This is a genomic window from Crenobacter intestini (genome assembly GCF_004919095.1).
GTDB classification, from domain to species: Bacteria; Pseudomonadota; Gammaproteobacteria; order Burkholderiales; family Chromobacteriaceae; genus Craterilacuibacter; species Craterilacuibacter intestini.
Window position 1 is genome coordinate 165,571 of the sequence record NZ_STGJ01000002.1, and the last position, 109,501, is coordinate 275,071.

The window sequence follows — 109,501 nt, forward strand, 5'->3', positions numbered from 1 at the left end:
GTTCGAGATCGTGGTCACCGGCCGCGGCAGCCACGCGGCGATGCCGCACGAGGGCAACGACGCGCTGGTCGCCGCCGCGCAACTGGTGACCGCGATCCAGACTATCGCCAGCCGCAGCGTCAGTCCGCTGGAGAGCGCGGTGGTCAGCGTGACCCAGCTGCACGCGGGCGACGCGTACAACGTGCTACCTGAACAGGTGGTGGTGCGCGGCACCTGCCGCTACTTCAAGGGCGCCGTGCAGGCGGCGATCCGCGCGCGGCTGGACGGGCTGTGCCGCGGGCTCGAGCTTGCCTTCGGCGTGACGGCCGCGCTCGACTACCGGGTGCGCTACCCGGCGGTATGCAACGAGGCGGCGCACGCCGCCGTCGCCGCCGCGGCCGCACGCCGCGCGCTGGGGGACGCCGGGCTGTGCCAGCGCTTTGCGCCGTCGATGGCGAGCGAAGACTTCGCGGCGATGCTGGCTGAAGTGCCCGGCGCGCTGGTGTGGTTGGGCGCCGATAACGCGCACGCGCCCAGCGCCCCCCTGCACAACCCCGCGTACGACTTCAACGACGCGCTGATCGAGCCGGGCGTGCGCTTCTGGGTGGCGCTCGCGCACGACGCGCTGGAGGCCCTCGCATGCACACGCTGACCGAGGCGGACGATTTCGACCGCGCGATGCTCTCACGCGCGGTGCTCGAGGCGGAGCAGGCGCGCCTCGCGGGTGACCGGCCGTTCGGTGCGCTGATCGCCGAGCAGGGCGGCCGCCTGCTCGTGCTCGGCCGTAACCGAGAAGCCAGCAACGCCGACCCGACCGCGCACGCCGAAGTCGACGCGCTGCGCAAGCTCGGCCCGCGCGCGCCGGCCGGTGCGGCAGGGCTGACCCTGTACGCGAGCGGCGAACCCTGCCCGCAATGCGCTGCGGCGATCTTCTACAGCGGCATCCGCCGCGTGGTGTACGCCGTCGGCGCCGACACCATGCGTGCGTGCGAGGAGGAGGGCGCGCCGGTGCTCAAGATGGGCTGCCGCGAGGTGTTCGCCACCGGCTCGCACCCGGTGTGCGTGGTCGGCCCCGTCGAGGTCGAACTCGGGCGCGAGGTGCTGCGTCGCCACTTCGGCCGCTAGATGCTGTCGCTCGGACTGGCCGCGCAGGCGGCGATGCTGCTGGCGATCGCCTGCGACGTGGTGGCGTTCCAGCTGCACGGCCGGCGTCGCCTGCTGCTGTGCATGAGCGGCGGCATGGCGCTGGTGTGCCTGCACTTCGCGCTGCTCGCGCAGTGGACGGCGGCGCTGACCATGCTGCTCGCCGTCGTGCGCAATTTCGCCAGCCTCAGGCGGCGTACCTTGGCCGTCGAACTCGGCTTTGCCCTGTTGATCGTCGCCGGCGCCGTATTGACCTGGGGCGGGCTCGCCAGCCTGCTCGCCTGCACGGGCGCGCTGCTGGCCAACCGGGCGATGTTCGCCGCGAGCGAGCGCGCCTTGCGCGGGCTGCAATTGCTGGCGACGCTCGTGTGGATTGCGCACAACCTCGCCGTCGGCAGCCCGCTGGCCGTGCTGCGCGAGGCGCTGGTGTTCGCGAGCAACCTCGTCGGCAGCTGGCGCTTGTCCCGGCGGAGCGATACCGGGCAGCCGTAGGCATCACTGGGCTGCGCTGGTTTCCTTTGCATTGGCCGGCTACGCGTAGCCGCAGAGCCTTCCCCCTTTGTCAGCAATGGCCTGTCCGCCGTTGGCCATCGTTTCCAGTTGTGTGCAATGCGCGTCGATCTGCCCGAGCAGCGCATGCTTCCACTTTTTGTATTCTTCTTCCGGCATCTGTACGGGCTGGTTTGATGTTGCGTTGACCATGCTCATCAGTGCGGCACTGTAGGCGTTGGCGTAGAGCAGGTCGCGAAAGCCGTTACGGATGATGGCGGGTGCGTTAGTGGCAATTTCGGCCAGCGAGAGCTGGCTGACCAGCCCGAACAGGTTGCTGCGCACGGGGCGGGTGGCCGCCTGCATCACGCCGACCACGGAGAACAAAGCTGCCGGCTGCTGCAGCGCGTACTCGGCGTTTTTAAGATGGTCTCCTTGAGATGCAGGCAGCAGTTGGTGGAGCTTGTCCAGCCGGGTGAGCGCGAGGCGGGTATTGTTGAGCAGCAAGGACGCGTCGCGCACCGGGTTGTCAGAGTCGGTCGCGATGCGGCGGGCGCCGAAGCGGGTAAACGCGTCGATCACCAGATAGGCGCGCAGCAGGCGGCGCTGCTTGTCGACGACCGGCTCCGCGTACACTGCCTTGGTCGGAAATGCCTTCTCGCAGTTCGCTTTGTCAACGGGTTCGTCCTTGAGTAAGCGGCAACTACTTTCTGTCAGTGTCTTTTGTACCTCAGTCGCGTCCAGGCGTGCCATGCCGGCGCATCCGGTCAGGGTGAGCGCCATCGCGCAGGAAAGGATGGGGATGTTGGTGGTTAATCGCATGAGGGATCTCCCGGCTTGCTTCAGAAAAAACACCTACGAAACATAGGCTTAATACTTGCCTGCCACCAGTTGCTCGTCTAAGCCGAAGTTTTGGCCGGCGGGCATTGCGATGACGGACGCTGATGCGGGCAGGAAGGATCGCCGTCTCGACAAGGAGGCGCAGCAGGCGGAAAGCCAACGGATAGGTGAGCGCCACAAACTGCTGGGCTGGCCGGATGAAGAGGCTGCACGTTGCGCGCTGGCACTCTCCGGCGGTGGCATCCGCAGCGCAACTTTCTCGCTGGGGGTGGTGCAGGCGCTGGCGCGCCATGCGCCAGACGGCCGGCCGGTGAGCGACCCACCGGCAGACACCGGCAGCCCTCAACAAGGCGATGAGCAGCAGCCGGAGCGCGCTTGGCTCGCCCGCTTCGACTACCTGTCGACCGTCAGCGGCGGCGGCTATCTGGGCGCCTTCCTGTGCAGCCTGTTCGTGCCCGGCCGTTTTCGTGAGCAAAAAGATGAGAAGACGGCAGCACTGACAGCTTTCAGGGTGCTGCGCAAGGAGCCGCCCGAGCGCTTCAGCCCCAGCCGACGCATCAAGGAGTTGGCGCAGCCCGCAGGGACTTCGATGCCGCTCGCCTGGCTACGCGACAACGGCCGTTACCTGCTGCCGACCGGCGCGGGAGACACCGGTTACGCGCTGGCCCTCTTGATCCGCAACCTGCTATCGGTCCATCTGGTGATTGGGTTGGCGGTTGTACCGGTTCTTACGCTGTCCACGTTGTTTGGTTTGGTGGTGTCGCTCTACCCCCTCTGTAGCAGTTTCTCTTCCGCATTTTCCCAGATCTGGTTTATTCCCGAGGCAATATGGTGGCCATCGCCCGCATGGTGGCTGGTGCCGTTACTGGCGCTTGTCTGGCTAATGCCCGCCATGCTGGCCTACTGGCTGTCCGACCGCATTACGGCCCTGTCAGGTCGCAAGCTCATGTGGCGGGTGCCGCTCTCTGACCTGTTTCTTGCTGCCCTGGCCATGCTGCTGCTATGGCTCGAGCTTGGCCAGCGCTGGCCGTCGGAGCTGGCTATCTGGCGCTGGCTGGCCTGGGGCTTCTTGTGGGTGGGGTTTGCCGCGCGCTGCCTGACGGGTTGGCTGCAGCGTCAGGTGCGCCGCCAACTGGGTGGCGCTGCCTCACAGCACACGCCGGCGGCGGGCTACCGGGTGCGGGTCACCCGCCATCTTGCTGCCGGGTTGGCCGTGTTGCTGGGGGTGGCCATACTGGCGCTGGCGGAGTCGCTCGGGCAGTCGCTTTACCTGTACATGGCCAAGACCGAAGCTGTGCTGACGCTGGGCGGCCTGCTATCGGTGCTCGCGGGCTTGTTTGCGGCAGTGCGTTACCTGGCGCGCTTCTTCGACGAGAAGGCGCCGTCCGGCTGGCTGGCGCGCTTGCCGCTGGGTGCCATCACCGGTGCCGCGGCCGCCGTGCTTGCCCTGCTGCTGCTGACGCTGTGGGCGCTGGCCGTGCAATGGGTGGCGTGGGCTGAACAACAGCCCGGCGCGGATGCCTTGCCGTGGGCCTTGGGCCGGCTTGGCGTGCTGCTGGGGGCGAGCCTGCTACTGCTGTGGTGGACAGGCCGTGAGCCCGATTTTCTCGACCTCTCTTCCTTGCAGCAGTTTTACTCGGCTCGCCTGATTCGTGCCTATCTTGGGGCGAGCAACGGCACGCGCTTCCAGAGCCAGGATCGCGCCTCGTACAGCAGCGCCGAGCCTATGCCTGGCGACGAGCTGAGCCTGCAAGACTATTACCGGGAAGATTCGGCCGCGCCGCTGCACCTGATCAATTGCACCCTCAACCAGACCCTGGGGCCGGCCGAGCAACTGGTGCAGCGCGACCGTAAGGGCAAGCCGGTCTGTATCGCGCCTACCGTACCCAAGCCATCCTGCGGCACGCCGGACCACCCGCCGCTTCCCTACCACATTTTTGTGGACGGCCATCTGGCCAGGCAGAAGGGTGGCTGTCCGGTCAGGCCGGGTGACGGCGTACCCAAAGGGCTAGGCGCGTGGATAGCCGTCTCCGGCGCCGCGTTTTCGACCGGCCTTGGGCGGACCACCTCTCTCGGCACTTCGCTATTGTGCGGCCTTGCCAATATCCGTCTGGGGCGGTGGATGCGGCTTCCGCTCGACGAAGCCTACGTAGCGGACAAGGACGAAAGCCAAAACCAGTCTGAGCGGCCGTCTCGATGGTTAGCCATTCTGCCCAATCAGACGTTGCTGCTGCGTGAATGGACGGCGCGCTTTCACGGCCTGCATGCCCCGTGGCAGTACTTGTCCGACGGCGGCCACTTCGAGAACCTTGGCGTGTACGAACTGTTGCGTCCCGGCCGCGAGGTGCGGCTGATCATCGCCTGCGACTGCGGTGCCGACCCGGACTACCACTTCGACGACCTGGCCAACCTAGTGCGACTCGTGCGGGTCGACTTCGGCCGGGAGATCGAAGTGGACGAGGAAGGCATGGCCGCGCTACCCGCCGATGTGCGCAGGGTCTTCGCCACCCCGCAACAGTTGCGGCAGGCGGAACTGGCAAGACGTGCCGCGCAGGCTAACCCCCCGGATGATCAAGCATGCGCGGTCCTGCTCAGGGTGGGCCCAGCCGGCAAGGACGAACCCGTCAGCCACATCGTGCTGATTAAGCCGCGGGTGCCGGCCGGCGTGCCGGTCGACGTGGCGCACTACGCCGCGCTGAACCCCGCCTTTCCGCAGCAGACTACCGTTGACCAGTTCTTCGACGACCAGCAATGGGAGAGCTACCGCAAACTGGGGCTGGTCTGCGGCGAGAGTGTCGTGCGGGCGCTGGCAAGTAGTGGGGAGGTGGCGCGCTGGCTGGGCCAGTCGCCGGAGCAGGCAGTCAACCGAGAAGGAGCATGAGATGAAATATCCGGGCAGGGTGGTCCGGCTGGGCGAGGCGGACCCGAAGGTGGTCAAGGCGGTCAAGGAGCAGCTGAACAAGGCATTGCACCTGCCGCAGGAGGGGGTTGGCGCGCTAGACGAGAGTAACCCCAATTTCGGCGCGACGACCGAGCAGGTGGTCAAGCTGTTCCAGTGCCGCAACGCCGATGCACTTGGGCGGCCTCTACTCGAGGACGGTGAGATCGGCGCGCTGACCTGGGCGGCGCTGTTCGGCGAGGCGAGCGTGCCGGTGGCGGACCAGGCCAAGACCCCGCTGCTGCAGAAGGTAGTCGAAGTCGCCGCCAGTCAGGTTGGGGTGCGCGAGGTTCCGAAGAGTTCCAACAGAGGACCGCAGGTCGAGGTCTACCTTGCCTCGACGGGCACCCCCGCTGGCTCATGGTGGTGCTGCGCGTTCACCTACTGGTGCTTCCGCGAGGCGGCCACGGCGCTGGGTGTGGCCAACCCCATGCTCAACACCGCGCATTGCCTGACCCACTGGAACGGCGCCAAGCAGCGAGGCGCCCAGCGCGTACACACGGGCGATGCGGTGGCCAACCCAGCGCTGGTGAAGCCGGGCATGCTGTTCATCCTCGATAAAGGAGGCGGAAACGGGCATACCGGCGTGGTCGAGCGCGTGGCCGGCGAGTTTATCTACACCATTGAAGGAAATAGCAACGCTTCGGGTGGCGCCGATGGTGATGGCGTGTACCGGCTGCGTCGCAAGATCGACACCATCAACAAGGGTTTCATCGACTACGCGTAAGGATTGACAGATTCCGGCCCGAAGCCGCCGGTCGCGCGGCGGGGCATGTGTGTGGACAAGGGGAAGGAGAAATTGATGCAGGCAAAAACCATGTGGCAGGCAGCGTTTGTTGCCGTGCTACTGTCGCCCGCCGCGCTGGCGGGGACTTTTTCGGGTACGGCCAGCGGGCTGCCGGTGCCACCGGCAACACTGATCGACTTTGAAAATGTGGCGCCGCCGGGGCCGCTGCCGGAGTTCCCGTATGTCGATAATTTCTACGCGGCGTCCGGGGTGAGCTTCAGCGGCTTTGTCGCGGAGCGGGGCATACTCGGCTTGCCGTATGGTCAGGCGGCGATGACACAATTTGTGGGAGGTCTGCTCGGCGTAAGTGGTGGCAGGCCAGTAGAACCCGTGGAGATCCGCTTTGCGTCGCCGGTCAGCGCCGCGTCGTTCTGGACGGCGGGTGATCTTTTGGGGGTCGGTCTGGGTTCGGCCGAAGCGTTCAGCGGTAACACCCTGGTCGCCTCGCTGACGCTGGCCCCCGGCTACAACGGCTTCGACAACCTGAGCTTTGACCGCATCAGGTTCGAGTCCGGGGGACCCCTCATCGACAACCTGGCCTTCCAGCCGGCGGCGCCGGTGCCCGAGCCCGCTAGCGCACTCTTGATGCTGTCCGGCCTCGGGGTGGTCGGCTGGTGGCGTCGGCGGCAGCGCTGACGCGCGTCGCCGTCAAACCCGGGCCCGAAGCCGCCGGCCGCGCGGCGGGGCATGTGTGTGGACAAGGGGGAGGAGAAACCTATGCAGACGAAAAGACCCCTGGCCAGCGCTGCCGTGTTGGCCCTGACCCTTGGCTTCAGCGGTGTGGCACACGCAGAGCTCTTCAAGCGCGACCTGCTGACGGGCGACCAGTTGCTGGTGTTCGACGACGCCAGCGGGCTGGAGTGGCTGCAACCGGTCGCGACTCTGGGTGGTGGGTACGACGGTGCTGTGGTCAAGTCAGTGATGTCGACTTACGGCCTGCGCTACGCGTCATCTCAGGAGGTGCAACAGCTGATTCAGGGTAATTTTGGTGAGCTGGTGTTGTTCCCTGAATACGTTTACAAGAAAGAAAATGGGCCTGTGCTCAACAGCTTCTACGAGTGGTTTGCTCCCATGAGTCGTTCGAGCTTCGATGCCGGCTATGGCAAGGATCTTTGGGCAAACTCGGCAGATGCCGTGCATGGTTACCCCTGGAGCAGTCTCTCTGGCGGGGCGCCTTTCGTCTTTGAAGGCAGCCAAATCCGCGGCCACTGGCCACTGGCGGGCAACTGGTTGGTGCGGCCGGTCTCGCCGGTGCCCGAGCCGGCCAGCGCGTTGCTGATGCTGTCCGGCCTCGGGGTGGTCGGCTGGTGGCGCCGCCGCCGGCAGCCATAAGCGGGTGAGGGGGCGCCGGCGGGAAGACGGGTTTGTCCGCCGGCGCTTTACTGGCATCATCGCCCCCATTCATTCGCAGCGACGACGCCATGACCCCTCACGACCCCTATTTGTGGCTGGAAAGCCTGGACAGCCCCGACGCGCAAGCGTGGGTGACTGCGCAAAACCAAGAGACGCAGCGCCTGCTCGACGCCGACCCGCGCTTCGCGCCGTTGACCGCCGAGATCCTCGCCCACCTGCAGGACACCCGGCAGATCCCGTTCTTCGCCGAGCACGACGGCTGGCTGTACAACTTCCACCAGGACGAGGCGCACCCGCGCGGGCTGTACCGGCGCACCACGCTGGAAACCTACCGCGCTGGCGGCAACGACTGGCAGCCGGTGTTCGACCTGGACGCGCTGGCCGCAGCCGAGGACGAGGACTGGTTCCTCGACGGGATGTCGCACTGCACGCTTTCCCCCTCGCGGGCGATGCTGTTCCTGACCCGCGGCGGGCAGGACGCGACGGTGTGCCGCGAGTTCGACATCGAGGCGGGCGACTTCATCGACGACGGCTTCAACTTCCCCGAGGGCAAGAGCCATATCGCGTGGCGCGACGAACACAGCGCGCTGGTGTGCCCGGGCTGGCAAGGCGCGCCGCTGACGCGCGCGGGTTACCCGCGCGAGGTGTGGCGGGTGGCGCGCGGCGAGGGCGGCCGGCACGAATGGGTGAAGCTGTTTGTCGCGGGCAAGGGCGCGATGATGGTCGCCGCGTGGCGCTACCTCGACGCGGACGGCGCGCCGCTCGACATCATCGAGGCGTCCGACTCCTTCTACCGCAAGACCTACCACCTGATCGGCGCCGACGACAGCACCCGTGCGCTGCCGCTGCCCGAGCGCGCCGACATCGAGGGCTATCTGCACGGCGAACTGCTTGTGAAGCTGGCCGACGACTGGGCGTGGCAGGGCGAACAGTACCGCGCCGGCAGCCTGCTGGCGGTGGCGCTGCCGGCCCTCACCCCCGACCCCTCTCCCGAGGGGAGAGGGGGGGCTGCCGTATCTCTGGGCCGGGTGCAGGTGCTGGTCGCGCCGCACGACAAGTGTTCGGTCGAGTCGGTCGAGACCACCCGCGCGAGCGTGGTGGTCAACCTGATCGACAAGGTGAAGAGCCGGCTCACCGCGTTCGACCGGGTGGACGGCGCCTGGCGCGAGCGCGCACTGCCGGTGCCTGACAGCGGGGTGGTCGAGTTCGCCGACCAGCCGTGGGATACGGACATCATCTGCTACAGCTTCAGCGATTTTCTGACGCCGACCGGGCTGTGGCGGCTGAATGTGGCGACCGGCGAGCAGGAAGTGCTGCGCGCGCAGCCGGCGGCGTTCGACGCGTCGGCGTTTGTTGCCGAGCAGCACAGCGCGCGCGCCGCCGACGGCACCGCGATCCCGTATTTCGTGGTGCGCGGCCGGCATACGGTGATGGACGGCAGCACGCCGACGCTGATGTACGGCTACGGCGGCTTCGAGGTGCCGATGCTGCCTTATTACGTCGAGAATTTCGGCCCGCACTGGCTGGAGAAGGGCGGCGCCTTCGTGCTCGCCTGCATCCGGGGCGGCGGCGAGTTCGGCCCGGCGTGGCACCAGGCGGCGCAGGGGCCGCGCCGCGCGGTGAGCTTCGGCGACTTCATCGCGGTGGCCGAGGATCTGGTCGCGCGCGGGCTGACCAGCCCGCGCCGGCTGGGGATAGAGGGTGGCAGCAACGGCGGCCTGCTGGTCGGCGCGTGCATGGTGCGCCGGCCGGAGCTCTTTAACGCGGTGGTGTGCGAGGTGCCGCTGCTCGACATGCTGCGCTACACCGAACTGCTGGCCGGTGCGAGCTGGATCGACGAATACGGCGACCCGGCCGACGAGGCCGAGCGAGCGGCGCTGGCGGCGTACTCGCCCTACCACCACGTCGCGGCCGGCGCGCCTTACCCGCTCGCGCTGTTTACCACCAGCGCCAAGGACGACCGCGTCCACCCGGGGCACGCGCGCAAGATGGTCGCGCGCCTGCAGGCGCTGGGCCACGACGCGCTGTTGATCGAGACCGACGCCGGCGGCCACACCGGCAACGCGCAGCAGGCGCAGACCGCCGAGGAGCTCGCGCGGGTGCTGGTCTACCTGTACCGCCAGCTGATGGACTGACTGGGCAAGTCATCTGCTTGTGTCTGCGGCGGGTTTTATGCCAAAGTTGTCGAAAATATTAGACAACAGAGGAGAAGCCATGCAGCAGGTCAGCGATATCGTCGTATTTGCCCGCCACCCGGTCGAGGCCGAGTCTTTCGTCGCCGCCCCCGAGCGGCGGCTGGACGGCGAGTGCCGCCAGCGCGTCGAAAACCATTACTCGGACGAGAGCGGCCAGTTCCACGCCGGCATCTGGTCCGGCGGCATCGGCCGCTGGAAGGTGCGCTATACCGAGCACGAGTTCTGCACGCTGCTCTCGGGCAAGGTGCGCGTCAGCGACGAGACGGGCGCGTCGGTGCTGCTGGAGGCGGGCGACCACTTCGTGATTCCGGCCGGCTTCGCGGGTGTGTGGGAGGTGATCGAGCCGGCGAGCAAGACCTACGCCGTGTTCGAGGCCGCGCGCTGACACCGTTTGTTTGATCTGGGTGAAGACGGCCTGCGTTGGCGCAAGCCACAATGGCCGGGAACCCAACAGAAAGGACCGCTATGTACCAGAACATCGTGATTGCCCTCGACGGCAGCCATAACGCCACCCTCGCGCTGAACGAGGCAATCGAGCTGGCGAAGGTGACCGGCGCGCGCATGATCCCGGTGCACGTGGCGAGCCTGCGCGACATCAGCGTCGAGGGCGTCGGCATGCTCGGCAGCCACGACCTGCACACGCTGGCGCAGACGCGCGGCCGCGACATCCTCGCCGAGGCCGAGTCGGAAATCCGCAAGGCCGGCCTTGACAAGGTCGAGACGGTGATCGTCGAGAGCTGGGACGGCGGCAAGGAGATGGCGCGCATGCTCATCGACGTCGCCCGCGAGCGCGGCGCCGACCTGATCGTGCTCGGCACCCACGGCCGCGCCGGGCTGATGAACCTGTTGATGGGCAGCTTCGCCGAGACCCTGCTCAAGGTGGCGACGCTGCCGCTCTTGATCGTGCGCAACACGCACGACGACGACGAGGTGAAGGTGTTCGAGAAGCGCCCGATCCTGTAAGCCTGTCCCTACACCCCCGCTTCAAGCGGGGGTTTCAGTTCTTGCGCGCGGCGAGCACGAAGAATTCGCGGTTGCCGTCGCCGCCCTTGATCGGGCTGTCCAGCCACTGCAAGGCCTTAAAGCCTTCCGCGGCCAGCGCCGCGTCGATCTTGTCCATCACCCGCGGGTAGTAGCGCTCGTCGCGCACAATACCGCCGCGGGACACCCCTTCGCGCCCCACCTCGAACTGCGGCTTGACAAGGCTCAGCAGACGGCCGCCATCGGCCAGCAGCGGCAAGGCGGAGGGCAGGATCAGCGTCAGCGAGATGAACGACACGTCGCACACCATCAGGTCGAACGCTGCGCCTTCGTTGGCTTCTAGCAACGTCGCTTTATCGAGCGCGCGCGCGTTGACCCCCTCGAAGCAGCGCACCCGCGCGTCGTCGCGGATCCTCTGCGCGAGCTGGTCGTGGCCGACGTCGACGCCGACCACGCGGCGCGCGCCGGCCTGCAGCAGGCAGTCGGTGAAGCCGCCGGTCGACTGGCCGACGTCGAGCGCGCTCAGCCCCGTTACGTCGACGCCGGTCGCGGCGAGCGCGCCCTCGAGCTTGAGCGCGCCGCGCGACACGTAGCGGTCGGCGGCGTCGGGAATGATGTCGAAGCGGGTGTCGGCGGCCAGCTTCTGGCTGACCTTGGCGACGGCCGCGAGCTGCCCGTCCGTGTCGACGCGGACGCGGCCGGCCTCGATCAGTTTTTGCGCGGCGGTGCGCGAGGCGGCGAGCCCCTGTTCGACCAGCAGCAAGTCGGCGCGGATCATGGCATCTCCCGGAGGGTTGGCAGGGCGGGCAAGGGTCGCGCCGCCGGCGTTCGCCTGTCAAGCGGCGGCGCCTTGATTTGCGTCAAACCAGCCCTGATGATAGCCTTGACTCGCACTCTATGCATTGCGAGTGCCTTCAGTTCGGGCTTTGCCCGTCAATTTGTAACGCCCGTACCGCGGGCAAGGCGGCCATCCGGCCGCATCGGCTCACCTTGGGTCATCCGTCCAACCACCGGTCCGGCGTTCGTGCCCCGGCGTACTGGCGCGCACGGCAAAGGACCACTCAAGGAGCAATAATGGTTCTTCGCATTTCCCTGGCACTGACCGTGCTGTTTGTCCTGATCGGCGCCTTGCTGCCGGACCTGTTCGGCCGGGCGACCGGCGCGCTGCTCACGCTGACCATCGAGCGTTTCGGCTGGTTCTACCTGCTGGCCGTGTTCGGTTTCCTGCTGTTCACCATCTACCTCGCGTTCAGCCGCTTCGCGCAACTGCGCCTGGGCGGCGAGGACGCCGAGCCCGAATTCTCGCGCGGCACCTGGTTCGCCATGCTGTTCTCGGCCGGCATGGGGATCGGCCTGGTGTTCTGGGGCGTCGCCGAGCCGCTGTCGCACTTCGTCTCGCCCTCGCGCGGCGTCGCCGCGTCGACGCCGGAGGCAGCACGCATGGCGATGCATGCGTCGTTCTTCCACTGGGGCTTGCACCCGTGGGCGATCTATAGCGTGATGGGCCTCGCACTCGCCTACTTCAAGTTCAACCGCGGCGCGCCCGGCCTGATCAGCGCGGTGTTCCGCCCGCTGCTCGGGCGCCGCGTCGACGGCCCGCTGGGCTACGCGATCGACACGCTGGCGGTGCTAACCACCGCCTTCGGCGTCGCCACGTCGCTGGGCTTCGGCGCGCTGCAGATCGAGTCGGGGCTCGCCTACCTGTGGGGCGTGCCGCAGAACGGCTGGACCACCTTCTGGGTGGTCGCCGGCGCGACCGTGCTGTTCGTGCTCTCCTCGCTGACCGGCCTCACCCGCGGCATCCGCGTCCTGTCCAACCTCAACCTGTGGCTGGCCGTCTGCCTGTTGCTGCTGTTGCTGGTGCTGGGGCCGACCGGCTTCATCTTCGAGATTTTCACCACCACGCTGGGCGACTACCTGGACGATCTGATCGCGCAGAGCCTGCGCCTGACGCCGTACTCGCAGAACGGCTGGGTCGCCGGCTGGACGCTGTTCTACTGGGCGTGGTGGATCACCTGGGCGCCGTTCGTCGGCATGTTCATCGCGCGCGTCTCGCGCGGGCGCACCATCCGCGAGTTCGTGGTCGGCGTGCTCTTGGTGCCGACGCTGGCGAGCTTCGCGTGGTTTGCGGTGTTCGGCGGCAGCGGGTTGTGGCTGCAGCTGTTCGGCTCGGTCGACCTGGCCGCCGCGGTCGGCGACAACACGGCGACCGCGCTCTACCACCTGTTCGACGCGATGCCAGGCGGCGCCCTGCTCTCGACGGTGGCGATGCTGTTGGTGCTGAGCTTCTTCGTCACCTCGGCCGACTCGGCGACCTTCGTGCTGGGCATGCTCTCGTCCGGCGGTAGCCTCAACCCGTCCGCACGGGTCAAGGTGACGTGGGGCGTGCTGGTCGCCGCCATCGCGCTGATCCTGCTCGCCAGCGGTGGGCTCAAGGCGCTGCAGAGCATGGCGATCGTCACCGCCTTGCCGTTCTCGCTGATCATGGTCGGCATGTGCGTGTCGCTGTACCGGGCGCTGTCGGCCGAGGCGCGCGCGCTCTACCGCCACCAGCGCGAGATCGCGCACGAGGTCGAGCGGCTGATGGCCGCGCGCGGGGCCGGCCGCGACTGATGCGCGGTGGCGGCTTTGGTGCGATCATGGGCGCCTTAGCCTAGGAGCGCACCATGGACGCATACGAACTCGATCCGGTCGACGTCAGGGTGTTGGGCTGCCTCGTCGAAAAACAGGCGCTCACCCCTGACAACTACCCGCTGACCCGCGCGAGCCTGCTGGCCGCGTGCAACCAGAGCACCAGCCGCGAACCGGTGATGAGCCTCGGCGAGGCCGAGCTGTCCGCCTCGCTCGACCGCCTGCTCGCGCGCCGCCTGATCGGCGAGCGGATGCCGGCCGGCAGCCGCGTCGCCAAGTACGAGCACCGGCTCGGCTACGAGTGGAACGTCGACGGCGCGAAGCTCGCCGCGCTCGCGCTCCTGATGCTGCGCGGCGCGCAGACGCCGGCCGAGATCCGCGCACGCGCCGGGCGCATCCACACCTTCGCCAGCGCCGACGTGGTCGAGACCGCGCTTTCGGCGCTCGCCGACAAGTACCCGCCGCTGGTCGTGCACCTGCCGCGCCAGGCCGGCGAGCGCGAGGCGCGCTGGGCGCACCTGCTGTGCGGCGAGCCCGTCGCCGAAACCGCGGCCAGCGCGGTGCCGGACGCCGGTTGCGACGCGATCGTGGTCGGGCTGACCGGCCGCGTCGCCGCGCTGGAAGCCGAAGTGGCCGCGCTCAAGGCGCGCGTCGCCGAACTGGAGGGCGCGCTCGTCCGCGACTGAGCGCCGCCTTGCACCGAGACGGCCGCCTGCGCGGCCGTCGCCGTTTTCAACCTCCGTACCCATAAGGAAAACCCATGTCCCGTTCCCTGATTGTTGCCGCCCTGCTGGCGGTCGCTGCCGGTGCCAACGCCGGTGACCTGACCGTCGCCGGCACCGAGCACGGCGGCTTTATCAGCCGCACGCCGACCGGCTTCGGCCCCGGCATCACCCTCGACTACCTGCAGACCGACCGCCACCAGGACGCCAAGGCCGGCGGCGTCGGCCTCACCTTCGGCCTGCCGGTGCCGTTCGCCCGCATCGACGTGGGCGCCAAGGCGATGTGGCTCGACGCCTACGGCGACGCCACCGCCGGGATGGTCGGCGGCCGCGTCAGCGTCGACCTGCCGCTGTCGCTGGAAGGCTTCGTACAGGGCTACTGGGCGCCGGATGCGGCCGCCAGCGGCAGTGTGCACAAGGTGAGCGACGCGATGGCCGGCCTGCGCTGGAAGCCGCTGCCGCTGGTCGGCGTCGAGGCCGGCTGGCGCGAGTTCAAGGTCGAGCGCAACGACGCGCGCCGCGACGCCAAGCTCGCCGACGGCGCCTACGTCGGCGTCAGCGTCGGCTTCTAAGCCTGCCCACGACCGGCCGCGCCTCCCGCGCAGCCGCGTTTGCGTCTGGCCTTGCCAAGGCTCACGGGCTCGCAGGCCGGTGCCAGGCGCGGCGGCCCCCGCCGCATCATGTAGAATCGGGTTTTGTTTCACGCAAGGCCCCGACCCATGCCCGCCGACCTTCTCGCCGGACTCAACCCCGAACAACTGCGTGCCGTCACCTGGCCGGCCAAGAGCGCGCTGGTGCTCGCCGGCGCCGGCAGCGGCAAAACGCGGGTGCTGACCACGCGCATCGCGTGGCTCTTGTCGACCGGGCAGGCGAGCCCGGCGTCCATCCTGGCGGTGACCTTCACCAACAAGGCCGCGCGCGAGATGCAGACCCGCCTGTCGGCCATGCTGCCCGTCAACACTCGGCAGATGTGGATCGGCACCTTCCACGGCCTTTGCAACCGCCTGCTGCGCGTGCATTACCGCGACGCCGGCCTGCCGCAGACCTTCCAGATCATGGACTCGGGCGAGCAGCTCTCCGCCGTCAAGCGCCTCATCAAGCAGCTCGAACTGTCCGACGAGAAGTTCCCGCCCAAGAACGTGGTCGGCTTCATCAACAGCAACAAGGAAGCCGGCTACCGCGCCGACAAGGTGCAGGCGATCGACCCGTACACCCGCAAGCTCGCCGAGATCTTCGCCGCCTACGACGCGCAGTGCCAGCGCGAGGGCGTGGTCGACTTCGCCGAGCTGCTGCTGTGCGCGTACGAACTGCTCAGCCGAAACGAGGCGCTGGCGACCCACTACCGCGAGCGTTTCCGCCATGTGCTGGTCGACGAGTTCCAGGACACCAACCGCCTGCAGTATGCGTGGCTGAAGCTGCTGGCCGGCCGCGACAACGCGCTGTTCGCCGTCGGCGACGACGACCAGAGCATCTACGCGTTCCGCGGCGCCGAGGTGGGCAACATGAAATCGCTGCTCGCCGACTACGGCGTCGAGGCGCCGGTGCGCCTCGAGCAGAACTACCGTTCGGCCGGCAACATCCTCGCCGCCGCCAACGCGCTGATCGAGCAGAACGACGGCCGGCTGGGCAAGAACCTGTGGACCGACGCCGGCGAAGGCGAGCCGATCCGCCTGTACGAGGCGTTTTCCGACAACGAGGAGGCCGAATTCGTCTGCGACGAGGTGAGGGCGCTTGCGCGCGACGGCTGGGACCTGTCCGACCTCGCGGTGCTGTACCGCTCGAACGCGCAGTCGCGCGCGCTCGAGCACGCGCTGGTCAACGCCGGCATCGCCTACCGCATCTACGGCGGCCTGCGCTTCTTCGAGCGCCAGGAGATCAAGCACGCGCTGGCGTACTTGCGCCTGGTGTCCAGCCCGGATGACGACAACGCCCTGCTGCGCGTGATCAACGTGCCGGCGCGCAAGATCGGCGCGCGCTCGGTCGAGCAGTTGCAGGCGGCGAGCCGCGAGCAGGGCGTGACCCTGTGGCAGGCGGCGTGCGCGGGCGGCGCCGGCCGCGGCGCGGTGGCTGGCTTCGTGATGCTGATAGAAAGCTTGCGCGCCGAGCGCGACCGCCTGAACCTCGCCGAGATGATCAGCCTGGTCATCGACCGCTCGGGGCTGCGCGAGATGTACGAGGCGGACCGCAAGGACGGCGAGGAGCGCCTGGCCAACCTCGACGAACTGATCAACGCGGCGACCGGCTTTGTCGCCGACGAGCCGGGCATGGAAGTGGTCGAATTCCTGACCGCGGCGAGCCTGGAGGCGGGCGAGCACCAGGCCGAGGCCGGCGAGGACGCGCTGCAGCTGATGACGGTGCACGCGGCCAAGGGGCTGGAGTTCGGCGGCGTGTTCGTCACCGGGCTGGAAGAGGGCCTGTTCCCGCACGAGAACAGCCTGTCCGACCGCAAGGGGCTGCAGGAAGAGCGCCGGCTGATGTACGTGGCGATCACCCGCGCGCGGCGCCGCCTGTACCTCAGCTGCGCGCAAAGCCGCATGCTGCACGGCCAGAGCCGCTTCCCGATCCGCTCGCGCTTCGTCGACGAGCTGCCGCCGGCACTGATCCACACGTTGTCCGCGCCCAAGCCGGCGCCGGCCGCGCGGCAGGCTGCGTGGCTCAACGAGACGCCGGCGTGGGCGAAGGCGAAGCCCGCCGCCGCCGGCGGCTTCTCGATCGGCCAGAGCGTCAGCCACGCCAAGTTCGGGCTGGGCGTCGTCGTCAACGCCGAGGGCGGTGGCGACGAGGTGCGCGTGCAGGTGAACTTCGCCGAGCACGGACTCAAGTGGCTCGACCTGCGCTATGCCAAACTGAGCGCGTGTTAAGCGCCAGGAGACACCGATGCGCAGCTCATCCCCGTCGACCTCGTTCCAGACGCTGACCGGCGGCCGCACGGCCCCGTCCGGCGCCGAGGAAGCGAATCCCTACCGCAACAAGCTGTTCCTGGTGATCGACAGCGTGCCCGAGATGCAGCGGGCGCTGGCGATGACGCTCGCGAGCTTCGGCGCCGAGCGCGTCGAGTACGCCGGCCGCGCGTCGGACGCGCTGGCCAAGCTCGGCCACTACGACTTCGACGTGGTGCTGTGCGACTACGACCTGGGCAAGGGCTACGACGGGCTCTACCTGTTCGAGGAGGCGCGCGCGCGCAACCTGATCAAGCAGTCCTGCGTGTTCATGGTGGTGACCGGCGAGCGGCGCGCACAGCGGGTGATCTCGGCGGCCGAGCTCGCGCCGGACGACTACCTGCTCAAGCCGTTCACCGGCGAGGAGCTGCGCGTGCGCCTCGAGCGCGCGCTGCGCCGGCGCGAGGCGTTCCGCGTGGTTGACGACGCGATCATGCGCTTCGAGTACATGGAGGCGATCGCCGGCTGCGAGCGCGAGACCGCCGCGCGCAGCGAGTTCTCGCTCGACTTCATGCGCCTGAAGGGCAGCCTCTGCCTGAAGATCGGCGACTGGGAGCGCGCGCGGACGCTCTACATGTCGGTGCTGCAGCTCAAGCCGGTGACCTGGGCCAAGCTGGGCCTGGGTAAGGCGCTGACCGGCCTCAAGCAGTACGACGAGGCGAGGCTGCTGTTCGAGGAGGTGCTGCGCGACAACGACCGGGTGATGGAAGCGTACGACTGGCTGGCGAAGATCGCGCTGGCCAACCACGACGGCGAGGCGGCGCAGGGCGTGCTCGCCACCGCGACCCGCCTCTCGCCGGTGGTGGTGCGCCGCCAGAAGCAGCTCTCCGAAGTCGCGCTCGCCAACGGCGACCTGGAGGCGGCCGAAACCGCGTGCACGGCGACGCTCGAGCTGGCCCGCTACAGCTGGCACCGGGACCCCGCGCTGTACGCGACGCTGGCGCGCGTGCAGATTGCGCGCGGCGACAAGGCCGGCGCCTCCCGCACGCTGGGCTCCCTGCGCCGCGACTACAAGTACGACAAGGCGGGCGAGTGGATGGCCGACGTGGTCGACAGCCAGCTGCAGCGCGCGCAGGGCAACCAGCGGCGCGCCGAGCAGCTGATCGCGCAGGCCGGCGACAGCCTGCCCAAGCTGGAAGGCGAGGTTGGCAACGACGCGCTGCTCGAATACGTACGCACCTGCTACCAGCAGGGGCGCAACGAGGCGGCCGACGAGGTGGTGAAGAAACTGGTGCGCAACCACCACGACGACGAGGCGCTGCTCGGCCGGCTAGGCGGCATGTTCGACGAGGTCGGCCGCGCCGAGGCGGGCCGAGAGCTGATCGCCAGCAACGTCGAGAACGTGGTCGGCCTCAACAACGCGGCGGTGCGCGCCGCACACGGCGGCCACTTCGACGAGGCGATCGCGCTGTTCGCGCGCGCGCACGCCGACCTGCCGGACAACCTGCAGGTGATGCTCAATATGTGCAACGCGATCATGGCGCAACTGGTGCGCCAGGGCTGGCACGAGAGCCACGCGCGCAACGCGCACGCGCTGTTGCAGAAGGTGCGGAGCCTCGCGCCGGACAACGGCAAGTTCCAGAAGCTGCTGCAGGGCTGGAACGCCCTGATGGCGCAGCAGGGCCGGCGCGAGTGGGTGGTGTGAGCTACTGCGCGGGCGCTCCCGGCAGCAGCGCCGCCTGCTGCAGCGTCTGGCCGAGCGTCTTCGCGTAGGACTGCGCGGACGCGGCGACCGACGAGGGGTCGAACGCCTGCATGTCGCCCGACCACAACAGGCGGCGGCTCTTCACGTCCCACAGCGAAGTCTGGGTGTCGGCGAGTTGGTAGCTTTGCAGCGTCGGCACCGACCACGGCCCCTGGTAGAAACCGTACCAGCCCCACATCGGCCCCGGCCCCCATACCGGCTGGTCGACCACCCGGTAATCCGTCTTCAGCGGCATCAGCCGCACCAGCAACAGCGACTGCGCCTGGCTGTCGGCCAGCGCCTTCTCCAGCACCGGTTCCGGCAGCGGCCCGCCGCTAGATGGCAGCAGCGACCACGCCGGCGTCGCGTTGACCCCCCGCGTGTTCATTTCCTGCGCGACGGTGTCCTCGAACACGCGCCGCTCGGTGGGGCTGCCGCCGACGGCGAGCACCACCGCGCTCCTGACCGGGCCGCCGGTGTAGCTGGGGTCGCGCCACTGGCTCTGCACGGTGGTCTGTGTCGCGCACGCGGCAAGGGTGGCGGCGAGCACGCCGGCTGCCGCCAATCGGCTGGGTTTCCACATGGTCCTGTCTCCACAAACGCGCGCCGTCTGCGCGCCACCCATGCAGTATGGGCGAGGGTGTGGCCATCAGCATGCCATCAAAGCAAAAACCCCCGCGCGAGGCGGGGGTGGGCTTCCGGCACAGGGCAGGGCGCGCTTACTTCGGGATCGAGCCTTCGACGCCCTTGACGTACCAGTTCATGGTGTCGACGCCCTTCTGCGGCAGCACCTGGCCGGCGGCGACCATAGTCTTGCCGGCCTGGTCGACGATCGGGCCGGTGAAGCTGTGGAACTTGCCGGCGGCGAACTGCGCCTTCTTGGCGTCGAACTTGGCGAGCAGCGGTTTGGGTACGGCCGGGTTGACCGATACCACGTCGACCATGCCGTCCTTCACGCCCCAGTCCACGCTGTCCGACTTCCAGTTGTTGGCCAGTACCGCCTTGGCGGTACGGGTGTAGTAGCCGCCCCAGTTGATCACCGACGCCGCCAGCTGCGATTTCGGGCCGAACTTCTTCATGTCGGTATCCCAGCCGAACGCGTACTTGCCCTTCTCCTGCGCGGTCTGCACGATCGCCGGCGAGTCGGTGTTCTGCGCCAGCACGTCGGCGCCCTGCGCGATCAGCGTCTCGGCGGCCTGGCGTTCCTTGGCCGGGTCGTACCAACTGTTCACCCACACCACCTTGGTCTTGATCTTCGGGTTCACGCTCTGCGCGCCCAGCGTGTACGCGTTGATGTTGCGGATCACTTCCGGGATCGGGAAGGAGCCGACGAAGCCCAGCGTATCGCTCTTGGTCATGCCGCCGGCGATCACGCCCATCAGGTAGGAACCCTCGTAGGTCTTCGGGTTGTAGATGGCGACGTTCTTCGCCGTCTTGTAGCCGGTGGCGTGCGCGAACTTCACCTGCGGGAAGGCCTGCGCGACCTTCTGCGTCTGGTTCATGTAGCCGAACGAGGTGGTGAAGATCAGCTTGTTGCCGGCGGCGGCGAGCTGGCGGATCACGCGCTCGGCGTCGGCGCCTTCGGGCACGCTCTCGACGTAGGTGCTCTTGATCTGGCCGGGCAGCGCCTTTTCCATTTCCTTGCGGCCGAGGTCGTGCGCGTGGGTCCAGCCGGCGTCGCCGACCGGGCCGACATAGACAAAGCCGACCTTCAGCGGTTCGGCGGCGAGGGCGGGCGCGGCGAGGGTGCCGGCAATGATGGACGCGATAAGGGTACGGCGGGACAGCATCGGGGGTCTCCTGGGAGTGGTGGTAAACCTCTGAACGAGCAAATGCCGTGCCATCCGCCATCGGTCGCGGCAGAAGATGACCATCGGGTAAGGACGCGCGCCGGCGTCGGCATTATAAACCTCATTGTCAAACAAATGTTTGGTGGAAAATGCCAAAGGATTTAACATTGCGCCTTGAGTCACGCCGGCCCGGCCGGATCCGAAAGTGGAGTACCCGATCATGACTGCGCCTCCCGCCCCGCCGCGCCTGTCGCTTTCCGGCATCAGCAAGCGCTACCCCTCGGTCGTCGCCAACGACGACGTCCACCTCGACATCGCGCCGGGCGAGATCCACGCGGTGCTGGGCGAGAACGGCGCCGGCAAGAGCACCCTGATGAAGATCATCTACGGCGTCACCCGCCCGGACAGCGGCGAGATCCGCTGGGAGGGCAAGCGGGTGCGCATCGACAGCCCGGCCGCCGCGCGCGCGCTGGGCATCGGCATGGTGTTCCAGCATTTTTCCCTGTTCGAGACGCTGACCGTCAGCGAGAACGTTGCGCTGGCCACCGGCCTGCCGTCGGCGGGGCTGTCCGAGCGCATCCGCGAGGTGTCGACCCGCTACGGGCTGCCGATCGACCCGGAGCGGCTGGTGCACAGCCTGTCGGTCGGCGAGCGCCAGCGCGTCGAGATCGTGCGCTGCCTGTTGCAGTCGCCGCGCCTGTTGATCATGGACGAGCCGACCTCGGTGCTGACGCCGCAGGCGGTGCGCCAGCTGTTCGCCACCTTGCGCCAGCTTGCCGCCGAGGGCTGCTCGATCCTCTACATCAGCCACAAGCTCGACGAGATCCGCGAGCTGTGCGAACGCGCGACCGTGCTCAGGCAGGGCCGGGTCAGCGGCGAGGCCGACCCGCGGGTGGAGAGTAACGACAGTCTGGCGCGGCTGATGATAGGCAGCGAGCTGCCGTCGTGCCCGCTGCCGCCGGGCACGCCCGGTGAGGTGCGCCTCAAGCTGGACGCAGTGTCCGCGCAGAGCGAAGACCCGTTCGGTACCGCGCTTGATGGCGTGTCGCTGGAAGTGAAGGGCGGCGAGATCTTCGGCATCGCTGGTATCTCGGGCAACGGCCAGCAGGAATTGTTGCGGGTGCTCTCCGGCGAGACGCTCAGCGCGAAGGCGGGGGACGTGCGTATTGCCGGGGTCGAGGCCGGCCGGCTGGGGCCGGCGGCGCGGCGCGCGCTGGGGCTGGGGCTGGGGTTCGTCCCCGAGGAGCGGCTCGGCCGCGGCGCGGTGCCCGCGCTGAGCCTCGCCGACAACGCGCTGCTCACCGGCGGGCGCGGCGCGGGCCTCACCAAGGGGCCGTGGATACTGCGCGGCAAGGTGGACGCGTTCGCGCGCGAGATCATCGCGCGCTTCAAGGTGAAGACGCCCGACGAGACGGCCGCCGCGCAGAGCCTGTCCGGCGGCAACCTGCAGAAATTCATCATCGGCCGCGAGGTGCTGCTCTCGCCGGCGGTGATGGTCGCCGCGCAGCCGACCTGGGGCGTCGACGTCGGCGCCGCCGCGCTGATCCGTGGCGCGCTGGTCGATCTGCGCGCCAAGGGCGCGGCGGTGCTGGTGATCTCGGAGGAGCTCGACGAGTTGTTCGAGATCTGCGACCGCATCGCGGTGCTTGCCGACGGCCGGCTGTCGCCGTCGGTGCCGACGCGCGAGGCCAGCGTCGAGCTGATCGGCCGCTGGATGAGCGGCGATTTTACGGAGGTGGGTCATGTTCAAGCTTGAAGCGCGCCCGGCGCCGTCCGCGCTGATGCGCGTCGCCTCGCCGCTCTTTGCCGCGCTGGCGATGGCGCTGACCGGCGCGCTGTTGTTCTGGGCGCTCGGAGCGCCGGTCGGCAAGGCGTTTTACGCGTTTTTCGTGCAGCCGCTCACCACGGCCTACGGCGTCGGCGAATGGCTGCTCAAGGCGACGCCGTTGTTGCTGTGCGCGCTGGGGCTGGTGATCGCCTACCGCGCCAATGTGTGGAATATCGGCGCCGAGGGGCAACTGGTGATGGGCGCGATCGCCGGCGGCGGCGTCGCGCTGGCCTTCCCCGACGCCAGCGGTCCGTGGCTGATGCCGGCGATGCTGGCCGCCGGCGTGCTGGGCGGCATGGCGTGGGCGGCGGTGCCGGCCTTCCTGCGCACGCGTTTTCACACCAACGAGATCCTGGTCAGCCTGATGCTGGTCTACGTGGCCGGCCTGTTGCTGCGCTACCTGGTCGGCGGCCCGTGGCGCGACCCGGACGGCTTCAACTTCCCGCAGTCGAGGATGTTCGGCGAGGCGGCGATCCTGCCGCTGCTGCACCCCGAGATGCGGGTGACGGTGGTCGCGCTACTCGCGCTGGTGCTCACCGCCTGCGTGTGGCTGTTCCTCGCCCGTACCTGGCTGGGTTTCCGGCTGACCGTGGCCGGGCAGGCGCCGGCGGCCGCGCTGTACGCGGGCTTCGGCCAGAGGCGCAACGTCTGGATCGCGCTGCTCGCCTCCGGCGGCTTTGCCGGGCTTGCCGGGGTGGCCGAGGTGGCCGGGCCGCTCGGCCAGTTGCAGCCCTCGGTGTCGCCGGGCTACGGCTTCGCGGCGATCATCGTCGCCTTCGTCGGCCGCCTGTCGGCGCCGGGCGCGCTGCTGGGCGCGCTCCTGATGTCGCTGCTCTTTATCGGCGGCGAGACCGCGCAGATGGAATTGGGCCTGCCCGCGGCGATCACCGGCCTGTTTCAGGGGCTGCTGCTCTTCTACCTGTTGGCGGCCGACCTGTTCGTCAACTACCGGCTCAGCAGGGTACGCCCTGCGGCCACCCCCGCCCTCCAGGAGTCCACGCGATGAACGAAGCGTTCGTGATCGCCCTCGTGTTGTCGACCGCCGCCGCGGCGACGCCGCTGATCCTCGCCGCGCTGGGCGAGCTGGTCGTCGAGCGCTCGGGCGTGCTCAACCTCGGCGTCGAGGGCATGATGCTCGCCGGCGCGGTCAGCGCGTTCGCGGTGACCACCCACACCGGCAGCGCGGCCGCCGGCTTCGCCGCCGGCATGGGCGCGGGGCTCGCGCTCTCCGCGCTGTTCGCGCTGTTGACGCTCGGCCTGATGACCAACCAGGTCGCCACCGGCCTCGCGCTGACGCTGTTCGGCGTCGGCCTGTCGGCGTTCGCCGGCCAGCCCTTCGTCGGGCAGGTGGTGTCGGCCGGCGTACCGCGCGTGCTGGGGCTGGACCTGGTCGCGTGGGCCGCCATCGCCCTGTGTCCGCTGCTGTGGCTGTTCTTGCAGAAGACCCGCGCCGGCCTCCTGCTGCGCGCGGTCGGCGAGCGCCCCGAAGTGGCGGATGCGATCGGCTTTGCGGTGCGCCCTATCCGCCTCGCGGCGGTGCTGTTCGGCGGCGCTTTGGCCGGCCTTGCCGGCGCCTACCTGTCGCTCGTCAACACGCCGATGTGGGCGGAGGGGATGACCGCCGGGCGCGGCTGGATCGCGCTGGCGCTGGTGGTGTTCGCGACCTGGCGGCCGCTGCGGGTGCTCGCCGGCGCGTGGCTGTTCGGCGGCATGACGGTGCTGCAGCTGCATACGCAGGCGCTGGGGCTCGCCATCCCGTCCGAGTTCCTGTCGATGCTGCCTTACCTCGCGACCGTGCTGGTGCTGGTGCTGATCTGCCGCGACCCGCGCACCATCCTGCTCAACCAGCCGCTGTCGCTGGGCAAGCCCTACCACCCGGACCGCTAGGCGTCCGTCGCGCCGAACGGCCGGGAAAGGCGTGGACCTTGCGCTTTCCCGGCCGTTTTGCCTTGTCTCGTCCCCGCCTGCGGGGGCGTGGGCCCGCTCCGGGCGGCAATCCGCCGCCCGCTCATTCATACTGGATGTCACGGGAAGTCTTGGGAGGCAGATTGGATGTCTGGGTGGCTGGGCTGGATGATCGTCGCGCTCGACGCGCTGCTGGTGCTGGCGGTGGTGCTGCGGGTGGTCGCCACCCGCCACCCGCCCGGCTCCAGCTTCGCGTGGATCCTGGTGACGCTGGCGCTGCCGTTCGCCGGCTTCCTGCTCTACCTCTTGGTCGGCGAACACTCGATCGGCCGTGCGCGGCGCGCGCGGCTCTCGGCTTTCGCCGAACGCTTCGGCGGCTGGCGCCTGCCGCCGCCGACCGTCCCACACGACAGCGGCCCGCATTTCCCGGTGCTCTCGACGCTGGCGAACCGGCTGACCGCGCTGCCGGCCAGCGGCGGCAACCGCCTGCGCTTGATCGCCGACACCCACACCGTGCTCGCCCAACTGGCCGACGACATCGCCCGCGCCGAGGTCGGCGTCGACCTCGCCTTCTATATCTGGAACGCCGGCGGCGACGCCGACCATGTCGAGGCTGCGCTGATTGCCACCGCCTTGCGCGGCGTGCCGTGCCGGGTGCTGCTCGACGCGATCGGCGCCAAGCGCTACCTCGCCTCCGAAGGCGCAGCGCGGCTGCGGGCGGCGGGGGTGAGGCTGGAGGCGGCGATGACGGTGCGCGCGTGGCAACTGCCCTTCGTGCGCGGCGACCTGCGGCTGCACCGCAAGATCGCGCTGATCGACGGGCGTATCGGCTACACCGGCAGCCTAAATCTGGTCGACCCGCGCTACTTCAAGCAGGACGCCGGCGTCGGCGAGTGGGTCGACGCGATGGCGCGCATCGAGGGGCCGGTGCTCGACGCGCTCGCCGCGGTATTCGCCTACGACTGGATGCTGCAGACCGGCGAGCCGCCATCGCGTGCGGTGCGTGCGACCGGCGCCGTCGCGTGGCCGGGGGCGAGCGCGCAGGTGGTGCCGTCCGGGCCGGGGACCGAGCGCAGCGCCAACCTCAGGCTGATCGTCGAGGCGGTCAACCAAGCGCGCCGGCAGATCCTGCTGACCACGCCTTACTTCGTGCCGGGCGAGGCGCTGGCGCTGGCGCTGCAGAACGCGGCGCTGCGCGGGGTGTCGGTACGGCTGCTGGTGCCCGCGCGCAACGATTCGCGGCTGGTGCAGTACGCGAGCCGCTGGTATTTCGAGCCCTTGCTGGAATGCGGGGTGGAGATCCTGCTCTACCGGGGCGGCCTGCTGCACACCAAGAGCATCACCATCGACGGCGAGCTCGCGCTGTTCGGTACGGTCAACCTCGACACGCGCAGCCTGCACCTGAACTTCGAGCTGATGCTGCTCTTGCACGATGCGGCGTTCAGCGCCGCGCTGGTCGCGCTGCAGCAGGCGTACGAGGATCAGGCCGACGCGGTCGACGCGAGGCGCTGGCGCGCGCGCAGCTTGCGCGAGCGGATGAAGGAGGGGGTGGCCAATCTGGTGTCGCCGCTGCTGTAGTTGGGGCGGCTGAGCCGCCCGCACAGAGTCATTTGGCCGATGTGGCAGCGGAGACCGGGGTGGCTTGCATCTGGGTGGACAGAGGTACGCTAGGCGTTTCCGGCGCGCGAGATGGATTGCGTGCCTCCGCCTCCAGCTTGGCACGAATTTCCATTTCTATGCGCAGCTTTTTCTCGATTTCGGCGCGCAGGCGTTGCTCTTCGTCGTGCTTCTGGTCGGCCATCTGGGCGCTGACTTCGGGCAGTTCTTTTTCGATGGCGGCAAACATGCGGGCGTAGAAGTCCTTGTCCTTGATGGTTTCCCCACGCTCCTTGGTCAAGGAAGAAACGGTGCCTGTCGGAATCGGAATGCTCAGGCCAAAGCCCAGGCCGATACTGGTCATCTGCTTGGCTTCGGTCGATTTCATGCTTACTTCTTGTGCCGCGATCCAGGCATCGCTGACCCGCCCGTTGCCCATCGCGATGCCGGACAGCGTCAGCAGGGTGTTGATATTGCCGTCCTGATACTGTTTGGAGACCACGAGCGCCGTGGTCTCTTCGCTTTCCTTTTCGATGGCAAAGCCTTGCCGTAGCGCGATGCGCTTCATGGCTTGGTAAACCACGTCCTTGGATGCGTTGAAGCGATGGTCAAACGGGCCCTTCTCGCTGAAGTTTTCCTTCTGGAACGCGTATTTGGTCGCGCATCCGGACAGGGCAAAGACTGTCAGCAGGGAGAGTAGCAGTGGGTGGCGAAGGATGGAGGACATGATTGCAAGCCAATTTAGCTCAAATCATGATGTAAGCATATAAAAAATTATATGGCAATACCTACCGAATTCAATGTCCCAATACATCTTCACACGGTGCTACCGCGTTGCCCAGAAGCGCAAGTACGCTGTCCGGTGAGGATAAATGCTTCTTGAAGAGGCGGTGCGTTTACAGGAGCGGCAGGCTGTCGCGCAGGTCGGCCAGCGTCTGCTGGCTCTTGGTCAGCAAGTTGGCGAGCGCGTCGCCGATCTGTCCGTCCTGCACGCTCTGCTGCAGCATGCTGACGGCCAGCTGCTCGCAGCGCACGAGGTCGGGCAGCGCTTCGATCAGGCTTTGAAGCGAGTAGTCCATTGCGGGTACTTCCTGAAAAAGCGGTTGATTATGTTCCGGCTGCGGCTTTCAAGTGTTGATCTGGCGCAAATTGCGGCGAATGGCGGCCAAAGGCGGTGCGCCAGTCGGCCAGCGCCATCCCGCGTTCCTGCCGGCTGCGCCTCGCCGAACACCGCGTACGGGGTCGACAGCAGGAAGCTGCTGATGCGGTCGAAGACGACCACGGCGGTGGCGGGGGCGGGCATGGCGGGCCTGGGCTTTAGGGCTGGGCCGCCTATTTGGCCCGATCCCGCCTTTTTTTGTCAATCAGGCCACGCCGCGCCGGCCTACGCTTGGGCAGTTACCCCTGCCTGATGGAGCGCAAACATGGCACAAGCCCCGAAACGCGCGTTGCTGGTGATCGACGTGCAGAACGAGTACGTCACCGGCAACCTGAAGATCGAGTACCCGCCGCTCGACGTTTCCCTGCCGAATATCGTGCGCGCGATGGACGCGGCCCAGGCTGCCGGCATCCCGATCGTGATGGTCCAGCAGTTCTTCCCCGCCGGCTTCCCGGTCTTCGCCCGCGACAGCGAAGGCGCCAAGCTGCATGACTCGGTCGCCGGCAAGCACTGGGACCATCTGGTCGAAAAGGAACTGGCCAGCGTGCTGACGCCCGACACCGGGCTTGCCGCGTGGCTGACCAAGCACGGCATCGACACCGTCACCGTGGTCGGCTACATGACGCACAACTGTGACGACTCGACGGTGCGCATGCTGCAGCACGCGGGCTGGAAGGCCGAACTGCTGCACGACGCGGCCGGTTCGCTGCCCTACCGCAACGCGGTCGGCGAGGCGAGCGCCGAGGAGATCCACCGCGTGTTCACCGTGGTCGCGCATACCGCGTTCGCCGCCGTGGTGTCGACCGACGCGTGGATCGCGGCGGTGGCCGCCGGCGAGGCGCTCGAGATGGACAACGTGTTCTTCTCCAACCAGCGCGCGCTGGGCAAACTGTAGGCCGGCGGCCGGGGCCGCCCGCGGCGGCTTCGGCCACGCCCGGCGACGGAGGTGCAGCAAGATGGCAGGCGGAGGCAGGCGGGTACTGGTGATCTTCGTGTTGTCGAACCTGCTGTGGGGGATCGCCTTACTGACCCCGTGGTTGCCGCTGCGGCTGCACGAAAAGGTGATCGTCAGCGCGGTATGTGCGACGCTGGGCGAAATCGCGTTCTGGGTCTTCGTGTCGATGGTGGGCAAGGAGGCCGCCCAGCGCTACCGGCGTTACCTGAGCATCGGCTACTGGCGCGAAAGGTGGTTCGGGCAGCGCCCCGCCGGCTAGGCGCCGCAAAATCGGATTGTGCGAGCCCTCGTCAGAAGACGACCGAGCGGTCGCGGCCGGCCTGTTTGGCCCGGTAAAGCGCGCTGTCCGCGCGTTTGAGCAGCGTCGCTGCGCTGTCACCCGGCCCGAGGCTGGCGATGCCGGCGCTGCAGCGCACCGGGCAGGGGCTGGCTGCGAGTTCGGGCAGGGCATGGCGGATGCGCTCGGCGACCTGCAAGGCGGTTTCCGCCTGCGCGCCCGGTAGCAGGCACAGGAACTCCTCGCCGCCCAGCCTCGCGACCGTATCGCTCTGCCGGCAGGTTCGGCGCATGATTTCGGCAAAGCCCTGCAACACCAGATCGCCCGCGTCGTGGCCGTGGGTGTCGTTGATTGCCTTGAAGTGGTCGAGGTCGAACATGATCACGCTCAGACTGTCCAGACACCCCAGCTCCGCCTGTGTAATCAATGCCTGCAGGCGCAGTGTGGCGTCACGCCGGTTGGCGAGCCCCGTCAGTTCGTCGGTCAGGCTGAGCGTGCGCGCCTGCTCGTGGGCCTGGACCAACTGCTCGAATTGCTGGCTGAGGCTCTGGTGTTCGGATTTCTGCCCGGTGATGTCGACGATCATGCCGACCAGCCCGAGCGGTTGCTGCTGCGTGTCAGATATCCCCCGGCTCCAGTACAGCGCGGTGCGTGCCTCGCCGCCTGGCAGGCCGAAGGCCTTTTCATGGGTGGCGGTACCAGCCGTTTGCAACATCGCGGCGTCTTCTTGCTGGTAGGCCTCGCGCTCCGCCGGGGGGAGGTATTCGAGGTCGAGGACGGACTTCCCCAGGTAGTCATCCCGCTGGATGCCGAAAAATGCCTCGTAGGCCCGGTTGAAAAACACGAAGCGCAGCGACGCGTCCTTGGCGAAGATCGGCGCGGGCAGCGCGTCCATCATTTCGCGTAAATAAGTGAGTTCGCGGTTTGCGCTGGCGTGCGCGAGACGTGCCGCTTCCAGTTGTAACTGGCAATCGCGTAGCGCCTGCCTCAACTGCGTATGCTCGTCAGCGAGGCTCGCATCTAGCCCCGCTTCGGCATGTGCAGACTCCATGGTTGATGTGTCCTTGTGCGTGGCTGGGATGATCTGAATTTAGATAGTTCTTTATTGCTATGTTAATTGCTTAAGAAGGTGTCTGGCAAGCCTTGGCGGGGTCTTGGCTGCGCTCGATGCTGCCTCGCGAGCGCAGGGTGGGTGGCAGGCTCAGCGGCCGGGCAAGACAGGCGGTGGCCTGTTTTGGCGCGTGAGGATGGCGGTCTTGCCCGCGTGCCGTTTCAGTCGTTAGCCATATTGCGGAGCAAGGCGCCGACGCCGACGATCGCCGCGCCGGCGACCAGGCCGTTCAGCAGCGGGTTGTCGTCGTCGTGCTCGCGCCAGAAGCGCTCGCGCCTGTCCTGCCGGATCTCGCGCCGCACTTCACGGCGGGCTTCGCGCCGTTCGCGGTTCACCTCCCGGTAACCCTCGCGGATTTCGCGCCGCGCGCACGCGCTGGTGGTGCAGCGGCGCAGCTCGCGTCTGGCCTCGAGTTTTTCGCGGAACACTTCGCCGCGTCCTTCACGGATCTCCTGACGGATTTCGTAACGGCTGGCCAGCGCGCTGTCGGTCAGCAGCAGCGTCGGCAGCAGCAAGAGGGCGAGCAGGGTGGGCCGGGCTTTCATGAGCCGCTCCCGCCGCTGCGCTGGCGGAACTGCTTGACGCGCTCTTCGTAGCGCTGGAGCACCTGTTTGCATTCGTCGGCCTTGATGCTGGTCGACGTGCCATAGCCGAAGGCCGCCGCGTAGAGGAAGGCGCGGTCGCCGCCGAGCAGGCGGTTGATCTCTGCGTTCAGGTCCAGCGCCTCGCGCTGCAACGTCGGCCGCTGCGCGTCGGTCACGCAGCCTAAGGCCAAGCCGGTCAGGTAGCCGAAGCGCTTCAGCCCCTGGTCGATTTCGTCTTCGTTGTCGATTTGCACGGTCGTGGGCGGTGCGGCACTGGCGGCGGGCGGTGCGGCCTGTGCCAGCGCAGCCGGCACGGGCAGGGCCAGCGCGAGCGTCAGCAGGCAGGCGCCAAATAGAGGGCGTGGCATGCAAGATCCTTTCAGGCAGGGCGAGTGGAATTCACCTTTAGCATAGGGAATCAGGCAATGCGTCCCCGCCGACATGTACGGCGGCGCTCTGCGGATGCCAGCGCCAAAGACAACGCCCGGCCTGAGGCCGGGCGTGTGCGCAGGGGGCAGAGGCGCGCTTAGCGTGCCCAGCGCGCGGCTGCCTCGGCGACGCGCGCGCCGAACAGACGTGCGGTTTCCAGGTCGCCCGGCAGCATCTCGTCGACGCCGGCGTCGGACGGGCTTTGCGCCATCGCGCCGGAGAAGGAGCCGACGTAGTTGACGTCGTTGCGCCCGGCGGCTTTGCTGTTGCTCGGCATCATGCCGGTGCCGACCCACAGGCCGCTGTGCTGCATCGCCAGCGTCATCATGTAGTGCAGTGTCGAGTGCTTGTCGCCGTTCATCGTCGCGCTGTTGGTGAAGCCGGCGAACAGCTTGTCCTTCCACTGCTGGCCGAACCACGGTTTGGACGAGGCGTCGGCGAATTTCTTGAACTGCCAGCTGACGCTGCCCATATAGGTCGGGCTGCCGAAGATGATCGCGTCGGCGGCGGCGAGCGCCTCCCAGCCGCCGTCAGGCAGGTTGCCTTCGGCGTCGATCGCGAGCAGGCGGGCGCCGGCGCCCTCGGCGACGCTTTGCGCCATGCGTTGGGTGTGGCCGTAGCCGGAATGGTAAACGACGACAATGTCAGCCATGTGTGGACGCTCCTTGCAGGGATAACGGTAAGGGTCGGCACCGGCAAGGCGCCGCGACGCTTTGCATGATAGGCAGGCGGCTGCCAGTACGATATGCGCGGCGCGCAATTCACTGTCCCGTTTCAGGCGACAGTCATGCCGTGCAAGGGGCGGGAGGGGGCGCAGGCATGAAAAAACCAACCGCGGGCGGTTGGTTTTTGGGTGTCTGGTGGACCGAAAGGGGATCGAACCCTCGACCTCTGCATTGCGAACGCAGCGCTCTCCCAGCTGAGCTATCGGCCCGTCATTTTGTGTGGGCAATCGTAATACTGGGCGCGTTTTTCGGTCAAGAGGCAGCCCCGCCGGTGGCGGAGCGGGCCGCTTTACACGCGCAGCTGGCCGAACAGGTTCTTTGGGTCGGCCAGTTGCGGCACCAGTTCGATGTCGCGGCCGACGCCCTGTTCGTGCGCAGCGTGTTCCAGCGTCACGAGTGCCGAGTAGTCTTCCAGCGCGAAGCCGACCGAGTCGAACAGGGTGATGTCGGTGTCGGCGGTGCGCCCCGGCGCCCGCTCGGTCAGCACGCGCCACAACTCGGTCACGTGGAAGTCGGCCGGCATCTGCTGCAGGTCGCCCTCGATCCGCGTCTGCGGCTCGAATTCGACGAACACCTTGCTGCGTTCGAGCACGCCGGCGGCCAGTTCGGTCTTGCCCGGGCAGTCGCCGCCGACCGCGTTCAGGTGCATGCCCGGTTCGAGCAGGTCGGCGTCGAGGATGGTCGCGTACGCCTTGTCGGCGGTGATGGTGGTGACGATGTCGGCGCCGGCGACCGCCTCGCGCACGCTCGTGCACACGGTCAGCCTGAGGCCGGGGGTGTCGCCCAGGTTGTTGATCAGCTTGGCGGTGGCGGCCGGGTCGATGTCGTAGAGACGCAGCTCTTCGATGCCGACCAGGTGGTGGAAGGCCAGCGCTTGGAATTCGGCCTGCGCGCCGTTGCCGATCAGCGCCATCACCTTGCTGCCGGCGCGGGCAAGCCGGCGGGCGGCCATCGCCGAGGTCGCCGCGGTACGCAGCGCGGTGGTGACGGTCAACTCGCTCAGGAGGCGCGGCGTGCCGGTGGCGACGTCGGCGAGCACGCCGAACGCCATCACCGTCGGCAGTCCGTGGCGGGTGTTGCCCGGGTGGCCGTTCACGTACTTGAAGCTGTAGTCGTGCGCGTCGGCGACCGGCATCAGCTCGATCACACCGACCTCGCTGTGGCTGGCCATGCGCGGGCATTTGTCGAATTCTTCCCAGCGGCAGAAGTCGGCCTCGATGCGGTCGGTCAGCGTGCGCAGGAAGTGGGGCAGTCCGTGGTGGGAGACGATACGGGCGACGTCGCGGGGAGTCAGCAGCAGGGTCATGGTGGCGCTCCGTCGTGCGGTGGGGATGGCTTCATTCTGGCAACGAGCCAAGTCAGGCGGAAGCGGCAAAAGTGTGCGCGTTTCGTCAGGAAATTGGCGTTTCGCCAGTATTGTTTGGCAGAATGTCCAGCATGGACGCACTCGACCAGCAATTACTGGCCCTGCTCAGGGCCAACGCCCGCCTGCCGACGGCGACGCTCGCGCGCAAGCTCGGCGTCTCGCGCGGCACCGTCGCCAACCGCCTCGCCCGCCTCGAGGACAGCGGGGTGATCGTCGGCTACGCGCTGCAACTGCGCCCGGACGCCCGGCCGGACGAGATCCGCGCGTGGATGAGCATCGCCATCGAGGGCAACCAGACCCGGCAGGTGCTGGCCATCCTGCTGGGCGAGCCCGGCGTCAGCGCGCTGCACGACACCAATGGCCGCTGGGACCTGCTGGCCGAGCTGGTCGCGCAAAACCTTGCCGAACTTGCGCGGGTGATGGAGCGCATCCGCCTGATCAAGGGGATCAGCGCGACCGAGACGTCGATCCACCTGCAGTCGTACAAGCTCACCTAGGCTGTCTTTATAAAAATGTCACGGTGATTCGGTAGATTTGCGGAAATTCCAAGAGGACTGTCCGTGCGCCTATCCGACCCCATGCTGTGCTGCCCCGAGCTTGACGCCGTACTCGCCGGCGGCCGCCTCGACGTGCTGTTGCAACCCATCTTCACCCTCGGCAACGGCCGGCTGCTCGGTTACGAGGCGCTGGTGCGCGGACCTCGCGGCTCGCTTGTCGAATCACCACTTGAATTGTTCGCGCGAGCCGCGCACTACGGACGGCTGGCCGAGCTCGACGCGCTGTGCCGCGACTCGGTGCTGGAGGCGTTTGCCGCGCGCGTCGACGACGCGACGTTGTTCCTCAACATGACGCCGGACGGGCTGATGGCGTGGAGCGCCAACGCCGAACCGGTACTCGCGCGGATGGCCGAACTGGCGCTCCAGCCTGCGCGAGTGGTGATCGAGCTGACCGAATTTCGGCCGTCGGCCGGCTACCAGGAGCTCAAGGCGGCGATCGAGCGGCTGCGCGCGCACGGCTTCCGTCTCGCGCTGGACGACATGGGCGAGGGCTTCTCCAACCTGAGGCTGTGGTCCGAGCTCAAGCCCGAGTTCGTCAAGCTCGACAAGCATTTCGCCTACCGTCTGCATCAGGAGCCGTTCAAGGAGCAGGTGGTGCGCAGCATGGTCGAACTCGCGCGCGCGTCGCGCGCACAGCTGATCGCCGAGGGCATCGAGACCCTGCACGAATTGCGCCTCTTGCAGCGGCTGGGGGTGGGCTGCGGCCAAGGCTACCTGCTCGGCCGGCCGGCGCCGCAACCGCAGGAAGCGGGCGAAGGCTCGATGCTGTTCATGCCGCAGCAAGAGGAGGCGCCGGTGGTCGCCGGCGCGCTGTGCGCGCGCACGCTGTGCGTGGGGATCGACCCGCTGTCGCCGGCGTCGCCGAGCGAGGACGCGTACCAGCGTTTCATCGCCGACCCCGAGCTCTTCGCGATCCCGGTGGTCGAGCACGGGCAGGCGGTCGGCATCCTGCGCCGGCATGCCTTCCTGGAGAGCTTCGCCCGCCCGTTCAACCGCGAGCTGTTCGGCAAGAAACCGTGCGCGGCGCTGGCCGACCGCCAGCCGATGTGTGTCGATGCCTCGCTCGACTTGCACGAGCTGTCGGCCCGGGTCGCCGCCAGTGGCCGCAACGCGCTGATCGACGGTTTCGTCGTCACCGAGCACGGCCGCTACCTGGGGGTGGCGACCGGTTTTGACCTGATCCGCAAGATTACCGAGCTGCAGATCAGCGAAGCGCGTTACGCGAACCCGCTGACCGGGCTGCCGGGCAACGTGCCGATCACCGAGGCGGTGGCTAGCCGCTTGCAGGCGATGCGCGACTTCGTCGTCGCTTACGCCGACCTCGACCATTTCAAGCCGTTCAACGATCTGTACGGCTACAGCGAGGGCGACCGGCTGATCTGCCTGCTCGCACGCCTGCTGGTCGAGGTCTGCGACCCTCAGCTCGACTTCGTCGGCCATGTCGGCGGCGACGACTTCGTGGTGGTGATGGAGAGCGGCGATTGGCACGCGCGGCTGTCGCGGCTGCTGCCGATGTTCGAGCGCGAGGTGCGCCGCTGCTTCAGCGCCGAGCATGTGGCGGCCGGCGGCTTCCGCATCGCCGGGCGCGACGGCGAGACGCGCTTCTTCGCGCTGACGTCGGTGTCGGTCGGCGTCGTCGAGTGTACGGTGGGGCGCTACGCCAGCGGCGACGAAGTCGCGCGCGCGGCGGCCTGTGTGAAGAAGGCCGCCAAGGCTGTGCCGGGCAACAGCCTGTGGGTCGGGCAGGCGCCTTAAGCGCCGCCTGCCGCGGGGCACGGATTCGGTTACAATCGCCGCACAACAACAGGAGAATCACGATGTACCAGTCCGAATTCACCCGTTTCATCAACGGCTTCCTGCAGCAGCACCCCGAGGTCGACACCGAGCGGCGCGAACTGCGCCTGACCTGGTGGGACCGCCAGGTCGACCTCGACGCGCTCGCGCGTTACCGCGACTCGAAGGTGCCGCAAAAGCCGTACGTCTACCAGCCCGAGTAAGGGCGGGTCGACGCCAGACGCCCGACAGGGCGTCTTGTTTTTTGTGTAAGGAAGTCATGACCAGCCGTACCGTGGCGCTCGACGCGCAACTTCACGCCTACCTGCTCGACATCGGCCTGACCGAGCACCCGGTGCTCGCCGAGCTGCGCAGCTTCACCGCCGGCCACCGCCTCGCCAAGATGCAGATCGCGCCCGAGCAGGGCCAGCTGATGCGCTGGCTGCTGAAGCTCACCGGCGCGCGCCGCTACCTCGAGGTCGGCGTGTTCACCGGCTACAGCGCGTTGTCCGCCGCGCTGGCGATGGGCGAAGCGGGGCGGGTCACCGCCTGCGACGTCAGCGAGACCTTCACCGCCATCGCGCGCGAGTACTGGCAGAAGGCCGGCGTCGCCGACCGCGTCGACCTCAGGATGGGGCCGGCGCTGGATACGCTTAAGGCGCTGATCGCCGAGGGCGAGGCCGGCCGTTTTGATTTCGCCTTCATCGACGCCGACAAGCCGTCGTACCCCGCTTATCTGGACGCCTGCCACACGCTGGTACGCCCGGGCGGCATCATCGCCGTCGACAACGTGTTCCTGTCCGGCCGCGTGGTGTCGCCGCAGGCGGGCGACCCGCCGGGCGTCGCGCTGATGCACGCGTTCAACGCCGCTCTGGTGCACGACGAACGCTTCGAGATGTGCGTGGTGCCGGTGGGTGACGGCCTCACCTTGCTGACCCGCCGCTGAACTTTTGTTGCGGCGCACTTGTCTGCCCGTACTGCATCCGGAATGATTGGAACATGCTCAACCGTAAACCCCGCCGCATGATCAACCAGATGAACGTCGTGCCCTACATCGACGTGATGCTGGTGTTGCTGGTGATTTTCATGGTGACCGCGCCGATGTTCTCGCCGGGCGTGATCGAGGTGCCCAGCGTCAGCCGCGCCGCACAGGTCGACGTCTCGCCGGTCGAAGTCCGCTTCGACGGCGGCCGCTACGGCTGGGCGCTCGACGGCAAGTCGCACGACGCAGCAAGCCTCGACGCGCTGGTCGCCGCCGTCGCGCCGCTGGCCGCCGGCGGCCGCCCGGTCGCGATCTCAGCGTCGCGCGACGCCCGCTACAGCGAGGTGGTCGCCATCGCCGACCGGCTGTACCAGGCCGGCGTCAGCCGCGTCGCGCTGACCGTCCGCCAGGACGGCTGAGGCCATGGCGCACGTTTCAGGCGGCGCGCCGCGCCGCTCGCTGGTGCTGTCGGCCGGGCTACACCTGCTGGTGGCCGGCCTGCTGCTGGTGACGTTCGCGCCTGAGGTGAAGCTCACCGGCGCGCCGCCGATGTCGGTCGAGCTGATCGCCGGCGGTGGCGACGGCAAGCCGGGCGGCGCACGCCCCGCGCCGGTTGCCCCGGCCGAGCCTGCACCGCCTGCGCCCGAAGCTGCGCCCGTGCCGCAAGCGGCGCCGACGCCCGCCGTGCCGGCCCCGCCGCCGCCTGCGCCGCCCCTCGCCGACGCCAAGGTCAAGCTCGCCGACGCCAAGGCGCCGGCACTGGCCAAGCCGCAACCCGCGCCGCCCGAGCCGCCGGCCAAGCGCCCGCCAGCCAAGGCGGAGGCCGCCAAGGCCGAGCCCAAGCCCGCGCCGACCAAGGCTTCGCCAGGCAAGGCGCCAGCTGCCAAGGGCGGCAATATCGCGGACGATTTGTTGTCCGACCTGGGCGGGCCGGCCGGCCCCGGCGCCGGCAGCGTCAGCCAGAAAGGCGGCAAGCAGGGCGTGGTCGGCGGCTCGCCGAACGGCCGCGCCGGCGCCGACGCCGGCTATCTGGACCGCGTGCGCGGGCGCATCCGCCCGTACGTGGTGGTGCCGCCGGGCCTGTCCGGCAACCCGGAGGCGGTGCTCAAAGTGACGCTGCTGCCGACGCTCGAGGTGCGCCAGGTGAAGCTTATCAAGTCGAGCGGGTCGGCCGCGTACGACGACGCGGTGCAGGCCGCGGTGTGGCAGGCGCGCAGCTTCCCGCCGCTGCCTGCCGGTGCGAGCTTCGCCGACTACCGCGAATACACGTTGCGGTTCCGGCCGCGCGACTGATTGTTTGAAGGGACACGCATGCTGAACAGCCTGTGGTGCCGGCGCCTGGCCGGCCTGCTTCTTTTGTGGGTGGCGGCCTTCGCGCGCGCCGACCTGTCGGTCGACATCGTCGGCGGCGGCGCCAACCGCTACCCGCTGGCGGTGCCGGCGTTCGCGGGCGAAGCGGCAGGCGATGCGCTGACCGGCATCGTGCGCGGCGACCTCGCGCTGACCGGCATGGTCGATCTCAAACCGGTGCCGGCAGGCGCCATCGCTGCCGACGCCGCCCAACTGAACGCGCCGGTGTGGCGCACGCTGGGCGCCTACGCGGTGCTCGCCGGGCGCATGAGCACGGGTGCAGGCGGGCTCACCCGCGTCGACTACCAGCTGGTGCAGCTCGCACCGCGCAAGGTGCTCGCCGAAGGCGGCTACGAAGTGCCGCCCGCCGCGCTCGCCGACGCTGGTCACCGCATCGCCGACGCCGTCTACCGCGCGCTGTTCGGCGAGCCGAGCTTCTTCCTCAGCCGCATTGCCTACGTGCTGAAGGAAGGGCGCGGCAGCTACGCGCTGCAGGTGTCTGATGTGGACGGGCGCAACGCGCGCACCGTGCTGCGCTCGAAGGAGCCGATCATCTCGCCGGCGTGGAGCCCGGACGGTGGCCGCCTCGCCTACGTGTCGTTCGAGACCGGCAAGCCGGTAGTGTGGGTGCAGGACCTCGGCAGCGGCCAGCGCCGCGTGCTCGCCAACTACCGCGGCAGCAACTCGGCCCCGGCGTGGCGCCCGGACGGGCAGGCGCTGGCGGTGGTGCTGACCACCAGCGGCAATTCGCAGATTTATCTGGTCGGCGCTGGCGGCGGCGCGCCGCAGCGGCTGACCCGCTCGGGCGCGATCGACACCGAGCCCGACTTCAGCCCGGACGGCAGCCGCATCGCCTTCGTGTCCGACCGCAGCGGCGGCCCGCAGGTCTACGTGATGCCGGCCACCGGTGGCGAGCCGCAGCGCATCAGCTGGCAGGGCAGCTACAACGTGTCGCCGCGCTTCTCGCCGGACGGCAAGCAGCTCACCTATATGCGGCGCGAAGGCGGCCGCTTCCGCGTGGTGGTGCACGATTTGGCCAGCAACGACGCGCGGGTGGTCAGCGACGAGGTGTACGGCGAGTCGCCGAGCTTCGCGCCGAACGGCCGCATGGTGCTCTTTGCGAGTGACGCAGGCGCGAGGAGCGTGCTGTGGGCGAGTTCGCCCGACGGCACCAGCAAGGTACGCCTGGGGACCGTCAGCGGCGAGGTGCAGGACCCCGCGTGGGGCCCGGCCCGCCCTTAAAGCATGTTCCAACACCGACCATTTTTCAGACCAAGGGGGTTTACCATGTTCAAGCGAGTTTTGATGGCTTCCGCAATCGCGTCGCTGCTGGCCGCGTGTTCGAGCACGCAGCCGCCGGCACCGGCCGACACCGCGCCCGCCGTACAGCAGCCGGTGGTGACCGCGCCGGTCACGCCGGCGGTTGACGCCGCCGCCGAGGCGCGCCTGGCTGCCGAGCGCGCGCGTCTGGCCAAGGAGAGCGTGTACTTCGACTTCGACTCGAACGCGATCCGCGCCGACCAGCAGGCCCGCGTCTCGCAGCACGCCGAGTTCCTCAAGGCGAACCCGGGCCAGCAGGCGCAGATCCAGGGCAACACCGACGCGCGCGGCAGCCGCGAGTACAACCTCGCGCTCGGCCAGCGCCGTGCCGAGAGCGTGAAGAACGCGCTCGAAGTGCTCGGCGTGAAGGGCGATCAGCTCGAAGCGGTCAGCTACGGCAAGGAGAAGCCGCGCGCCGAAGGCTCGAGCGCGGCGGACTTTGCCGAGAACCGCCGCGCCGACGTCGCCTACCGCTAAGCGGGCGGTTTTCCGGGCGGCTTGTCTAAGCTGGTCGGGTAGGGTGGGTGCCGTCGCGCCCGCCCCTTGCCCGAGGATTCCATCATGCCAAGACTGCTGCCCCTGACCCTGCCCGTCCTGTTGCTCGCCGCGTGTGCGGGCACGCCCCGCCCGTCGGCGTCGCCGCTCGAGCCGGTGGCGCCCCGTCCCGACCTCGCGATGGGCGGCATCGGCCCGGTGCTTGGCATCAGCCTGGGCGCCGCCGCGTGCCCGGGCGCGCCGCAGACCATGCTGTTCTATCCGTTCAGCGAGGCGGAGCGCAAGGCACTCGAAGAGAGCGCGCGTTGCCTGAAGGCCAACCCGGGCCAGCGCGTGGTGTTGCGCGGCCACGGTGCCGGTGACGCCGCGCGGCAGGCTGCGGCAGCCGCGCTGCAGGGCGCGGGTGCCAGCGCCGCGCAGATCGTGCCGAGCTTCGGTGCGGCGACCGCCGGCGACAAGCCGGCCGTCGAGCTCTATTACCCGCCCGTGGCACAACCCTGAACCGGCGGCGCCGCCGCCCCAAGTGGAGAACCGAATGTCCATTCGCCGTCTGGCCCCGCTCGCGCTACCGCTTATGCTCGCCGCCTGCGCGAGCACGTCCGAGCTCGACGAAACCCGTGCCCGTCTCGACCAGGTCAACCGCGAGGCGACCTCCCGCCTCTCGCAGATCGAGTCGCGGATCAGCAACGAGCGTCTGCTGGAAATGGTCGGCAAGGTCGACGCGATGCAGGCCGAGGTGGCCAAGCTGCGCGGCGACAACGAGATGCTGCAGTACCGGATCGGCGAGCTCTCCAAGCGGCAGAATGACTTGTACGCCGATATCGACCAGCGCCTCGCCCGCTTCGAGGGCGGCAGCGCGGCCGGCACGGCGCAGGCTGCGGCGGGCGCGGCAAACGCTGGCGGCGCACCCGCCGCCGACCCGGTGCAGGCTGCGTACGACGCCGCGCTCGCCCCCCTGCGCGCGCGCGACTTCGCAGGTGCCATCGTCCAGCTCAAGGCGTTCGCCGACGCGCACCCCGCTACGCCGCAGGCGGTGGACGCCACCTACTGGCGCGGCGTCGCGCATACCGCGCTTCGCCAGTACGACGCGGCGATCGACATCCAGCGCCGCTTCGCCGAAGAGAACCCCAACCATGCGCGCGCGCCGGACGCGCTGCGCAACGTCGCCAACGCCCAGCGCGAACTGGAGCAGGTCGACCAGGCGCGCGCGACGCTGCAGAAGCTGATCAAGCGCTACCCGAACTCGGACGCCGCCGCCAAGGCGCGCCAGCAACTGAAGTCGATGTAGAACCCTGCCGTTTCTTGATGTCAAGATAATAAATGGTAACGGGCGCGCGCCGCGTTCGGGTAAAATCCGGGCTCTCTCAATCTCAGCTAGACAGGCGGAATACGGCATGATCGAAGTCGGTATCGTGATGGGCAGCAACAGTGACTGGGACGTGATGCAGCACGCCGCGCGCGTGCTCAAGGAGTTCGGCGTCGCTTTCGAGACGCGGGTCGTCTCGGCGCACCGCACGCCCGATCTGCTGTTCTCCTACGCCGAACAAGCCGAGGCGCGCGGCCTGAAGGCGATCATCGCCGGCGCCGGCGGCGCCGCCCACCTGCCGGGCATGCTCGCCGCCAAGACCCACGTGCCGGTGCTCGGCGTGCCGGTGCCGTCCAAGTACCTGCGCGGCGAGGACTCGCTGCTCTCCATCGTGCAGATGCCCAAGGGCATCCCGGTCGCCACCTTCGCGATCGGCGAGGCGGGCGCCGCCAACGCCGCCTTGTTTGCCGTCGCGCAGCTCGCGACCACCCGCCCGGAACTGGCCGAAGCGCTCAAGGCGTTCCGCCGCCGCCAGGAAGAGACGGTGCTCGCGATGACGCTGCCGGAGGTCGAGTGATGGCTGCGATCCTGCCGCCCGCGATGCTGGGCATCATCGGCGGCGGCCAGTTGGGCCGCATGTTCACCGTCGCCGCCAAGACCATGGGCTACCGTGTCACCGTGCTCGAGCCCGACCCGCTCTCGCCGGCGGCCGAGTTCGCCGACGTGCACCTGTGCGCGCCGTACGGCGACGAGGCCGCGCTCAAGGCGCTGGGCGAAACCTGCGCCGCGGTGACCACCGAATTCGAGAACGTCGACGCAAACGCGATGCGCGCGCTCTCCGCGCTCACCCGCGTGTCGCCGTCCGGCGACTGCGTGGCCGTCGCGCAGGACCGCATCAGCGAGAAGGCGTGGATCGCCAAGGCCGGCCTGCCGACTGCGCCGTATCTGGCGCTGGAAGGTGCGGACGCGCTCGCCGGTTTTTCCGACGAGGCGTTGTCGGCTTACCTGCCGGGCATCCTCAAGACCGCGCGGCTGGGCTACGACGGCAAGGGCCAGGTCCGGGTGAAGACGCCGGCCGAGGCGCGCGACGCGTACGGCGAGCTTGGCGTCGCCTGCGTGCTCGAGAAAATGCTGGAGCTCAAGCTTGAAGTGTCGGCCATCGTCACCCGCGTGAGCGACGCGCAGTCGGCGGTGTTCCCGCTCGCCGAGAATCGCCACGAGGGCGGCATCCTCGACGTATCCATCGTGCCGGCGCGCGTGGCCCCCGCGCTTGCCGAACGTGCGCAGGCGATGGCGCTCGCGCTTGCCGACGCGCTGGGCTACGTCGGCGTGCTTGCCGTCGAATTCTTCGTGCTCGCCGACGACACCCTGGTCGTCAACGAGATCGCGCCGCGCCCGCACAACTCCGGCCACTACACGCTGACCGCCTGCGTGACCGACCAGTTTCAGCAGCAGGTGCGCGCGATGTGCGGCCTGTTGCCGGGCAAGACCACGCTGCTCACCTCCGTGGTGATGGTCAACCTGCTGGGCGACGTGTGGCAGGACGACGGCGGCGAGCCCGACTGGTCGGTGCTGATGGAGGCGCCGAACGCGCAGCTGCACCTCTACGGCAAGCGCGAGGCCCGCAAGGGCCGCAAGATGGGCCACTTCAACGTGATGGCCGACTCGGCCGACGCCGCGCTCGAACAGGCGCAGGCCTTGAAGGACACCCTCTAAAACCGATTGCAGGCGGCCCCCGGGCGCCGCCTTTTTACCTTTGCTTGTGGAAAGACCATGACCGGCATCACCTCGACCGACCTCAAGAGCCTGAACAAGATCTACGCGGGCAAGGTCCGCGACCTGTACGCGATCGACGATCAACGCATGCTGATGATCGCGACCGACCGCCTGTCGGCGTTCGACGTCATCCTCGACGACCCGATCCCGGGCAAGGGCCAGATCCTGACCGCGATCTCCAACTTCTGGTTCGACAAGCTCAAAGACGTGGTCCCCAACCACCTGACCGGCGACAAGCCGGAAGACGTGGTGTCGGCCGAAGACCTGCCGCAGGTCGAGGGCCGCGCGGTGGTCGCCAAGCGCCTGAAGCCGGTGCCGATCGAGGCGGTGGTGCGCGGCTACCTCGCCGGGTCCGGCTGGAAGGAATACCAGCGCTCGGGCACCGTATGCGGCATCGAACTGCCGGCGGGCCTCAAGGAGGCGTCCAGGCTGCCCGAACCGATCTTCACGCCGTCGACCAAGGCGGCGGTCGGTGACCACGACGAGAACATCGACTTCGCGCGCTGCTGCGAGATCGTCGGCGCGGAACTGGCCGAGAAGGTGCGCGACACCGCCATCCTGCTCTACAAGACCGCCGCCGAGTTCGCGGCCACCCGCGGCATCATCATCTGCGACACCAAGTTCGAGTTTGGCCTCGACGAAAACGGCACGCTGACGTTGATGGACGAGGCGCTGACGCCCGACTCCAGCCGCTTCTGGCCGGCCGACAGCTACGCCGAGGGCGGCAACCCGCCGTCGTTCGACAAGCAGTTCGTGCGCGACTGGCTGGAGGCGTCCGGCTGGGACAAGCAGTTGCCGGCGCCGGTGGTGCCGCTGGACGTGCGCGAGAAGACCGCGGCCAAGTACCGCGAAGCACTCGAGCGCCTGGCAGGCTAAGGCGCGATGGGCGGGGACGTGCTGCCGGTGCTCACGGGCGCAAGGCTGCGCCTCGTCCCCGCGTGCGAGCGGCACGCCCTCGCTTGCCTTGCCTACACGCTCGCCAATCGCGCCCACCTCGAGCGCTGGGAGCCGATGGCGCCGCCGCAGTGCTTCACCGAGGCGTTCTGGCAGGCGCGGCTGCGCGCCCGCGAACGCGAGTGGGAAGAGGGCAGCGGCTTCACCTACCTGCTGACGCTGCCGGGCGCGCCGGCGCGGGTGTTGGGCGCTGTGCACGTCTCCAATATCGTGCGCGGCGTGCTGCAGGCCGGCTGCCTCGCCTACAGCCTCGACGCGGCGCACCAGGGGCAGGGGCTGATGCACGAGGCGCTGACCGAGGTGATCGCCTTCGCGTTCGGCCCGCTCTGCCTGCACCGGCTGCAGGCCAACTACCAGCCGGACAATGCGCGTAGCGCGCGGGTGCTTGAGCGGCTGGGGTTCTGCCGCGAGGGCCTCGCCCGCGACTACCTGTATATCGGCGGCGCGTGGCGCGACCATGTGCTGACCTCGCTGACCAACCCCGCCTTCGACCCCGCGCCGTTCGGCGCCTGAACCCTGCCCGCAGCAGGGTTTGGCCGGCCAGCCCTTTCCGATATGATGGCGGCGTCTTCATGCAAACGTGCTGCCATGCCGCTAGATCCCGTCGTCCTCTTCTTCCTGCTCGGCCTGGGCGCCGGGCTCGCCCGCGCCGACCTCAAGCTGCCGGCCGCGCTCTATGAAAGCCTGTCGGTCTACCTGTTGCTCGCGATCGGCCTCAAGGGCGGCGTCGCGCTCGCCAAGTTCGCGTCGCCCGCGCTCGCGCTCGAAGTCGGCGCGGTGGTGCTGCTCGGCGCCGCGCTGACGGTCGCTGCCTTTGCCTTGCTGCGCCTGAAACTCGCGCGCGCCGACGCGGCGGCGGTCGCCGCGCACTACGGCTCGGTCAGCGTGGTCACCTTCGCGGTCGCGGTCAGCTTCCTCGCCCGCCAGGGTGTGAGTTGGGAACCCAAGCTCACGCTGTTCCTCGCGGTGATGGAGATGCCGGCGCTGATCGTCGGCGTGCTACTCGCGCGTTGCGGAGGGCAGCGCCGCGTCGAGTGGGGGCGCCTCGCGCACGAGGTGCTGCTGGGCAAGAGCATGGTGCTGCTCGCCGGCGGCCTGCTGATCGGCTGGGCGATCGGCGAGGCGGGCATGCAGAAGCTGTCGCCGCTGTATATTGACCTGTTCAAGCCGCTGCTGTCCTTGTTCCTGCTGGAGATGGGTCTGTTGACCGCCGCGCGGCTGGGGGAACTGCGGCACACCGGCGCGTTCATCGCCGTAGTCGCGCTGGCGGCGCCGCCTGTGTTCGCGCTGGCGGGCCTGGGCACCGCCGCGCTGCTCGGCCTGTCCGCCGGCGGCGCGCTGCTGCTCTCGGTGCTCGCCGCGTCGGCCAGCTACATCGCCGCGCCGGCGGCGATGCGCATCGCGGTGCCCGAGGCGAACCCGGCGCTGTCGCTGGCGGCGAGCCTGGGGCTGACCTTCCCGTTCAACCTGATCGTCGGCATCCCGCTGTACTGGTCGTTCACCCGCGTCTTCTGGGGGGTCTGATGGAATATCACCACAAGAAACTGCTGACCATCGTCTGCGAGGCGGTGCTCGAGGAGCGCCTGTCGCGCGACGTGCGCCGGCTGGGCGCGCACGGCCACACCGTCACCGACGCGCGCGGCGGCGGCCTGCACGGCAGCAAGCACGGCACCTGGAGCTTCGACCGCAATATCCGTGTCGAGGTGATCTGCGACGACGCGGTCGCCGACGCGATCGCCAGCCACGTCGCCGAGCGCTACGCGCGCGACTACGGACTGGTGCTCTACGTCAGCGACGTCGGCGTGATGCGGCCCGAGCGCTTCTGACACGGGTGCGGCCGCTGTTTATGCATTTGCGTTGACAACTTACTGACTGGTAAGTATCGTCGCCGGCAGGGGATTTACAGAAAAAACCGATACTTGCCGACACGAGGACGCCGCAATGAACGCTTACCCGCACCTGCTCGCCCCGCTTGACCTGGGCTTTACCACGTTGAAGAACCGTGTGCTGATGGGGTCGATGCACACCGGCCTCGAGGAGTCGGAGCACGGCTTCGAGAAGATGGCCGCGTTCTACGCGGAGCGGGCGCGTGGCGGGGTCGGCCTGATCGTCACCGGCGGCGTCGGTCCTAACGAGGAAGGCCGTGTCGCGCCGGGTGCGTCCATCCTCAACGACGAGGCCGAGGTGGCACACCACCGCATCGTCACCGACGCGGTGCACGAGGCCGGCGGCAAGATCGCGCTGCAGATCCTGCACACCGGCCGCTACTCCTTCCAGGAGAACCTGGTGTCGGCCTCGCCGATCTGCGCGCCGATCAACTTCTACCGTCCGCGCGAGTTGTCGGGCGACGATATCCTGCGCACCATCGCCGACTTCGCCGAGTGCGCGCGCCTCGCGCGGCTGGCCGGCTACGACGGCGTCGAGGTGATGGGGTCGGAAGGCTACCTGATCAACCAGTTCCTCGTGCGCCACACCAACCGCCGCACCGACGAGTGGGGCGGCAGCTTCGAGAACCGCAGCCGCTTCGCGGTGGAGACCGTGAAAGCGGTGCGCCGCGCGGTCGGCGACGACTTCATCATCATCTACCGCCTGTCGATGCTCGACCTGGTGAACGACGGCAGCACCTGGGACGAGGTCGAAGCGCTCGCACTCGCGATCGAGGCGGCCGGCGCGACCATCATCAACACCGGCATCGGCTGGCACGAGGCGCGGGTGCCGACCATCGCGACCATGGTGCCGCGCGCCGGCTTCGCGTGGGTGACCCGCCGCCTGATGGGCAAGGTGAAGATCCCGCTGGTGACCACCAACCGCATCAACACGCCGGACGTCGCCGAGGCGGTGCTCGCCGACGGTTGCGCCGACATGGTGTCGATGGCGCGGCCGTTCCTGGCCGACCCGGACTTCGTCAACAAGGCCGCCGAGGGCCGTGCCGACGCGATCAACACCTGTATCGGCTGCAACCAGGCCTGCCTCGACCATATCTTCCAGGGCAAGCTGACCAGCTGCCTGGTGAACCCGCGCGCCTGCCGCGAGACCGAGCTCAACTACCTGCCGACGACGGCGCCGAAGAAGCTGGCGGTGGTCGGTGCCGGCCCGGCCGGCCTCGCCTTCGCCACCGTCGCCGCCGAGCGCGGCCACGCGGTGACGCTGTTCGACGCCGCCGGCGAGATCGGCGGCCAGTTCAACGTCGCCAAGAAGATCCCGGGCAAGGAGGAGTTCTACGAGACGCTGCGCTACTTCGCGCGTCGCATCGAGGAAACCGGCGTCACGCTGAAGCTTGACCAGCGCGTCGACGCGGACGCGCTCGCGGGCTTCGACGAAGTGGTGCTCGCCACCGGCATCGCGCCGCGCCTGCCAGCGATCCCCGGCATAGCCCACCCGAAGGTGCTGTCCTACCTCGACGTGCTCAAATACGGCAAGCCGGTCGGCGCACGCGTCGCGATCATCGGCGCCGGCGGCATCGGTTTTGACACCGCCGAGTTCCTGACCCAGCAGGGCGGGTCGACCTCGCTGGATGTCGAAGCGTTCATGCAGGAGTGGGGCGTCGACATGAGTGGCCAGAGCGCCGGCGGCCTGGCCGCTAGCGGCCCGCAGCCGCACGCGAGCCCGCGCGAGGTGTGGCTGTTGCAGCGCAAGAGCAGCAAGGTCGGCGAGGGGCTGGGCAAGACCACCGGCTGGATCCACCGCGAGAGCCTGAAAATGAAGCGGGTGAACATGGTGTCGGGCGTGCAGTACGAGCGCATCGACGACGCCGGCCTGACCGTCACCATCAAGGGCGAGACGCAGACGCTGCCGGTCGACAACGTGATCATTTGCGCCGGCCAGGACCCGCTGCGCGAACTGCAGGCGCCGCTGCAGGCGGCCGGCAAGACCGTGCACCTGATCGGCGGCGCGGACGTGGCCGCCGAACTCGACGCCAAGCGCGCGATCGACCAGGGCAGCCGCCTCGCCGCGTCGATCTGACCCCGAACGGCGGGCCTTGCCCGCCTCACAGGCAACAAGCCCTGCGTGCACCGTACGCAGGGCTTGTCTTTATCCTGCTGCCGCGGTTTACAGCCTCGGTTCGACCGCGTCCCTGAGGTTCTGCTCGGAGAGCTTGCCGGTCAAGCGCGCGACCACGCGGCCCTCGCGGTCGAGTACCACCGTGAACGGCAGGCCGCCCGCCTGGTTGCCCAGGGAGCGCATCAGCGCGAGGGTGTCGGCGTTGCCGACCAGGATCGGGTAGCGCACGCCCAGCGTGCGCGCCATCGCCGCCGCGCTCTTGGCGTCTTCCAGCGCGATGCCGACCACTTCGCCGCCTTTGCCCTGCCAGCGACCGCGCAGCCGCTCGAGCAGCGGCATTTCCTCGCGGCAAGGCGCGCACCAGCTCGCCCAGAAATTCACCACGACAACCTTGCCGCGGTAGTCGGCGAGCGTCTGCGTCTTCCCTGCAAGGGTGGCGAACGGCGTGCCGGTCAGCGCCGACGCGTGCGCGGCGGGGGCAGCGAGCGCCAGCAGCGAAGACAGCAGGATTGCCAGTGGCAACAATCGTTTCGTTTTTCCAACCATGGTGACTATCTTGTCCTATACGGGAGTGTCGGCGCACCGGCCCGTCTGGCCGGCCAAAGCTGTCGTGTTAGAATCGCCGATTGATTTTGCTGCGGAGTGAGCATGGCCATCCTAGTCTGCGGGGCGATCGCCTACGATACCCTGTTTTCGTTCGAAGACCGCTTCGACAGCCAGATCCTGCCCGACCAGTTGCACAAGATCTCGACCACCTTCCTCGCGCCGACCATGCGCCGCGAGTTCGGCGGGCCGGCCGGCAATATCGCGTACAGCCTCGCCATGCTCGGCGAGAAGCCCATCCTGATGGGCGCGGTCGGCGAGGACTTCGCGCCCTACCGCCAGCACCTGAAGCACTTCGGCGTCGACGACCGCTTCGTGAAGGTGATCCCCGGCCAGTATACCCCGCAATGTTTCGGCATCGCCGACCGTGACGGCAACCAGCTGATGGCGTTCCACCCCGGCGCGATGAATTACGGCGACAGCAACCATATCGCCGACGTGCCCGACGCGGTCGACGTCGCCATCCTGTCGCCGGGCGGGCGCGCGGCCTTCCTGCAGCACTCGCGCGAACTTCACGCGGCGGGCATCCCCTTCGTGTTCGACCCGGGCCAGGAGCTGCCGCTGCTGTCGGCCGACGAGATCCGCGAGATCGTCGAGATGGCGAGCTACCTCGCGATCAACGACTACGAGAGCGAGCTGATCCGCGAGCGCGCCGGGCTGACCCTGGACATGCTGCGCGCACAGGTGAAGGCGCTGATCGTCACCCGTGGCTCCAAGGGCGCCGAGATCTACGCCGACGACAGCGTGCACCTGATCCCGCGCGTGCAGATGGACGCGCCGCCGATCGACCCGATGGGCTGCGGCGACGCCTTCCGCGCCGGCCTTCTGTACGGCATCCGCCACGGCCTCGACTGGCGGGTGACCGGGCGGCTCGCCAACGTGATCGGCGCGATCAAGGTCACCAGCAACGGCCCGCAGAACCATTTCTTCGACTGGGGCAGGCTCTCCGAGCTGTACCTCGCGAGTTACGGCGAGGCCCTGCCGCTGCCGCAGGGGATGGCCGGCGCTTGAAGTGCGCGGCCGGCGTCCCCATCATCACAAGATTACAAATGACTGATCGATGGTAAAGCCATGCCCGTACCGCATCTGACCACCGCCTTGCAGGGGCCCCTGCTCGAACTTGAGCGCCGCATCCTCGCCGCGCAGCCGCAGATCGAGCACTGGTTCAGGACCCGCTGGAACCAGCATGCGACCCCGTTCTACGGCTCGGTGGATCTGAGGAACAGCGGCTTCAAGCTGGCACCGGTCGACATGAACCTGTTTCCCGGCGGCTTCAACAACCTGAACCCGGAGTTCCTGCCGCTGGCGGTGCAGGCCGCGCAAAGCGCGGTCGACAAGGTGTGCCCGGAGGCGCGCAGCCTGCTGCTGATCCCAGAGAACCACACCCGCAATACCTACTACCTGCAGAACGTCGCGACGCTGGTGCATATCTTCGAGCAGGCCGGCCTCAAGGTGCGCGTCGGCACGCTGAACCCTGAAGTGACCGCGCCCGCCGAGCTGGCCACCGCCAGCGGCGGCACGCTGACCGTCGAGCCCATCGTGCGCGCGGGCAACCGCCTGAAGCTCGCGGACGGTTTCGACCCCTGCGTCGTGCTGCTCAACAACGACCTGTCGGCCGGCATCCCGCCGCTGTTGGAAAACCTCGAGCAGTCGCTGTTGCCGCCCTTGCACGCGGGCTGGGCGGTGCGCCGCAAGTCCAACCACTTCGCCGCGTACGACGAGGTCGCGAGCGAGTTCGCCGAGCTGATCTCGATCGACCCGTGGACGATCAACCCCTATTTCGAGCAGTGCTCCGGCCTCGACTTCCACTCGCGCCAGGGCGAGGAGGCGCTGGCGGCGACCGTCGACGGGATGCTGGCGAAGATCCGCGCCAAGTACGCCGAGCACGGCATCGAGCAGGAACCCTTCGTGATCGTCAAGGCCGACGCCGGCACCTACGGCATGGGCGTGATGAGCGTGAAGAAGGGCGAGGAGGTGATCGGCCTCAACCGCAAGGCGCGCAACAAGATGTCGGTGGTGAAGGAAGGGCTGGAAGTCTCCGAGGTCATCGTGCAAGAAGGCGTGTACACCTTCGAGACGGTCAACGAGGCGGTCGCCGAGCCGGTGGTCTACATGATGGACCGCTACGTGATCGGCGGCTTCTACCGCGTGCATACCGGCCGCGGCATCGACGAGAACCTCAACGCACCGGGCATGCACTTCGTGCCGCTGACCTTCGAGTGTCCGTGCCTGCCGGACAAGCAGGGCGCGCCCGATTGCCCGCCCAACCGCTTCTACGCCTACGGCGTGATCGCCCGCCTCGCGCTGTTGGCCGCGGCGCTCGAACTCGAGGCGACCGACCCGGACGCCTGAGGCGCCCCAACCCTGCGGCCGGCCATGGCGCCGGCCCGTGCTCCCTATTGCGAGACCTGACATGCGCATCCTGTTCATCGCTGACCCGCTCGAGACCTTCAAAACCTACAAGGACACCACCTTCGCGATGATGGAGGCCGCGCACGCGCGCGGGCATGCCTTCTCGTTTGCCGAGGCGGGCGACCTGTCTGTCGAGGGCGGCCGCGTGCTGGTCGACGCCAGCAGCGTCACCCTGACCGGCGAGGAGACGGCGTGGTTCCGCAAGGAGCCGGCACAGCGGCTGCCGCTGTCCGCGTTCAACTGCGTGGTGATGCGCAAGGACCCGCCGTTCGACCTCGAGTACCTGTACGCGACCCAGCTCTTCACGCTGGCCGAGCAGCAGGGCGTGAGGGTGTTCACCAGCGGGCAGGCGCTGCGCGACTTCAACGAGAAGCTCGCTATCCTCAAGTTTGCCGAGTGGACCGCGCCGACGCTGGTCACCAGCAGCGCGTCCCGCATCAAGGCCTTCGTGCGCCAGCACCTGGACGTGATCGTCAAGCCGCTGGACGGCATGGGTGGCGCCGGCATCTTCCGCCTGCGCCCGGACGACGCCAACCTCAACGTGATCCTGGAGACCATCACCGGCCACGACACGCGCACGGTGATGGCGCAGCGCTACATCCCCGAGATCCGCGACGGCGACAAGCGCGTGCTGGTGATCGACGGCGTGCCGGTCGACTACTGCCTCGCGCGCATCCCGGCGGTCGGCGAGACGCGCGGCAACCTCGCCGCCGGCGGCCGTGGCGAGGCGCGCCCCTTGTCGGCGCGCGACCGCGCGATCGCCGAGGCGGTCGGCCCCGAGCTCAAGCGCCGCGGCATCCTGCTGGCCGGGCTCGACGTGATCGGCGACTACCTGACCGAGGTCAACGTGACGAGCCCGACCTGTTTCCGCGAGATCATGGACCAGACCGGCCTCGATGTGGCCGGCCTGTATATCGACGCGCTGGAGCGCGCCTGCGCCGGCGCATGAGGGCGCTGGCGCTCGCCGCGCTCTTGTTGCTGTCGGCGTGCGGCGCGCGCGAGCCGTACCGGCAGGAGGCGTACGCCTTCGGCACCCGCATCGAGGTGACGGTCGACGGCGTGCCCGAGGCCGACGCGCGCCGTGCGGTCGGCAGCGTGCTCGCCGACCTCGACGCGCTGCACAAGCGGCTGCACGCGTGGCAGCCGGGTTCCGAAATCGTTGCGATCAACGACGCGTTCGCGCGCGGCGAGCCGGCGCCGGTGAGCGCCGACCTCGCCGACCTGCTTGTGCGCTCGCGCGCGCTTGAGGCGGCGTCCGACGGGCTCTTCTCGCCGGCGATCGGCCGCCTGGTCAGGTTGTGGGGCTTTCACGCCGACAATTACGCGCCGGTCACGCCAGGCGCCGCCGAGCTTGCCGCGCTGGTCGGCGCCAAACCGCGCCTCTCAGACGTCACCGTGCAGGGCGGGCGCATCACCAGCAGCAAGCCGCAGGTCGCGCTCGACTTGGGCGGCGTCGCCAAGGGCTGGGCGCTCGAGCGCGCGTACGCGCGCCTCAAGGCGGCCGGCGTGCGCTCGGCGCTCGTCAATATCGGCGGCAACGTGATCGCGCTGGGGCAGAAGGCCGACGGTTCGCCGTGGACGGTCGGCATCCGCCACCCGCGCCGCAACGAGGCGATGGCCAGCGTCGAGCTCTCCGACGGCGAGGCGATCGGTACCTCGGGCGACTACCAGCGCTACTTCGAGGTGGGCGGCGCCCGGCATTGCCATCTGGTCGACCCGCGCGACGGCAATACCGGCTGCGCGCTGCAGGCGGCGACCGTGCTCGCGTCGGGCGCGGGCGCCGGCTTGAAGTCGGACGCGGCGAGCAAGCCGCTCTATTTTGCCGGGCCGAAGCAGGCGGCAGGCTACGCCCGGCGCATGGGCGTGCGTGATATCCTGCTGGTCGACGGTGCCGGCGAAGCCTGGCTGTCGCCTTCCTTCGCGCGCCGCATCCACTGGCTGGTCAAACCCGCCGTCGTCCATACGCTGGAACAACCATGAAGTCCGACTCCACCAGCCCGTTCAAGGGCAAAAGCGGCGTGCGCCGCCTGATCAACGCCTTCGGCTACTCGCTCGCGGGCTATGCCGCCGCCTTCCGCCACGAGGCCGCGTTCCGCCAGCTCGCCCTGCTCGCGCTGGTGCTGTTGCCGGCGGCCTTCGTGTTTGACGTCAGCCGGGCCGAGCGCGCGCTGATGGTCGCCAGCGTGCTGCTGACGCTGGTGATCGAGCTGTTCAATTCGGCGATCGAGGCGGCGGTCGACCACACCTCGCTCGAGCGCCACCCGCTGGCCGGCCGCGCCAAGGACATGGGCAGCGCCGCCCAGCTGACCGGCCTCGCCATCGTCGCCGCCGTGTGGGGGCTGATCCTCTTGGGCTGAACGCGGCTCTTGCCATCGGCATGGCGGGCGGCTTAGGCTGACCGTGACCGATCCAAGAGGAGTTTGCCCATGTACCAGACCCTGATCAGCGGCGCTGACCTGCTCGTCCTGCAGGCCGGTGCCACCCCGGCGCTGCTGCTCGACTGCCGCTTCCAGCTGGCCGACCCGGGCTACGGTGCGCGCGCGTACGCAGATGGCCACCTGCCCGGCGCGCACTACCTGCACCTCGATGACGACCTCTCCGGCAGCAAGACCGGCCGTAACGGCCGCCACCCGCTGCCCGAGCTGGCCACGCTCGCCGCGCGCCTCGCCGCGCTTGGCGTCGGCGACGGGCAGCAGGTGGTCGCCTACGACGACGCCGGCGGCATGTTCGCCGCGCGCGCGTGGTGGCTCCTGCGCCTCATGGGCCACGCCGAGGTCGCGGTGCTCGACGGCGGCGTCGCCACCTGGCTGGCGGCGGGCGGTGCGCTCGAAACAGGGGAACCGGCGGCGCAACGCGCCGTGTTCAGCCGGCGCGCACCGCTGGAGGGGACGGTGTCGTGTGCCGCGGTGCTGGACAACCTCGCCGCGCCTGCCTTCGTAGTGGTCGACGCGCGCGGCGCCGACCGCTTCGCCGGGCAGAACGAGACCATCGACCCGGTTGCCGGCCATATCCCCGGCGCGCGCAACCGGCCGTTCATGCAGAACCTTGACGCCGACGGCCGCTTCAAGGCGCCGGAAACGCTCGCAGCCGAGTGGCGGCAGCTGTTTGCCGGCGTGCCGGCCGAGGCCGTCGTCCACCAGTGCGGCAGCGGGGTGACCGCCTGCCACAACCTGCTCGCGCTGGCGCACGCGGGGCTGCCCGGTGGCCGGCTGTACCCGGGGTCGTGGAGCGAATGGTGCAGCGATCCGGGCCGCCCCGTCGAGGCGGGCTGACGCGCACCGGCTTTGCATTCCGCGCGGTTTCGCCTATCCCGTATGGATGCAGGTGTAGACCACGGAGGCAGGCATGCTCAAGACCTTGTTGCGGTCCTTGTTCGCCGGGCTTAACGGGCCGCGGCCGTTCGCCGTCGCGTACTGGGACGGCGACCATATCCTCTACGGGCAGGGCGAGCCCGCTTTCACGCTGCGCTTCACGCGCGAACCCGACGGCGCGCCGGACGAGCCGGTCGTCTATCTGGGCGAATGCTATATGGACGGCACGCTCGAGATCGACGGCTCGTGGGACGCGCTGCTCTCCACGCTGGTCGCCGGCTCCGCCACGCTGATGGGGCGCGGCACCGGCAAGGCGCTGGGCTGGCTGGGCGAGAAGCTCGCCGCGCGGCGCGAGCGGCAAAGCCGCAACGTGCGCCACCACTACGATATCGGCAATGACTTCTACCGGCTGTGGCTGGACGAGACGCTGACCTACTCTTGCGCGTACTTCCGCACGCCGGACGACACGCTGGAGACCGCGCAGCGCAACAAGGTCGCGCTGTGCCTGGACAAGCTGGGGGTCGGCGCAGGCACCCGCCTGCTCGACATCGGCTGCGGTTGGGGCGAGATGGCGATCGCCGCCGCACGCCGCGGCGCGCGGGTGGTCGGCATCACGCTGTCGGCCGAGCAATGTACGGGGGCCTGCGACCGGGTCGCGGCAGCCGGGCTTGCCGACCGCGTCGACATCCGCCTGCAGGACTACCTCGACCTCGACGGCAACGTCGAGCGTTTCGACCGGGTGGTCAGCGTCGGCATGTTCGAGCATGTCGGCCGCGGCCACCACGGTGACTTCTTCGCGCGCGCAAGCGAGGTGCTGGAGGACGGCGGGCTGATGCTGCTGCACACCATCACCGGGCCGGAGACGCGCGAGACCAACCCGTGGATAGAGAAGTACATCTTCCCCGGCGGCTACATCCCGGCGCCGGAGACGCTGGTGTCGGCGCTGCCGGCGCACCGCTTCCAGCTCGTGCACATGGAGAGCCTGCGCCTGCACTACGCGCAGACCCTGCAGTGCTGGCTGCGCCGCTACAAGGCGGTGACGCCGCAGGTGCTCGCGATGTTCGACACGCGTTTCGAGCGCATGTGGACCATGTACCTGCGCGGCTCGTCGGCCGCCTTCCGCGCGGGCGACCTCGACATCCACCAGTTGCTGGCCTCCAAGGGCAACAACAACACCCTGCCGCGCGACTGGGGCTATCTGTACGGTGGCGGCGCGCCGCTAAGCTGGGCGGGGGCCGCCGATTCGCCGGGCTAACCCAGTATCAGCTGCTGCAGCAGCTTCTGGCCGGCCGGCCAGGCGCCGAGCCCGGCGGTGTCGCCCAGATGCCCGGCTTCGCCCGCGTCGATCAGGCGCGCGCCCCAGTGCCCGGCCATGGCGGTAGCCTCGGCGAACGGGCAGAACGGGTCGTTGCGGCTGGCGACGACGATGGCCGGGCAAGGCAGGCGCTGCAGGCGCGGCGCGTCAAAACCGCTGAAAGGCATCAAGGGGGTGCCGGCGGGCACCACCCCGGCGTCCGAGGCGGCCTCGTCCAGGATCGGCAGCGCGGGCGGCGCGACCAGCAACAGGCCGTGCGCGCGCCTGCGCTCGGCAAGCGGGAGCGACAGCACCCAGTCGACGGCCGTGTGGCAGCCAAGGCTGTGCGCGGCGACCACCACCCGCCCCGGGCTGGCAGCGATGGTGGCGGTGAGCGCCGCGAGCCACGCTGCGCGCTCGGGGGCGAACCAGTCGGGCATTTCGGCGCGGCAGGCGAGCGGGTAGCCCTTCTCCCAGCGCGTCTGCCAGTGCTGCGCGCCCGAACTGCCCCAGCCAGGTGCGGTGACGAGGAACACCTCGTCGTCTTCGATCAGGCCGAACATGGCAGCGTGTATTCGTAGTCGACGATCAAGGGCGCGTGGTCGGAGAACTTCTCGCCCTTGTACACGCTGGCCGCGCGCGCCTTGTCCATCATCGACGGCGAGACCACGTGGTAGTCGATCCGCCAGCCGACGTCCTTTGCGTAGGCCTGGCCGCGGTTGCTCCACCAGGTGTAGCCGGGCGTGTCCGGGTGCAGCGTGCGCCACACGTCGCGCCAGCCGACGTGGCTGAACAACTCGCCGATCCACGCGCGCTCCTCGGGCAGGAAGCCCGAATTCTTCAGGTTGCCCTTCCAGTTCTTCAGGTCGATCTCGTTGTGCGCGATATTCCAGTCGCCGCAGATCACCACGTCGCGACCCTCGGCGATCAACTGGGTGAGGTGGGGCAGGAACACGTCGAGGAAGTCGAACTTCACCTGCTGGCGCTCGTCCGAGCTCGAGCCCGAGGGCAGGTAGAGCGAGATCACGGTCAGGCGGCCGAAATCCAGCCTGAGGTAGCGGCCCTCGGCGTCGATCCAGTCGACACCCAGGCCTTCGATCACGGCGTCGGGCGCATGGCGGGTGTAGACGCCGACGCCGCTGTAGCCCTTCTTTTCCGCGTAGTGGAAGTAGCCGGTCAGCCCGTCGGGCGCGCGCATGCGCTCGGAGAGGTCGCCGGCCTGTGCCTTGAGTTCCTGCACGCAGACGATGTCGGCCGGTTCGCGGACCAGCCAGTCGAAAAAGCCCTTCTTATCGGCGGAGCGGATGCCGTTGAGGTTGGCGCTGATGACGCGGAGCAAGGGGGTCTCCCGTGGTATGCTTGCCGCCGTTTGGCCGCAAGGCTGTGGATAGAATTCAGAACGAGGGGTTTATATGAGCGATTTCCGCCAGGATTTCATCCGTTTCGCACTCGACAAGCAAGTGCTGAAGTTCGGTGAGTTCGTGACCAAGGCCGGCCGTCTGTCGCCGTATTTCTTCAACGCGGGCCTGTTCAACGACGGCGCGAGCACGCTCGCGCTGTCGCGTTTCTACGCGAAGTCCATCCTCGCCTCCGGCGTCGAGTTCGACATGCTGTTCGGGCCGGCGTACAAGGGCATCATCCTCGCCGCCGCCACCTCGATGGCGCTGGCCGAGGAAGGCCGCAACGTGCCGTTCGCGTACAACCGCAAGGAAGCCAAGGACCACGGCGAGGGCGGCACCCTAGTCGGCGCGCCGCTGAAGGGCCGCGTGCTGATCATCGACGACGTGATCAGCGCAGGCACTTCGGTGCGCGAGTCGGTCGAGCTGATCCGCAAGGCCGGCGCCGAGCCTGCCGGCGTCGCCATCGCGCTTGACCGCATGGAGCGCGGCACCGGCGCGCTGTCCGCGGTGCAGGAAGTCTCGCAGCAGTACGGCCTGCCGGTGGTCGCGATCGCCACCCTGAAAGACCTGATGACCTTCATCGACGGTAGCGAGGCGCTCGCGGCGCACCGCGCGGCGGTCAAGGCCTACCGCGACACCTACGGCGTCGACGCCTGAGCCTTCAGTTGGCCGCCTGCTTCGCCTGCCACGCGGCGTCGAGGCGGGTGGCCGCTTCCCTGAGCGTGGCGTCGCTGGCGGCTGCCGCGCCCTGCGCGGCGGCCAGTTCACCCTCCGCTTTTTGCAATAGCGCCTGCGCGTCGATCACGCGTGCTTCGGCCATGCGGCGGGCTTCCTGGGCGGCGGCGAGCCGCTTCTGGTTGGCCGAGTGCTGGCTGTCGGCCTGCTGGTACGCCATCTGCGCGGAGAGCAAGGCCTGGTTGGTGCCGGCAAGGCAGGGCAGGGTGGCGAGCGCGAAAAGCGCGGCGGCGAGCGGTCGGGTCATGCGTGTAGGGTTCCTTGTATTATTCCTGCAAGCTTAACAGCCGCCGGCGCAAACGAAAAACCCTCCGCAGGCGAACCTGGGAGGGTTGATCTTGGTGGGTCGTGCGGGATTCGAACCTGCGACCAACGGATTAAAAGTCCGCTGCTCTACCAGCTGAGCTAACGACCCGAAAACGGGTGCCGGTGGGATATGGTGGGTCGTGCGGGATTCGAACCTGCGACCAACGGATTAAAAGTCCGCTGCTCTACCAGCTGAGCTAACGACCCCGGGATACCGGGCTTGCATTGTGGTGGGTCGTGCGGGATTCGAACCTGCGACCAACGGATTAAAAGTCCGCTGCTCTACCAGCTGAGCTAACGACCCCCGTGCCGGGTCTTGGTGGTGGGTCGTGCGGGATTCGAACCTGCGACCAACGGATTAAAAGTCCGCTGCTCTACCAGCTGAGCTAACGACCCCCAAGGCATGGGCTTCTTGTCCCGAATCGGCTAGTTACATGCCAATCCAGATCAAGAGAGATCGAGACTATACCGATTGCCCAAAGTTGCGTCAAGCTGTTTTGCGGTCGACGCCTTTTTATGTCACCGTCTGAACCTTGCCGGCTGGCCGCGTTCGAAGCGCTTTAGCCCGCGCGGCTTGAAATCACCTGCCCGCTGACCCATGTAAGGTAGGCGGGCAGGCCGGCCGCGGCCTCCCAGGCGACGATCTCCGGGACGTCGTACGGGTGCAGCGCCTGCAACCTCGCCTCGAGCGCCGGATACGCGCCGGCGGTGGTCTTGATCAGTAGCGGCACCTCGACGGCCTCTTCGACGGCATCCTGCCAGCGGTAGACCGAGCGGCAGGGGGCCAGCTGGTTCACGCAGGCGGCCAGGCGCTCGTCGATGAGCGTGCGGGCGATGCGGTCGGCGGTCACTTCGTCCGGCGTGTTGCAGATGACGAACATTATTTTCATGCGTATCGGAGCCTCATGCGCGCAATCCTGTTGTTGATTCTCGCCTACCCCTTCCTCGAGGTGGCGTCCCTTGTCTATATGGCCGACCATTTCGGCGGCGGTTTCGTGCTCGGCTGGGTCGTCGTCAGCGCGCTGATCGGCGTGCTGATGCTGCGCAACCAGAAAGTCGGCGCCCTGCTGACGCTGGGCGCGGTGCTGCGCAAGCCGGGCGAAGTCTCGCTGTACGGCCTGTTGTGGCCGCTGCGCTTCCTGCTCGCCGGCGTGCTGTTCCTGATCCCCGGCTTCATCAGCGACGTGCTGGCCGTGCTGTTGCTGCTGCCCCTGAAGGGCCCCAGTCTGAAGGTGCCGCCGGCCGGCGGCTTCGGCGGTGCTGGCGGCCAGTCGGGCCCGGCCGGCGACGGCGCGATCGAGGGTGAATACACCCGCGTCGACGAGACGGTCGACCCCGACCGCAGGCTTCACAAATAACCCAGACGGTGCGCGATCTCGTTGGCATCAAGCCCGGTGTCGACATCGATGAGCTTGTGCCGGTTCTTGTCGCCGGCAACCAGCGCCACGTCGCGCCTTGCCGCGCCGAGCGTCTTGGCCAGCCACGCGATGAGCGCGGTATTGGCCTTGCCTTCGACCGGCGGCGCCGCCAGGCGGATCTTCAGCGCGCCGTCGTGTTCGCCCGCGCATTCCGTCTTGCGGGCGCCGGGCTGGATGTAGAGCGTCAGCCGGAAGCCGCCGGGGCGCGGCGTAAGCCAGGGTTTCATCTGCGTCAAATCGAGGTGGGGACAAAGCGGGTATTTTAGTGCATCCCTGATCCAACCATTCACCTGAGGAGTCTTACCATGGATATCGGCATTTCCAACCAGGACCGTACGGTCGTCGCCGAAGGCCTGTCGCGCGTGCTCGCCGACACCTACACGCTGTACCTGAAGACGCATAACTTCCACTGGAACGTCACCGGCCCGATGTTCCGTTCGCTGCACCTGATGTTCGAGGAGCAGTACACCGAACTGTCGACCGCGGTCGACCTGATCGCCGAGCGCATCCGCTCGCTCGACCACTTCGCGCCGGGCAGCTACGCCGACTTCGCACGCCTGACCTCGATCGAGGAAGCGCAAGGCGTGCCGGCGGCCGAGGAAATGATCGCGCAGCTGGTCGCAGGCCACGAGGCGGTCTGCCGCACCGCGCGTTCGCTGTTCGAGGCGGTCGAGCGTTGTGGCGACGAGGCGACGGCCGACCTGTTGACCCAGCGCCTGCAACTGCACGAGAAGACCGCGTGGATGTTGCGCAGCCTGCTGGTGCGTTAAACTCGCGGGTATGACCCGTTCATTCCCTGGCGGCGGCGCGTGAGAGCGGCCGCCGCGCCTGCCGGCGCCGTTGCCCGCACCGGCAGCCCCATCCTGATCCAGCTCGCGATCGCCCTGTCGATCGCGCTGCATCTTGTGTTTCTTGCCGCGCCCGCGCTCAAGCACTGGCAGCCGGCCAAGCCGCAGGGGGCGCCCGCCTTGCACGTGAGCGTGCTGCACGCGCCGAGCGGCGAGCGGCCCAAGCAGCCGGACGTGCTCGCGCAAGCCGACAGCGCGGGCGGAGGCGACGCCACCGCCGGTGCGCGGGCGAGTGCGCCGCCGGCGCCGCAAGCCTTGCAGGTTCCGGCCGAGGCCGGAGCCAAGGACGCCGACGCAAGGCCGCAGCGGTTGACCCGCCCGCAGGCGGCGCACAGCGTGGACGCGGGGCGGGCCGACCCGCTCAGCGCCGACACCCTGCTTGCACAGGCGCGCGAACTGGCGGTTCCCGAAGTCGGCGAACGTGCCGAACGCTTCTCGCCGAACGATGCGGCGCCCAAGCGCGGCGTGTTCGGCGTCAATGCCTACGGCGTCGAGTGGGCGCGTTATGTCGAAGACTGGCGGATCAAGATCGAGCGGGTCGGCCGGCTCAACTACCCGGACGAGGCGCGCCGGCAAGGGCTGTTCGGCAGCCTGCAGCTCAGGGTCGTGGTCGGCGCGGACGGCCGTCTGCTGTCCGTCGACGTCACGCGCAGCTCCGGCCACGCGCTGCTGGACGACGCCGCGGTGCGCATCGTGCGCATGTCCGCGCCGTTCGCGCCTTTCCCCCCTGCGCTGGCGGCGAAATTCTCGTCGCTGCAGATTGCCCGCAAGTGGTCGTTCACCACCGACAACAGCCTGGCGGGCGACTGAACCTGGAGCCTTTCCCATGTATGAAGTGAACCGTTCGCTGGTGCTGCTCAAGCCGCGCCAGCCCTTTGCCGACTGGCTGCTCGCGTTGCCCGGCCAGCAGGCCGACGTCACGCTGGACGCGCTGCGCGACAGCGCGAACGCGCTGTTGATCCCGGTCGCGGAAGACCTCGACGAGATCGCCGCCCTGCTCGCCGAGCGCATGGACGACCTGTTTGAAGCGGAACTCGCCGACTGGTGCGACGATCAGACGCTGTGGCCGACGCCGCGCACGCTGGACGTTTTCCGCGCCTGGTTCGACGTCGAGATCCACCCGGTGGTGACCGACCTGGCCGATGCGCCGCTCGCGCGCGAAGCGTTCCGTCCGTTCGAATCCTGAGCCGACGCCAACAAGGAGAAACCATGGCGCACCACCTCACGCGGATCAAGGTCCGCGGCTACCACCTCGACCTGTACAGCCACGTCAACAACGCGCGTTACCTCGAGTTCCTCGAGGAGGCCCGCTGGACCTACTTCGAGGACCGGGCCGACCTGCCGGCCTTCCTCGCCTCGGGCATCGCGCTGGTGGTCGTCAATATCAACATCGACTACCGTCACGCGGCGACCATGGGCGACGAGCTGGAAATCCTGACCTCGGTCAAGTCGGTCGGCAACCGCTCGGCGGTGATCCACCAGCGGGTGGCCCTCGCCGGCAGCGGCCGGCTGGTCGCCGAGGCGGACGTGACCTTCGTCGCGTACGACAGCAAGCAAGGTCGCGCGGTGCAGATCGAGGGCGAACTCGCCACGCTGCTGTCCGGCCTGCAGCAAGCGGACGCTACGGCATGAAGCGGGGGCTGATCGCCGTCGTCCTGCTCGCGGTGCTCGCCGGGCTCGGTTATTTCGCGTTTTCGCGCAACGCCGCGCCCGACGTCAGCTACCGCACGCTGGACGGGCGGGTGCTGACGCAGGCGTCGCTCAGGGACAAGGTCGTGCTGGTGAATTTCTGGGCGACTTCCTGCCCGGGCTGCGTGAAGGAAATGCCCGAGATGAAGAAGATGTACCAGACGCTTGCACCCAAGGGGCTGGAGATCGTCGCCGTCGCGATGAGCTACGACCCGCCGGCCTACGTGAAAACGTATGCCGAGAAGAACGCGCTGCCGTTCCCGGTCGCGCTCGACACCGACGGCAGCGTCGCGCGCGCCTTCGGCGACGTGCAGCTGACGCCGACCACCTTCCTGGTCGGCCGCGACGGCAAGGTGCTCAAGCGCTACGTCGGCGTGATGGATTTTGCCGAGGTCGAGCACCTGATCGCGCAGAACCTGTAAGCCGCACGGCTGCCGAAAACGGAAAGGGCCGCCCACCGGGCGGCCCTTCTTGCATCGGGGCGGGCCTACTCTTCGGTCTGCTTGCGCGAAAAGCGCACGCCCAGCTGCTTGAGCTTGCGGTAGAGATGGGTGCGCTCGAGGCCGACCTTCTGCGCGACCCGGCTCATGTTGCCGTTCTCCAGCGCGATATGGTGCTCGAAGTAGCGGCGCTCGAGCTGTTCGCGCAACTCGCGCAGCGGCAGCCCGAAGTCGAAGCCGGTCTCCTCGGCCGGTTTCTCGTGGCGGAACTGCGAGAGCACCTTGTTGACCTCGGGGGCGTCGATGCTGTCGGTCTCCGCGGTCAGCGCCAGGCTCTTGATGATGCTCTTGAGCTGCTCGAGGTTGCCCGGCCAGTCGTACTGGCGCAGCGCGTTGAGCGCGGAGGTGGTCAGCCGGCGCGCCGGCACCTGCTTGGACTCGATCAGCTCGCTGAGCAACTGCTCGGCGATGAACATCACGTCCTCGGTGTGGTCCTTCAGCGGCGGGATCGGCACGATCACGCTGGAGAGCGCGGTGAGCAGGCGGTTGTCGCATTCCGGGTCGACCAGCAACTCCTGCAGCGGGCGGCTGCACGAGCAGATCAGGCGCACGTTGAAACGGTCGAGCTTGGAGAGCAGGAACAGCAGGCCCTGCTGCGCGCGGCGGTTGTACTGGCCGATCTCGGCCAGGTAGAGCACGCCGTTGTTGGCTTTCTGCAACAGCTCGAGCGGCGCGTCGGACAGCTGCTCGGGCTTGCCCGGCGTGATCCACGGCGTGTTACCGCTGTGGAAGTAGCGGGCGACCAGCTCGAAGCCCGAGCCCGGCTCGCCGGTCAGCAGGATGGGTGCCTTGACCTTGCTGACGCGCTCGAGCTGGCGCTTGAGCTCCTGCACGGGTTCGCTCTTGCCCAGCTTGTCGAGGCTGAGCGAGGTGTTGGCCTGCATGTCGCCGTACTTGAGCGCGCGCTGCACGGTCGACAGCAGCTTCTGCAGCGCGATAGGTTTCTCGAGGAAGTCGAACGCGCCGATGCGCGTCGCCTCGACCGCGGTGTCGATGCTGGCGTGGCCGGACATCATCACCACCGGCATGGTCAGCTGGCCGGACTTGGCCCACTCCTTGAGCAGGGTCACGCCGTCGCAATCCGGCATCCAGATATCGAGCAGCACCAGCGCCGGCCGCGTCTGCGACCTCAACTGGCGCGCGACTTCGGCGTTTTCCGCCAGCGCGACCGTATAGCCTTCGTCCTGCAGGATTTCTGACAACAGTTCGCGGATGCCGACTTCATCGTCGACGATCAGGATATCGCTGCTTCGCATTCATGCTCCAATAACGGGAAGGACACCAGGACGCGCGCGCCCCCCGTCTCCCGGTTGGCCAGCGTGATCTGGCCCTGGTGTTCTTCGACGATCTTCTTAACCACCGCGAGCCCGAGGCCGGTGCCCTTGCTCTTGCTGGTGACGTAGGGTTCGAAGGCGCGTGCGAGGATGTCGGGCGCAAAACCCGCGCCGTTGTCCTCGACGATGACCCTTGCCAGATGGCCGTCGCTTCGGCTGCTAATGTGTATCATCGGAATGCCAACGTCAAGAACGGCGTCTTTGGCATTCAATAACAGGTTATGCAGGACCTGCCTGAGCAGCGCGGCGTCGCCCATGATGGGCAATGGCTGCGGGGCCAGTTCGGCGACGACCGGCACGTCGCCCTCGTACAGCGCCAGCACTTCGCCGACCAGCGCGTTCAGCTCCAGCGGCTGCAGCTTGATCTTCGGCGCGCGCGCGTAGTCGCGGAACGCGTCGACCATGCGCTTGAGCGCGGCGACCTGCTTGACGATGGTGTCGGTCGCCCGCTCGAGCATCGCCGCGTCGGCGCCCTCGAGCTTGGGAGAGAGCTTCATCGCCAGCCGCTCGGCCGACAGCTGGATCGGCGTGAGCGGGTTGCGGATCTCGTGTGCGAGGCGCTTGGCGACCTCGCCCCACGCGGCGTCGCGCTGCGCGCGGGCCAGGTCGGTGATGTCGTCGAACACCGCGACGCAGCCGCCCTGCGACTGTTCAGGCAGGCGGGAGACGCGCACCAGCAGCGTGCGCGCGCCGGCGGCGTGCGCGTATTCGATCTGCTGCTGCCACTCGTCGCGCTGGAGGGGAGGGGTTTCGACCACCTCGACCAGCGTGGTTAGCGTCGGCACCTGCGCCGGCCACTGGGTCAGCGCGAACGGCGCGAGCTCGGAGAAGTCCACGCCCAGGATGCGCCCGGCGCTCGAGTTGGCGGCACGCAGGTGGCCGCCGCGGTCGAACGCGATCACGCCGGCGGTCAGGTTGGCGAGGATGCTCTCCAGGTAGAGCTTGCTGTCCTCGAGCTGGCGGCGGCTCTCGTCGGCGACGTGGCGCGCCTCCTCCAGCTGCTGGGTCATCCGGTTGAACATCGAGGTGAGGATGCCCAGCTCGTCGCGCCGGTAGACCGGGTGGCGGCGCGAGAAGTCGCCCTGCGCGACCGCGCGGGTGCCGGCGGCAAGCTCGGAGAGTGGTGCCGACATCCGTTCGGAGAAGTACAGCGCGAAGGCGAGCGCGGCGGTGATCGCCATCAGGAAGACCAGCGCCAGCGTCATCATGTAGAAGTCCTGCATGCCGTCGCGCGCGAGCAAAAGCTGGCTGTATTCGGCGCGCGCGTCCTCGATCAGCTCGGCGTCGCGCGCGATCGCCTCCGGCGCCGGCTGCACCAGCTGCAGCACGCGCAGCTCGCCGTTGGCGTAGTCGCGGAACGCGAGCTGGACCTTGAGCACGATGCGCCCGCCGCGGCCGGTCTCGATCGACTGTCTGGGTTCCCGCAACTTGAGCGTGCGCAGCTCGGTCGACGGTGGGCGTTCGGGGCGGTAGCTCAGCTCGTCGGGGCCTGCGAACGCGATGAGGCGGCCGTCGCGGGCGAACACGGCGATTTCCTGCACGTCGAGCTGTTCGTGCAGGCGCAACAGGCGGGCGCCCAGCATCGGCTCGGGCAGTTCGGCGACGTCGTTGCCGACCACCCGCGCCTTGCGCGACAGGTCGGTCAGCACGTAACCCAGCGCGTTTCGGCCGAGGTCGAGGCCGCGGTCGAGCGCGTTCTCGACGCGCACGTTGAACCAGCTCTCGATGCTGCGGGTGAGGAACTGGGCGGACACGGTAAAGACCAGCATGCCTGGCACCAGCGCGGCCAGCGAGAACATCACCACCAGCTTCTGGGTGAGCTTGGCGCCGAACACCCGTGTCTTCACGCGGCGGCGCAGGCGTACGAGCTGGCGCACGACCAGCCCGGCGAGGGCGGCCAGCACGGTCGCGTTCAGCGCGAACACCGGCCAGTAGTAATCGGACAGCACCGAGGTGTTGCCGGTGGCCAGCGCGAGCAGGTAGAGCAGGGCGAGGATGACGACGCCGGTGGCGATCAGCGGGGTACGCATGGCGTCAGCTGCGCACCTTGACGTCGGTCCACGGCGAGGACAGCGTCCAGTCGCGGTCGCCCAGCGCACCGAGCTGGAAGGGGCGCGGCAGCGCGCCGGTGTCCAGCGCCAGCCGCACACGGCCCTGCGCGCGGCGGGCGTCGGCCTCGCTCCAGTCGGCGACGTCGAGCACCGCCCAGCCGGCGATATTGCCGAGCGCCGACAGCGCTTCGTCCAGCGTCGCGTAATACTTGGATAGCGAGCCGATGGTCAGCCGGTAGCGGTTGGTGAAGCGGTAGTACGACAGCTTGAATTCGAGGCGAGCGGTCGGCTCGAACCAGCTTTTCAGGTCGTAGTAGTACGCGTAGCCGCGCGGGCGGGTCAGCTCGAACTGCAGTTCGAAGGTCAGCGGAACGCCCTGTTGCAGCGCGTCCTGCAGCACCGGCGGCAGCGTGGTCTGGAAACGGGTCGACAGTTGCAGCCTGTGCTCGGCCAGTTCGAGCTCGGCCCGGCGCACCTCGACCCCGTCGGCGCGCGCCAAGCCCATGCCGGCGACCAGCAGCAGCAGGCTAAGACTTTTCAAGCAGCGCGTAATAAAAGCCGTCATGGTCGGGGTCGGGCAGCAGCTGTTCCGCGTGCGCCAAGCTGGCGTCGGGGTGGCGTTCGAGGAAGGCTTCGATTTGTCCGGCATTCTCCTCCGGCATAATCGAGCACGTAGCGTAAAGCATTTTGCCACCCGAGGCGAGCAGCGGCCAGAGCGCGTCGACCAGCACGCGCTGCTGGCGGGCCAGCTCGGCAAAGTCGCCGGGGCGGCGCAGCCACTTGATGTCGGGATGGCGGCGCACCACGCCGGACGCCGTGCACGGCACGTCGGCGAGGATGCGGTCGAACGGCCGGCCATCCCACCACGACTCAGGGTCGGCCGCGTTGCCCAGGGCCAGCTGTGCGGCAAGGTGCAGGCGCTCGAGGTTTTCGCGCACGCGGGGCAGGCGCGTGGCGTCGATCTCGACCGCGGTCATCTCGACGTCGGCGAGCTCGAGCAGGTGGCAGGTCTTGCCGCCGGGCGCCGCGCACGCGTCGAGCACGCGCATGCCGTTTTCCGGGGCGAGCAGTTGCGCCGCCCTTTGCGCGCCGAAGTCCTGCACCGAGACCCGGCCTTCGGCAAAGCCCGGCAGCTCGCGCACCGGCACCGGCTTGTCGAGCATGACCGCGTGGCTGCCCAGCGCGCGGGCGGACAGGCCGGCCGCGGCGAGTTCGGCGAGGTAGCCTTGGGCGTCGCCGTGGCGCGCGTTGACACGCAGGGTCATCGGCGGGTGCGTGTTGCTCGCCTCGAGCACGCGCATCCAGTCCTGCGGGTACGCCGTGCGCAGTGCGCGTATCCACCAGAGCGGGTGGTTGTAGCGTGCCTCGTCGTTTTGCAGCGCCTGTTCGCGCAGCGACTCGGCGTTGCGCTGGTAGTTGCGCAGCACGCCGTTGACCAGACCCTTGAGGCGGCCGCCGGCGACGCGGCCGGCGTGCTTGACCGCGTGGTCGACCACCGCGTACGGCGCGGCGCGCGTGTACGTCAGCTGGTAGAGCGCGACCAGCAGCAGGTATTCGACCCGCTTCTCGGGTAGCGCGCGCGGTACCAGCAGGCGCAGCCACGCGGAGAGTTCGCCGCGGTGGCGCAGTACGCCGTAGCTGATGTCCTGCACGGCGCCGCGCGTCGGTGCTGACAGGTCGGCGTTGGGGCGCAGCAAGCGCGCGAACGCCTCGGTCAGCGTGCGGCCGTTGTCGACCATTTCGATGGCCTGGACGGCCAGTTCCTGCGTGCGGTGCATGCTTGTCCTTGTCGGCGGGCCTAGCCGCCGCGTGCGATGGCCTGCAGGCGGGCGATGCGCTCGGCCGTCTGCGGGTGGGTACGAAACAGGTTGTCGAAACCGGCGCCCGCGAGCGGGTTGATGATCATCATCTGCGCGGTCTCCGGATGCGCTTCGGCGGCGGGCAGCACAATGCCGCGCGCGTAGTGTTCGATCTTGGCGAGCGCGCCAGCCAGCGCCAGCGGGTCGCCGCTGATGGCCGCGCCGCCGCGGTCGGCCTCGAATTCTCGTGCGCGCGAGATCGCCATCTGGATCAGGCTGGCGGCCAGGGGCGCCAAGAGCGCGACCAGCAGGCCGGCCAGCGGGTTGGCCGGGCGGCCGTGTTCGTCGCGTCCGCCGAAGAACATCGCGAAGTTGGCGAGCGCGGACACCGCGCCTGCCATGGTCGCCGACACCGTCGAGATCAGCGTGTCGCGGTGGGCGACATGCGCAAGCTCGTGCGCCATAACGCCGCGCAATTCACGATAGTCGAGCAGGCGCAGGATGCCGGTGGTCGCCGCCACCGCCGCGTGTGCGGGGTCGCGGCCGGTGGCGAATGCGTTGGGCTGGTCCTCGTGGATCACGTAGACGCGCGGCATCGGCAGGCCGGCGCGTGCGGAAAGTTCGGCGACCATGCCGTAGAACTCGGGTGCGCTGGCGGCGTTGACCTCTTCGGCGTTGTACATGCGCAACACCATGCGGTCGGAGTTCCACCATGCCCACACGTTCATCGCGCCGCCGAAGGCGAGCGCGACGAGCATGCCGCCGCGTCCGCCTATCATCGCGCCGATCACGCCGAACAGCGCGACGATCGCCGCCATCAGGAGCGCGGTCTTGAGCGTGCCGTTCATGCGCCCAGTCTCAGGTCCTGCAGCGTACGCCCGGCGACAAAGTCGCGTGCGGCCAGCCGCTTGCCGCCGGCCGCCTGCAGTTCGGTCAGGCAGACCAGGCCCTGGCCACAGCCGACCAGCACGCCGTCGGCGCTTGCGCTCACCACGACGCCCGGTTCGGCGTCGCCGGGCAGCGCGTGCGCCATCCACAGCTTCAGCGTCTCGCCGTTCAGGAGGGTGTGCGCGCCGGGCGCCGGGTTATACGCGCGGATCGCGCGGGCGACCGTGTCTGCGTCCTGCGTCCAGTCTACGCGCGCCTCTTCCTTGCTCAGCTTGTGCGCGTAGGTGACGCCCGCCTCGTCCTGCTTTTGCGCTTCCAGCGCATCGAGCCGCGCGAGCGCGTCGACGATGGCTTGCGCGCCAAGCGCGGCGAGCCCCTCGTGCAGGCTGGCCGCAGTCTCGTCATCCGCGATGGCCAGCGGGTGCACGCTGAGCATGTCGCCGGTGTCGAGCCCGGCGTCCATCTGCATGATGGTGATGCCGGTCTCGCGGTCGCCGGCGAGCAGCGCGCGCTGGATCGGCGCGGCGCCTCGCCAGCGCGGCAGCAAGGATGCGTGGATGTTCAGGCAGCCGCGGCGCGGGGTGTCCAGCACCGCCTGCGGCAGGATCAGCCCGTACGCGGCGACCACCATCACCTCGGCGCCGACCTCGGCGAGCATCGCCTGCGCGTCGGCATTCCTCAGCGTGGTCGGCTGCTCGACGCGCAGGCCGTGTTCGAGCGCGAGCGCCTTGACCGGGCTGGGTTTGAGCTTCATGCCGCGCCCGGCCGGGCGGTCGGGCTGGGTCAGCACCAGCGCGATGTCATGGCCGGCCTTGATCAGCGCGTCAAGCGCGCGCGCCGCGAATTCGGGCGTCCCCGCAAAAATCAGTTTCATTCTGGCTTCCTGGAAAAAGCGACGGGACACGGCCGCGCGTGTCCCGTCGTCAGGCTGGGCGCTGCCCGCCTTACAGATTGTGTTTTTCGCGCTTCTTCAGCTTGGTCAGGATGCGGCCCTGCTTCAACTGCGACAGGTATTCGACGAACACCTTGCCGTCGAGGTGGTCGATCTCGTGCTGGATGCAGATCGCCAGCAGGCCGTCCGTGTCGATTTCGAACGGCTGGCCGTCACGGTCCAGCGCGCGCACCTTCACGCGCTCGGCGCGGTTGACCTTGTCGTAGATGCCGGGCACCGACAGGCAGCCTTCTTCATAGACGGTCTGCCCGTGCTTCTCGACGATCTCGGGGTTGATGAACGCGGTCAGCCCAGACTTGTCTTCGCTGGTGTCGATCACGACGATGCGGCGGTGCACGTCGACCTGGGTCGCGGCGAGACCGATGCCGCGGCAGGCGTACATGGTGTCGGCCATGTCGTCGACGAGGCGACGCACCTCGTCGTCGACCTTGTCCACCGCTTGCGCGACCGTGTGCAGCCGCTGGTCGGGGTATTGCAGGATAGTAAGGAGTGCCATAAGCGCCGATTCCGTCACGATGGGGTGCGTCGCGCACCCGAAAATTGGGATACCATCCCTCTGGTATGTAACACGCCGCAGTTTGATGCGTTTTGGTGTCGATGGAAGACCAGATGGGGATACTGACCGATGTTTAAAGCCATTATACCGCTGATGCTGGCGCTGGGCCTGTCCGGGCTTGCCGCGGCGGATACCCTGCAACTGAGGCCGGACGCGCCCGAGCGCTACGTGGTCAAGCGCGGGGATACCTTGTGGGCGATTTCCGGCCGTTACCTGAACAGTCCGTGGAAGTGGCCGCGGCTGTGGCAGATGAACCGCGCCGAGATCAAGGACCCGCACTGGATCTACCCGGGCGACGTGCTGGTGCTCGACCGCGCCAGCGGCAGGCTGCGATTGGAGAAGGGGCCGCGCACGGTCAAGCTCTCGCCGCACGCGCGGGTGGTCGACGGCGCGATCAGCAGCATTCCCGCCTCACGCATCGCGGCGCTGCTCGAGCGGCCGCTGGTGATCGACGAGGCGGCATTCAAGGCGTCGCCGCGCATCGTCGCCGGCCCGGACGAGCGGCTGATGCTCGCGCAGGGCAACACCGTCTACGCGCAGCCCTTGCCGGAGGACGGCCGCTGGCAGTCCTTCCGCCCGGGGCGCGAGCTGAAGGACCCGAAAACGGGCGAGCGCCTCGGTTACGAGGCGGTCTACACCGGCGACCTCGACGTGAAGGCGCAGGGCGCCGACGTCAGTACCCTGGTCGTGCGCAGCAATGTCGAGGAAATCGCCGTCGGTGACCGGCTGATCAAGTACGCGTCGACGCCGGTGCTCAACTACGTGCCGCGCGAGGCGCCGGCTGCTTCGGGCGGCCAGGTGGTCGCCGTGTACGGCGGCGCGGTCGACGCGGCGCAGTACGACAGCGTCGCGATCAACCGCGGCGCGCGCGACGGCGCCGAGGTCGGCTACGTGTTCGGCGTCTACAAGGCGCCGCGGCTGATCAAGGTCGACGGCAAGGCGGTGACGCTGCCCGCGTCGCCGGTCGGCCGGCTGTTCGTCTACCGCGTGTTCGACCGCGTCTCCTACGGCCTGCTGCTCGACACCTCGCAGGCGGTCACCGTCGGCGACACGCTCGGCCAGCCCGAATGAGCGAACAGGCGGCCTGGGCGACGCTGGCGCTGACGCCGGGCGTGGGCCCGGCCGCCTTCCTGCGCCTGATCGAGCGTTTCGGCAGCGCCCGTGCGGCGCTGGACGCCGGGCGTACGGCGTGGACGGCGCTGCTGCCGCGCGACACCGCCGACGCGCTGGCCGCCGGGGCCGGGGCGGCCGCCGCCGAGGCCGCACTCGCCTGGGCTGAACAGGAGGGGTGCTTCCTGCTGACCCTGCTCGACGACGACTATCCGGAGCGGCTCGCGCAGTCGCCGTCGCCGCCGCCCCTGCTGTTCGGGCGCGGCCGGCGCGAACTGTTGGCGCGCGACATGCTGGCGGTGGTCGGCAGCCGCAAGGCGAGCGCGCAGGGCGCGCAGAGCGCGCACGCGTTTGCCCGCGCGCTGTCGGCGCAGGGCTACACGGTGGTCAGCGGGCTCGCCGCCGGCATCGACGCCGCCGCCCATCAGGGCGCGCTCGAGGCGGCCGGTGCCAGCATCGCGGTGGTCGGCACCGGCATCGACCGCGTCTACCCGGCATCCAACCGGCTGCTCGCGCACCGGCTGGCGAACGAGGGGCTGATCCTGTCCGAATTCGCGCTGGGTTCGGGGCCGCTGGCCGCGCACTTCCCGCAGCGCAACCGCATCATCGCCGGCCTGTGCCGCGGCTGCCTGGTGGTCGAGGCCGGCACCGAATCGGGTTCGCTGATCACCGCCCGCCTCGCGCTCGAGGCCGGCCGCGAGGTGATGGCGGTGCCCGGCTCCATCCTCAGCCCGCTCTCGCGCGGCTGCCACCGGCTGATCCGCGAGGGCGCGCGGCTGGTCGAGTCGGCCGACGACATCTTCGACGAGGTCGGCCGCCCCGCCCCGCCGCCTGCTGCCGAAGCCCCCGTCGCGACGGCGGCGGAAGACGGCGGGGACGACGCCGCATGCGCGGCGATTCTCGACGCGATGGGCTTCGACCCGGTCGACCTCGACACCCTGCTCGGGCGGGTCGGGTTGACGGCTGCGGCGATTTACCCGATGCTTCTTGCGCTTGAAATGCAGGGCAGGGTGGCCGTGCTCGGTGGCAACCGCTACCAGCGACTGTCCTGAGCTGCCCGTCCCTAAGGTCCCCGATGTTTGATGTTCTGACTTTTCTCTTCGAACAATACGACGACCCGTCCAGCTGTCCGGGGCGCGACGACCTGACCCGCGAACTCGAGGCCGCCGGCTTCGAGAGCGAAGAGATCGGCGACGCGCTCGACTGGTTCGACGGGATCCGCCCCGAGGCATTTGCCGGTTTGAAGGAGTCGGGTGGCGTGCGCATCTACAGCGACTACGAGCTCGAGCTGCTGTCGTGCGAGGTGCGCGGGTTCATCTGTTTTCTCGAGGACAACGGCGCGCTCGACGCCGCCCAGCGCGAGCTGGTGATCGACCGCCTGCTGGCGCTGCCGTCCGACGAGATCTCCCCGGCGGTGGTGCGGCTGGTCGCGCTGTTGGTGCTGTGGCGCGAGCAGGCCGAGTTGCCGCTCCTGGTCGGCGAGGAATTGCTCTCGGCGGTGCACGGTGAACCGACCATGCAATGAGTTTGTCGTAGGGTGCGGGCGCTTGCAGTCTGCATGTCTGTGGGCTTACCATGCGCGCCCTTGCCGGTACTGGCCGGCCGATGTGATCAAGAGTGCAGCCTTGCGCTCTTGTTTTGTTTGATGGATACCGGATGTGTTCGCCCGCCCGTTGCGGGTAAAGGAAGACGACCTAGACATGCCTTCTAGCCTCCTGATCGTCGAGTCGCCCTCCAAGGCGAAGACGCTGAAAAAATACTTGGGCAGTGACTTTGAAGTCCTTGCCTCCTACGGTCACGTCCGCGACCTGGTGCCTAAGAACGGCGCGGTCGACCCGGACCACGACTTCGCGATGAAGTACCAGCTGATCGCGCGCAACAGCAAGCATGTCGACGCGATCGTCACCGCGGTGCGTGAAGCTGACCATGTCTACCTGGCAACTGACCCGGACCGCGAAGGCGAGGCCATTTCCTGGCACCTGACCGAGATCCTGGCCGGCAAGAAGCTGCTCAAGGGCAAGACGGTACAGCGGGTCGTGTTCCACGAGATCACCAAGAACGCGGTGCTCGACGCGATCGCCCACCCGCGCGAGATCTCGCAGGACCTGGTCGACGCGCAGCAGGCGCGCCGTGCGCTCGACTACCTGGTCGGCTTCAACCTGTCGCCCCTGCTGTGGAAGAAGATCCGCCGCGGCCTGTCGGCCGGGCGCGTGCAAAGCCCGGCGCTGCGGCTGATCTGCGAGCGCGAGAACGAGATCCGCGCGTTCACCGAGCAGGAATACTGGTCGGTGCACCTCGACAGCCACAAGGGCCGCACCCGCTTCACCGCCAAGCTCACCCAGCTGGACGGGCAGAAGCTCGACCAGTTCGCGCTGCCCAACGAGGCCGCGCAAGCCGCAGCACTTGCGCGCCTCGCCGGTCACGAGGCGCGGGTCGCCAGCGTCGAGAAGAAGAAGAAGACGCGCAACCCGGTCGCGCCGTTCACCACCTCGACGCTGCAGCAGGAGGCGGTGCGCAAGCTGGGCATGACCACCGACCGCGCGATGCGCACGGCGCAGCAGTTGTACGAGGGTGTCGATATCGGCCAGGGCACTGTCGGCCTGATCACCTACATGCGTACCGACTCGGTCGCGCTGGCCGCCGAGGCGGTCACCGAGATCCGCCACTACATCGAGCACAAGTTCGAGGCGGACTTCCTGCCGAAGAACCCGGTCACCTTCAAGAACAAGGCGAAGAACGCGCAGGAAGCGCACGAGGCGATCCGCCCGACATCGGTGTACCGCTCGCCCGAGCAGCTCAAGCCCTTCCTGACCAGCGACCAGTTCAAGCTGTACGACATGATCTGGAAGCGCACGCTGTCCTGCCAGATGGCGCCGGCCAAGTTCGACACCACCACTGTCGACATCGCGGCCGGTGACGGCATGTTCCGCGTCAGCGGCCAGGTGCAGACCTTCGCCGGCTTCCTCGCCGTGTACGAGGAGGACGTCGACGACGCCGAGGACGAAGACAACGCCAAGCTGCCGGCCCTGGCCGAGGGCGACGTGCTGCCGGTCGACAAGCTGTACGGCGAGCAGCACTTCACGCAGCCGCCGCCGCGCTTTTCCGAGGCGTCGCTCGTCAAGGCGCTGGAAGAGTTCGGTATCGGCCGCCCGTCCACCTACGCGAGCATCATCTCGACGCTGAAGGACCGCGAATACGTGATCCTTGACAAGAAGCGCTTCGTGCCGACCGACACCGGCGAGATCGTCAACAAGTTCCTGACCGAGCACTTCGCGCAGTACGTCGACTACAACTTCACCGCCAAGCTGGAAAACCAGCTTGACGAGATTGCCGGCGGCGACCGCAAGTGGGTGCCGGTGATGGACAGCTTCTGGAAGGGCTTCAAGAAGCAGATCGAGGAGAAGGAAGGGATCTCGCGCGAATCGATCACCACCGAACAGCTCGACGAGGCGTGCCCGAAGTGCGGCAAGCCGCTGAACATCCGTTTCGGCAAACGCGGCCGCTTCATCGGCTGTACCGGCTACCCGGAGTGCGACTACACGCGCAACCTGAACGAGACCGCCGAGGAAGCCGCCGAGGCCGAGGCGCCGGAAATCGTCGAAGGGCGGGTCTGCCCGAAGGACGGCGGCCAGCTGGTGATCAAGAAGGGCCGTTACGGCAAGTTCATCGGCTGCGCGAACTACCCGAAGTGCAAGCATATCGAGCCGCTCGAGAAGCCCAAGGACACCGGCGTCGAGTGCCCGGAGTGCAAGCAGGGGCACTTGATCGAGCGCAAGAGCCGTTACGGCAAGCTGTTCTACTCGTGCAACCGCTATCCGGACTGCAAGTACGCGACGTGGAACCCGCCGGTCGCCGAGCCTTGCCCGAAATGCGGCTGGCCGATTTTGACCATCAAGACCACCAAGCGGCGTGGCACCGAGAAGGTCTGCCCGCAGAAGGAGTGCGGCTACGCCGAGCAGATCGCGCCGCCGGAGGGTAAGGAAGTACCGCCCGCCGAGGCTTGAGCATCTCCTGAAAAAAACGCTTGCACGCCCGTACGCTGGCCTATATTGGGTGGGCGGGCGTGGTAGGCCCGCCTTGAAAGCGCCGGAATCTTTCCCGGCCATTACGGTTCAGGTGACGAACCGGAATGCCTCAGGGCAAAAAACGCCGCCTTCGGGCGGCGTTTTTCATTGGTGGTTCCAAACTTGCTGAGGGGGATCCGATGAAACCCGACAGCCGTTTCTACTTTACCGGCTCGGCCGTGCTGACGCTGTTTTTCCTGCTGACCGGCCAGTGGCTGCTGTTGGTGCTGCCGTTCTTCGTGATGCTGTACGGCGTGTTCGTCGCCGACCGCGAGCAGTACGAAGCGATGGACGAGATGGCGATGCAGATGCTGGTGCCGCAGGCGAGCCGGCCGGCCATGCTCTCGCACGAGCGTTTCGAGTGCCACGAGCTCCTGTTCGTCCACGCCGGCTGCCCGGTCTACCGCTACCTCTACGCGCGCCAAGTGCGCTGGGCGCTGGCCGGCGCGGCCGGCGAGGTCGAGTGCGAAGGCGACGCGATCACGGTGTTCCCTGGCTTCGTCTACCAGCGCAGCCCGGCCTGAGTCAGGCCGCGAGGTGTTCGCGCAGGCGCACGGCGAGGCCTTCGATGGTCGGTGACTGCCCGGCGCGCGCCGGGGCCGCCCAGATGGGGGCCGGGAAGTGTGCGTCGGCGGCAAAGCGCGGGATCACGTGCCAGTGCAGGTGCGGCACCACATTACCCAGGCTCGCCAGGTTGACCTTGTCCGGGTTCAGTACTTCGCGCACTGCGCGCTCGGTCTTCAGTACCCACTCCAGCAGGTAGCGCGCGTCCTCGGGCGCAAGGTCGGTCATCTCGCGCACATGCGCGTTCCAGATGACCCGGCAGAAGCCGGGGTAGCTGGCGTCGTCGACCAGGATCACGCGCAGGCGCTCGTCGCGGTACAGGATGTCGCCGCCTTCGCGGCAGAGTTCGCACGGTTGCATGGTCTCTCCTTCAGTGGGCTGGCCGATTGTACGCCGCCAGACGAGCCCAGGCATGACGTCTGCTATACTCGCCCGGTAGCAGGCACTCGCCCAACATGGGCATGACCTGCAAAACCGAGGTGTACCGTGAGTCTTGCCAACAATCTTTTGATCATCGCGTTGCTGATTGCGTGCAGCGCATTTTTTTCGGTGTCTGAAATCTCGCTGGCCGCGGCGCGCAAGATCCGCCTGCGCCAGATGGCCGACGACGGCAACGTCAACGCCTCTCGCGTGCTGCGCCTGCAGGAGCAGCCTGGCCACTTCTTTACCGTCGTGCAGATCGGCCTGAACGCTGTCGCCATCCTGGGCGGCATCTTGGGCGAGGCGGCGTTCACGCCGACTTTCGCCGCGCTGTTCCGGCTGGTGACCGACGCGCCGTGGGTGGGTGCGGTCAGCTTTGCCTGCTCCTTCATGCTGGTCACTTCCCTGTTCATCCTGATCGCCGACCTGATGCCCAAGCGGCTGGCGATGAATTTCCCCGAGGCGATCGCGGTGCGCGTGGTGCGGCCGATGCTGTTCTGCGTGCGGCTGCTGCTGCCCCTGGTGTGGTTCTTCAACGGGCTGGCCAACGCAGTGTTCCGCCTGTTCGGCGTGCCGCTGTCGCGCAAGGACGAGATCACCTCCGACGACATCTTCGCGGTGGTCGACGCCGGCGCCGAGGCCGGCGTGCTGCACAAGAGCGAGCACCAGGTGATCGAGAACGTGTTCGAACTGGAAAGCCGCACCGTCCCCTCGGCGATGACGCAGCGCGAGAGCATCGTGTTCTTCAGCCTCGACGAGCCGGCCGACAGCATCAAGGCGAAGATCTCCGAACAGCCGCATTCCAAGTTCCTGGTGTGCGACCACTCGATCGACAGCGTGATCGGCTACGCCGACTCCAAGGACATCCTGCGCCGGGTGTTGTCGGGCGAGCGCTTGTCGCTGAAGGAGCAGGGGATGATCAAGACGGTACTGATGGTTCCCGACACCCTGTCGCTGTCCGAGGTGCTGGAGCGCTTCAAGACCACCCGCGAGGACTTCGCCGTCATCCTCAACGAGTACGCGCTGGTCGTCGGCATCATCACGCTGAACGACGTGATGAGCACGGTGATGGGCGATTTGATCGGCCAGAACGTCGAGGAGCAGATCGTCAAGCGCGACGAGCATTCGTGGCTGGTCGACGGCATGACGCCGGTCGAGGACGTGCTGCGCGCGCTCGAACTGGACAGTCTGCCGGACGACGACAGCTACGAGACGGTCGCCGGCTTCATGATGTACATGCTGCGCAAGATCCCGCGCCGTACCGACTGCGTGGTATGGGAGGGCTACAAGTTCGAGGTGGTCGACATTGACAACCACAAGATCGACCAGATCCTGGTCACCCGCCAGGACGCGGCCGGCAAGCCTGAGCCAAGTTTGGCCTAGCGCAAGTTTTGCCTGCCATCCTTGCGCTAGAGTGGACGTTTTGCAGCGGAGACAAGCATGAGCGGTAACCCGCCTGAATTCCGGCCCGCTCCGTATTACGACGGGGTGCCGGACTATATGGTCGACGTCTACGACTGGGCGTACGTCAACCCCGCCAAGGCCAGGCTGCTCGACCGCAACATCGTGGTCAGCACTCTGCTGTTCCTCAACGACCAGCGGCTGATGCGCCGCTACCTTGCGCGCATCCGTCCGGGTAGCCGCGTGTGGCAGGTCGCCCATGTTTACGGCGACCTGGTGTCGCGCGCCGCGCAGGCGGTGGGCACGGACGGCCGTTTCGTGCTGACCGACATCACGCCGGTGCAGGTCGAACACGCGCTGAAGAAGCTCGCGCCTTATCCGCAGGCCGAAGTGGTGCGCGCCGACGCGTCGAGCTGGCAGGCCGACGCCCCGTTCGACCTGGTGTGCAGTTTCTTCCTCCTGCACGAGGTGCCGGACGAATTGAAGGCGGCCATCGTCGACAATATGCTTGCGCAGGTCGCGCCCGGCGGCGAGCTGGTGTTCGTCGACTACCACCGCCCGCGGCCGTGGCAACCGATCGGCTGGCTACTCAAGTACGTGAACCGCGTGCTCGAGCCGTTCGCCGAGGCGCTGTGGAACAAGGACATCGCCGACTACGCGACACGCAAGGACGATTTCGTGTGGCAGAAGGAAACCGTCTTCGGCGGCGTCTACCAGATCGTCCGCGTGCGTGCGCGCTGAGCGCTCCCTGGAAGATGAAAAAGCAAAGCCCCGCCTAGGCGGGGCTTTGTCGCGTGGGGCGTACGCTTACTTCTCGACGAAGGCGCGCTCGATCGCGTAGTGCCCGGGCTCGCCCATGCGGGGGCTCTCGACGTAGCCCATGCCGTCGAGGATGTGGCACAGGTCGTCGAGCATCGCCGGGCTGCCGCAGATCAGCACGCGGTCGTTCTCGGGGCACATCTGTGGCAGGCCGATGTCTGCACACAGCTTGCCCGAGGTGATCAGGTCGGTCAGCCGGCCCTGGTTCTGGAAGGGCTCGCGGGTGACGGTCGGGTAGTAGATCAGCTTCTCGCGCACGATGTCGCCGAAGAACTCGTTGTCCGGCAGCTCGCGGGTGATGAAGTCTTCGTAGGCGAGTTCGTTCTTGTAGCGCACGCCGTGGGTCAGGATCACCTTGTCGTAGCGCTCGTACACCTCCGGGTCCTGGATGATGGACATGAAGGGCGCGAGGCCGGTGCCGGTCGAGAGCAGGTACAGGTTCTTGCCGGGCAACAGGTTGTCCTGCACCAGCGTGCCGGTCGGCTTGCGGCTGATCAGTACGGTGTCGCCTTCCTTCAGGTGCTGCAGGCGCGAGGTCAGCGGGCCGTCCTGCACCTTGATGCTGAAGAATTCGAGGTATTCGGTGTAGTTGGCGCTGGCGACCGAGTACGCGCGCATCAGCGGCTTGCCGTTCACTTCTAGGCCGATCATCACGAACTGGCCGTTGATGAAGCGCAACCCTTCGTCGCGGGTGCAGGTGAACGAGAACAGCGTGTCGTTCCAGTGGTGGACGCTGAGCACGCGCTCGGCGGTCATATTGGATGGAATTGCCATGCGATGGTCACTCTCTTGTTCTTCGGTTCCGGCCGCGGCCGCATCGAGGGCATGTTAGTCGGCGGCAGCGGTGGCGAGAACGATTTGTTTTCGCTGAAATTATGATTTTGGGTTATTAAGCGGCGTGCGCTCAGGCGTTTTCCGCCTAAGGACGGGGTGTTGTCGCTGCGCCGCCACATAGGATATGCCTGTCCCCGCCGCTTGGCCATATTCAAGCCTATGTCATTTGTTGTGGCATGGTTTTTCTGCAGGCTGCACAGTACAAATGGAAGTGGGTGCTCTCGTGTTAAGCTGCAGGCTTTCCGCGGATTCTTGCCCGATGTCCCGCCCCGACGACGCCGCCCATCGCTTCTGGCGCTACGCCCTCCCTTCCATCCTCGCCATGCTGGTGACCGGCTGCTATGTGGTGGTCGACGGCGTCTTCGTCGGCCATTACGTCGGCCCGATCGGGCTTGCCGCGATCAACCTCGCCTACCCGCTGGTGATGGTGCAGGTCGGCGTCGCCGCCATGCTGAGCATGGGGGCGTCGACCCGCATCGCCTTGCTGCTGGGCGAGGGGCGGCACGCGGCGGCGGGGCAGGTGCTGGTGGCGGCCGCGCTGCTGGCGCTGCTGTTGGGCGGGCTGCTCGCGCTGGGGGGGCTTGTCTGGCTGGACGACTGGCTGCACCTGCTGGGCACCGGCGGGGACGCGGTACTGCTGGCCGAGGCGCGCGCCTATCTGGTCTGGATGCTGGGCGGCAGCCCCTTGCTGTGCGCGCAGATGCTGGCGACCTACCTGCTGCGCAACGACGGCCGGCCGCGGCTGGCGACAGGGCTGATGGTGGCGTCGACCCTGCTCAATATCGGCTTCGACTACTGGTTTGTCGGCGTGCTCGGCCACGGCCTCGCCGGTTCGGCGCAGGCATCGCTGATCGCGATGGGCGTTGTCGCCGCCGCGGGCATGCTCTATTTCGGCTCGGCGCGGGCCAGCCTGCGCCCGGTGATGGGGCGGATGGGCAAACTGCCGGCGCAGATGGCCGACATCGTGCGGCTGGGCGCGTCCAGCCTGCTGATGGAGCTGAACCTCGCGCTGGTGCTGTTCACGCACAACCAGCAGCTGCTGGTGTACGGCGGCACCGGAGGCGTCGCCGCCTACGCGGTCGCCGGCTACACCGAGATGGTGTTCACCCTGGTCGCGCACGGCCTTGCGTTGGGCATGCAGCCCTTGCTCGGGCAGGCGGTCGGCGGCGGGCGGCCTGACGAGGCGCGCGCGGTGCTGCGCTACGGGCTGTGCACGGCCGCTACGCTGGCATTTGGCGCATGGGCGGCGGTCCAGCTGTTTGCCGGCAGTATCGCCCGCCTGTATGTCGCTGCCGGCGATACGACACTGCTCGCGGCGAGCGCGCACGCGCTGCGCCTGCATCTGAGCGCGTTGCCGTTCGACGGTCTGGCGATTGTCGGCACCCTCGCCTTGCAATCAATGGCCGCGACGCGGCAGGCGCTCCTGCTGACGCTGGGCAAGACCTTGCTGCTCATGCCCGCGCTGTACGGCCTGCCCTTGTGGCTGGCGCTTGACGGGGTATGGCTGGCGATGCCGCTCGTCAATCTCGTGCTCGGCTGCGTGACGGCATCTTTGCTGTGGCGGCAGTGGCAAAGGCTGGGTGTGCCCGCGGCGCAGCCGCAGCCCGCCTGAAGCGTCAGGCTGTCAGGCCGGCGACGGGCAATACGCGTACCGGCGCGCCGGGGGTGTCGAGGTTCGCCCACACCCAGTTGCAGTGTTCGATCAGCGCGTCGCCGCCGACATGCGGCCTGTCCTTGCCGGCGTGCGCGTCGGCGACCACCGTCACCGCGTAGCCCTGCATCGCCGCGCTGCGCACCGTGCTGTCGACGCAGAAGTCGCTGGCGTAGCCGGCGATCCACAGCGAGTCGACCGACATTTCGTCAAGCGTCGCCTTAAGGGCTGTCCGGCAGAAGGCGTCGGCCGCTGTCTTGTGGACCACCGTGTCGGTCGCTTCGCGCGCGAGCGCGCCGTGCAGTTGCCAGGCGTCGCTGCCCGGCGCTAGCAGGCTGCCGGCCGGGCCGTCGTGCTGCACGAACAGCACCGGCATGGCGCGCGTGCGGGCGAGCGCGATGGCCGCGTTGAGCTGGGCGAGCAGCGACATCACGCGGGTGGCCGGCGGCGGGCCGGCTATCAGCCCCTGCTGGACGTCGATGATCAGCAGCGCTGCGCGTGGCGGGGTAGGCATGGTGTCTCCTCAATAGAAAATGGCCACCTCGCGGTGGCCATCGGGGTAGGCAGGCTCAGAGCAGCACGCGTTCGACGCCGCCGTTCCTCGCGTTGTCGACGTAGTCCTTCATCCAGTTCTCGCCCAGCACGTGGCGGGCGATCTCGACCACGATGTAGTCGGCCTCGGTGCCGGTGTCCGGGCTGTAGCGGGACAGGCCCTGCAGGCAGGACGGGCAGGAGGTGAGGATCTTCACCGGCTTGTCGGTCTCGCCCAGCGCAGCCAGACCCTTGTTGATCTCCTCTTCCTTGCGGAAGCGCACCTGCGTCGCGATATCCGGCCGCGCGGCGGCGAAGGTGCCCGACTCGCCGCAGCAGCGGTCGTTCAGCGCGACGTCCCCGCCCATCAGCTCGTTGACCACCTTGATCGGCTGGTAGGCCTTCATCGGCGTGTGGCAGGGGTCGTGGTACATGTACTTCTGCCCGGCCACCCCGTCCAGCTTCACGCCCTTTTCCATCAGGAATTCGTGGATGTCGACGATGCGGCAGCCCGGGAAGATCTCCTCGAAACGGTATTTGGCGAGCTGGTCGTAGCAGGTGCCGCAGCTGACCACCACCGTCTTGATGTCGAGGTAGTTGAGCGTGTTGGCGACGCGATGGAACAGCACGCGGTTCTCGGTGGTGATCGCGTCACCCTTGTCGGCGAAGCCGGACGCCGCCTGCGGGTAGCCGCAGCACAGGTAGCCCGGCGGCAGCACGGTCTGCACGCCGGCGTGCCACAGCATCGCCTGCGTGGCGAGGCCGACCTGGCTGAACAGGCGCTCCGAGCCGCAGCCGGGGAAGTAGAACACCGCCTCGGCGTCCTCGGCGACCTTGGGGTTGCGGATCACCGGCACCACGTTGGCGTCTTCCACATCCAAGAGCGCGCGCGCGGTCTTCTTGGGCAGGCCGCCCGGCATCGGCTTGTTGATGAAGTGGATCACCTGCGCCTTGACTTCGGGCTTGCCGACGGTGGCCGGCGGCTGCGCCATCTGCGCGCCGGCTAGGCCGAAGCGGCGGGCGAGGCCGGTGCCGAAGCGCTGCGCGCGGTAGCCCCACTCGATCACGCCCTTGCGCATCGCGCGGATGGTGGTCGGGTCCTTGGCGGTGAGGAAAGCCATACCGACGGCGGTGCCCGGGTTGAACTTCTTCTTGCCTGTCTTCCTCAGGAAGTTGCGCATCGCGACCGACACGTCGCCGAAGTCGATCTTCACCGGGCAGGGCTTCACGCAGCGGTGGCAGACCGTGCAGTGGTCGGCCACGTCCGACAGCTCCTCGAAGTGCTTGAGCGAGACGCCGCGGCGGGTCTGCTCTTCGTACAGGAAGGCCTCGGTCAACAGGCTGACGCCTAGGATCTTGTTGCGCGGGCTGTACAAGAGGTTGGCGCGTGGCACGTGGGTCGAGCACACCGGCTTGCACTTGCCGCAGCGCAGGCAGTCCTTGACCATGTCCGAGATCGCGCCGATGTCGGACGCCTCGAGGATCAGCGACTCGGCGCCCAGCAGTTCGAACGACGGCGTGTACGCCATCGACAGGTCCGCCCCCGGCAGCAGCTTGCCGCGGTTGAAGTGGCCGTTGGGGTCGACGCGTGCCTTGTAGTCGCGGAAGGGCTGGATCTCGTCGTCGGTCAGGAACTCGAGCTTGGTGATGCCGATGCCGTGCTCGCCGGAAATCACGCCATTCAGGCTGCGCGCGAGCGCCATGATGCGGGCGACCGCGCGGTGCGCGGCCTGCAGCATCTCGTAGTCGTCGGAGTTGACCGGCAGGTTGGTGTGCACGTTGCCGTCGCCGGCGTGCATGTGCAGCGCGACGAACACCCGGCTCCTGAGCACCTTCTGGTGCTGCTCGCGCACTCCGGCGACGATGTCGCTGTACGCCTTGCCGGAGAACAGCGTCTCCAGTTCGGCCAACAGCTCGCTCTTCCAGCTGACCCTCAGCGCGAAGTCGCGCAGCGCGACGAACACGCTGCTGGACGCCGGCAGTTCGCGCTCGAGGGGCGCCACCGGCCAGCGTGCGCGGTAGTCGGACAGCGGCGCGTCGAGGTTGTCCAGCAGCCACTGCCAGCGCTCGCGGGTATCGGCCAGCAATTCGAGTGCGTCGGCACGGCGCTCGCCGATGATCTCGTCGCTGGCGAGGTCGACGCCCTGCTTGTCGACAGGCAGCCGGCCGTGCAGCCAGTCGGCGAGCGTGTCGATCAGTTTCAGCTTGTTGCCGATCGACAGCTCGATATTGATGCGCTCGATGCCGTCGGAGTAGTCGCCCAGCCTGTCCAGCGGAATCACCACGTCCTCGTTGATCTTGAACGCGTTGGTGTGGCGGGCGATGGCGGCGGTACGCGAACGGTCGAGCCAGAACTTCTTGCGCGCCTCGGCGGTGACCGCGATGAAGCCCTCGCCGGTGCGCGCGTTGGCGAAGCGCACCACCGCGCTGGCGGCCTCGCCGACCGCGGCCTCGTCGTCGCTGACGATGTCGGCGATCAGCACCATCTTCGGGCGGCCGCGGCCCTTGGCCTTGGTCGCGTAGTCGACCGCGCGCACGTAGCGCCAGTCCAGATGCTCGAGGCCGGCGAGGCGGACGCCGGCGGCCAAGCCTGCGCCGTCGGGCTTGAAGTAGTCGGTGATCTCGACGATGGCCGGCGTCGCCTCGGCGACGGTGCCGAAGAACTCTAGGCAGACGGTACGGGTATGCGCCGGCATCTTGTGCAGCACCCAGCGGCAGCTGGTGATGATGCCGTCGCAGCCTTCCTTCTGCACGCCGGGCAGGCCGGCGAGGAACTTGTCGGTCACGTCCTTACCGAGGCCCACCTTGCGGAACGCGGTCCCCGGAATCACCAGCTCGCGCCGGTCGATCACGGTCTTCAGGTCGTCCTGCAAGCGGGTGACGCGGAAGGTCGCGGTGTCGACGTCGTGGATCTTGCCGTAGTTGTGGCCGATGCGTTCGATCTCCATCCACACGCCGTCGGCGTCGACCATCCGCCACGAGGCGAGGTTGTCGAGCGCGGTACCCCACAGCACGGCCTTCTTGCCGCCGGCGTTCATCGCGACGTTGCCGCCGACGCACGACGCCTCGGCCGAGGTCGGGTCGACCGCGAACACCAGGCCGGCGGCGGAGGCCGCCTCGGACACCCGCGCGGTGACCACGCCGGCGCCGCAGGCGATGGTCGCGTGGCGGCCCGTGAGCCCCGGCAACTCGATCATTTCCACGCCCTGGTGGCGGTCGAGCTTCTCGGTATTGATCACCGCACTCTTGCGGTCGAGCGGGACGGCGCCGCCGGTGTAGCCGGTGCCGCCGCCGCGCGGGATGATGGTCAGCCCGAGTTCGATGCAGCCGCGCACCAAGGGCGCGATCTCGGCCTCGTTGTCCGGGCTCAGCACCACGAACGGGTACTCGACGCGCCAGTCGGTCGCGTCGGTCACGTGCGAGACGCGGGCGAGGCCGTCGAACAGGATGTTGTCGCGGCGGGTGTGGCGGCCCAGCCGCTTGAGCACGCGGGCACGCAGGGCGCGCGTCTCGTCGAACTGCGTCTCGAAGCGCACCACCGCGTCGCGGGTGGCGGTCACCAGCGCGCCGACCTTCTCATTGCCCTCGCGGCGCTTCTCGATCTCGGACAGGCGGTGGCGCATCGCGCTCGCCAGCGCCGACAGGCGGCTGGGGTTGTCCAGCAGGTCGTCGACCAGGTAGGGGTTGCGGTCGACCACCCAGATGTCGCCGAGCACCTCGAACAGCATGCGCGCGGAGCGGCCGGTGCGCCGCTCGGAACGCAGGCTGTCGAGCAACTGCCACAACGGCTCGCCCAGCAGGCGGATCACGATCTCGCGGTCCGAGTACGAGGTGTAGTTGTAGGGAATTTCGCGCAGGCGGGGCTGGTCGGGGGCGTTCATCGGGCTACCGGTCAAGAACCATGGAATGCCATGATTCTAACGCATGTGCTGCAGCGCGATAAACGCCGATGACAAAAGGGAATTGCGCGGCGTCAGCCGCGGGTGCCGGCAAGGTGCGCGGCGAGCGCGACCGCCTCGAACAGGCTGCCCGGGTGGGCGCGGCCGCTGCCGGCCAACTCCAGCGCGGTGCCGTGGTCGACCGAGGTGCGCACGATGGGCAGGCCGAGCGTCACGTTGACGCCGGCGCCGAAGCTCGCGTACTTGAGCACCGGCAGCCCCTGGTCGTGGTACATCGCGAGCACCGCGTCGGCGCCTTCGAGCCTGGCAGGGTTGAACAGCGTGTCGGCCGGCAGCGGGCCGACGAGGTCCATCCCCTTGGCGCGCAGGCGGCGCAGCACGGGCTCGATCACGTCGATTTCCTCGCGGCCGAGGTGGCCGCCTTCGCCCGCGTGCGGGTTGAGCCCGGCGACCAGGATGCGCGGAGAGGCGATGCCGAACTTGTGCACGAGGTCGGCGTGCAGGATGGCGATCACCTCGGCGAGGCTGTCGGCGGTGATCGCGTCGGCGACCTCGCGCAGCGGCAGGTGGGTGGTCGCCAGCGCGACGCGCAGGCCGCCGCCCGCCAGCATCATCACGACCTTCCGTGTGCCGGTGCGCTCGGCAAGGTATTCGGTATGCCCGGAAAACGGCACGCCAGCGTCGTTGATCACACCCTTGTGCACCGGCGCGGTGACCATGCCGGCAAAGCGGCCGGCGACGCAGCCGTCGATCGCCGCGTCCAGCGTCGCGAGCACGTAGGACGCGCTGGCCGTATCGAGCACGCCCGGCCGGGCGGGCGCGGCAAGCGGCACATGCAGCACCTCAAGTGTGCCGGCGGGCGGCGGCGGGCTGTCCGGCTGCCAGTCGGCTAGCGGCACAGAGAGCCCGAGCGCTTGCGCGCGTGCGGCGAGCAGCGCGCGGTCGGCGACGAGCACGCAGCGCGCGCCGTGGTCGCGGCTCGCGAGCGCGAGCACCAGGTCGGGGCCGATGCCGGCAGGCTCGCCGGCGGTGACAGCCAGGGTCGGTCGCGTCCGCATGGCCTTAGTCGTCGCTCAGCTTGTCCTCGATATACGCCGAGTCCTTCAGCTGCTGCAGCCAGTCCTGGTACGCCTGTTCGGCCTTGCGCTGGCGGATTTCCTGCTTGACCGCGGCCTTCTCGCGCTCGCCGGAGACGTCCTGCGTGCGGGTGTTTTCCAGCCGGATCAGGTGGTAGCCGAACGGCGAGCGTACCGGCGCGCTGGTCTCGCCGGGCTTGAGCGCGAGCATGGCCCGCTCGAACTCGGGGACGGTGTCGCCCTTGTTCATCCAGCCGAGGTCCCCGCCTTGCGGCGCGCTGCCGTCCTCGGAGAAGCGGCGCGCGAGTTCGTCGAACTTGGCGCCCTGCTGCAGGCGGTCGCGTACCTGCTCGATGCGCGTACGCGCGTCGGCCTCGGAGACCGCCTCGTTGGTGCGGACTAGGATATGGCGGACGCGGTATTGCTCGACCATCTGCGGCGCCGAGCGGTCGCGCTTCTCGATCAGCTGGAACAGATAAAAGCCGGACGGCGTGCGCACCACGTCGGTGGTCTGGCCGGGCGCGAGCGCGTCGAGCAGGCCGACCAGCTCCGGCGGCAGCGCAGAGCTGCCGCGCCAGCCGATCTCGCCGCCGGCGAGCGCGTTCTTGGCGTCCGAGTAGCTGGCGGCGACCTGCGCGAACGGCTTGCCTGCGGCAAGGTCGGCCTGTGCGCGGCCGATCTTCTGGCGCGCGGCGTCGATCTGCTTGGCGTCGGCGCGTTCGGGGACGCTGACCAGGATGTTGGCGATGCGGTACTCGGCGCGCTTGGCGTTCTGCGCACTGGCGAGTACCTGCTCGACCTCCTGGTCCGATACATTGGCCTGGCTGCCGGCGACACGCTCGCGCAGCCGCTCGAGCAGCACTTCCTTGCGCAGGTTCTCGCGGAACACCGCGTAGTCGGTGCCGTCCTTGGCCAGCCGTGCGCGCAGGCCGGCTACGTCGGTACCGTTCTGGCGGGCCAGGCGGGAGACGACGTCGTCCAGTTCGCCGTCGCCGACGCGCACGCCGTTGCTGGCCGCGTACTGCAGCTGCAGCTTCTCAAGCAGCAACTGGTCGAGCACCTGGCGTTGCAGCACGGCGGCAGGCGGCAGCGGCACGCCCTGGCGCTTGAGGCCGGCTTCGACCTGCGCGAGGCGCGCGTTGACGTCGGAGAGGGTCACCGCGTCCTTGCCGACGACGGCGACGATGCGGTCGACGGTGGTGACGGCGGCACTGGCGGGCAGGGCGAAAACGCCCGCGAGGCAGGCGGCGATCAGGGTTCTTTTCATGGCGCGGTTCATTCGTTGGTCTTGCTGTATCCGGGGATGGCGAGGCGCAGTTTGTCGGCGACCGAGCCGGTGCTCGACAGGTCTTTGAGTTCGAGCTGGAACATCACGCCGGTCTTGAACTTGTCGATATCGGTCAGGTAGCGCTGGCCGACCATGCGGAAGGTCCAGCAGCCTGCGTTGTACTCGAAGCCGGCCAGCGTGTCGAACGCCTGTTTGGCGGCCAGCGAGTATTCGACGCGGCCGACACCGTACAACTGGCGGGTGATCGGCCACTGCGCGGCCAGCTCGACCTGGCGGGTCGGGTACTCGAAAGTCTGGCCGTTGATGGTGACCTGTTCGTCGCGGTCGTAGCGGTAACGCACGCTGACCGTCTTGCCGGCGGCCGGCTTGTAGTAGACGCCGACGTGGTACTTCTCGGTGCGGCTGTCTTCCGGGTTGTACTGGATCGCGCCGTCGAGGCGCCAGTCACGGGTGAGGTCGCCGCCGACGGTGGCGAGGATGTCGGAGACGTTGTCGCGGCTGCGTTCGGCTTCGCCCGGCAGCGTGACGCGGTCCTTCTCGAAATAGAAGCGCTGGCCGACGCCGACGCGCAGCCGCTCGAGGCCGCTCTCGTTGTCGATGTAGCGCGAGGTCACCGCCGCGGTCAGCTGGTTGGCTTCGTTGATGCGGTCCCAGCCCGAGTAGCGGTTCTCGGTGAACAGCTGCGTCCAGTCGAAGTCGGTGGTCGCGCTGTCGAAGTTGGGCAGCGCGCTCTGGTCGCGGTACGGGATGTTCACGTAGTAGAGGCGCGGCTCCAGCGTCTGCGTGTGCGCGTGGCCGGCAAACTCGGAGTCGCGCTCGAAGTAGAGGCCGGAGTCGACGCTGAAGGTCGGCGTGGTCACGGTCTTGCTGCGCTCGACCTGGCGGGTCGGATCGCTCGCGTAGCGCCAGGCGTCGAGGTCGTAGCGGCGGTAGTTGACGCCGACCTTGGGCTCGACGAAGCCCCAGCTCGCGTCGGCGCGCCACTTGACCTGCGGGTAGACCATCAGGCGGTTGCCTTCCTGCAGGTCGGGGTGCGAGAAGCGGGTCGCCTCGGAGAGGAGCTGCCAGCTGAAGCCGGCCGGCAGCGCCTGGCCGCCGTTAAGCTGCAGCTGTGGCAGACGCGCGTACGGGATCAGGTCGCCGCGCGCGTTGTCGATCAGCGTCTGGTAGCGCTGCGCGCGCAGGAACACGCTGCCCCAGCCGAGGTTGTAGCTGGTCCACGCCTGGCGCTCGAGGTTGTCGCTGGACACCTGCGCGAGACGGTCGCTGAAGTCGTCGAAGTAGTCGTTGTCCGACACGTAGCTACCGTTGTAGCCCCACGACCAGTTGCTCTCGAGTTGCTGCTGGTGCTGACCCTTCCACAGGTAGCGGTGGGTGTCGGTTTCCCGGTCGCTGATCTGCTCGGTGTACAGGGTGCCGGTGTAGCCGGGCTGAAGGTAGCGGAACTCGCCGCCGAGCATCAGGCCGCGCTTGGCGATGTAGCGCGGGAACAGTGTCGCGTCGTAGTTGGGCGCGATGTTCCAGTAGTAGGGCAGCGTGAGGTCGAGCCCGTCGCTGCCGGTGGAAACGGTGGGGAACAGCAGGCCCGACTTGCGCGCGCCGTCCAGCGGGAAGTCGATCCACGGCGTGTAGAGCACCGGCACGCCGCCCAGGTACAGCCGCGCGTTGCGCGCGACGCCGATATTGCTGCGGTAGTCGGCGTCGATGGTGGTCGCCTTCAGGTACCACGACTCGTCGCCCGGGTCGCAGGTGTTGGCGGTGGTGCGTTTTAGCTCGTAGTGCTTGTCGCCGAGGATGCGCAGCTTTTCGCTCTTGCCGCGCAGCACGCCGCCGCCCTGGTTGAACGCGAAGGTCGCCTCGTCAGCCTCGCCCTGCCGGCTTTGCATCGAGTAGTCGAGGCGCCGGCTGACGATGTCGCTGCCCGGTTGCGTCATCTGCACGCGGTCGCCGGCCTGCACCAGTTCGCCCTTGTCGACGTAGTAATCGAGCCAGTCCGAAGTGACTTTCTGCTGGTCGCGCACGGCGACGACGTTGCCGCGCGCCTTCAATTCCTTGTCCATCTGGCCGTCCATCGCGTCGGCGGTGACGGTCAGCGTGCCCGGCGGCAGGCCTTCGGCGAACAGGGGGGCTGCCGGGAACAGCAGGGCGACGGTGGCGGCGATGACGGTTGGGCGGAAGTTGGCTGGCATGTGCGTCTGGGGACGTGTGGTAAGCCCGGAAAATGAAGGTACAATCGCACAATTGTATCAATCTCGCAATGAAGCCACCATGCAGCGACTCGAAGCACTTAAAGCCTGGCTTGCCACGCTGTTTCCGGGGGAGGCGCTGACGGTCGAGTTTGCCGCCGCCGACGCCGACTTCCGCCGTTACTTCCGCGCGACACTCGCCGACGGCAGCACGCGCATCGTGATGGACGCGCCGCCGGACAAGATGGACACCGACCCCTACGTGCGCGTGCGCGAGGTGTTTTCCATGGTGCGGGTGCCGGAAATCATCGCGCGCGACCGCGAGCAGGGCTTCATGCTGCTCGAGGACTTCGGCCGCGTGCAGCTGATCGCCGCCCTTGAGCACGACACGCGTCCCGAGGTGCAGCGCGTGCTGCTGCTCGAAGCGATCGATACCCTGATCGAACTGCAGCAGGGCAGCCGCTCTGGCGTGCTGCCCGGGTACGACGCGGCCCTGCTGCGCCGCGAGCTCGACCTGTTCCCCGAATGGTTCGTCGGTCGCGAGCTGGGCAAGCCGTTCACCTTCGCGCAGCGTCAGGCGTGGGCCGGCATCTGCAACTTGCTGGTGTCGCGCGCGCTCGCGCAGGGCCAGGTCTACGTGCACCGCGACTATATCGTGCGCAACCTGATGCTGACGCCCGACCGCCCTGGCGTGCTCGACTTCCAGGACGCGGTGTACGGCCCGGTCAGCTACGACCTGGTGTCCTTGCTCCGCGATGCGTTCATTGAGTGGGACGAGGACTTCGTGATTGATCTGGTCGTGCGCTACTGGGAGAAGGCGCGCGCGGCGGGCCTGCCTGTACCGGCGAACATCGACGACTTCTACCGCGACTTCGAATGGATGGGCGTGCAGCGCCACCTGAAGGTCGCCGGCATCTTCGCGCGCCTTTACCACCGCGACGGCAAGGACAAGTACCGCCCGGAGATCCCGCGCTTCATCAAGTACCTGAAGCGCACCAGCCGCCGCTACGTCGAACTCGCGCCGCTCTACAGGCTGCTGGTCGAGCTGGTCGGCACCGACGCGACCGACGCCGAGCTCGGTTCGAGCTACCCGGTGCTCGGCGTGAAGGGTTGAACATGCGCGCGATGATCCTCGCCGCCGGCCGCGGCGAGCGCATGCGGCCGTTGACCGACCATTGCCCCAAGCCCCTGCTCGACGTCGGCGGCGAGCCGCTGATCCTCTGGCACATCCGCCGCCTGGCCGCGTCCGGCGTGCGCGAGATCGTGATCAACCACGCGTGGCTGGGCCGGCTGATCGAGGAGCGGCTGGGCGACGGCGCCGCGTACGGCGTTTCCATCCGCTACTCGGCCGAGGGCGACCGGGCGCTGGAGACCGCCGGCGGCATCGCCACCGCCTTGCCGCTGTTGGGCGACGCGCCCTTTCTAGTGATCAACGGCGACGTGCTCACCGACATCGACTTCGCCGCGCTGGCCGCACAGGCTGGCGCGCTCGACGGCGTGCACGCGCTCGCCCGCCTCGTGCTGGTCGGCAACCCCGCGCACAACGCCAAGGGCGACTTCGGCCTGCAGCCGGGCGGGCGCGTTTCGGCCGACCCGCTAGAGGGCACGGGGCTGACTTTCTCCGGCGTCGGCCTCTACCATCCGGCGCTGTTCGCCGGCATGCCGGCCGGCGAGCCGGCCAAGCTCGCGCCGCTATTGCGCGGCGCGATGGCGAAGGGGCGGGTCAGCGGCGAGCGCCACGACGGGCTGTGGCTGGATGTCGGCACGCCCGAGCGGCTTCTTGAAGCCGACGCGATCGCCCGGGCGCGGGCGTGAGCCGGCGCATCCTCGGCATTGACCCGGGCAGCCGCATCACCGGCTTCGGCGTGATCGACGTGGTCGGGCAGGAGCGCCACTACGTCGCCTCCGGCTGCGTGAGGACGCCACCCGGCGCGCCGCTAGCCGAGCGCATCCGCGTGCTGATGGCCGGCCTGCGCGACGTGATCACCACCTACCAGCCGACCGAGTCGGCGATCGAGCAGGTGTTCGTCAACGTCAACCCCGCCGCGACGCTGATGCTGGGGCAGGCGCGCGGCGCGTGCATCGCCGCGCTGGTCGACGCCGGCCTGCCGGTCGCCGAGTACACCGCCTTGCAGGTCAAGCAGGCGGTGGTCGGCCAGGGCAAGGCGCCCAAGGAGCAGGTGCAGTTCATGGTCGTCAACATGCTGCGCCTCTCCGGCACGCCGCAGGCCGACGCCGCCGACGCTTTGGCGGTGGCGCTCGCCCACGCCGGACACGCCGGTTTGCTTGCCGCCACCGGCGGCGCGCCGCGCAAGGTACGCCGCGGCCGCTTCGTCTGACCTTGCACGGGCGGCGCGCGCCGTCTGTGGCACAATGCTTGCCTCCAGTTTTCCATAAGGATGTCCCGCATGATCGGACGCCTGAGCGGTACCCTCGTCGAAAAGCAGCCGCCGCAGATCGTGATCGACGCCGGCGGCGTCGGCTACGAGGTCGACGTGCCGATGAACACCTTCTACCAGTTGCCGGCGACAGGTAGCCCGGTCTCGCTGTTCACCCATCTGGTGGTACGCGAGGACGCGCACCTGTTGTTCGGCTTCGCCAGCCGCGACGAGCGCGAGGCATTCCGCCGCTTGATCAAGGTGTCCGGCGTCGGCGCGCGCATCGCGCTGGCCATCCTCTCCGGCATGACCTGCGACGAGCTGGCGGTCGCGGTCGCCGCCGAGGACATCAAGCGCCTGTCGGCGGTGCCCGGCATCGGCAAGAAGACCGCCGAGCGCCTGGTGCTCGAGTTGCGCGGCAAGCTCGCCACCGGCGCGCTGCTCGCCACGCCGGGCGGGCTGCCGCTGGCGACCACCCCGGACGAGAAGTCCGACATCGTCTCGGCGCTGCTCGCGCTCGGGTACAACGAGAAGGAGGCCGCCGCCGCGGTCAAGCCGCTACCCGCGGACGTCGGCGTGAGCGACGGCGTGCGCCTCGCGCTTAAGAACCTGATGAAAGGCTGACAGCATGGCCAACGTCGCGGTATTGATCGACGCGGACAACGTCTCCCCCAACTGGATCGAGGACGTGCTCGAAGAGGCCGGCAAGCTGGGCGTGCTCGCGCTCAAGCGCGTGTACGGCGACTTCAGCAAGCACGACAAGGCGTGGCGCACGCTGTGCGCGCGCTTCGCGATCCACCCGATCCAGCAGTTCCCCAATACCAAGGGCAAGAACGCGTCCGACATCTCGATGGTGATCGACGCGATGGACCTGCTGCACTCGGGCCGCTTCCAGAGCTTCTGCCTGGTCTCCAGCGACAGCGACTTCTCGCGCCTGGCGACCCGCCTGCGCGAGGACGGCATCGAGGTGTGGGGCTTCGGCGAGGAGAAGACCCCGGGCGCCTTCGTCAACGCGTGCAGCAAGTTCGTCTACGTCGAGGTGCTGGCCGAAGAGGCCGAGCCCGAGTCGGAGGCGGTGAAGCCGGAAGCCGGCAAGGCGCCCGAGGCGCCGCAGCGCGTGTTGCGCCCGCTCGACAAGAAGCTGCGCGCGCAGTTCAAGAAGGCGATCGAGGCCTCGGGCGACGACGAGGGCTGGGCGGACCTGGGCGGCGCGAACAGCCTGCTCGGGCAGTGGATGCCGGACTTCGACCCGCGCAACTACGGCTACCGCAAGATTTCCGAACTGGTCGAGAAGTCCGGCTGGTTCGAGGTGAAGAAGGCGGCGCAGGGGCGCGGCGGCGTGTCGATCCGCCTGAAGGCCGGCAACGGCAAGAAAAAGTAGGCAAAGTTGGGTGGGTTAGCCAAGTAGGGGCGTCACCCACCAGCGGGCTGCCCTTGGTGTGGGTGATGCGTTGCGGCCTTGCCTGCAGCGCTTGCCCCTTGTGGTGGATTACGGCCTGCGGCCTAACCCACCCTACCTCACTGTTCCTCATCAAGGGCAGCTCATGCGTCTGTGTCAGGAACCCGATGATAGAAACCGATAACCTCAGCGGCGGCGCGCCCAAGCGCATCGTCACCCAGCAAACCGTCTCCAGCCAGGAGGAGGCGCTCGAGCGCGCGCTGCGCCCCAAGCTGCTCGACGAGTACGTCGGGCAGAAGAAGGCGCGCGAGCAGCTGGAGATCTTCATCGAGGCGGCCAAGAAGCGCGGCGAGGCGCTCGACCATGTGCTGCTGTTCGGCCCGCCGGGCCTGGGCAAGACCACGCTCGCGCATATCGTCGCGCGCGAACTGGGGGTGAACCTAAGGCAGACCTCGGGGCCGGTGCTCGAGCGCGCCGGGGACCTGGCCGCCTTGCTGACCAACCTCGAGCCGCACGACGTGCTGTTCATCGACGAGATACACCGTCTAAGCCCGGTGGTCGAGGAAATCCTCTACCCGGCGCTCGAGGACTACCAGATCGACATCATGATCGGCGAGGGGCCGGCGGCGCGCTCGGTGAAGATCGACCTGCCGCCGTTCACGCTGATCGGCGCGACCACCCGCGCAGGCATGCTGACCAACCCGCTGCGCGACCGCTTCGGCATCGTCGCCCGCCTCGAGTTTTACAGCGCCGAAGAGCTGACCCGCATCGTCAGCCGCTCGGCGCACCTGCTCGACGTGACCATGGGCGAGGACGGCGCGTTCGAGGTGGCCAGGCGTAGCCGCGGCACGCCGCGCATCGCCAACCGCCTGCTTAGGCGGGTGCGCGACTACGCCGAGGTACGCGCCGACGGCGTGGTCAGCGCACAGGTGGCCGACGCCGCGCTGGCGATGCTCGACGTCGACCCGGCCGGCCTTGACGTGATGGACCGCAAGCTGTTGCAGGCCATCCTCGAGAAGTTCGGCGGCGGGCCGGTCGGCCTCGACAACGTCGCTGCCGCGATCGGCGAGTCGACCGACACCATCGAAGACGTGATCGAGCCCTACCTGATCCAGCAGGGTTACCTGCAGCGCACGCCGCGCGGGCGGATGGCCACCGCGCTCGCCTTCACCCACTTCGGCCTGCCGCTGAGGGAGGGCTGACATGCAGCGGCTGATCATCAAGACGGGCTCGGCCCTGCCTGCGCTGCGCGAACGGCTCGGCGACTACGAGGACTGGATCGCCGCCGGGCTGGGGGAGGGCGGCTGGCGGGTGGTCGACGCGACGGCGCTCGAAGCGTTGCCGCCGCCCGCCGCGGTCGCCGGCGTGGTGGTGACCGGCTCGCCGGCCATGGTCAGCGACCGTGCGCCGTGGAGCGTGGCGCTGGCGACCTGGTTAAAGGCTGCGCACGCGGCGGGCGTGCCGCTATTGGGCATCTGCTACGGCCACCAGTTGCTGGCCGACGCGCTGGGCGGCGAGGTCGGCTACCACCCGGCGGGGGCGGAAGTCGGCTTTGCCCGCGTAGAGCTCACCGCCGCCGCCGGCGCCGACCCCTTGTTCGGCTATCTGCCGGCGTCGTTCGACGCGGCGGTGATCCACTGGCAGAGCGTGCTGCGTCTGCCGCCGGGCGCGGTACGCCTGGCCGGCAACGATTTCGAGCCCAACCACGCGTTCCGGGTCGGTGAGAGCATCGGCGTGCAGTTCCATCCGGAATTCAGCGCCGAGGCGATCCGCGGCTACCTCGGCTTGCTGGCCGAACGCCTCGCCGGCGAGGGGCTGGACGCCCGTAGCCTTGCCGCCTACCCGGACGACCTCACCGCCGCCGCCGGCTTGCTGCGCCGTTTCGCGGCGCGGGTGCGCGACGGCGTGGCGCGACCGGCGTAGAATCCCGTTGAGATTTTTAATTTGCTAGGGGTAAACGTATGTTTTATGCGCTACTCGGAGCGACCCTGCTGGTCGCCCTGCTGACCTCGCTTGCGACCGCCAAGTTCTTCGACGGCGCGGTCGGCAAGATCCTGTCGCGCATCGTCGGTGACGAGCTGGCCGACCCGTGGCGGCGTTACCTGCGTTTCGCGGTCGTGGTCGTCGGCGTATCCGGCGGCGTGCGGCTGTGGGAGCTGGAAAAGTACGTGACCGCCAGCCGCGAGTCGGCCGCGCTGGAGCTGAACGGCATGCGCTGGACGCTGGAAATCTACCGCACGCTGATCGAGACCCTGCAGTCGATCGCGTGGGTGATGCTGCTGTTTTTCCTCGCCGCGATGATCGCCTACGTGATCGTGCGCGCGATCGAGATGCGGCAGGACCATCGCTGAGCATATCAGGCCGTCCGACAGGCGTCCCGCGAGCGGGGCGCTTTTTTTGCGCGTTTAGCTTCGCATTTATTCGATTGTTGCGCGTTATTTTTCATTCTTGGCATTTCAGGCAGGTATTGGGTGGGTGGCGTTCGAAGCGGCAATGGTTTTGGCTGGCCCGGATGAATGTTTGTAGAAAATATTATTCGAATGTAATTTGACGCTAATGTTTTGCTTCGGGCAGACTGGTTCCAATCCCGCCGCCCGGCGGGGCGTCCCACCAACAGGCCGGCAGCGTTGCCGGCCGGTACCTGTCCGAAAGGGATTGCATGGAAGAAGTGATTCAACAGGCGGCGCCGCAGGCGCCGCGTGGTCTGGTCGACCGCATGCTCGACACCATCGAGCGCGTCGGCAACCGCCTGCCCGACCCGGTGACGCTGTTCATCGGCCTGACCCTCATCGTGTTCGTCGGCAGTTACTTTGCCGCGGAGGCCGGCCTGTCCGCGCTCAAGCCGGGCAGCGGCGAGACCATCGTGCCGGTGTCGCTGATGAGCGCCGACGCGATCCGCGCGTGGATCGTCGACGCGCCCAGGCATTTCGCGCTGTTCCCGCCGCTGGCGACCGTGCTGGTCGCCATGCTCGGCGTCGGCGTCGCCGAACGTAGCGGCCTGCTCGCCGCGCTGCTGGGCAGGCTGGTTGCCTGCTCGCCGCGCGTGCTGCTGACCCCGATCATCGTGTTCATCGGCGTGCTCTCCAACGTCGCGGCCGACGTCGGCTACGTGGTGGTAGTGCCGCTCTCCGCGATGCTGTTCGCCGCGTCCGGTCGCCATCCGATCGCCGGCCTCGCCGCCGCGTTCGCCGGCGTCTCCGGCGGCTTCTCGGCCAACATCCTGCTCTCCACGCTCGACCCGATGCTCGCCGGCATCTCCGAAGCGGCCGCGCATATCGTCGACCCGGCGTATACGGTGAGTGCGGTGGCCAACTACACCTTCATGGCCGCCTCGACCGTCACCGTCGCGCTGCTGGCGTGGTACGTGACCGACCGCGTGATCGAACCGCGCCTGCCGGCGTGGCGCGACCGGGGCGGCGAAGAGATGCAGCGCTGCTCGGCGTCCGAGGCGCGCGGCATGCGCTTTGCCGGCATTGCCTTCGCGGTGCTGCTGGGCCTGATCCTGTGGGCGACGCTGCCGGAAGGCGCGCTGCTGCGCAACCCGGCGACCGGCGGCTTCGTGCCGTCGCCCTTGATTGGCGGCGTGGTGATCCTGATCATGCTGGTGTTCCTGATCCCGGGCATCGCCTACGGCGTCGGCACCCGTACCTACAAGAGCGACCGCGACGTCGCCCGCGCCATGTCGCAGAGCATGTCCGACATGGGCTACTACCTGGTGCTCGCCTTCTTCGCCGCGCAGTTCATCGCGTTGTTCGCCGACAGCAAGCTCGGCCTGATCCTCGCGATCAACGGCGCCGAGGCGCTGCAGGCGCTGGGCCTGTCCGGCCTGCCGCTCTTGCTGCTGTTCGTGCTGCTGACCGGCTTCATCAACCTGTTCATCGGCTCGGCGTCGGCCAAGTGGGCGCTGCTCGCGCCGATCTTCGTGCCGATGCTGATGCTGACCGGCTTCTCGCCGGAGGCGACCCAGCTCGCGTACCGCATCGGCGACTCGGTGACCAACATCATCACCCCGCTGATGGTGTACTTCCCGATGGTGCTGGTGATGGCCAAGCGTTACCTGCCCAATTACGGCCTGGGTAACCTGATCGCCCTGATGCTGCCTTACTCAGTGGTGTTCCTGATCGGCTGGAGCGTGATGCTCGCGGCGTGGCTGGCGCTGGGCCTGCCGATCGGCCCGGGGGTTTCGACCTTCCTGCCGGTCGCCGGCTGATTCGGCTTAGCACGACAAGAGGGCTTCCCCGCGGGGAAGCCCTTTTTGCTGGCGGTTGAAGGTGACGATCAGCCGCCGACCTTCACCTGCGACCACACGCGGTTCAGTTCGCGGCGCGACTTGACGTCGAGGTCCTTCAGCGGGATGTAGCGGCCCTTGGCCGGGTCGAGCGTGATCACCGGGTTGGCCTTGATCGCGGGCAAGAAGTGGGCCTTGGCGGTGGTGACCGGGTTGGTCGCGCCGATCTGGTTGGAGATCTCCGCCGCGTTCTTGCCGTCGAGCATGAAGTCGATGAACTTGTGCGCGAGGTCCGGGCGCGCGGCGCTCTTCAGGATGGTCATGTTGTCGACCGCCAGGATGTTGCCTTCCTTCTGCGGCTGGTAAGCGAGCGCGAACGGGCGCTTGGCCTTCTTCGCGTCCTGCTGCGCCTGAAAGAGGTCGTTCGAGTAGCCGTGGGCGACCCAGATGTTGCCGACGGTCAGCTCCTTGATGTAGCTCTGGTTGTTGAACGCGGCCCAGTAGGGCTTGGCCTTCTTGATCACGTCGGCAGCGGCCTTGAGGTCCGCGCTATTGGTGCTGTTGGGGTCTTTGCCCAGGTACATCAGCGCGGCGGACATCAGCTCGCGCTGGCTGTCGAGCACCGTCACCTTGCCCTTGATCCTGGCGAGCACCGCCGGGTCGAAGACCAGCGCCCAGCTGTTTGCCTTGTCCAGCACCCCGGCCTTCTTCAGCGCGGTCTCGTTGTAGCCCAGCAGCGTCAGCGTCACCACGGTCGGCGCCGCGTACTGGTTGCCGGGGTCGAACGGCGCGTTGATCTTCAGGTAGCCCGCGTCGAGGTTCTTCCAGTTGGGCACCTTGCGCTTGTCGATCGGCTGCAGCTTGCCCTGCTTGAGCAGGGTGTTCACGGCAAACGCGGTCGGGAACACCATGTCGTAGCCCTTGGCGCCGGCGGAGAGCTTGGCGAGCATTTCTTCGTTGTCGCCGTAGTAGTCCTGCACCAGCTTGCACTTGCAGTACGCCTCGAAGCGCTTGGCCGTCTCGGCCGACAGCGCGTTGTTCCAGTTGTAAATGTGCAGGACGTCCTGTGCGCTCGCAGCGCCTGCGGACAATGCCAGAAGAGCCGAGATGGCCAACCGTTTCATACCGTGAAGTCCTCTTTCCGAGTCGTTTGAAAAAACAAAATCCCTGCACCGCAGGCGCGGGCAGGGAGCGGTTCAGGCGCCGGCTACGCGCCGGCCGGGCCGTGGCGGCTCTACCGGGTGCAGGCAGGCGTCGGCCGCGGGCGTCTGGCCATCGCGGCGGGTCAGGTGGTGCGTCATTCAGAGCGAAACCATATTGTCGCGGTGGATCAGCTCGGGCTCGACCAGATAGCCCAGGATGCCCTCGATGTCGCGGGTCGGCCGGCGCATGATCAGGCGCGCCTCTTCCGAGCCGTAGTTGGCGAGCCCGCGCGCGACTTCGGCGCCGTGCGCGTCGACGCAGGCGACCACGTCGCCGCGCAGGAAGCGCCCGTCGACGCGGGTGACGCCGACCGGCAGCAGGCTGGTGCCGCGTTCGCGCAGCGCGCGCGCGGCGCCTTCGTCCACCGTCAGCGTACCGGCCAGCTGCAGGTGGTCGGCCATCCACTGCTTGCGTGCGGCCATACGCGTGGTCGGCGCGGTCAGCTGGGTGCCGATCGCCTCGCCGTCGGCCAGGCGCGACAGCACCTGCGCCTCGCGGCCGCAGGCGATCACCGTGCTCGCGCCCGAGCGTGCGGCGCGCCGCGCGGCGAGCACCTTGGTCAGCATGCCGCCGGTGCCGACGCTGGAGCCGGCGCCGCCGGCCATTTCTTCCAGCGCCGCGTCGCCCGCCTCGGCCTCATGCACGAAGCGCGCGTCCGGGTGCTTGCGCGGGTCGGAGGTATACAGGCCTTGCTGGTCGGTCAGGATCAGCAGCGCGTCGGCCTCGATCAGGTTGGTCACCAGCGCGCCCAGCGTGTCGTTGTCGCCGAAGCGGATCTCGGCGGTGACCACCGTGTCGTTCTCGTTGATGATCGGCACCACGCCCAGCGCGAGCAAGGTGGCAAGCGTGGTGCGCGCGTTCAGGTAGCGGGTGCGGTCGGCCAGGTCTTCGTGGGTGAGCAGCACCTGCGCGGTGCGGATGCCGTGTTCACCGAAGGCGTGCTCGTACGCTTCGCACAGCCCCATCTGGCCGACGGCTGCCGCCGCCTGCAATTCGTGCACCGCCTTCGGCCGTTTGGCCCAGCCTAGGCGCTGGCAACCCTCGGCGATCGCGCCGCTGGAGACCAGTAACACCTGCTTGCCGCGGCGCTTGAGTTCGGCGATTTCGCCGGCCCAGCGCGCGAGCGCGCCGTGGTCGAGGCCGCGGCCGTCGTTGGTGACCAGGCTGGAGCCGACCTTGATGACCAGGCGGTCGGCGGTGTGGATGACGGATTGCATGGAGTGGACGGCCGCTTGTGTGCAAAGCACAAAGTTTACCCAAAAAAGCGGGGGGCGGGCAGCACCGGCTAAGCGCCTGCGCGGTGTTCGATCAGCTGGTAGAGCGGCGTCTGCCGTGCGACGCGCAGCGGGTAGGCGCGCACGCGCACGCCGTGGCCGACCAGCTGGCACGGCGCGAGGCGGTTGAACACCCGCCCGGCGAGCAGCACCTGCGGCGGATGCAGCGGGTGCTCGAGCGAGAGCGCCAGCTGCGAGCGGCCGCTCTTGGGCTCGACCATCATCAGCGGCTCGACGCGGCGCGCGACGATTTCCAGGCCGACGCGGGTGTCCATGTCGTCGCCGTAACGCACCCAGCGCACCAGCGCGCCCTGCCAGTTTTGCCCGCGCGCGCGCCACAGCACGAATTCGCCGGCACGCAGCGCGTGGCCCGGCGCGCTGCCGGCGAGCGCGAGGCCGCTGCCGCTCTGGTCGACCACCGTCAGGTTGACCGGCGACGCCGGTGCCGGCCGCTGCAGCAGCCGCGCGCGGTGTTCGAGTTCTTCCTCGTCGTGGCCGGTTTCCGGGAAGTGCCAGCGCCCGCCGTTGGCCAGGTGCCAGCACGCGGCGAGCCCGGCGACCAGCTCGACGCTGCCGCGCCCTTTCTCGCGCACCTCGCGGCGCATCGGCCGGCTGCGCAGGTCGGTCAGCAGCGTCTGGTAGAGTTCGGCGTCGTCGTGCGCGTCGGCGGTGCCCTCGCGGGCGAGGCTTAAGGAGCGCTCGCGCAGCCAGTCGGCCAGCGCCGCAGTGTCCAGCAGCGGGGGCGTGCCCGGCAGCAGGCCCAACAGCGGCGAGACCTGCACCGCCAGCGCGGCGAGCTTGTGCTGTTGCGCGGGCGAGAGGCGCTGGGTGTCGACCATGCCGATCAGGCGCAGCGCCTTGTAGGCGAGTGCGTCCGCGTCGACGTCAAGCTCCCCGGCAAGCCGGTGCATCGCGTGCGCGTTCTCCCAGAAGTCGTCCGGCAACGGGTGGTAACCGGTGAGGTGGGCGAGCGCGACGTCCTGCATCGCCCCTTGCGCGGCGAGGACGACGTGCGCTGCGCGCGTGCTGTCGTGCGCGCGCAGCGCCTCGTCCGCCGCGCGGATCAACACGGCGAGCCGGCCCTGCGCGAGCCGCCTGGCGAGCCACGCCGCCTCGCGTGCGCGCGGCGCGGTGGAGAGTTCGCGCAGGCGCAGTTCGCCCTGCAGCCATTCGGCCGCCTGCGCGCAAGCGTCCTGCAACGCGGCGTAGCGGTTCAGCCTTTCAACCGGCGGCAGCGGCGCCGCGGCCAGCGTCTCCAGAAGGCCGGGCAGCGTGCGCGACAGCACCGCCGGCGGTGAGCGCAGCGCGTCGTCGCACTGCAATGCGAAGTCGGGCGGGGTGGCGGCGAGCGGGGCGGGGAGCAGCAGCATGCGGGTCTACGGTAGTGCGACTGCGGTGGTTGGCGCGCCGGCCGGCAGCGTGTCCAGCACGGCGGCCAGCGCTTCGGCCAGCGCCGCCATCTCGGCTGCGCTCACCACATAAGGCGGCATCAGGTAGACGGTCTGCCCGATCGGCCGCAACAGGAAGCCCGCCGCGAGCATCCGCTCGAAACACAGCCCGGCAAAGCCCGCCGGCGCGCCGGGGACGTCGAACGCCCAGATCTGCCCGGTGTGGCGGAAGCTCTTTACAGCCGGGTGGGCGGCCAGCGGCGCGAGCGCGGCGCTGATCTCAGCCTCGCGCACGCGGTTGCGCGCGAGCACGTCGTCCGACTCGAAAATGTCGAGCACGGCAAGCGCCGCCGCACACGCCGCCGCGTTGCCGGTGTAACTGTGCGAGTGCAGGAAGCCGCGGCTCACGTCGTCGTCGTAGAATGCCGCGTAAATGTCGTCGGTCGACAGCACGCAGGAGAGCGGCAGCGTGCCGCCGGTGATGCCCTTGGAGAGGCACAGCAGGTCGGGGCGGATGCCCGCCTGCTCGCACGCGAACAGCGTGCCGGTGCGCCCGAAGCCGACCGCGATCTCGTCGGCGATCAGGTGCACGCGGTAGCGGTCGCACAGCGCGCGCGCCTGCCGCAGGTATTCGGCGTCGTACATCACCATGCCCGCTGCACCCTGCACCAGGGGTTCCACGATCAGCGCGGCGATCTCTTGGTGGTGCTTGCACAGCAGGTTGTCCAGCGACACCGCCGCGCGGCGCGCCACGTCGGCCGCGCTTTCCCCTGTGCGGGCCTCGCGCGCGTCCGGGGTCGGTGCCGTGAAGTTCTGTCGGATCAGCGGCGCGTAGGTGGCGGAGAACAGCGGCACGTCGGTCACCGCCAGCGCGCCGGCGCTCTCGCCGTGGTAGCTGCCTTCCAGCGACACGAAGCGGGTCTTGCCGGGCGCGCCCATGTTCTTCCAGTAATGGAAGCTCATCTTCAGCGCGATCTCGGTGGCGGAGGCGCCGTCGGACGCGTAAAAGGCGTGGCCCAGGCCGGTCAGCGCGGCAAGCCGTTCGGAGAGCTCGACTACCGGACGATGGGTGAAGCCCGCCAGCATCACGTGGTCGAGCGTTTCCAGCTGGCGCACGATGGCGGCGCGGATGCGCGGCTCCTTGTGGCCGAACAGGTTGACCCACCACGAAGACACCGCATCCAGGATGCGCCGCCCGTCGAAGTCGACGAGGTAGGCGCCGTCGGCGGAGGCCACCGGCACGATGGGCAGCGACTCGTGCCGCTTCATCTGCGTGCACGGGTGCCAGACGGCGGCGCGGCTGCGCGCCAGGTAGTCTTGGTTGTCGCTCAACGCGCGCTCCCTGCGGATGGATGGCGGCATCTTAGCATGCCGCCGCCGGCCGTCTGTGCCCGCCGGCCAATGTTGATCCAGCGCAAGCGCAGTGTAGGTTTCCCGCCACAATCCATCGGCCGTGCGGTAGCATCCTATAAATGGCGTTTGCATTTCATAGGGGGTTTCTGCCAGTGTTGCTGACAGATGCTGCGCAAGGCACCAGCATCGTGGCAAAATGCCGACGCATGAAGCAAACGCTTGGCATAATCCGCGTATGCAAAAAGGTTACACACTGATCGAGCTGATGATCGCGGTCGCCATCATCGGCATCCTAGCGGCGGTCGCCATCGTCGCATATGTGGATTACGGGCGGCGTGCGCAGGTTGCCGTCGCGATTATGGAAACCGAGCCGATGCGTCGCGCGCTCGACGTGCAGTACGCGACGGGCGAGGGTTGGCCGCAGGGCAACGCGTCGGCGGGCTTCGCCGGCTACCGCAGCCACACCATCGCGCAGGTTGCGGTGCAGCCCGCTGCCGGCACGCGGCCCATGACGCTGGAAGTGACGCTGGCGGCGCCCTGGGTGGCCAGCGGCGCGAAGCTCGAGCTGTACCCGGACAGCGCCAGCGGCGGCTATACCTGGCGCTGCAGCAGCGACCGGGCCAAGAATCTGTTCGCCTTGCTGCCGTCCAGTTGCCGGGACGGCGGTTAGGCTGTAGTACCCTTTGAAAAACGGCAGCGGTTCTTATTCACCTGGGAGGTTAGCAACATGAAACGTGTACAACAGGGCTTTACCCTGATCGAACTGATGATCGTGGTGGCGATCATCGGTATTCTCGCGGCGATCGCGATTCCGGCGTATTCCAACTATCAGGCCAAGGCTAAGGTGTCGGCGGGTTTGGCCGAAATGTCTGCAGTCAAAACTGGATACGAAACTATCGTTAACGATGGTACCGCACCTTCTTTGACAAACATTGGCCTAGCCAGCACTACTACTTCTAACTGTACTTTCGCCTTCCCTACCGCAGCCAGTGGAATTCAGTGTACCTTGCGAAATGCTCCGTCCCAGGTGAATGGCAAGGTTCTTATCTTGCAGCGTGATGCATCTGGTGTTTGGGCATGTAAAAACGACACTACGAATGCGATTCCGTCTGACCTCTTGCCTAAGGCATGTAGCTAATCTCAGCTACTTCATTGAAGTCAACAAGACACCACCTTCGGGTGGTGTCTTGCCATCCAGTTCCCGGCAATATCCTCCATGACCCGAATGTCTTTCGTCTTGCCTGCGCCGCTGTCCGCCGAGCATACGTTGCCGCTGTCCGCGCTGCCGGTGACGCTGCTCGCCTGCCTGCCGTTCTTGTCCTGGCTGCGCTTCGCGCCGGATGGCGACCTGCTCGCCAACGCGGGGGCGCTGCTGCTGGCGGCCGCCCTGATACTCGCCTGCCTGCCGCGGGTGGGGGGCGAATTGGCGCTGCGCCCGGGCCTGCTCGCTGCTGCGGCGCTGACGCTGGCGGCCTTGCCGGCGCTCGCCGGCTCACCTTACCCGGGCGTCGCGCTCGGCCAACTGGCGGTACTCTGGCTGGCGGCGCTCGCCGCGCAGGCGGTGGCGAGCCTGCCACGCGGCGCGGTGCTTGCTGCCCTGGCGTGGGGGCTGTTCGCCGGCGGCGTGCTGCAACTCACGATTGGCGCCGCGCAGGTATTCCGGCTGGCGCAACCTTGGGGGCTGTTGTTTGTGGTGTCGGACGGGCAGGGCACGCTGTTCGGCAACCTCGCCCAGCGCAACCAGTACGCCAACTACCTGACGCTCGCGCTGCTGTCGCTTTGTTGGCTTACCGCCCGCCGGCGGCTGCCGGCGTGGCTGTTTGTCTTGCTTGCGCCGCTGTTTGCGCTGTTCCTGGCGTGGTCGGCGTCGCGGCTGGTGATCGCCTACGCGCTGGGCTTGAGCTTGCTGGCGGCAGGGCTGTACCTGGCCGGCCGCCGTACCCCCGCCCTCACCCCCGGCCCCTCTCCCGCCAGCGGGAGAGGGGAGGGCATCGTGGGGTATTCGCCGGCAGATCCTTCACCCGCAGGCGGGAGCTCGGCGTGCATGGTGGATCGTTCGTCGGCAGGAAGCGGGCCGGCAGATCCTTCTCCCGCTGGCGGGAGAAGGTGGCGCGCAGCGCCGGATGAGGGCGCTGCCCTCGCCCGCATGGCGGTCGCGCTCGGCTTCGCTATCGTGCTGATCGCGCTGTGCCAGTTGTTCACCAGCCAGATCAACGCAGGGCTGTCCCTGCTCGGCCTGCCGGTTGACCTGCAAAGCGGCGCCGGGCGCTTCACGGACGGCGGCTTCGGCGCGCGCCGCTGGATCGAGTGGCAGAAGGCGTGGCAGGTGTTCGTCGCCCACCCTCTGACCGGCGTCGGCCTCGGCGGCTACGCCGCGCAGTCGGTCGCGCTGGAGCCGGCATTCGCCGGCGAGTGGACCGAGAGCTGGCTGTTCGCCCACTGCCACAGCATCGTGCTGCAGTTGCTCGCCGAAACCGGCCTCACCGGCACGCTGGCGGTGGCGGCGGCGCTCATGTGGGCGTTTTTGCCGTGGTTCCGGCGCCAGAACATCGGCGCCGACGCGCTGCTGGTACTCGGCCTCGCGCTGGTATTGCTCGGGCACAGCCTGCTCGAGTACCCGCTGTGGTACGCGAGCTTCCTGATGGTGTTCGCTGTGCTGGTGGGCGTCAGCCCCGCCGCCGGCTGGGCCTTGCCGGTGCGCGCGTCCTTGCGCCGCATCGGCGCGCTGCTGCTGGTGCTGGTGATCACCGCGCAGACGCTGCTCGGCGTGGCGTATTACTTCGACTGGGTGAAGTGGGTGGTGCCAAGCAGCGACGGGCGCGAGAATAAGGCGCGCATCGAGGCGCTGCTCACGCAGGGTGCCAATCCGTCGTGGAGTTACGACGCCGACCAGTTGTTGTCGAACTACCTGGGCGGCGACGCCGCACACCTCGCACTCAAGCAGCCGCTGTTCGAGCGTCTCGCCGCGTACCGCCCGTACCCCGGTACGCTAACCAAGCTTGCCATGCTGCGTGCGCACGCGGGCGACGCTGCGGGGGCCCGCGACGCGCTGCGCCGCGCGATCGCCGCTTACCCGGCTACGGTACCAAACATCGCGGCGACCCTCGCGCAGGAAAAGGCCCCCACGCTCGCGCCTTTGCAGGCGATGGCCGCGCGCGCGCATGAGGCCTACCGCCGGCACGGCGCGCTCGCCGCCGCGCGTACGGTGCGCTGAGGGGATGCGTGGCAGCTGATGGTGGGTTACGCCGACGTTGTCGGCTAACCCACTCTACACGGCTGGCGGGAGAAGGTGGCGCGCAGCGCCGGATGAGGGCGCCGCCTCGCCACCCTCACCCCCGGCCCCTCTCCCGCCATCGGGAGAGGGGAGTGGCACCGCTTTGCTTGCCGCGGCTGATGGTGGGTTACGCCGCCGTTGGCGGCTAACCCACCCTACGATACGATACCCGCCTTGTCTGATTCTCCCTTGCACAACATGCAATCAAGATCCCTGCTGGCGGCGTTGGCGCTGGCCTTGTGGGCGGCCATCGCCGCCGTGCCGTTTTTGTCGCGCATCCATTACCTGCCGCTGCCGCAATGGTTCGGCGAGATGAACGTGGTGTGGCTGACGCTGGCCGCCCTGTTGCCGCTGGCGCTGCGTGACGGCCTGGCCACTTTCGGCGCGCTGCCGCGCACCAGCTTGTGGCTGTTGCTGCTCTCGCTCGTTTGGGCGGTGCAGCCCTTGTGGGTGCCGCTGGCCTTCCCGGGGCTGAACGCCGCCACCGCGTGGGCGTTTGCCGCGCTTGCGCTGCTTGGCCTGCTCACGCAGCGGCTGCGCGACATCTATGGCGACGAGGCGGTGTACCTGCGCTTCGCGCAGGCGCTGCTGGTTGGCACCCTGCTGCAGAGCCTGATCGGCTTCGCGCAGGTGACGGGCCTTGCGCAGGTAATGGGCGGCGTGCTGTTTTACGACGCGGCGCACCCGACCAGCAACGTGTTCGGCCACCTCGGCCAGCGCAACCAGTACGCGCACTATCTGGCGTGGGGCGTCGCTGCGGCGGCCTACCTGTGGGCGCGGCGCAGGCTCGCCACCGGCTGGGCGGTGGCGGCGGTGGCGTGGCTGGCGCTCTCGATGGCGTGGGCCGGCTCGCGCACGGTGCTGCTCTACGCGGCGGCGTTTCTCGCGCTGGCGCTTATCTGGGCGCTGCGGGTGCGCGATGACGAAGGCCGGCGCTTTGCCGGCGCCTTGGTGGCGGCGTCGCTTACGGTGATCGCGCTGCAGTTCGCGCTGCCGTGGGTGAACCAGCTGTTCGCCGGCGGCGGCGTGGAGAGCGGGGTCGAGCGCATCGCGGCGGCGGGCGGCGAGGGGATGAACTCGCGCCGCTTCGCCGAGTGGCACAAGGCGTGGCTGGTGTTCGGCGACTACCCGCTGTTCGGCGCCGGCTGGTCGCAGTTTGCCGCGCACAGCGTCGCCTTGCAGATGCGGCCCGAGTTTGCCGAGGCGGCGTTCAACAGCGGCCTGTTCGCCAACAGCCATAACCTGGTGTTGCAGCTATTGGCCGAGACGGGCGTGGTCGGTACCGGCGCGGTGCTGCTGGGGCTGGTGTGGCTTGCGTGGCCGTTCTTCGGGCAGCGCGTCGAGGCGCGCCACCTGCTGCCGGTGGCGATGCTGTCGGTGACGCTGATCCACAGCCAGGTCGAGTACCCGCTGTGGTATCTGTACTTTCCGGCGGTGGCGGTGGTCGCGCTGTCGCTGTCTCCCGCGCCTGCGCTGCGCGCGCCGCTTGTTGTAAAGCTGGGGCTGCTGGGGCTGATGCTGGCGCTTCTCTGGCTGTCGGTCGCCGCGTGGCCGCGTTACCGCGAGCTGGTCAGCCTGTATGCGCCACCCTATAACGCCGAGCTGCGCGCCAGGAACCAAGCGCGGCTCGCCGAGATCGTAGAAAAAGAGCCGATGTTCGCCTTCCACGCGCTGAACACGCTGGACAACTACCTGCGGGCCGACCGCGAAGCTTTGCCGCAGAAGCGTATATGGATGACGCGGCTCGCCGCGTTCCGCCCCTACCCGGACGTGCTCCTGAAGAAGGCGCAATTGGAGGCACTGGCGGGCGACACGGCGCAGGCGCGGCAAACGCTGGCGTACGCGCTCGCCTCGTTCCCGACCTACGCGCCGCGCTTCATGGCGACGCTTGCCGGCAGCGAGCCCGCATGGACGGTGCTGTACGAAGACGCCAGCGCGGCGCGCGCGCGGCTGCCCGAGCGTTACCGCTAAGGAGGCGGGCATGCAAAACGGCGACCCATCGGGTCGCCGTTTTGGTGTGGGCGTTGATGCCGCTTACGCGGCCAGCGCGGCCTTCATCTTCTGCAGCGCCTTCGCCTCGATCTGGCGGATGCGTTCGGCGGACACGCCGAATTCGGCGGCCAGTTCGTGCAGCGTCGCGCCGCTGTCGTCGGCCAGCCAGCGTGCCTCGACGATGCGGCGGCTGCGCGCATCCAGCGTGGCGAGCGCCTCGTGCAGGCCTTCGCTCTGCAGGCGGTCGACCGCCTTCTTCTCGATCTGGCGCACCGGCTCGTGCTCGCTGTCGGCCAGCCAGTCGATCGGCGCGTAGCCGTCGTCGTCGCCGTCGTCGGCCAACAGCGCGATGTCCTGCCCGGTCATGCGGGTTTCCATCTCCAGTACTTCTTCGGGCCTGACGCCGAGGTCTTCGGCGATCTCGCGTGCCTCGCTGTCGGACAGCGCCGACATGTTCTTCTTCATGCTGCGCAGGTTGAAGAACAGCTTGCGCTGCGGCTTGGTGGTCGCGATGCGCACCAGGCGCCAGTTGCGCAGGATGAATTCGTGGATTTCGGCCTTGATCCAGTGCACGGCGAACGAGAACAGGCGCACGCCGCGGCTGGGCTCGAAACGCTTGACGGCCTTCATCAGGCCGATATTGCCTTCCTGGATCAGGTCGGCCTGCGGCAGGCCGTAGCCGGCGTAGCCGCGTGCAATCGACACCACCACGCGCATGTGCGACATCACCAAGCGGCGGGCCGCCTCGAGGTCGTTCTGGTCGTGGTAGCGGGTCGCCAGCTCGGACTCTTCCTCCTGCGTCAGCATGGGCAGGCGGTTGACCGCCTGGATGTACTGCTCGAGGCTGCCGGTGCTGGAAGGTACGGGCAAAGCGAAAGTGGCGCTCATGTGGAAACTGTCCTCCTAGTCTCGAATTCCGATGTTAGCACTCGGGATTAGTGAGTGCCAACCGGCGGAAGTTCCTCTTAGCATGAAAGTTTTTTATCGCCCGATAGCGCGGGGGCGTGGTGCCGCCCGCGCGGACGGGGACGCCAGGCGGGTGAAAATGCGGCGTCGTCTTGCGTTGCACGGGCGTCTCGCACCGGCTTGCAACGCCGCATCGCTGCCGCGCAGCAGCGCGCGGTCAGGCGCTCAGTGCGCGCGCACCTGCCGCAGGTGGTGATCGGTCGCGAGCCTTGCGCCGCTCACCGCCAGCAGCGCGGAGAGGCCGGTGAGCGCGGCCAGTTCCCCCAGCGTCAGCCCGCGCAGCGCGAGCTGCTCGTTGTAGAGGCGGGCGAAGTCGGCGAGCACCGGGTTGGCGGCGGCGATCAGCCAGCTCGACAGCCCCCACGCGGCCAGCGCGGCGAGCACGCCCTGCCACAGCGCGTGGTAGAGGAAGGGGCGGCGGATGAAGTTGTCGGTCGCGCCGATCAGCTTGGAGATCTCGATCTCGTCGCGGCGGGCGAGGATCTGCATGCGGATGGTGTTGTGGGTGACCAGCACCAGCGCCAGCGCGAAGGCCGAACCCAATAGCAGCGTCAGCTTGCCGCCCAGCGAGATCAGGCTGGCCAGCTTCTGCGCCCACGCCGCGTCGAACTGCACTTCGGCGACCATCGGCAGGCCGGCGATCTCCTTTTGCAGGCGATCGAGTTCGGCGGCATCCAGCGTGGCGGGCTTGACGACGAAGGCGTCCGGCAGCGGGTTGCCGTCCAGCCCTTCGGCCATGCCGGTGACGCCGCTGCGCGTCTCCAGTTCGGCGAGCGCCTGCTGCTTGTCGACGAAGGTGGATTGCCCGACGCGCGGGTGCTGTTTGAGCGAGCTGGCGACGGCGGCGACGTCGGCCGGTTCGCTCGCCATCTCCATGAACACGGTCAGCTCGGGGGTGACGTCGATCTTGCCGCTCCACTGCTGGACGCCCTGCACGACCAGATACAGCGCGACCGGCAGGCTGAGCGCCAGCGAGAGCATCGCAAGGTTGAGCAGGCTGGCAACGGGCGCGCGCGCGGTGCGCTTGAGCGCCAGCAGCGCGCTTTGCGCGTGCAGGAACAGGTAGTGTTTCATGCGAACTGTCCTTCCCTGAGGCGGATGATGCGCCTGCCGTAGTCTTCCATCAGCGTTTCGTCGTGCGCGGAAATCAGCACGGTGACGCCGACCTGGTGGAAGGACTTGAACA

Annotated in this window: 111 protein-coding genes and 5 tRNA genes (2 of these 116 running past the window's edge); 73 read left to right on the forward strand and 43 right to left on the reverse strand. The window is 68.3% G+C overall.

Annotated elements, in window-relative coordinates:
- The 3 genes in view from E5K04_RS03285 to E5K04_RS03295 are tightly spaced (each overlapping or abutting the next) and all read left to right on the forward strand, a layout consistent with a single transcriptional unit that may run on beyond the window.
- On the forward strand, positions 1-631 hold the 3' portion of the coding sequence (locus E5K04_RS03285) for a M20 aminoacylase family protein (RefSeq protein ID WP_136551487.1). 542 nt of this gene lie to the left of the window's left edge; 631 of the gene's 1,173 nt are visible here — the last part of the coding sequence; its start codon lies beyond the left edge, outside the window; the stop codon is at positions 629-631.
- Positions 619-1,104: a nucleoside deaminase gene (locus E5K04_RS03290; RefSeq protein ID WP_136551488.1), complete on the forward strand. Its 486-nt coding sequence runs from the start codon at positions 619-621 to the stop codon at positions 1,102-1,104. Before E5K04_RS03285 ends, E5K04_RS03290 begins: the two co-directional genes overlap by 13 nt.
- Positions 1,105-1,614, forward strand: coding sequence for a YgjV family protein (locus E5K04_RS03295; protein WP_136551489.1), 510 nt, complete (start codon positions 1,105-1,107; stop codon positions 1,612-1,614).
- 39 nt (positions 1,615-1,653) lie between these two features.
- Here E5K04_RS03295 and E5K04_RS03300 read toward each other — a convergent pair whose 3' ends face one another.
- Entirely contained in the window at positions 1,654-2,364 is a 711-nt protein-coding gene (locus E5K04_RS03300) for a hypothetical protein (RefSeq protein WP_168929142.1), read from the reverse strand.
- A gap of 178 nt (positions 2,365-2,542) precedes the next feature.
- Here E5K04_RS03300 and E5K04_RS16725 point away from each other — a divergent pair, with 178 nt between their 5' ends.
- The 7 genes from E5K04_RS16725 to E5K04_RS03335 all read left to right on the forward strand — a co-directional run bounded on the left by E5K04_RS16725 (position 2,543) and on the right by E5K04_RS03335 (position 10,687).
- Positions 2,543-5,332 (forward strand): patatin-like phospholipase family protein, encoded by a 2,790-nt coding sequence (locus tag E5K04_RS16725; protein WP_205700284.1) that lies wholly within the window; start codon positions 2,543-2,545, stop codon positions 5,330-5,332.
- Between the two features lies 1 nt (position 5,333).
- Positions 5,334-6,116, forward strand: a complete 783-nt coding sequence (locus E5K04_RS03310) for a CHAP domain-containing protein (protein ID WP_136551491.1) — start codon at positions 5,334-5,336, stop codon at positions 6,114-6,116.
- Positions 6,117-6,191: 75 nt separating this feature from the next.
- The gene (locus tag E5K04_RS03315; RefSeq protein WP_168929143.1) at positions 6,192-6,812 is read left to right on the forward strand and encodes a PEP-CTERM sorting domain-containing protein; all 621 of its coding nucleotides are present in this window, start codon (positions 6,192-6,194) and stop codon (positions 6,810-6,812) included.
- A gap of 81 nt (positions 6,813-6,893) precedes the next feature.
- Entirely contained in the window at positions 6,894-7,508 is a 615-nt protein-coding gene (locus E5K04_RS03320) for a PEP-CTERM sorting domain-containing protein (RefSeq protein WP_168929144.1), read from the forward strand.
- A gap of 89 nt (positions 7,509-7,597) precedes the next feature.
- On the forward strand, positions 7,598-9,664 hold the full coding sequence (locus E5K04_RS03325; protein WP_136551494.1) for a prolyl oligopeptidase family serine peptidase: 2,067 nt from the start codon (positions 7,598-7,600) through the stop codon (positions 9,662-9,664).
- Positions 9,665-9,743: 79 nt separating this feature from the next.
- Positions 9,744-10,109, forward strand: coding sequence for a cupin domain-containing protein (locus tag E5K04_RS03330; RefSeq protein WP_136551495.1), 366 nt, complete (start codon positions 9,744-9,746; stop codon positions 10,107-10,109).
- A gap of 80 nt (positions 10,110-10,189) precedes the next feature.
- Positions 10,190-10,687 (forward strand): universal stress protein, encoded by a 498-nt coding sequence (locus E5K04_RS03335; protein WP_168929145.1) that lies wholly within the window; start codon positions 10,190-10,192, stop codon positions 10,685-10,687.
- Between the two features lie 34 nt (positions 10,688-10,721).
- Here the strand turns inward: E5K04_RS03335 and E5K04_RS03340 are convergent, their stop codons facing one another.
- Positions 10,722-11,483, reverse strand: coding sequence for a TlyA family RNA methyltransferase (locus tag E5K04_RS03340; RefSeq protein ID WP_136551497.1), 762 nt, complete (start codon positions 11,481-11,483; stop codon positions 10,722-10,724).
- 296 nt (positions 11,484-11,779) lie between these two features.
- Between E5K04_RS03340 and E5K04_RS03345 the strand changes: the two genes are divergently transcribed.
- The 5 genes from E5K04_RS03345 (at position 11,780) to E5K04_RS03365 (ending at position 18,642) form a co-directional block, all read left to right on the forward strand.
- Entirely contained in the window at positions 11,780-13,318 is a 1,539-nt protein-coding gene (locus E5K04_RS03345; protein ID WP_136551498.1) for a glycine betaine uptake BCCT transporter, read from the forward strand.
- Positions 13,319-13,371: 53 nt separating this feature from the next.
- Positions 13,372-14,022, forward strand: a complete 651-nt coding sequence (locus E5K04_RS03350) for a YceH family protein (RefSeq protein ID WP_136551499.1) — start codon at positions 13,372-13,374, stop codon at positions 14,020-14,022.
- Positions 14,023-14,096: 74 nt separating this feature from the next.
- Positions 14,097-14,630 (forward strand): YfaZ family outer membrane protein, encoded by a 534-nt coding sequence (locus E5K04_RS03355; RefSeq protein ID WP_136551500.1) that lies wholly within the window; start codon positions 14,097-14,099, stop codon positions 14,628-14,630.
- 147 nt (positions 14,631-14,777) lie between these two features.
- Positions 14,778-16,919, forward strand: a complete 2,142-nt coding sequence (locus E5K04_RS03360) for a UvrD-helicase domain-containing protein (protein ID WP_136551501.1) — start codon at positions 14,778-14,780, stop codon at positions 16,917-16,919.
- 16 nt (positions 16,920-16,935) lie between these two features.
- Positions 16,936-18,642, forward strand: a complete 1,707-nt coding sequence (locus tag E5K04_RS03365; RefSeq protein ID WP_136551502.1) for a response regulator — start codon at positions 16,936-16,938, stop codon at positions 18,640-18,642.
- 1 nt (position 18,643) lies between these two features.
- On the opposite strand, the gene E5K04_RS03370 is transcribed toward E5K04_RS03365, so the two are convergent.
- The gene (locus E5K04_RS03370; protein WP_136551503.1) at positions 18,644-19,264 is read right to left on the reverse strand and encodes a DUF4136 domain-containing protein; all 621 of its coding nucleotides are present in this window, start codon (positions 19,262-19,264) and stop codon (positions 18,644-18,646) included.
- Between the two features lie 136 nt (positions 19,265-19,400).
- A complete protein-coding gene (locus E5K04_RS03375) occupies positions 19,401-20,471 on the reverse strand; it encodes a BMP family ABC transporter substrate-binding protein (RefSeq protein WP_136551504.1) in 1,071 nt (356 codons plus the stop codon).
- A 220-nt stretch (positions 20,472-20,691) separates the two neighbouring features.
- On the opposite strand from E5K04_RS03375, the gene E5K04_RS03380 reads away from it, so the two are divergent.
- The 4 genes from E5K04_RS03380 to cls all read left to right on the forward strand — a co-directional run bounded on the left by E5K04_RS03380 (position 20,692) and on the right by cls (position 25,782).
- A complete protein-coding gene (locus E5K04_RS03380; RefSeq protein WP_136551505.1) occupies positions 20,692-22,227 on the forward strand; it encodes an ABC transporter ATP-binding protein in 1,536 nt (511 codons plus the stop codon).
- Complete coding sequence (locus E5K04_RS03385; protein WP_136551506.1) at positions 22,214-23,305, forward strand: ABC transporter permease; 1,092 nt, start codon at positions 22,214-22,216, stop codon at positions 23,303-23,305. The genes E5K04_RS03380 and E5K04_RS03385 overlap by 14 nt, the downstream gene beginning before the upstream one ends.
- Positions 23,302-24,186 carry an ABC transporter permease gene (locus E5K04_RS03390; RefSeq protein ID WP_136551507.1) on the forward strand — a complete coding sequence of 295 codons (885 nt, stop codon included), beginning with the start codon at positions 23,302-23,304 and terminating at the stop codon, positions 24,184-24,186. Before E5K04_RS03385 ends, E5K04_RS03390 begins: the two co-directional genes overlap by 4 nt.
- A gap of 165 nt (positions 24,187-24,351) precedes the next feature.
- Entirely contained in the window at positions 24,352-25,782 is a 1,431-nt protein-coding gene (gene cls, locus E5K04_RS03395) for a cardiolipin synthase (protein WP_136551508.1), read from the forward strand.
- A gap of 28 nt (positions 25,783-25,810) precedes the next feature.
- Here the strand turns inward: cls and E5K04_RS03400 are convergent, their stop codons facing one another.
- Complete coding sequence (locus E5K04_RS03400) at positions 25,811-26,527, reverse strand: DUF2242 domain-containing protein (RefSeq protein WP_136551509.1); 717 nt, start codon at positions 26,525-26,527, stop codon at positions 25,811-25,813.
- Positions 26,528-26,696: 169 nt separating this feature from the next.
- Positions 26,697-26,879 carry a hypothetical protein gene (locus tag E5K04_RS03405; RefSeq protein WP_136551510.1) on the reverse strand — a complete coding sequence of 61 codons (183 nt, stop codon included), beginning with the start codon at positions 26,877-26,879 and terminating at the stop codon, positions 26,697-26,699.
- A gap of 345 nt (positions 26,880-27,224) precedes the next feature.
- Between E5K04_RS03405 and E5K04_RS03410 the strand changes: the two genes are divergently transcribed.
- Entirely contained in the window at positions 27,225-27,854 is a 630-nt protein-coding gene (locus E5K04_RS03410) for a cysteine hydrolase family protein (protein WP_136551511.1), read from the forward strand.
- A gap of 61 nt (positions 27,855-27,915) precedes the next feature.
- Positions 27,916-28,173, forward strand: a complete 258-nt coding sequence (locus E5K04_RS03415) for a transporter suffix domain-containing protein (protein WP_136551512.1) — start codon at positions 27,916-27,918, stop codon at positions 28,171-28,173.
- 31 nt (positions 28,174-28,204) lie between these two features.
- Here E5K04_RS03415 and E5K04_RS03420 read toward each other — a convergent pair whose 3' ends face one another.
- From E5K04_RS03420 to E5K04_RS03445, 6 genes are all read right to left on the reverse strand, one after another.
- Positions 28,205-29,242, reverse strand: coding sequence for a GGDEF domain-containing protein (locus tag E5K04_RS03420; protein ID WP_136551513.1), 1,038 nt, complete (start codon positions 29,240-29,242; stop codon positions 28,205-28,207).
- A gap of 221 nt (positions 29,243-29,463) precedes the next feature.
- Positions 29,464-29,847, reverse strand: a complete 384-nt coding sequence (locus E5K04_RS03425) for a hypothetical protein (RefSeq protein ID WP_136551514.1) — start codon at positions 29,845-29,847, stop codon at positions 29,464-29,466.
- On the reverse strand, positions 29,844-30,254 hold the full coding sequence (locus E5K04_RS03430; RefSeq protein WP_136551515.1) for a hypothetical protein: 411 nt from the start codon (positions 30,252-30,254) through the stop codon (positions 29,844-29,846). The genes E5K04_RS03425 and E5K04_RS03430 overlap by 4 nt, the downstream gene beginning before the upstream one ends.
- Before the next feature lie 158 nt (positions 30,255-30,412).
- Positions 30,413-30,967 (reverse strand): flavodoxin family protein, encoded by a 555-nt coding sequence (locus E5K04_RS03435; RefSeq protein ID WP_136551516.1) that lies wholly within the window; start codon positions 30,965-30,967, stop codon positions 30,413-30,415.
- 206 nt (positions 30,968-31,173) lie between these two features.
- A tRNA-Ala gene (locus tag E5K04_RS03440) sits at positions 31,174-31,249 on the reverse strand.
- Positions 31,250-31,329: 80 nt separating this feature from the next.
- On the reverse strand, positions 31,330-32,346 hold the full coding sequence (locus E5K04_RS03445; protein ID WP_136551517.1) for an ornithine cyclodeaminase: 1,017 nt from the start codon (positions 32,344-32,346) through the stop codon (positions 31,330-31,332).
- 131 nt (positions 32,347-32,477) lie between these two features.
- On the opposite strand from E5K04_RS03445, the gene E5K04_RS03450 reads away from it, so the two are divergent.
- The 17 genes from E5K04_RS03450 (at position 32,478) to E5K04_RS03530 (ending at position 46,882) form a co-directional block, all read left to right on the forward strand.
- Positions 32,478-32,903, forward strand: a complete 426-nt coding sequence (locus E5K04_RS03450) for an Lrp/AsnC family transcriptional regulator (RefSeq protein WP_136551518.1) — start codon at positions 32,478-32,480, stop codon at positions 32,901-32,903.
- A 63-nt stretch (positions 32,904-32,966) separates the two neighbouring features.
- Positions 32,967-34,718: a GGDEF domain-containing protein gene (locus tag E5K04_RS03455; protein WP_235844236.1), complete on the forward strand. Its 1,752-nt coding sequence runs from the start codon at positions 32,967-32,969 to the stop codon at positions 34,716-34,718.
- 62 nt (positions 34,719-34,780) lie between these two features.
- Positions 34,781-34,960, forward strand: coding sequence for a DUF3460 family protein (locus E5K04_RS03460; protein ID WP_136551519.1), 180 nt, complete (start codon positions 34,781-34,783; stop codon positions 34,958-34,960).
- Positions 34,961-35,016: 56 nt separating this feature from the next.
- A complete protein-coding gene (locus tag E5K04_RS03465; protein ID WP_136551520.1) occupies positions 35,017-35,682 on the forward strand; it encodes a class I SAM-dependent methyltransferase in 666 nt (221 codons plus the stop codon).
- Between the two features lie 53 nt (positions 35,683-35,735).
- Entirely contained in the window at positions 35,736-36,137 is a 402-nt protein-coding gene (locus E5K04_RS03470; RefSeq protein WP_136551521.1) for a biopolymer transporter ExbD, read from the forward strand.
- Between the two features lie 4 nt (positions 36,138-36,141).
- Positions 36,142-37,011, forward strand: coding sequence for an energy transducer TonB (locus tag E5K04_RS03475; protein ID WP_136551522.1), 870 nt, complete (start codon positions 36,142-36,144; stop codon positions 37,009-37,011).
- 18 nt (positions 37,012-37,029) lie between these two features.
- Positions 37,030-38,310 (forward strand): Tol-Pal system beta propeller repeat protein TolB, encoded by a 1,281-nt coding sequence (gene tolB / locus E5K04_RS03480; RefSeq protein WP_136551523.1) that lies wholly within the window; start codon positions 37,030-37,032, stop codon positions 38,308-38,310.
- Positions 38,311-38,373: 63 nt separating this feature from the next.
- Positions 38,374-38,865, forward strand: coding sequence for a peptidoglycan-associated lipoprotein Pal (pal, locus tag E5K04_RS03485; RefSeq protein ID WP_235844237.1), 492 nt, complete (start codon positions 38,374-38,376; stop codon positions 38,863-38,865).
- Positions 38,866-38,949: 84 nt separating this feature from the next.
- Positions 38,950-39,384: a hypothetical protein gene (locus E5K04_RS03490; protein WP_136551525.1), complete on the forward strand. Its 435-nt coding sequence runs from the start codon at positions 38,950-38,952 to the stop codon at positions 39,382-39,384.
- A 34-nt stretch (positions 39,385-39,418) separates the two neighbouring features.
- Positions 39,419-40,171, forward strand: a complete 753-nt coding sequence (gene ybgF, locus E5K04_RS03495; protein WP_235844238.1) for a tol-pal system protein YbgF — start codon at positions 39,419-39,421, stop codon at positions 40,169-40,171.
- 106 nt (positions 40,172-40,277) lie between these two features.
- Positions 40,278-40,766, forward strand: coding sequence for a 5-(carboxyamino)imidazole ribonucleotide mutase (purE, locus tag E5K04_RS03500; protein WP_136551526.1), 489 nt, complete (start codon positions 40,278-40,280; stop codon positions 40,764-40,766).
- On the forward strand, positions 40,766-41,905 hold the full coding sequence (locus tag E5K04_RS03505) for a 5-(carboxyamino)imidazole ribonucleotide synthase (RefSeq protein ID WP_136551527.1): 1,140 nt from the start codon (positions 40,766-40,768) through the stop codon (positions 41,903-41,905). The genes purE and E5K04_RS03505 overlap by 1 nt, the downstream gene beginning before the upstream one ends.
- A gap of 57 nt (positions 41,906-41,962) precedes the next feature.
- Positions 41,963-42,841: a phosphoribosylaminoimidazolesuccinocarboxamide synthase gene (locus tag E5K04_RS03510; protein ID WP_136551528.1), complete on the forward strand. Its 879-nt coding sequence runs from the start codon at positions 41,963-41,965 to the stop codon at positions 42,839-42,841.
- A 6-nt stretch (positions 42,842-42,847) separates the two neighbouring features.
- Positions 42,848-43,432, forward strand: a complete 585-nt coding sequence (locus E5K04_RS03515; protein ID WP_136551529.1) for a GNAT family N-acetyltransferase — start codon at positions 42,848-42,850, stop codon at positions 43,430-43,432.
- Between the two features lie 75 nt (positions 43,433-43,507).
- A complete protein-coding gene (locus E5K04_RS03520) occupies positions 43,508-44,443 on the forward strand; it encodes a sodium-dependent bicarbonate transport family permease (RefSeq protein ID WP_136551530.1) in 936 nt (311 codons plus the stop codon).
- The gene (locus E5K04_RS03525) at positions 44,443-44,745 is read left to right on the forward strand and encodes a P-II family nitrogen regulator (protein ID WP_136551531.1); all 303 of its coding nucleotides are present in this window, start codon (positions 44,443-44,445) and stop codon (positions 44,743-44,745) included. Before E5K04_RS03520 ends, E5K04_RS03525 begins: the two co-directional genes overlap by 1 nt.
- Positions 44,746-44,860: 115 nt before the next feature.
- Entirely contained in the window at positions 44,861-46,882 is a 2,022-nt protein-coding gene (locus tag E5K04_RS03530; RefSeq protein WP_136551532.1) for an NADPH-dependent 2,4-dienoyl-CoA reductase, read from the forward strand.
- Positions 46,883-46,969: 87 nt separating this feature from the next.
- Here the strand turns inward: E5K04_RS03530 and E5K04_RS03535 are convergent, their stop codons facing one another.
- Positions 46,970-47,443, reverse strand: coding sequence for a TlpA family protein disulfide reductase (locus E5K04_RS03535; RefSeq protein ID WP_235844240.1), 474 nt, complete (start codon positions 47,441-47,443; stop codon positions 46,970-46,972).
- Positions 47,444-47,569: 126 nt separating this feature from the next.
- Between E5K04_RS03535 and E5K04_RS03540 the strand changes: the two genes are divergently transcribed.
- The 7 genes from E5K04_RS03540 to E5K04_RS03570 all read left to right on the forward strand — a co-directional run bounded on the left by E5K04_RS03540 (position 47,570) and on the right by E5K04_RS03570 (position 54,502).
- Complete coding sequence (locus E5K04_RS03540; protein ID WP_136551534.1) at positions 47,570-48,535, forward strand: carbohydrate kinase family protein; 966 nt, start codon at positions 47,570-47,572, stop codon at positions 48,533-48,535.
- A gap of 60 nt (positions 48,536-48,595) precedes the next feature.
- The gene (gene gshA, locus E5K04_RS03545) at positions 48,596-49,876 is read left to right on the forward strand and encodes a glutamate--cysteine ligase (protein WP_136551535.1); all 1,281 of its coding nucleotides are present in this window, start codon (positions 48,596-48,598) and stop codon (positions 49,874-49,876) included.
- 61 nt (positions 49,877-49,937) lie between these two features.
- Complete coding sequence (gene gshB / locus E5K04_RS03550) at positions 49,938-50,885, forward strand: glutathione synthase (protein ID WP_136551536.1); 948 nt, start codon at positions 49,938-49,940, stop codon at positions 50,883-50,885.
- Positions 50,882-51,916 carry an FAD:protein FMN transferase gene (locus E5K04_RS03555; RefSeq protein WP_136551537.1) on the forward strand — a complete coding sequence of 345 codons (1,035 nt, stop codon included), beginning with the start codon at positions 50,882-50,884 and terminating at the stop codon, positions 51,914-51,916. Before gshB ends, E5K04_RS03555 begins: the two co-directional genes overlap by 4 nt.
- Positions 51,913-52,293 carry a diacylglycerol kinase gene (locus E5K04_RS03560; RefSeq protein ID WP_136551538.1) on the forward strand — a complete coding sequence of 127 codons (381 nt, stop codon included), beginning with the start codon at positions 51,913-51,915 and terminating at the stop codon, positions 52,291-52,293. The genes E5K04_RS03555 and E5K04_RS03560 overlap by 4 nt, the downstream gene beginning before the upstream one ends.
- A 69-nt stretch (positions 52,294-52,362) precedes the next feature.
- The gene (locus tag E5K04_RS03565) at positions 52,363-53,208 is read left to right on the forward strand and encodes a sulfurtransferase (RefSeq protein ID WP_136551539.1); all 846 of its coding nucleotides are present in this window, start codon (positions 52,363-52,365) and stop codon (positions 53,206-53,208) included.
- Between the two features lie 73 nt (positions 53,209-53,281).
- Entirely contained in the window at positions 53,282-54,502 is a 1,221-nt protein-coding gene (locus tag E5K04_RS03570; protein ID WP_136551540.1) for an SAM-dependent methyltransferase, read from the forward strand.
- Here E5K04_RS03570 and E5K04_RS03575 read toward each other — a convergent pair.
- On the reverse strand, positions 54,499-55,104 hold the full coding sequence (locus tag E5K04_RS03575) for an RBBP9/YdeN family alpha/beta hydrolase (RefSeq protein WP_235844242.1): 606 nt from the start codon (positions 55,102-55,104) through the stop codon (positions 54,499-54,501). The genes E5K04_RS03570 and E5K04_RS03575 overlap by 4 nt on opposite strands.
- Positions 55,092-55,880, reverse strand: coding sequence for an exodeoxyribonuclease III (locus E5K04_RS03580; protein ID WP_136551541.1), 789 nt, complete (start codon positions 55,878-55,880; stop codon positions 55,092-55,094). Before E5K04_RS03580 ends, E5K04_RS03575 begins: the two co-directional genes overlap by 13 nt.
- 73 nt (positions 55,881-55,953) lie before the next feature.
- On the opposite strand from E5K04_RS03580, the gene pyrE reads away from it, so the two are divergent.
- The gene (pyrE, locus tag E5K04_RS03585) at positions 55,954-56,598 is read left to right on the forward strand and encodes an orotate phosphoribosyltransferase (RefSeq protein WP_136551542.1); all 645 of its coding nucleotides are present in this window, start codon (positions 55,954-55,956) and stop codon (positions 56,596-56,598) included.
- Between the two features lie 4 nt (positions 56,599-56,602).
- Here the strand turns inward: pyrE and E5K04_RS03590 are convergent, their stop codons facing one another.
- The 6 genes from E5K04_RS03590 to cutA form a co-directional block, all read right to left on the reverse strand.
- The gene (locus E5K04_RS03590) at positions 56,603-56,923 is read right to left on the reverse strand and encodes a hypothetical protein (protein WP_136551543.1); all 321 of its coding nucleotides are present in this window, start codon (positions 56,921-56,923) and stop codon (positions 56,603-56,605) included.
- A gap of 92 nt (positions 56,924-57,015) precedes the next feature.
- Positions 57,016-57,091, reverse strand: a tRNA-Lys gene (locus tag E5K04_RS03595).
- Between the two features lie 22 nt (positions 57,092-57,113).
- Positions 57,114-57,189, reverse strand: a tRNA-Lys gene (locus E5K04_RS03600).
- Between the two features lie 21 nt (positions 57,190-57,210).
- A tRNA-Lys gene (locus tag E5K04_RS03605) sits at positions 57,211-57,286 on the reverse strand.
- 16 nt (positions 57,287-57,302) lie between these two features.
- Positions 57,303-57,378, reverse strand: a tRNA-Lys gene (locus E5K04_RS03610).
- A 164-nt stretch (positions 57,379-57,542) separates the two neighbouring features.
- Positions 57,543-57,872 carry a divalent-cation tolerance protein CutA gene (gene cutA / locus E5K04_RS03615; RefSeq protein WP_328591018.1) on the reverse strand — a complete coding sequence of 110 codons (330 nt, stop codon included), beginning with the start codon at positions 57,870-57,872 and terminating at the stop codon, positions 57,543-57,545.
- A 15-nt stretch (positions 57,873-57,887) separates the two neighbouring features.
- Between cutA and E5K04_RS03620 the strand changes: the two genes are divergently transcribed.
- Positions 57,888-58,340: an FxsA family protein gene (locus E5K04_RS03620; protein ID WP_136551544.1), complete on the forward strand. Its 453-nt coding sequence runs from the start codon at positions 57,888-57,890 to the stop codon at positions 58,338-58,340.
- On the opposite strand, the gene E5K04_RS03625 is transcribed toward E5K04_RS03620, so the two are convergent.
- The gene (locus tag E5K04_RS03625; RefSeq protein WP_136551545.1) at positions 58,331-58,627 is read right to left on the reverse strand and encodes a DUF167 domain-containing protein; all 297 of its coding nucleotides are present in this window, start codon (positions 58,625-58,627) and stop codon (positions 58,331-58,333) included. The two genes, E5K04_RS03620 and E5K04_RS03625, sit on opposite strands and share 10 nt — an antisense overlap.
- A 78-nt stretch (positions 58,628-58,705) precedes the next feature.
- Between E5K04_RS03625 and E5K04_RS03630 the strand changes: the two genes are divergently transcribed.
- From E5K04_RS03630 to E5K04_RS03650, 5 genes are read left to right on the forward strand one after another with little or no spacing between them, the layout of a single operon-like run.
- Complete coding sequence (locus E5K04_RS03630; RefSeq protein WP_136551546.1) at positions 58,706-59,170, forward strand: Dps family protein; 465 nt, start codon at positions 58,706-58,708, stop codon at positions 59,168-59,170.
- Positions 59,171-59,209: 39 nt separating this feature from the next.
- The gene (locus E5K04_RS03635) at positions 59,210-60,058 is read left to right on the forward strand and encodes an energy transducer TonB (RefSeq protein WP_168929146.1); all 849 of its coding nucleotides are present in this window, start codon (positions 59,210-59,212) and stop codon (positions 60,056-60,058) included.
- A 16-nt stretch (positions 60,059-60,074) separates the two neighbouring features.
- Complete coding sequence (locus E5K04_RS03640; protein WP_136551548.1) at positions 60,075-60,434, forward strand: VacJ; 360 nt, start codon at positions 60,075-60,077, stop codon at positions 60,432-60,434.
- 23 nt (positions 60,435-60,457) lie between these two features.
- On the forward strand, positions 60,458-60,880 hold the full coding sequence (locus E5K04_RS03645; protein ID WP_136551549.1) for an acyl-CoA thioesterase: 423 nt from the start codon (positions 60,458-60,460) through the stop codon (positions 60,878-60,880).
- Complete coding sequence (locus E5K04_RS03650) at positions 60,877-61,359, forward strand: peroxiredoxin family protein (RefSeq protein WP_136551550.1); 483 nt, start codon at positions 60,877-60,879, stop codon at positions 61,357-61,359. The genes E5K04_RS03645 and E5K04_RS03650 overlap by 4 nt, the downstream gene beginning before the upstream one ends.
- Positions 61,360-61,424: 65 nt before the next feature.
- On the opposite strand, the gene E5K04_RS03655 is transcribed toward E5K04_RS03650, so the two are convergent.
- The 7 genes from E5K04_RS03655 to def all read right to left on the reverse strand — a co-directional run bounded on the left by E5K04_RS03655 (position 61,425) and on the right by def (position 68,957).
- Positions 61,425-62,693, reverse strand: a complete 1,269-nt coding sequence (locus E5K04_RS03655; RefSeq protein WP_136551551.1) for a sigma-54-dependent transcriptional regulator — start codon at positions 62,691-62,693, stop codon at positions 61,425-61,427.
- A complete protein-coding gene (locus E5K04_RS03660; RefSeq protein ID WP_136551552.1) occupies positions 62,672-64,801 on the reverse strand; it encodes an ATP-binding protein in 2,130 nt (709 codons plus the stop codon). Before E5K04_RS03660 ends, E5K04_RS03655 begins: the two co-directional genes overlap by 22 nt.
- Before the next feature lie 4 nt (positions 64,802-64,805).
- On the reverse strand, positions 64,806-65,363 hold the full coding sequence (locus E5K04_RS03665; RefSeq protein ID WP_235844244.1) for a DUF4390 domain-containing protein: 558 nt from the start codon (positions 65,361-65,363) through the stop codon (positions 64,806-64,808).
- Complete coding sequence (gene rsmB, locus E5K04_RS03670) at positions 65,350-66,600, reverse strand: 16S rRNA (cytosine(967)-C(5))-methyltransferase RsmB (RefSeq protein ID WP_136551554.1); 1,251 nt, start codon at positions 66,598-66,600, stop codon at positions 65,350-65,352. Before rsmB ends, E5K04_RS03665 begins: the two co-directional genes overlap by 14 nt.
- A 20-nt stretch (positions 66,601-66,620) precedes the next feature.
- Entirely contained in the window at positions 66,621-67,469 is an 849-nt protein-coding gene (gene htpX, locus E5K04_RS03675) for a zinc metalloprotease HtpX (protein ID WP_136551555.1), read from the reverse strand.
- A complete protein-coding gene (gene fmt, locus E5K04_RS03680) occupies positions 67,466-68,383 on the reverse strand; it encodes a methionyl-tRNA formyltransferase (protein WP_136551556.1) in 918 nt (305 codons plus the stop codon). The genes htpX and fmt overlap by 4 nt, the downstream gene beginning before the upstream one ends.
- A gap of 70 nt (positions 68,384-68,453) precedes the next feature.
- On the reverse strand, positions 68,454-68,957 hold the full coding sequence (def, locus tag E5K04_RS03685) for a peptide deformylase (protein WP_136551557.1): 504 nt from the start codon (positions 68,955-68,957) through the stop codon (positions 68,454-68,456).
- A gap of 129 nt (positions 68,958-69,086) precedes the next feature.
- Here def and E5K04_RS03690 point away from each other — a divergent pair, with 129 nt between their 5' ends.
- The 5 genes from E5K04_RS03690 (at position 69,087) to E5K04_RS03710 (ending at position 74,715) form a co-directional block, all read left to right on the forward strand.
- Complete coding sequence (locus E5K04_RS03690) at positions 69,087-70,088, forward strand: LysM peptidoglycan-binding domain-containing protein (RefSeq protein ID WP_136551558.1); 1,002 nt, start codon at positions 69,087-69,089, stop codon at positions 70,086-70,088.
- Entirely contained in the window at positions 70,085-71,179 is a 1,095-nt protein-coding gene (gene dprA / locus E5K04_RS03695) for a DNA-processing protein DprA (protein WP_136551559.1), read from the forward strand. The genes E5K04_RS03690 and dprA overlap by 4 nt, the downstream gene beginning before the upstream one ends.
- Before the next feature lie 23 nt (positions 71,180-71,202).
- Positions 71,203-71,652: a DUF494 family protein gene (locus tag E5K04_RS03700; RefSeq protein WP_136551560.1), complete on the forward strand. Its 450-nt coding sequence runs from the start codon at positions 71,203-71,205 to the stop codon at positions 71,650-71,652.
- A 175-nt stretch (positions 71,653-71,827) separates the two neighbouring features.
- Positions 71,828-74,131, forward strand: coding sequence for a type I DNA topoisomerase (gene topA / locus E5K04_RS03705; RefSeq protein ID WP_136551561.1), 2,304 nt, complete (start codon positions 71,828-71,830; stop codon positions 74,129-74,131).
- Positions 74,132-74,331: 200 nt separating this feature from the next.
- The gene (locus tag E5K04_RS03710) at positions 74,332-74,715 is read left to right on the forward strand and encodes a hypothetical protein (protein ID WP_136551562.1); all 384 of its coding nucleotides are present in this window, start codon (positions 74,332-74,334) and stop codon (positions 74,713-74,715) included.
- A gap of 1 nt (position 74,716) precedes the next feature.
- On the opposite strand, the gene E5K04_RS03715 is transcribed toward E5K04_RS03710, so the two are convergent.
- Positions 74,717-75,115, reverse strand: a complete 399-nt coding sequence (locus E5K04_RS03715) for an HIT family protein (RefSeq protein WP_136551563.1) — start codon at positions 75,113-75,115, stop codon at positions 74,717-74,719.
- 126 nt (positions 75,116-75,241) lie between these two features.
- Here E5K04_RS03715 and E5K04_RS03720 point away from each other — a divergent pair, with 126 nt between their 5' ends.
- Entirely contained in the window at positions 75,242-76,558 is a 1,317-nt protein-coding gene (locus E5K04_RS03720) for a hemolysin family protein (RefSeq protein WP_136551564.1), read from the forward strand.
- 57 nt (positions 76,559-76,615) lie between these two features.
- A complete protein-coding gene (rquA, locus tag E5K04_RS03725) occupies positions 76,616-77,317 on the forward strand; it encodes a rhodoquinone biosynthesis methyltransferase RquA (RefSeq protein ID WP_136551565.1) in 702 nt (233 codons plus the stop codon).
- A 66-nt stretch (positions 77,318-77,383) separates the two neighbouring features.
- Here the strand turns inward: rquA and E5K04_RS03730 are convergent, their stop codons facing one another.
- The gene (locus E5K04_RS03730) at positions 77,384-78,169 is read right to left on the reverse strand and encodes a ferredoxin--NADP reductase (protein ID WP_136551566.1); all 786 of its coding nucleotides are present in this window, start codon (positions 78,167-78,169) and stop codon (positions 77,384-77,386) included.
- Between the two features lie 319 nt (positions 78,170-78,488).
- Between E5K04_RS03730 and E5K04_RS03735 the strand changes: the two genes are divergently transcribed.
- Complete coding sequence (locus tag E5K04_RS03735) at positions 78,489-79,841, forward strand: MATE family efflux transporter (RefSeq protein ID WP_168929147.1); 1,353 nt, start codon at positions 78,489-78,491, stop codon at positions 79,839-79,841.
- 4 nt (positions 79,842-79,845) lie between these two features.
- Here E5K04_RS03735 and E5K04_RS03740 read toward each other — a convergent pair whose 3' ends face one another.
- The 5 genes from E5K04_RS03740 to E5K04_RS03760 form a co-directional block, all read right to left on the reverse strand.
- Positions 79,846-80,394, reverse strand: coding sequence for a cysteine hydrolase family protein (locus tag E5K04_RS03740; protein WP_136551568.1), 549 nt, complete (start codon positions 80,392-80,394; stop codon positions 79,846-79,848).
- Positions 80,395-80,449: 55 nt separating this feature from the next.
- Positions 80,450-84,292, reverse strand: a complete 3,843-nt coding sequence (locus E5K04_RS03745; protein WP_136551569.1) for a DUF3683 domain-containing protein — start codon at positions 84,290-84,292, stop codon at positions 80,450-80,452.
- A 92-nt stretch (positions 84,293-84,384) separates the two neighbouring features.
- A complete protein-coding gene (pdxA, locus tag E5K04_RS03750; protein WP_136551570.1) occupies positions 84,385-85,368 on the reverse strand; it encodes a 4-hydroxythreonine-4-phosphate dehydrogenase PdxA in 984 nt (327 codons plus the stop codon).
- 4 nt (positions 85,369-85,372) lie between these two features.
- Positions 85,373-86,653, reverse strand: a complete 1,281-nt coding sequence (locus tag E5K04_RS03755; RefSeq protein ID WP_136551571.1) for a peptidylprolyl isomerase — start codon at positions 86,651-86,653, stop codon at positions 85,373-85,375.
- 8 nt (positions 86,654-86,661) lie between these two features.
- On the reverse strand, positions 86,662-88,863 hold the full coding sequence (locus tag E5K04_RS03760; protein WP_136551572.1) for an LPS-assembly protein LptD: 2,202 nt from the start codon (positions 88,861-88,863) through the stop codon (positions 86,662-86,664).
- A gap of 79 nt (positions 88,864-88,942) precedes the next feature.
- Here E5K04_RS03760 and amgK point away from each other — a divergent pair, with 79 nt between their 5' ends.
- The 9 genes from amgK (at position 88,943) to E5K04_RS03805 (ending at position 96,847) form a co-directional block, all read left to right on the forward strand.
- Complete coding sequence (gene amgK / locus E5K04_RS03765; protein ID WP_136551573.1) at positions 88,943-89,974, forward strand: N-acetylmuramate/N-acetylglucosamine kinase AmgK; 1,032 nt, start codon at positions 88,943-88,945, stop codon at positions 89,972-89,974.
- Positions 89,975-89,976: 2 nt separating this feature from the next.
- Positions 89,977-90,675: an N-acetylmuramate alpha-1-phosphate uridylyltransferase MurU gene (gene murU, locus E5K04_RS03770; protein WP_136551574.1), complete on the forward strand. Its 699-nt coding sequence runs from the start codon at positions 89,977-89,979 to the stop codon at positions 90,673-90,675.
- On the forward strand, positions 90,672-91,199 hold the full coding sequence (gene ruvC, locus E5K04_RS03775) for a crossover junction endodeoxyribonuclease RuvC (RefSeq protein ID WP_136551575.1): 528 nt from the start codon (positions 90,672-90,674) through the stop codon (positions 91,197-91,199). Before murU ends, ruvC begins: the two co-directional genes overlap by 4 nt.
- Before the next feature lie 69 nt (positions 91,200-91,268).
- Positions 91,269-91,862, forward strand: a complete 594-nt coding sequence (ruvA, locus tag E5K04_RS03780) for a Holliday junction branch migration protein RuvA (protein WP_136551576.1) — start codon at positions 91,269-91,271, stop codon at positions 91,860-91,862.
- A gap of 4 nt (positions 91,863-91,866) precedes the next feature.
- The gene (locus E5K04_RS03785; RefSeq protein ID WP_136551577.1) at positions 91,867-92,619 is read left to right on the forward strand and encodes an NYN domain-containing protein; all 753 of its coding nucleotides are present in this window, start codon (positions 91,867-91,869) and stop codon (positions 92,617-92,619) included.
- 185 nt (positions 92,620-92,804) lie between these two features.
- Positions 92,805-93,839: a Holliday junction branch migration DNA helicase RuvB gene (gene ruvB, locus E5K04_RS03790; protein ID WP_136551578.1), complete on the forward strand. Its 1,035-nt coding sequence runs from the start codon at positions 92,805-92,807 to the stop codon at positions 93,837-93,839.
- Between the two features lies 1 nt (position 93,840).
- Positions 93,841-94,560 carry a glutamine amidotransferase gene (locus tag E5K04_RS03795; protein WP_136551579.1) on the forward strand — a complete coding sequence of 240 codons (720 nt, stop codon included), beginning with the start codon at positions 93,841-93,843 and terminating at the stop codon, positions 94,558-94,560.
- Positions 94,561-94,598: 38 nt separating this feature from the next.
- Positions 94,599-94,988 (forward strand): hypothetical protein, encoded by a 390-nt coding sequence (locus E5K04_RS03800; protein ID WP_136551580.1) that lies wholly within the window; start codon positions 94,599-94,601, stop codon positions 94,986-94,988.
- A gap of 308 nt (positions 94,989-95,296) precedes the next feature.
- A complete protein-coding gene (locus E5K04_RS03805; RefSeq protein WP_205700285.1) occupies positions 95,297-96,847 on the forward strand; it encodes an AbgT family transporter in 1,551 nt (516 codons plus the stop codon).
- A 68-nt stretch (positions 96,848-96,915) separates the two neighbouring features.
- Here the strand turns inward: E5K04_RS03805 and E5K04_RS03810 are convergent, their stop codons facing one another.
- The 4 genes from E5K04_RS03810 to E5K04_RS03825 form a co-directional block, all read right to left on the reverse strand.
- Positions 96,916-97,989, reverse strand: coding sequence for an ABC transporter substrate-binding protein (locus E5K04_RS03810; RefSeq protein ID WP_136551581.1), 1,074 nt, complete (start codon positions 97,987-97,989; stop codon positions 96,916-96,918).
- 177 nt (positions 97,990-98,166) lie between these two features.
- Positions 98,167-99,285: a glutamate 5-kinase gene (gene proB, locus E5K04_RS03815; RefSeq protein WP_136551582.1), complete on the reverse strand. Its 1,119-nt coding sequence runs from the start codon at positions 99,283-99,285 to the stop codon at positions 98,167-98,169.
- A 68-nt stretch (positions 99,286-99,353) separates the two neighbouring features.
- Positions 99,354-100,712, reverse strand: a complete 1,359-nt coding sequence (locus E5K04_RS03820; RefSeq protein ID WP_136551583.1) for a hypothetical protein — start codon at positions 100,710-100,712, stop codon at positions 99,354-99,356.
- A gap of 6 nt (positions 100,713-100,718) precedes the next feature.
- On the reverse strand, positions 100,719-102,062 hold the full coding sequence (locus E5K04_RS03825; RefSeq protein WP_235844245.1) for an adenosylmethionine--8-amino-7-oxononanoate transaminase: 1,344 nt from the start codon (positions 102,060-102,062) through the stop codon (positions 100,719-100,721).
- Positions 102,063-102,318: 256 nt separating this feature from the next.
- Here E5K04_RS03825 and E5K04_RS03830 point away from each other — a divergent pair, with 256 nt between their 5' ends.
- From E5K04_RS03830 to E5K04_RS03845, 4 genes are all read left to right on the forward strand, one after another.
- Positions 102,319-102,753: a pilin gene (locus tag E5K04_RS03830; protein ID WP_136551585.1), complete on the forward strand. Its 435-nt coding sequence runs from the start codon at positions 102,319-102,321 to the stop codon at positions 102,751-102,753.
- Positions 102,754-102,810: 57 nt separating this feature from the next.
- On the forward strand, positions 102,811-103,221 hold the full coding sequence (locus E5K04_RS03835) for a pilin (RefSeq protein ID WP_136551586.1): 411 nt from the start codon (positions 102,811-102,813) through the stop codon (positions 103,219-103,221).
- Between the two features lie 78 nt (positions 103,222-103,299).
- Positions 103,300-105,297 carry an O-antigen ligase family protein gene (locus E5K04_RS03840; protein WP_136551587.1) on the forward strand — a complete coding sequence of 666 codons (1,998 nt, stop codon included), beginning with the start codon at positions 103,300-103,302 and terminating at the stop codon, positions 105,295-105,297.
- 258 nt (positions 105,298-105,555) lie between these two features.
- Positions 105,556-107,328 carry a PglL family O-oligosaccharyltransferase gene (locus E5K04_RS03845; RefSeq protein WP_136551588.1) on the forward strand — a complete coding sequence of 591 codons (1,773 nt, stop codon included), beginning with the start codon at positions 105,556-105,558 and terminating at the stop codon, positions 107,326-107,328.
- 63 nt (positions 107,329-107,391) lie between these two features.
- Here E5K04_RS03845 and rpoH read toward each other — a convergent pair whose 3' ends face one another.
- The 3 genes from rpoH to ftsE form a co-directional block, all read right to left on the reverse strand.
- The gene (gene rpoH, locus E5K04_RS03850; protein ID WP_136551589.1) at positions 107,392-108,237 is read right to left on the reverse strand and encodes an RNA polymerase sigma factor RpoH; all 846 of its coding nucleotides are present in this window, start codon (positions 108,235-108,237) and stop codon (positions 107,392-107,394) included.
- Positions 108,238-108,480: 243 nt separating this feature from the next.
- Positions 108,481-109,389 (reverse strand): permease-like cell division protein FtsX, encoded by a 909-nt coding sequence (ftsX, locus tag E5K04_RS03855; RefSeq protein WP_136551590.1) that lies wholly within the window; start codon positions 109,387-109,389, stop codon positions 108,481-108,483.
- Positions 109,386-109,501 carry the 3' end of a cell division ATP-binding protein FtsE gene (ftsE, locus tag E5K04_RS03860; protein WP_136551608.1) on the reverse strand. 535 nt of this gene lie beyond the right edge of the window, so 116 of the gene's 651 nt are visible here — the last part of the coding sequence; the start codon falls outside the window, past its right edge; its stop codon occupies positions 109,386-109,388. Before ftsE ends, ftsX begins: the two co-directional genes overlap by 4 nt.

What these genes read in the sequence shown, in the direction of transcription:
- E5K04_RS03430 (WP_136551515.1), bottom strand. Translation starts at nt 30,254, where the DNA reads ATGCCACGCCCTCTATTTGGCGCCTGCCTGCTGACGCTCGCGCTGGCC.
- proB (WP_136551582.1), bottom strand. Translation starts at nt 99,285, where the DNA reads ATGCAATCCGTCATCCACACCGCCGACCGCCTGGTCATCAAGGTCGGC.
- E5K04_RS03450 (WP_136551518.1), top strand. Translation starts at nt 32,478, where the DNA reads ATGGACGCACTCGACCAGCAATTACTGGCCCTGCTCAGGGCCAACGCC.
- E5K04_RS03445 (WP_136551517.1), bottom strand. Translation starts at nt 32,346, where the DNA reads ATGACCCTGCTGCTGACTCCCCGCGACGTCGCCCGTATCGTCTCCCAC.
- cutA (WP_328591018.1), bottom strand. Translation starts at nt 57,872, where the DNA reads ATGAAAATAATGTTCGTCATCTGCAACACGCCGGACGAAGTGACCGCC.
- def (WP_136551557.1), bottom strand. Translation starts at nt 68,957, where the DNA reads ATGGCACTCCTTACTATCCTGCAATACCCCGACCAGCGGCTGCACACG.
- E5K04_RS03340 (WP_136551497.1), bottom strand. Translation starts at nt 11,483, where the DNA reads ATGATCCGCGCCGACTTGCTGCTGGTCGAACAGGGGCTCGCCGCCTCG.
- pal (WP_235844237.1), top strand. Translation starts at nt 38,374, where the DNA reads ATGGCTTCCGCAATCGCGTCGCTGCTGGCCGCGTGTTCGAGCACGCAG.
- E5K04_RS03310 (WP_136551491.1), top strand. Translation starts at nt 5,334, where the DNA reads ATGAAATATCCGGGCAGGGTGGTCCGGCTGGGCGAGGCGGACCCGAAG.
- E5K04_RS03380 (WP_136551505.1), top strand. Translation starts at nt 20,692, where the DNA reads ATGACTGCGCCTCCCGCCCCGCCGCGCCTGTCGCTTTCCGGCATCAGC.
- E5K04_RS03435 (WP_136551516.1), bottom strand. Translation starts at nt 30,967, where the DNA reads ATGGCTGACATTGTCGTCGTTTACCATTCCGGCTACGGCCACACCCAA.
- E5K04_RS03320 (WP_168929144.1), top strand. Translation starts at nt 6,894, where the DNA reads ATGCAGACGAAAAGACCCCTGGCCAGCGCTGCCGTGTTGGCCCTGACC.
- E5K04_RS03795 (WP_136551579.1), top strand. Translation starts at nt 93,841, where the DNA reads ATGCAGCGGCTGATCATCAAGACGGGCTCGGCCCTGCCTGCGCTGCGC.
- E5K04_RS03735 (WP_168929147.1), top strand. Translation starts at nt 78,489, where the DNA reads ATGTCCCGCCCCGACGACGCCGCCCATCGCTTCTGGCGCTACGCCCTC.
- E5K04_RS03835 (WP_136551586.1), top strand. Translation starts at nt 102,811, where the DNA reads ATGAAACGTGTACAACAGGGCTTTACCCTGATCGAACTGATGATCGTG.
- E5K04_RS03335 (WP_168929145.1), top strand. Translation starts at nt 10,190, where the DNA reads ATGTACCAGAACATCGTGATTGCCCTCGACGGCAGCCATAACGCCACC.
- E5K04_RS03840 (WP_136551587.1), top strand. Translation starts at nt 103,300, where the DNA reads ATGACCCGAATGTCTTTCGTCTTGCCTGCGCCGCTGTCCGCCGAGCAT.
- rquA (WP_136551565.1), top strand. Translation starts at nt 76,616, where the DNA reads ATGAGCGGTAACCCGCCTGAATTCCGGCCCGCTCCGTATTACGACGGG.
- E5K04_RS03645 (WP_136551549.1), top strand. Translation starts at nt 60,458, where the DNA reads ATGGCGCACCACCTCACGCGGATCAAGGTCCGCGGCTACCACCTCGAC.
- E5K04_RS03575 (WP_235844242.1), bottom strand. Translation starts at nt 55,104, where the DNA reads ATGTTCGGCCTGATCGAAGACGACGAGGTGTTCCTCGTCACCGCACCT.
- fmt (WP_136551556.1), bottom strand. Translation starts at nt 68,383, where the DNA reads ATGAAACTGATTTTTGCGGGGACGCCCGAATTCGCGGCGCGCGCGCTT.
- E5K04_RS03710 (WP_136551562.1), top strand. Translation starts at nt 74,332, where the DNA reads ATGAAACCCGACAGCCGTTTCTACTTTACCGGCTCGGCCGTGCTGACG.
- E5K04_RS03420 (WP_136551513.1), bottom strand. Translation starts at nt 29,242, where the DNA reads ATGGAGTCTGCACATGCCGAAGCGGGGCTAGATGCGAGCCTCGCTGAC.
- E5K04_RS03370 (WP_136551503.1), bottom strand. Translation starts at nt 19,264, where the DNA reads ATGTGGAAACCCAGCCGATTGGCGGCAGCCGGCGTGCTCGCCGCCACC.
- E5K04_RS03290 (WP_136551488.1), top strand. Translation starts at nt 619, where the DNA reads ATGCACACGCTGACCGAGGCGGACGATTTCGACCGCGCGATGCTCTCA.
- E5K04_RS03385 (WP_136551506.1), top strand. Translation starts at nt 22,214, where the DNA reads ATGTTCAAGCTTGAAGCGCGCCCGGCGCCGTCCGCGCTGATGCGCGTC.
- E5K04_RS03330 (WP_136551495.1), top strand. Translation starts at nt 9,744, where the DNA reads ATGCAGCAGGTCAGCGATATCGTCGTATTTGCCCGCCACCCGGTCGAG.
- E5K04_RS03560 (WP_136551538.1), top strand. Translation starts at nt 51,913, where the DNA reads ATGAAGTCCGACTCCACCAGCCCGTTCAAGGGCAAAAGCGGCGTGCGC.
- E5K04_RS03510 (WP_136551528.1), top strand. Translation starts at nt 41,963, where the DNA reads ATGACCGGCATCACCTCGACCGACCTCAAGAGCCTGAACAAGATCTAC.
- E5K04_RS03755 (WP_136551571.1), bottom strand. Translation starts at nt 86,653, where the DNA reads ATGAAAAGAACCCTGATCGCCGCCTGCCTCGCGGGCGTTTTCGCCCTG.
- E5K04_RS03365 (WP_136551502.1), top strand. Translation starts at nt 16,936, where the DNA reads ATGCGCAGCTCATCCCCGTCGACCTCGTTCCAGACGCTGACCGGCGGC.
- gshB (WP_136551536.1), top strand. Translation starts at nt 49,938, where the DNA reads ATGCGCATCCTGTTCATCGCTGACCCGCTCGAGACCTTCAAAACCTAC.
- E5K04_RS03820 (WP_136551583.1), bottom strand. Translation starts at nt 100,712, where the DNA reads ATGCTGCTGCTCCCCGCCCCGCTCGCCGCCACCCCGCCCGACTTCGCA.
- E5K04_RS03785 (WP_136551577.1), top strand. Translation starts at nt 91,867, where the DNA reads ATGGCCAACGTCGCGGTATTGATCGACGCGGACAACGTCTCCCCCAAC.
- E5K04_RS03465 (WP_136551520.1), top strand. Translation starts at nt 35,017, where the DNA reads ATGACCAGCCGTACCGTGGCGCTCGACGCGCAACTTCACGCCTACCTG.
- ruvB (WP_136551578.1), top strand. Translation starts at nt 92,805, where the DNA reads ATGATAGAAACCGATAACCTCAGCGGCGGCGCGCCCAAGCGCATCGTC.
- E5K04_RS03515 (WP_136551529.1), top strand. Translation starts at nt 42,848, where the DNA reads ATGGGCGGGGACGTGCTGCCGGTGCTCACGGGCGCAAGGCTGCGCCTC.
- E5K04_RS03410 (WP_136551511.1), top strand. Translation starts at nt 27,225, where the DNA reads ATGGCACAAGCCCCGAAACGCGCGTTGCTGGTGATCGACGTGCAGAAC.
- E5K04_RS03360 (WP_136551501.1), top strand. Translation starts at nt 14,778, where the DNA reads ATGCCCGCCGACCTTCTCGCCGGACTCAACCCCGAACAACTGCGTGCC.
- E5K04_RS03715 (WP_136551563.1), bottom strand. Translation starts at nt 75,115, where the DNA reads ATGCAACCGTGCGAACTCTGCCGCGAAGGCGGCGACATCCTGTACCGC.
- E5K04_RS03530 (WP_136551532.1), top strand. Translation starts at nt 44,861, where the DNA reads ATGAACGCTTACCCGCACCTGCTCGCCCCGCTTGACCTGGGCTTTACC.
- E5K04_RS03655 (WP_136551551.1), bottom strand. Translation starts at nt 62,693, where the DNA reads ATGCGAAGCAGCGATATCCTGATCGTCGACGATGAAGTCGGCATCCGC.
- E5K04_RS03810 (WP_136551581.1), bottom strand. Translation starts at nt 97,989, where the DNA reads ATGAAACGGTTGGCCATCTCGGCTCTTCTGGCATTGTCCGCAGGCGCT.
- E5K04_RS03345 (WP_136551498.1), top strand. Translation starts at nt 11,780, where the DNA reads ATGGTTCTTCGCATTTCCCTGGCACTGACCGTGCTGTTTGTCCTGATC.
- E5K04_RS03620 (WP_136551544.1), top strand. Translation starts at nt 57,888, where the DNA reads ATGCGCGCAATCCTGTTGTTGATTCTCGCCTACCCCTTCCTCGAGGTG.
- E5K04_RS03520 (WP_136551530.1), top strand. Translation starts at nt 43,508, where the DNA reads ATGCCGCTAGATCCCGTCGTCCTCTTCTTCCTGCTCGGCCTGGGCGCC.
- rpoH (WP_136551589.1), bottom strand. Translation starts at nt 108,237, where the DNA reads ATGAGCGCCACTTTCGCTTTGCCCGTACCTTCCAGCACCGGCAGCCTC.
- E5K04_RS03690 (WP_136551558.1), top strand. Translation starts at nt 69,087, where the DNA reads ATGTTTAAAGCCATTATACCGCTGATGCTGGCGCTGGGCCTGTCCGGG.
- E5K04_RS03760 (WP_136551572.1), bottom strand. Translation starts at nt 88,863, where the DNA reads ATGCCAGCCAACTTCCGCCCAACCGTCATCGCCGCCACCGTCGCCCTG.
- dprA (WP_136551559.1), top strand. Translation starts at nt 70,085, where the DNA reads ATGAGCGAACAGGCGGCCTGGGCGACGCTGGCGCTGACGCCGGGCGTG.
- purE (WP_136551526.1), top strand. Translation starts at nt 40,278, where the DNA reads ATGATCGAAGTCGGTATCGTGATGGGCAGCAACAGTGACTGGGACGTG.
- pyrE (WP_136551542.1), top strand. Translation starts at nt 55,954, where the DNA reads ATGAGCGATTTCCGCCAGGATTTCATCCGTTTCGCACTCGACAAGCAA.
- ftsX (WP_136551590.1), bottom strand. Translation starts at nt 109,389, where the DNA reads ATGAAACACTACCTGTTCCTGCACGCGCAAAGCGCGCTGCTGGCGCTC.
- E5K04_RS03805 (WP_205700285.1), top strand. Translation starts at nt 95,297, where the DNA reads ATGGAAGAAGTGATTCAACAGGCGGCGCCGCAGGCGCCGCGTGGTCTG.
- E5K04_RS03295 (WP_136551489.1), top strand. Translation starts at nt 1,105, where the DNA reads ATGCTGTCGCTCGGACTGGCCGCGCAGGCGGCGATGCTGCTGGCGATC.
- ruvA (WP_136551576.1), top strand. Translation starts at nt 91,269, where the DNA reads ATGATCGGACGCCTGAGCGGTACCCTCGTCGAAAAGCAGCCGCCGCAG.
- gshA (WP_136551535.1), top strand. Translation starts at nt 48,596, where the DNA reads ATGCCCGTACCGCATCTGACCACCGCCTTGCAGGGGCCCCTGCTCGAA.
- cls (WP_136551508.1), top strand. Translation starts at nt 24,352, where the DNA reads ATGTCTGGGTGGCTGGGCTGGATGATCGTCGCGCTCGACGCGCTGCTG.
- E5K04_RS03565 (WP_136551539.1), top strand. Translation starts at nt 52,363, where the DNA reads ATGTACCAGACCCTGATCAGCGGCGCTGACCTGCTCGTCCTGCAGGCC.
- E5K04_RS03590 (WP_136551543.1), bottom strand. Translation starts at nt 56,923, where the DNA reads ATGACCCGACCGCTCGCCGCCGCGCTTTTCGCGCTCGCCACCCTGCCC.
- E5K04_RS03730 (WP_136551566.1), bottom strand. Translation starts at nt 78,169, where the DNA reads ATGGCAATTCCATCCAATATGACCGCCGAGCGCGTGCTCAGCGTCCAC.
- E5K04_RS03350 (WP_136551499.1), top strand. Translation starts at nt 13,372, where the DNA reads ATGGACGCATACGAACTCGATCCGGTCGACGTCAGGGTGTTGGGCTGC.
- E5K04_RS03660 (WP_136551552.1), bottom strand. Translation starts at nt 64,801, where the DNA reads ATGCGTACCCCGCTGATCGCCACCGGCGTCGTCATCCTCGCCCTGCTC.
- E5K04_RS03525 (WP_136551531.1), top strand. Translation starts at nt 44,443, where the DNA reads ATGGAATATCACCACAAGAAACTGCTGACCATCGTCTGCGAGGCGGTG.
- E5K04_RS03800 (WP_136551580.1), top strand. Translation starts at nt 94,599, where the DNA reads ATGTTTTATGCGCTACTCGGAGCGACCCTGCTGGTCGCCCTGCTGACC.
- E5K04_RS16725 (WP_205700284.1), top strand. Translation starts at nt 2,543, where the DNA reads ATGACGGACGCTGATGCGGGCAGGAAGGATCGCCGTCTCGACAAGGAG.
- E5K04_RS03700 (WP_136551560.1), top strand. Translation starts at nt 71,203, where the DNA reads ATGTTTGATGTTCTGACTTTTCTCTTCGAACAATACGACGACCCGTCC.
- E5K04_RS03470 (WP_136551521.1), top strand. Translation starts at nt 35,736, where the DNA reads ATGCTCAACCGTAAACCCCGCCGCATGATCAACCAGATGAACGTCGTG.
- E5K04_RS03415 (WP_136551512.1), top strand. Translation starts at nt 27,916, where the DNA reads ATGGCAGGCGGAGGCAGGCGGGTACTGGTGATCTTCGTGTTGTCGAAC.
- E5K04_RS03830 (WP_136551585.1), top strand. Translation starts at nt 102,319, where the DNA reads ATGCAAAAAGGTTACACACTGATCGAGCTGATGATCGCGGTCGCCATC.
- E5K04_RS03540 (WP_136551534.1), top strand. Translation starts at nt 47,570, where the DNA reads ATGGCCATCCTAGTCTGCGGGGCGATCGCCTACGATACCCTGTTTTCG.
- E5K04_RS03405 (WP_136551510.1), bottom strand. Translation starts at nt 26,879, where the DNA reads ATGGACTACTCGCTTCAAAGCCTGATCGAAGCGCTGCCCGACCTCGTG.
- E5K04_RS03555 (WP_136551537.1), top strand. Translation starts at nt 50,882, where the DNA reads ATGAGGGCGCTGGCGCTCGCCGCGCTCTTGTTGCTGTCGGCGTGCGGC.
- E5K04_RS03505 (WP_136551527.1), top strand. Translation starts at nt 40,766, where the DNA reads ATGGCTGCGATCCTGCCGCCCGCGATGCTGGGCATCATCGGCGGCGGC.
- htpX (WP_136551555.1), bottom strand. Translation starts at nt 67,469, where the DNA reads ATGAACGGCACGCTCAAGACCGCGCTCCTGATGGCGGCGATCGTCGCG.
- murU (WP_136551574.1), top strand. Translation starts at nt 89,977, where the DNA reads ATGCGCGCGATGATCCTCGCCGCCGGCCGCGGCGAGCGCATGCGGCCG.
- E5K04_RS03390 (WP_136551507.1), top strand. Translation starts at nt 23,302, where the DNA reads ATGAACGAAGCGTTCGTGATCGCCCTCGTGTTGTCGACCGCCGCCGCG.
- E5K04_RS03355 (WP_136551500.1), top strand. Translation starts at nt 14,097, where the DNA reads ATGTCCCGTTCCCTGATTGTTGCCGCCCTGCTGGCGGTCGCTGCCGGT.
- E5K04_RS03490 (WP_136551525.1), top strand. Translation starts at nt 38,950, where the DNA reads ATGCCAAGACTGCTGCCCCTGACCCTGCCCGTCCTGTTGCTCGCCGCG.
- tolB (WP_136551523.1), top strand. Translation starts at nt 37,030, where the DNA reads ATGCTGAACAGCCTGTGGTGCCGGCGCCTGGCCGGCCTGCTTCTTTTG.
- E5K04_RS03650 (WP_136551550.1), top strand. Translation starts at nt 60,877, where the DNA reads ATGAAGCGGGGGCTGATCGCCGTCGTCCTGCTCGCGGTGCTCGCCGGG.
- E5K04_RS03400 (WP_136551509.1), bottom strand. Translation starts at nt 26,527, where the DNA reads ATGTCCTCCATCCTTCGCCACCCACTGCTACTCTCCCTGCTGACAGTC.
- E5K04_RS03315 (WP_168929143.1), top strand. Translation starts at nt 6,192, where the DNA reads ATGCAGGCAAAAACCATGTGGCAGGCAGCGTTTGTTGCCGTGCTACTG.
- E5K04_RS03425 (WP_136551514.1), bottom strand. Translation starts at nt 29,847, where the DNA reads ATGAAAGCCCGGCCCACCCTGCTCGCCCTCTTGCTGCTGCCGACGCTG.
- E5K04_RS03325 (WP_136551494.1), top strand. Translation starts at nt 7,598, where the DNA reads ATGACCCCTCACGACCCCTATTTGTGGCTGGAAAGCCTGGACAGCCCC.
- amgK (WP_136551573.1), top strand. Translation starts at nt 88,943, where the DNA reads ATGCAGCGACTCGAAGCACTTAAAGCCTGGCTTGCCACGCTGTTTCCG.
- rsmB (WP_136551554.1), bottom strand. Translation starts at nt 66,600, where the DNA reads ATGCACCGCACGCAGGAACTGGCCGTCCAGGCCATCGAAATGGTCGAC.
- topA (WP_136551561.1), top strand. Translation starts at nt 71,828, where the DNA reads ATGCCTTCTAGCCTCCTGATCGTCGAGTCGCCCTCCAAGGCGAAGACG.
- ybgF (WP_235844238.1), top strand. Translation starts at nt 39,419, where the DNA reads ATGTCCATTCGCCGTCTGGCCCCGCTCGCGCTACCGCTTATGCTCGCC.
- E5K04_RS03375 (WP_136551504.1), bottom strand. Translation starts at nt 20,471, where the DNA reads ATGCTGTCCCGCCGTACCCTTATCGCGTCCATCATTGCCGGCACCCTC.
- E5K04_RS03845 (WP_136551588.1), top strand. Translation starts at nt 105,556, where the DNA reads ATGCAATCAAGATCCCTGCTGGCGGCGTTGGCGCTGGCCTTGTGGGCG.
- E5K04_RS03745 (WP_136551569.1), bottom strand. Translation starts at nt 84,292, where the DNA reads ATGAACGCCCCCGACCAGCCCCGCCTGCGCGAAATTCCCTACAACTAC.
- E5K04_RS03475 (WP_136551522.1), top strand. Translation starts at nt 36,142, where the DNA reads ATGGCGCACGTTTCAGGCGGCGCGCCGCGCCGCTCGCTGGTGCTGTCG.
- E5K04_RS03300 (WP_168929142.1), bottom strand. Translation starts at nt 2,364, where the DNA reads ATGGCACGCCTGGACGCGACTGAGGTACAAAAGACACTGACAGAAAGT.
- pdxA (WP_136551570.1), bottom strand. Translation starts at nt 85,368, where the DNA reads ATGCGGACGCGACCGACCCTGGCTGTCACCGCCGGCGAGCCTGCCGGC.
- E5K04_RS03740 (WP_136551568.1), bottom strand. Translation starts at nt 80,394, where the DNA reads ATGCCTACCCCGCCACGCGCAGCGCTGCTGATCATCGACGTCCAGCAG.
- E5K04_RS03625 (WP_136551545.1), bottom strand. Translation starts at nt 58,627, where the DNA reads ATGAAACCCTGGCTTACGCCGCGCCCCGGCGGCTTCCGGCTGACGCTC.
- E5K04_RS03640 (WP_136551548.1), top strand. Translation starts at nt 60,075, where the DNA reads ATGTATGAAGTGAACCGTTCGCTGGTGCTGCTCAAGCCGCGCCAGCCC.
- E5K04_RS03630 (WP_136551546.1), top strand. Translation starts at nt 58,706, where the DNA reads ATGGATATCGGCATTTCCAACCAGGACCGTACGGTCGTCGCCGAAGGC.
- E5K04_RS03460 (WP_136551519.1), top strand. Translation starts at nt 34,781, where the DNA reads ATGTACCAGTCCGAATTCACCCGTTTCATCAACGGCTTCCTGCAGCAG.
- E5K04_RS03570 (WP_136551540.1), top strand. Translation starts at nt 53,282, where the DNA reads ATGCTCAAGACCTTGTTGCGGTCCTTGTTCGCCGGGCTTAACGGGCCG.